The sequence below is a fragment of the Pontibacter sp. 13R65 genome, assembly GCF_047525655.1.
GTDB lineage: Bacteria > Bacteroidota > Bacteroidia > Cytophagales > Hymenobacteraceae > Pontibacter.
Window position 1 is genome coordinate 9,252 of the sequence record NZ_JBLIQL010000001.1, and the last position, 115,343, is coordinate 124,594.

Here is a 115,343-nt window from a genome sequence, read left to right on the forward strand (position 1 = left end):
CCCGGTTTCGGGGGAGGCGCTGCTGTTTTCGGGCCTGCTATTTATTTTTTAGCGAATTCTACAATTTTAAAAGTTTTAGACCGCCGGTCGTAGTAGCCATAGTGCAGCTTGTTGCCGTACCGGTATACGGTTCTTAGCTCAGGCTCCGGTTTTAGTTCCTGCTCATACTTCTCCAGCTTGTCCTCGAGCAGCACCATCTCTTCTTTTGATTCTACTTTGTTTAGCGTATTGCTATCAAGCACAGCCCTAAAATAGGTGCTGGTGCCGGGACCAGTTGGCATACTGGCGTTTCTGCCATAAGGGTCATAAAAGTAGTTGCTGTAAAACGGTGAGTTCAGGTAATAGCTTGGAATGCTGTAAGCCGGAGTCCAGCGCCCGGGCAGCATCATGAGCCCACGTGATGTCTGAATGTACCTATCTGGGGTTCGCACCATACGGTTGAGGTCTTGGTTACGGTTAGTGCCAGATGGCATTTGGTAAGAGCCAATAGTAAGTTGCAGCGTGCTATCGGCATCTGTTGCTACTGTTATGGCAGGCACACCATTAGCCAGGCTTTTCATCACCTTCGAGGTTTTTTCTATAACTGTATTATCTGGTGAGAAAAGTCCTTTTGCTCCTTTCTGGTACACCGGTGTGGCTTTTATGGCTATCTCCTCTTCTGAAGTATAGTTGTACTCCTTCAGCGGTGCCAGGGTGTTAAAGTCGAAAGCAGTCAGGTTGAGCCTGTCTTTATCCATAGTTACCCTGAATATTTTGCCCTGGTGGAGGAAAGAGTTAAATGCTACGCTTCCTTTCTGCTCAATCGCAGGCAGCGTACGGTAATTGGCCTTGCCCTCGTACCAGTTCAGCGTCAGGATCTCGGTAGTTGTTTTGGAGCCCTGGCCTTTCAGTAAATAGCCATCGAAGATCATGTAAATATGCTCATCGTCGGTATAGATCTTGCTTCGATGGTGCCCTGAGTAAACTGAATTGTCCATATCAGGGTGTACGAAGATCAGCTGTTTTTCCCTGTCCAGCCTGTCTCTCGACTTAGGCATTACATTCTCAAACGTCTTTTTTTCGAGTTTGCTGATGTAGTCGCTGCTGCGGTGCACGATCAGGTTGCTCTTATTGTCGGAGTACAACATATATAAGTGGTTGGGATCTGCAAAACCACCCAAAAACGTTTCGTTCCGGTCCTTTACAACTTCAAGGTCCTGAATGCTGCGGAAGGAGCCGTTCTCTCTGCTGATAGCAAAAGGACGCACATATTCTTTACGGCCATTCATGTAGCGGCTGTAGAAAATAAATTGATCCTCTGTTACCCGGGTGCCAAAAACATGCGGTTGCTGGCTGTAGCGGTATGGGATTTGGTGCGCGGCCAGTACTTCGCCGGTGGGGGAGAGTAAATTAAAATATAGGTTATTGCTCTGGTAAAAGTAAATGCAAACGTTTCCTCTGTCATCTGCCAGCGTTACAAGGTCTTCGGCGCGGCGCAGCGGCAAATCAAGGTTTGCAAACTCTTTCTGGGCACTCGCCAAGGTGGCAAAAGTGACCATCAGGAGCATGGTTAAAAGAAATTTGCGCATAGGATTTATCTAAAGTATATGTAGGAGTATAACGAGCAAAATTCCAGCCAAAGTGTGTGCTATTCTTAAGAAAATGAAGCGGTAAGGTGGTTTTTAACTCAAGCAGCTTTTAGGTTTTATATTAGATTATTTTAATTTTTATTCTGTGTGGTACGGAGGTAGCTGGTAGGCGTAAAATCAAATTCTGCTAATAAAAACACCCTTCTGGAGGCATTTTGAGCATAAGGGCACAAAGGGTTATGGGGTGGTTATCCACCTTAAGGCGATGGCTGGATCGGAGAAGTTTTTAACAACAAATTTAGTTACGCCCATTGCCTCGGCTCTTGTTACCACAGATTCAAGAGCGATCAGGTGAAAAACATTGTCGGGGAGTACGCGGGCCAGTTTCCTGAGCTTTGTCTGTGAGAGGAGTTCATAGAAAGTGCTCGACATCCAGGCTTTTGTTTCGGCAGATAAAGAGGTTAAGGTTTTAGCATTAGCTATAGCCAGTTCTACCTCTGTGTCTAGAAGCACTTCGTACAGCTTGGTTCCTCCTGTTTTCATTTCTGCATATGAAATCGGCCGAAGCCATATAGCCCGGAGTAAATTTTGAGCAGTGTCGACTTCTATCTTATAGAAATCTGATTCGTAGAAGGTAATAAAGGGCATAGGGCCAGCATTTGTAAATAATCAATACAAAAAAATTTGTTAAAAATTTTGGTGCTATTCCTCTGGAAGTTGCTGCACCAGCTCCTGTTATTAAACACAGCAAATTATACCCATTCTAGATTTAGGGCCTAAGTTTTCTATATGTAAGAAAGGTTTTGATGCTCCAATATATAAAAAAAGCCCGATATATAAATCGGGCTTTTTTTATGGTGCTAGAACTCTGCGTTCTTCGGTGTTCTTGGGAAAGGAATTACATCGCGGATGTTGCCCATACCCGTTACAAACTGCACCAGGCGCTCAAACCCGAGGCCAAAACCGGCATGCGGGCAGCCACCGTAGCGGCGGGTATCGAGGTACCACCACATTTCCTCTGTCGGAATGCCGATCTCGTCCATGCGCTGCGTCAGCAGTTCCAGGCGCTCCTCGCGTTGTGAGCCACCTACAATCTCGCCAATTCCTGGGGCCAGAATATCCATGGCCGCCACTGTTTTGCCATCGTCGTTCAGGCGCATGTAAAACGATTTAATGTCTTTGGGGTAATCGGTTACGATCACCGGCTTTTTAAAGTGTTTCTCTACCAGGTAGCGTTCGTGCTCGCTCTGCAGGTCTACACCCCAGGCCACCTCGTACTGGAATTTCTTCTTTTTGTAAGCCGGAGATGCCAGGAGTATATCAATGGCATCGGTGTAGGTAATGCGCTCAAACTGGTTGCTTACCACAAACTCCAGTTTTTCGAGCAGACTCATTTCATGGCGCTCTTGTTGCGGCTTGGCTTTGTCTTCTTCCTGCAGGCGCTGCGCCAGGAACTCCAGGTCCTCACGGTTTTGCTCCATGGCGTACCGGATCACGTAGCGAATGAACTCTTCGGCCAGGTCGGCGTTCATTTTAAGGTCATAGAAAGCCATTTCGGGCTCAATCATCCAGAACTCGGCCAGGTGGCGGGCGGTGTTGGAGTTTTCGGCCCGAAAGGTAGGGCCAAAGGTGTAGATATCGCTGAAAGCCATGGCCGCCAGCTCTCCTTCCAGCTGCCCCGATACTGTCAGGTTCGTGGCGCGCCCGAAGAAGTCCTCCTCAAAGTCGATTTTGCCTTCTTCGGTGCGGGGCAGGTTGTCGAGGTCCAGTGTGGTTACACGGAACATTTCGCCGGCTCCCTCTGCATCGGAAGCGGTTACGATCGGCGTGTGCATGTACACAAAGCCACGCTCGTTAAAGAACTTGTGCACTGCAAACGCCAGCGTGTTGCGCACCCGGAACACAGCGCCAAAGGTGTTGGTGCGGAAGCGCAGGTGTGCAATTTCGCGCAGGAACTCGAGCGAGTGCGCTTTTTTCTGCAGTGGGTAGGTTTCCGGGTCGGCTTTGCCAAGCACCTCAATGGTTTTGGCGATAACTTCGTAAGCCTGACCTTTGCCCTGCGAGGCTACCAGTTCGCCGGTTATGGCCACACTTGCGCCTGTAGTCACGTCTTTCAGCGTCTCCTCCGGAAACTTCTCGGCATCGGCCACTACCTGCAGATTCTGGATAGTGGAGCCATCGGTTACGGAAATAAAGTTTACATATTTGTTGCCGCGCTTGGTGCGCACCCAGCCTTTAAGCAGCACATCGTTGCCGACCTCGGCACCTGTTAGCAGTTCTTTTATTTTTATGCGTTGCATCTGTATGTGAATAGCGTATTGCGATTTTTAAACTAATTTATTCAGAATCTGCCTGCCAGAGGCATCAGGCCACTTGTTTTTCTGTGGCATTAAGCCAGCATAACCTCATTTGAGGTGCCGGTTTTACCTTATTGCCCTTTTCAGCAGCCTGGCAGATATCTATGAACCTTCAAAGTAACGATATTTTAACCTTTTTTGTAAATGAGAGTAAAATTATCCTAAATTTGAAGGAGTGTAACATACATCCCGATTAGTTTATACCCTATGCAGCGACTCGACTTAAGACAACTTTTATCTCAGAAGTTATCGCCGCAGCAGATACAATTTATCAAGCTGCTACAGATACCTACTGTTGAGTTGGAAGCGCGCATAAAAGAGGAAATGGAGATAAATCCTGCGCTGGAAGAAGGGCGTGAGGAGTCTGACACCGACACTTACGAGGACGCCTCAGGCGATGATTACGAAGGTGACGATGACTATGGCAACGACGACGTAGATATAAAAGATTATATTAACGAAGACGAAATAAGCGGCTACAAAATGCAGGGCGACCGTGGAGGCGACGACGACGATGACCGCGAAATGCCCATTGCCGTTACTACCAGCCTTACCGATAACCTGCTCGACCAACTGGGCTTCCTGAACCTCGACGACAAGCAATATGCCATTGGCATGCAACTTATTGGCAGCATAGATGGCGATGGCTACATACGCCGGGAGCTGAGTTCTATTGCCAACGACCTGGCATTTTCGCAGAACATAGAAACGAGCGAGGAAGAGATAGAGCTGGTGCTGCAGATGATCCAGACTTTCGACCCGGCCGGTATAGCTGCCCGCGACCTGCCGGAGTGTCTGCTGCTGCAACTGATGCGCCGCGAGCAAGACAGCACTACCAGGCTGGCAGAACGCATTATTTCCGATGCCTTCGATGAGTTTACCAAAAAGCACTACCATAAGATTCAGGCACGGTTTGGCGTGTCGGATGCGGCTCTAAAAGAGGCAGTAGACCTTATTATAAAGCTAAACCCGAAACCAGGTGGCGCGGGTGCGGGCATGACCCGGGTGCAGTACATTATCCCGGATTTTATACTGACCAACGAAAACGGGCAGTTGCAGCTCTCGCTCAACTCGCGCAATGCACCAGATCTGCGCATTAGCCGCTCCTACGCCGACATGTTCGATGCCTATGAGAAATCGGACAAAAAGGACAAGAAGCTGAAGGAGACGGTAACGTTTGTAAAGCAGAAGCTTGATGCCGCCAAGTGGTTTATAGATGCCATCCGACAGCGGCAAAACACGCTGCTCCGTACTATGGAGTCTATCATAAAATACCAGCACGACTTCTTTTTAGAGGGAGACGAAAGCCTGCTGCGCCCCATGATCCTGAAAGATATTGCCGAAGACATCGGCATGGACATCAGTACTGTGAGCCGCGTAGCTAATAGCAAGGCCGTGCAAACAGAGTTCGGTATTTATCCGCTAAAGTACTTTTTCTCGGAAGGCATTGCTACCGACTCTGGCGAGGATGCCAGCAGCCGCGAGGTAAAGCATATCCTGAAAGAGATCATCGACAAAGAAAGCAAGCGCAAGCCGCTCTCCGACGAGAAGATAGAGAAAATGCTTAACGACAAAGGCTACAATATTGCCCGGCGCACCGTGGCCAAATACCGCGAGCAGCTCAATATTCCGGTGGCTCGCCTGCGCAAAGAGCTGTAGGAGCCAAAGCAGCTTAAGCTTTTAAGAGTATACGCTAAGATGGCGAATAGTAAGGAGTAGTCAATTATTCTAATGAAAAAGACCTTCCGGAGGTCTGAAGCCCATTGTTATGCTAAGGGTGGTTGCTCTGGCACCAAGGCAGAAACTGAAAACAGGAGAAAGTGACAGAGAGACCCAATATACTGGTTGTTTGCGGGCGCAATATAAGAAGGAGCAGGACGGCAGAATATATATTTAAAAACGATATGCGGTTTGCCATCAGGTCGGTTGGTCTGAGCCCCAAAAGCGAAAGGCAGCTAAAAGACAAAGACCTGGTGTGGGCCAACCTGGTTTTGGTAATGGAGCGGGGGCAGGGAGCCAGAATAAAAGAGAGTTACTGGCACCTGGCAGTACCACCCATCGATGTGCTTCATATAGCGGATGAGTACGAATACCTAGAGTCGGAGCTGGTAGAGCTGTTAACAGAAAGAATAAATAAATCTTTAAACGTTGCCTTCCAAATCTAACAAGATCATTTCGCTAAACAGCTGCAGATTAAAATATACGCCGTGCTTATTATTTTCTGCTTGTAGCTACACGCTTTTTCACATTTCCTGCCTGTTCCATTTTTTTACCCAGACCAATACTTAATTGCCATAGATTTGTGAGCCATTCTCTTGCCAGGTTTTTATCAGTTATTTTTCACCCGCTGCTATTACCTACTTACCTGTTTGCTTTCCTGTTTTACTACCTGCCTGCACCGGTGCTGTCGCTGCCGGTAAAAGCGCGTTGGATTGTGCTGAGCCTGATCTTTTTCACCACATTTATTATTCCAGGGTTAGGAGCGTACACCATGGTGCGCACAGGCCATGTAGATACGCTGGAGATGAGCAGGCGCGAGCAACGGAGCTTGCCTTTGCTCTTTACAGGTGTATGCTACGCTGTTACAGCCTATCTGCTGCAGCGGGAAAATATTTTTGACCGGCTCTTTTTCGTGATCATGGTTATTCTGGCCACGTCTGTATTTCTTACTTTTTTAATATCGTTGTTCTGGAAAATAAGCGCGCACAGTGTGGGCATGGGAGGTGCGCTGGGGTTGCTGCTGGTGCTAAGCCGGCTCTCACCAGATACTTATATGGTGCCGCCACTGGCCATGTGTATTTTTGTGGCCGGAGCCGTTTTGTCGGCCAGGCTCTCGCTGCACGTGCACACGCCGGCACAGGTCTATGCCGGTTTTGGGAGTGGCCTTTTACTCGCATTGGCCGCTGCTGGTCTCGCTTTATAGGCAAACTCTACCATAAAATAAAAAAGCTCCTGCCAAACTATGTGGCAGGAGCTTTTTTGTGGAAGCTGCTTTCAGTTTATAGCAGATTCGGAACAAGCAACCGGAGGAAAGGCATGGCAATTCTTCTAATAAAAATACCCTTCCAGAGCCTTTTTTTACCTGTTAAGACCAAGGGTGGCACCACCTTGTTATTGTTTTATTATTTTTCTGGTTATACCAGCTTTGTTAGTATCCACAACCCTAACCATGTATATGCCGCTTGGCAGTTGGCTCATGTCCACAACGGCTTCGCCACGCACTTTATTAAGCTCATATACCTTTTGGCCGGTAAGGCTATGGATACTCAGGCTGGCATCTTGCACCTTGGTAGGGTCTAAAGCTATTTTCAGGTTACCTTGTGTTGGGTTCGGGTAGAGCTGCAGCGCAGATGCCAGTACCTCGTTTTCGGCAGAAGTGGTGTTGACATTTACGAAATCGCTGTACTCAAAACGGCTGAGGTTTACATACTCCTCAGTTTCTTCGTCGTAGCTTTTGGCAATGATCTGGGTTACCTGGCCATCGTTATCGCGGGTTATCTCTGTTGTAATGTGGGCTATAATTCCCCAGGTGGTACCTAAGTTAGCTTCTGTTTTTAATTCAGAAAGCGTCTGCGGGCCTAGGTACGTTTCGCCGGATGTAAGGCTTACAATGGTCATTCTGATTACCGGCATCCAGGTTTGGCCTGCCTGCATAGCCTGTTCAAGAACAATGGTGGCAGTTTGGTTTTGTGCGTCTGTGGTATAGGTGTAAGTTCCTTTTGTAGTTACCCATTCTTCCTCCTCCTCATCGTAGTATTCTTCTATCGCACTTTTCATCATGCCGTTTTCGTAGGTTATTTCAGTCATCCGCTCAACCTCCTGCCAGGCTCCGTTTACCCAGTCAGAGCTTGTGCTGGCAACAGGGTTTGTGCCTGAGCCGTTGTAGGTATATTCTGTTTTGCTGCTGTTGGTCCAGGTGCCATTTTCATACTCTTCTTCTAAGGTTTGCTCTATGCGGTTGCCGGTGCCGGTGGTGTAGGTGTATCTGGTGCCGGAGGCTAATTGCCAGGCGTTGTTTACCCATTCGTCTTCTGCCATCAGCTTAAGCTGCCCGGTTTGGGCATCGTACTCGTTCCTTTCTCTGGACTCGTTTACCCAGGCGCTGCCATTTCGGGTTTGGTTGGTGCGCTCAATCTCATTGCCTTGGGCATCATACGTAATGTTAATGCTTTGTTTGGTTACCTCGTTTTCAGGCAAAGATCGTTCGGTTATGCTCTCCCAGAGCCCTTGGTTGTTGTAGGCATAGGTGTAGTGTACCTCTGGCAGCCAATCGCCCTCTTCTGCGTCCCAGTAAGATTGGGTTTCCTGCTGGGCTACCCGTATGGTTGCGAGCCTGAGGTTAGCAAGCCGCTCGGCCTTATGGGCCATAGCAACCTTGGCTAGCTTACCCTGTACTCTCTCTACAGAGGGAGTTTTAGTAGACTGAGCGGCACAAACAGAGCCATACAGTGCCAATACAGCACTTGATAAAGTTATTAGAACTCTTTTCATAGTAATAAATGGGTTTGAATAAATAAAAAGGTTTGAAAATTAAGAGTAGGAAAATCCGGTACGGCATTATCCGCAACGTGCTGGAGAGACTTGTGGTATTATGAATTTATAAAAGGGAATTAGGACTCTTTTTCTTTTATGCCAATAGCTACCCACAGCAACAGCTTGGAGGAACTCCTGAAAATGGTTATTGGCAAAATTGAAATAGGCTTAGCGACAAATAGCAACAGAAATGCTATTACGAACAGAGGTCATCCTACAAAGCATACAACATATGCTGCTTTTCAGGATTAAAATATTTTATAAGGTATGAATAGTAATGGAAATCAGCAAGTTACTGTTTTACTATTTTTTTAGTTACACCTGCACTGTTAGTGCCTTTTACGTTTACCAAATAAATGCCGCCAGGTAAATGAGCTAGATTTATAGTCGCCTCGCCACGTAAGTCAGCCAATTCATATACTTTCTGGCCGGTTAGGTTATAGATGCTAACCATAGCCTCTTGTGTTGTGGTGGCAGCTAGGGCAATATGCAGCAAATCTTTGCTGGGGTTCGGGTAGAGCATTACAGCTGTTGCAGGTATTTCATCGGCAGCGCCTGTTACTGTTATGTTTATAAAGTCGCTATACATATGCTTTGCAAGGTTAACGTAAATAAGATTACCCTGGGGAGTGTAGCTGTAGGTCTGGTAAATAAACTCGGTAAAGCCTCCGCCTTGCGGTTCGTTAATGCCATATCCGAGCAGGCTATTCTCGGTGTCTACGAGCCATTGGCCATTTACAAGCACCTCCTCTTTGTGCTGCATAAAGTGGCCGTTAGACAAGTACTCTTCCATTATTTTTCTTTCCAGCACTGTACCGGTGCCATTGTACCTGTGCACTTCTTCTTCGGTGATATTGGCTAGCGTGGTGGAGTTGGTGGTGTAGGTAAAGGTATGGAAGCTTGTATTCTGCCACTCTGTAGAAGTCCGGGTTTGCTTTACATAGCTTTGTTCCCGCTGATCTGTTAGGTTGTAGGTAATGTTAGCAAAGCGTTGCGTTGGAGTCCAGCCAGTTTCTGTATGCGTGTAATTGGTTTTACTTTCCGGTAAGGTGCCATTGCCTGTGTAGCTAAATTCTTCTTTATCAGCATTGGTCCAGGTGGTTCCTCCGTATAGCTGCTTCACCACTTGTTCTACCCGGTCGCCAGGGCCATAGGTGTAGTTATAGCGGTGAGCATGCACCAGCTGCCAGGAAGCATTATGCCACCTGAAAGTAGCCATGTACGTTACATGACCCTGATCATTGTATTTTGTTCGGGCGCGAGTGGCGTTAACCCAAGCTCCGGCCTCGTTTTCCTGCATAATGAGCAGAGTGTCGCGGCCCTGGGCGTCGTACTGATGCGTGATTAAGCTCAATAGCTTATTTTCTGTTAAGTCTTTGGTAGTAAGTTGAGAACGCCAGCCGTGGTTGTCGTATTCAGAGTTATGCTCGTACAGAGGTGTCCAAGTGGCAGTAGCATCGGACCAGGAGTATTCAATTTCAGTTTGCGGAACCCGTATGGTTGTCTGGGTGGCATGGAGCTGCTTGTTTAACGTTTGTGGCAGGAGAGGTGTAATGGAGTTTTGTAGAGGAGGTTTTACCTGGTTGGTTGGCCGAGTCTGAGCCTTAGCACCGAAACCAGCGCACAGGAGTAGGCCTGCCACCAAAATGGCATTTAAATTTTTCATAGTTTTATAGATAAAAGTGGTATTGCGCGTATGTTCTTACTAGGCAGCTGCTACACAGTTACCTGGAACTGCTGCTTCGAAGCTTAAGCAATAATGATGCTAATAATAGAGAAACGGTATATTTGATGGTAAATTATTTTAATAAATATTGAAATAATGCCGGAAATGCAGCAAATTAAATTGAAATAATCAAAAATTTGTATTACCAGGAAGGAAAGAATAGCTGAAGGTGCAGTAAGGCATATGCAGGTGCAGACTAGTTAAAAATGCTGGCTTAAGCTGGCAGTTGTCCTTTTCCGGACACATAATTCAATCCTGTCCCTTTCCGGACAGCGTGATGTGCCAATGGGAGCTGCTTGCACTGCCTTAGCCAATCTATTGTAAACTAAAAGCAGAAATATATGACTTACGGATGCCTTCTTTATAATGTACAGGATGGGATCGCCACCATCACGCTAAACAGGCCGGAAGTTTTCAACGCCTTTAACGACGAGCAAAGCTATGAGCTACAGGATGCGCTAAAGCAGGTAACACGCGATGAGCAGGTGCGGGTGGTCATTTTAACAGGTGCTGGCAAGGCTTTCTGCTCAGGTCAGGATCTTAAAGCAGCTGCTTCAGCCGATCAACGAGACCTGTCGGAGTCGCTGGAGAAACGCTATAACCCTATTATAAAAGCAATGCGCCACCTGCCCAAGCCCATTCTCTGCAAGCTGAACGGAGTGGCAGCAGGGGCAGGCTGCTCGCTGGCGCTGGCCTGCGATCTGATTGTGGCATCTTCCGCTGCTACTTTAATTGAGGTATTTGTAAATATTGGTCTGGTTCTCGACTCCGGCTCTTCTTTCTTTCTGCCTCGCCTGGTTGGCTCTTTAAAGGCATTCGAGCTAAGTACTTTGGGCTCTAAAGTAACTGCTGCCGAGGCGCTGCAGCTCGGAATGGTAAACAAAGTAGTGGAGCCAGCAGAACTGGATACAGCAGTGGCTGAGCTGGCAGCACGCTATGCGGCAGCCCCGACCAAAGCCATCGGCCTGATGAAAAAGATGCTCAACAAGTCTTTCAACTCATCGCTGGAGCAGATGCTGGAGTATGAGGCATATTGCCAGCGCATTGCCGGTAACTCAGAAGATTACCAGGAAGGCGTGGCTGCCTTTAACGAAAAGCGCAAACCTGTTTTCAAAGGCAGGTAACAGTGCTGTCGGCCTGCTTGTCATGTACCCGTATTTTGGTTAACCTATAATTCTGAAATTATTCTAATGAAAAGGGCCTTCCGGAGGCATTTCAGAGATTTCAGATGCTAGGCTTTTGATTGCTTATTAATTTAGTCTCTCTGTTTCTTTCAGACACTTGCAGATGCTTTTCCACATCAGCACCTTGTCACTTTTAATGAATTATTCTAATAAAAACGTCCTTCCGGAGGTGTTTTGAAATTTATACGCGAAGGCTTGTTTATAGGCACCCGCTTAAAAGGAGTAGCCTACCGAGAGTTTGAGCTGTGGGAGTGGAGTTACCAGAATGGAGCCGTTGGTGTCGCTGATTATTTTCTTGCCAACAAAAAGGTCTTCCAACAGTTCATCTGCATCGCGGGAGAAGGCATACTTCAGGCGTGCTCCAATACCGCCGGCAATCTCCAGGGTCAGGTGTTGGGTTAGCCGGAACTGGCCACCTAGTTGGTAGGCAAGGTCAAAGGTATTGAGGTAAAGCCGGCCCACATACCGAACGTTAGGATCGGTTTGATTGGGCTCAGGTAACCCAAATAACTTGTAGCTGCTGTCCTGAAACAAAATAAACCGGTAGCCAAACGTAGGGCCATGGAAAAAGCCGAAAGGAGCACTTCCTTTCTTAGAAGTGTAATGCCGCTGACTCATTCTGATGCCAACACCATGTGTGTTTACTGGTTTATCGCGCGAAAAACGGGAGTCACCGTCTTTTAAATAAATGCGGTTAATATAACTTAGTCCAATTTCGTTGCTCACAAAACCAGTGCGCGACCTTTCGTAGCCTACATAAATTTCGCCCAGGCCTAGCTGCAAAGGGTGCAGCTTTATTAGTTTATCGTGTGCCGGGTTGGCTGGCGCCTCAAATTTAGAATCTATGGCCTGCTCGTCCTGCGCCTGCACCGAGAGGAGCGGGATCAGCAGCAGAAAACCAAGTATATAAATTGCCCGATTTTTGAATGATAATGCCATAAATAGTAAGATTTCGTTATAGATAAACTATTTACTAAGAAGCGCTAAAGTGCATCTGTGAATTAAATTTAGCGCAGGTTTACAAATTATTTGTAAAGTTACCGAAACCATCCGAACCTTACCTACTCTTCAGCTAATTTCGGAATTAGGTATTTATACGTTATTCTTAGCCTTTATTTATCTTGCCTGGTGATAAGTACCAGTGCTAAAGGCAAAATAGCACTGGTTCACCTTGTTCCGGAATGGCTGCAAATAAAACTACTTACCTGCAAGGGCGTATATTACTTTATTTACAGCAAAAATTTGTATTATTAAAAGTATATAAAACTATGAAAAAATTAGCACTAACCGCATGTATAGCTGGCTCATTTCTCTTTGGAGCCACTTCGTGCACATCAGACAACAACAAAGACAGTGTAGACCAGGCTCAAGAGACAAACGAGCAGACTTTTGAGGATACTTCTATGCAAGACCGTAAAGTAGACCAATCTGATTTTATGACCCGTGCAGCCAGCGATGGCAAGTTTGAGGTAGAAGCAGGTAAACTGGCGCAGCAAAAGGGCCAGAATGCGGAGGTGAAAAAACTTGGCGGCCAAATGGTAACCGACCATGAGAAAGCCAACACTGAACTGAAAGCCCTGGCTCAGAAGAAAAACATTACCTTGCCCGATAGCATGAGCCGCGAGCACATGGATAAGCTGCAAAGTCTGAGAGAGAAAAATGGCGCTGAATTCGACGAAGAATACGTGGGTGCTATGGTTGATGCGCACGACAAAGCAGTTACGCTTTTTGAAGATGCTGCCGAAGGCCTGGAAGATGCCGAGGTAAAAGCCTTTGCCTCCAAAACTCTGCCTGTTCTGCAACAGCACCACGAGCATGCTAAAAGACTGGACGAAACGATGAGCAACACAGCTGGAACCAACACTAACCGTGCTACCCCAAGCAGACAATAATCTTTAAATCATAACTAAAATAGAAGCATCTGTAGGAAACCTGCAGATGCTTCTGGTTTATGGAAAACACGATGAACAGAACATTTTCTACTTTCCTCGCATTGTCTTTTTTAATTTTCGCCTTTAGCAGCTGTACCTCCGATGACAGTATTCGGCAGGCAATGGAACAAAGTGTGCAGCAGTTTGAAGAGGCAGGCGTGCAGAATATGGACAACGATGCCCTTTTTGTGGCGGAAGCAGCCAGTGCTAACATATTGCAGGTACAACTGGCTGGCTTGGCAGAAGCACAGGCCGTGAGTCCGGAAGTGAAAAACCTTGCCCAACGCATGTCTGCAGATCATGGGCGTATGACCGATGAACTGCATAACATGGCTAACCAGAGTAATTTTGTGCTTCCAACAGAACTGGGTGCTGCGCATCAAAAGTCATATGATAATGTAGCAAATCGCTCTGGCCTTTCTTTTGATTTATCGTATATCAAAACCATTGTAGGAGAACACCAAAACCTGCTAGGGCGGTATGAAGATATGGCTGAAAATGGCGTTACCATGGAAGTAAAACAGTATGCTTCCAGGCAAGTGCCCCTGCTACGACAGCACCTGCAGATTGCCCAGAGCCTCGAAAGCAAAATCAATAGCATTTAGTAAAAAACACGTTGTGCCTCACCACAAAAAAGCCGCTCCTGTTACAGGAGCGGCTTTTTTGTGGTGAGGTATTAAAGAGGCTTTCTATTGCTAAGCCTGTTCTTCCTGTTCAAGGTAATGACTGGTTTTGAGTTCTTCGGCCAGGAAGCGTGATGTATAACCTTTGCCGGAGGCAGCTACCTCTTCTGGTGTACCCCAGGCTACAATGGTTCCTCCGGCTTCACCACCTTCAGGGCCAATATCAACAATGTAGTCGGCAATTTTTATAAGGTCGAGGTTGTGCTCTATTATAAGCACGGTGTTGCCTTTATTTGTGAGCTTGTGGAGTACATCGGCCAGGTGTTCAATGTCCTGGAAGTGCAGACCCGTGGTAGGCTCATCTAGGATATAAAACGTTTTGCCTGTGTCTTTCTTCGAGAGCTCTGTAGCCAGCTTTACGCGCTGCGCCTCTCCACCAGAAAGGGTGGTGGCCTGCTGGCCCAATGTAATGTAGCCGAGACCAACATCGTTTAGCGTAGCTATTTTACGCAGAATGCGGGGCTGGTTATCGAAAAACTCTACGGCCTTCTCTACTGTCATGTCCAGCACGTCGGTAATGCTCTTGCCTTTAAAACGTACTTCCAAGGTTTCACGGTTATACCGTTTGCCTTTGCACACTTCGCAGGGCACGTACACGTCCGGCAAAAAGTTCATTTCGATGGTGCGCATACCAGCTCCCTCGCAGGCTTCGCAACGCCCGCCCTTCACATTAAACGAGAAACGGCCAGGGGAGTAACCTCTGATTTTTGCTTCCGGCAAGGAGGCAAATAGTGAGCGTATTTCTCCAAACACACCGGTATAAGTGGCTGGATTAGAGCGTGGCGTACGGCCAATTGGTGATTGGTCTACCTCAATAACTTTGTCTATCAGGTCCAGGCCCTCCAGGCTCTTGTAAGGCAATGGCTCGCGCTTGGCCCTGAAAAAGTGCTGGTTCAGGATCGGGTACAGCGTGTCGTGGATGAGCGAAGACTTGCCACTGCCCGATACGCCCGTTACACAAATCATCTTGCCTAGTGGCAGCTCCAGTGTTACGTTCTTCAGGTTATTACCAGTGGCACCAATTAACTTCAGCGATTCTCCAGTGCCCGGACGTTTAACACGCGGTATTTTTATGCCGCGTCGGTTACTCAGAAAGTTGGCAGTAGTAGTACCGGCCTGTAGCATCTCAGCAGGTGTGCCAGCCGTTACAATCTGGCCACCGTGTATACCGGCGCCCGGACCAATATCTACCACATAGTCGGCCTGCAGAATCATGTCTTTGTCGTGTTCCACCACAATAATGGAGTTGCCAAGGTCGCGGAGGTCCTTCAGGGCGTTGATGAGGCGCTCGTTGTCGCGCTGGTGCAGGCCTATGCTTGGCTCATCCATTATATAAAGCACCCCTACCAGCTGCGTTCCGATTTGAGTGGCTAGTCGTATACGTTGGCTTTCGCCACCAGACAGCGTGCGCACAGGGCGGTGCAGGCTCAGGTAATCTAAACCGACATCCAGCAGAAAGCCTATACGTTTCCGTATCTCTTTCAGTAGCTCCCGGGCAATCGTGTTCTGGCGTTCACTCAGGCGTTCTTCGAGATTATGGAACCAAGCGGCCAGCTTGTTTATGTCCAGCACAGAAAGTTCGCCAATGTTTTTGCCATCTATCTTAAAGTGGAGCGACTCTTTTTTGAGGCGGTAACCGTTGCATTCAGGGCAGGTGGTAGTTTGGGTATAATCTTCTATCCAGGCGCGGATGTTATCGGAATCAGACTCCATCTGGCTTTTCAGAAAATGGATGATGCCTTCGAACTCAATAATGTAGTTGCCTTTTTTTGTGTTTACCTCCAGGTCTTCTTCCAGACCATAAAGCAGCACCTTTAGCACTTGCTCCGGCAGATCTTTGATAGGAGTGGCAACCGATACCTTGAAATACTTAAACAGTGCCTCCACCTGCTTAAAAATCCAGATGTCGCGGTACTCGCCGAGTGGTGCAATACCTCCGCGGCGTATGCTCAGGCTCTTGTCCGGAATTACGGTTTCTTCTGTAATCTCTTGTATCTCGCCCAGGCCATTGCACACAGGGCAGGTGCCGTAGGGGGAGTTAAAAGAGAAGGAGTTCGGAGCCGGATCGTCGTAAGCAATGCCAGTGGCCGGGTCCATGAGGTGGCGCGAGAAAAAGTGTGTCTGGTTCGTGTCGGCATCCATTACCAGCACCATGCCTTTACCATGCGTGAGCGCGTTCTGGATGGAGCTGGAGAGGCGGAAGCGGTCATCTTCCTTCACCGCAATTTTATCAATCACGATTTCGATGTCGTGAATCTTGTAGCGATCTACCTGCATTTTAGGCGTGATCTCTACCAACTCCCCATCTACACGGGCGCGTATAAAGCCCATTTTCCGGATCTGCTGGAACAGTTCGCGGTAATGCCCTTTTCGACCTTTTACCACCGGTGCCAGAATAACCAGGCGCTTGCCATCAAAATTTTCCATGATGTGGTGCACGATCTGGTCATCGCTCTGGCGCACCATTTTCTCGCCGGTCTCGTAGCTGTAGGCATCGGCGGTGCGTGCCCAGAGCAGGCGCATGAAATCATAAATTTCGGTAATGGTGCCTACGGTAGAGCGAGGGTTGCGGCTTGTCGTTTTCTGCTCAATAGAAATTACCGGCGACAGGCCTTCGATCTTGTCTACATCGGGGCGCTCCAGGCCACCCATAAAGCTGCGGGCATAGGCCGAGAAGGTCTCCATGTAGCGGCGTTGCCCTTCGGCATAAATAGTATCGAAAGCCAGCGACGATTTGCCAGAGCCACTTATACCTGTAAATACCACCAGCTTGTAGCGGGGCAGTTGCAGGGTTATGTTTTTGAGATTATGCTCACGGGCGCCGTAAACTTCTATCTGCTGTGCCTCTCCGTTAAATGAGGGGGCTGCAGTAGCGATGCCTGCGTTATCAGTTTGCTCTTGGTTAAAAGCCATTCAGAATATCTTGATTTTAAAAAGCAAAGGTACAAAATTACTAGTGTTCTGCTGCGCAAGTCACTAACCCTTCTTAACAGATTATTAAGTAAATAGGTTTAAGCAATGCAGGAGCATCTTTAGAAATTACTTTAAAGGTGCCTTATACCTAAAAGCTTATATGTTGAGATTGTATCTGCAAACCTTGCTGTGCAGCAAAGAAGAACCGTTATTTAGCATTAATCCGAGTTGTGCGGTAGTAGCTAATTGCTACATGGTCCTTTTTCATCCCCTCTTTTGTCATCCCCTTGGGATCTTGTGGGGGAGAGGCAATAGCAATGGCTACTTTTAGTCTAAGTTCGCTTAGTTTCGTCTCAGCTGTGGCATTGGAGTGAAGCTGTTTTATTGCCAATGTCTTTGTTCTTTTTGTCTTGATACAAAAAGAACAAAAAAAATCAAGACGATTTTGTCTAAAGGGGGCCCCTGCACCCCCACTCGCTGAACGCTCTTTAAAGAGGGCCCCCTTCCCCCAACAAAAAATCGTCATTATGTGCACCTGGCTCGGGTGTTCGCTTCGTTGCCTCCTGCCGCAATATGTACTAGGAACTGCGCACGCTGCGCTGTCTTACCCTTTATATTGCAAATCAACACTGTTTAGTAATTAGCAATCACCAACTAATAAGCAACAACTAATTCTTCTAATGATTTTTGCCTTCCAGAGGCGTTTTAGAGTTTTAAGCCATAAGGCCCTTAATGAGGCATGGTTTTACAAGAAGCCACTCATAATTTTGAATTTCTAATTTTGAATTTAGCGCTGCTGCGCTATCAATTCTTCTAATGAAAATGCCCTTCCGGAGGCTTTCTGAGTTTATATGACTCGGGGCCGGGTAGGGAGTGGTTAAGGTTTAGGTGCAGTGCTCTTTGATTTTTCTTGTTCTTCCTCCTCTTCCTGGGCATCTACTTCGGCCAAAACAGGGCTGGTTGGAGTATAGGCGCGGGTGTGGTGCAAAATTTCGCTTCGTTTTCTGCTGAAGCGCATGTAGCCAAACACACCCATGCCGATACCGGCCGGAATAGCAAGAATGCCCAGCCCAATGTAAACCAGATCATCGAAGAGTTTAATAAAGGTGAGTCCGCCCAGGACCATGGCCATGGCTGTTCGCTCATAAGACAGGAACGTGCGCTCGTTGGCAAGTTTGGTCCGCTCCATAGCTAGGCTATCGCGGATCTCCATGTTCTGCTGCTTTTTAAGCTTGATTGCTTTTCTTAAGTCTCGTCTGGCTTTTCTGGTCAGTATTTCCTTTATTCCCATAAAATGATATACGGTGGCTGCAGTAGTGTGGATTAATGCTTTTACACTACTTTAAAAGAGTAGATATTCTATTGGTAAAGTCGCCTTAGGTGCCGGAAGCACAATGTTCCTGAACCTGCCACTTTTACTGGCACTGCAGGATATAGGTCCAGTTGGCTGGCAGGTTTTCTAAAACAAGTTTCCTGTTCTGTACCTGGTATTGTTGCTGGTCGATTAAGTTGGTAAGCTTGCTGCCTTCGGGCAAATCTGTTTTAAGGATTAAAGTTGTCGGAGTATCTGCTGCGTTTACGGCTACTATTATATGGTCTTGGTCGGAGTGGCGGGCAAAGGCAAATTGCTCGTGCGCTACAAATAGCTGCTCGTAGGTGCCGTGGCGCAAGGCGTGGCTTTTTTTCCTAATCTCGGCAAATTGCCTGATGGCTGCCGGCAGCTCCGGATGTGGCACGTTGCCGATAGCTTCGGGAGTGGCAAATGCAGGTCGTAGCGGTGCATCGGTGTGGGGCAGCTTGGTTCCGGCTATGCCCCACTCGCTCCCGTAGTAAACAGATGGAATACCGGGCATTGTAAAGAGCAGTGCATGGAGAGGGTAAAGGTGTACCGGGTTCTTCAGCGTGCTGGCAATGCGGTTCACATCGTGGTTATCGGCGAAGTTGTACAGCGTGAGGTGCCGGTAAATACCCTGCTCCCCAAACAGGCGGTTAAGCGAAAAGGCCAGCTCAAAATAGTTGCGGTCGTTGTGGCTCGAGTACAAGCCTTTGTAGCATTCGTAATTGGTGGTGGAATCGAGCATTTGAGGGTTTGCCCACTGCCGGTAATCGCCATGAATAACCTCGCCCATTAGCCAGAAATCGGGGCGGAGATTTCGGCAAAAGTCTGCAAGTTCGCTTAAGAAATTATGGTCCATTACGTCGGCTGCATCCAGGCGCAGGCCATCTATGTCAAACTCCTCTACCCACATCCGAACTGCTGCAAACAAATGGGCGCGTACCTCTGGGTTGTGCAGGTTCAGTTTTACAAGGTTATAGTGGCCATTCCAGCCTTCGTAAGAAAAAGCGTCACCGTAGGGGCTTTGGCGGTTAAAGTCTATACTGGCAAACCACCCCCTGTAAGGAGAATTAGAGCCATTGGCTTGTAGGTCTTTAAAAGCCCAAAAATCCCGGCCGACATGATTAAACACGCCATCCAGAATAAGCTTTATACCCTGCGCATGCAGTTGCTTTACCAGTTCTGTTAGTGTACTGTTAGTACCCAGTCGCCGATCTACCGCAAAGTAATCAATGGTGTCGTAGCCGTGGGTACCCGCTTCGAACAGTGGCCCCAGGTACAGAGCATCACAGCCCAATTCCTTAATATGGCCAATCCAGTCTTGTATGGCAGCCAGTCTGGGTTCGGGTGGTGCCTGTAAGTCGTTTTGAAGCGGTGCTCCTGTTAATCCTAATGGATAAATATGATAAAAAGTGGCTTCAGTAGCCCAATGTGCCTGTAATCTGTTCATAACCTAAATTTAAAATTTGTATACCGATTGGTATAATACTCTGTACTGATTGGTACACAAATTTTGGCAGGAAAGTTCATTTTGCTGCCATCAGGAATAAATACCATAGGAGAACTGTTGCACTGCCTGGTGCACGGTGAATTCGCTGAGATCAGTTTTTTGGTGCAAAGCCTGAACAATATAAGAGTTAACCATACCCAGAAAAGTAGCGGCATACACTCTTTGCCTTCCGCGCATGTTGCCATGATGGTTGGCGGCTTGCTGAAACATACTCTCCAGTAACTGGTGCTGCTCTCGTATATAGGACGTTATAATCTGGGAGGCTTCGTTTTCAGGATTGGCAAACCAGGCGGCCAGGTGCATCTGGTACAGGGTAGGCTGCTCCAGGGCAAACTCAAAGTAGCAGGTTACTACCTGCCGCAGCGAAAGGGGCAGATCGGAGGTGTAGGCCGCTGCTTCGGCGAGCTGCGAGAGAAAAGGCGCGAACCGTTCCTGCATGAGTGCTTCCAGCACACCACGTTTGCTGCCAAAATAGTGGTAAAGCGTTGGCTTTTTTATGCCCGCTGCTTCAACCATTTGTTGCACACCCACCGCATCGTAGCCTTTTGCTGCAAATAGCTTTAAGGAGCAATCAAGAATAGTGGAGCGGTTGTCTGCCATACAAGTGTCGTTTAAGTGCCGGTTCAGCAGGTTCGTGATAGCTAAAACTGCACCTGTGCCAGCAACACAACCTGTTTCTGAACTGCTGCAGCCTTAGACAGACAACGGCAAATTATTGTTCGTGTTACAGTTGAGGAGTTTATTAGTGCCGGCGCTGACAAAGATCATTTTATGTGCTAAGGCAATTGCGTAATCTTGCTAAAGGTTCTTAATGGGGTAAAAGGCCTTCTTGTAAATACAGGTAAAATACCTCTGGAAGAGGGTTTTTATTAGAATAATTTAACTAAAGCGTATTTCTGAATAATTCTCCGGGCCGTGCGGGATATCCTGCTACGGCATTAGTCATGCAATAGGTTTAACAGCAAGTAAAGTGTATGAGAGATATTGAAAGTGAAGCGGATATAAAACTTCTGGTAGATAACTTTTATGAACAGGTGAATACCGATGAGTTGCTTTCGCCTGTTTTTAACGAGTTTGCCAAGATAAATTGGGATACACACCTACCTGTTATGTACAGTTTCTGGAGCACGGTGCTGTTTGGCTCTGTAGCTTACAAGGGCCAACCATTTCCGAAGCACCTGCGCCTGCCAATCGGTAAAGCGCATTTTGAGCGTTGGGTACTAATGTTTACCGCTACCGTAGACAAGCTCTTTGCAGGTGCCAGGGCAGAAGACATCAAGTTTAAAGCAAAAAGCATTGCCCCGTATTTCCCAGATGAAGATGGGGTTATTTTCTATGGCTTCGGCAAAGCTGGTGTAGAACGTAGCAAAATAAAAGGCCAGTGCTACATACAGACTGACCTTTAACTGAATGGGGTGATTTACTTTAGAATCTCAAGCCAAGGTTAAGTCCGGGCCAAAGTATAACCCTGGTATTGCGGTGCACCTTATTGTACAAGTTCCAGGGGGCTATGTCCATGCCTCTTCCGGTAGCCTCGGCGGTAGGAGGGTAGTTAGAGTGCATTACATTAAAAGTAGCTCCTAACAGCACAGCAGTTCTTCCTCCCAATTCTCTTGCGCCAACCAGGCGCACCTGGTGCATCTGGTTAGTGCTTCCGTCGGTCCAGATTTGATTTTTTGCGATGTTGTAGGTTAGCAGGTCCAGGTTTACATCGGCACCTGCTATGTTACCGAGTATGGTGCCGAGGCCAAGGCCGTATGCAAGGTAATAGTCATCTTCTTTCGGCCGCCAGCCCAGCGCCAGAATGGTATAGAGCTTTCTGGTACCCATTTTAAAGGCCGCATTTCCGTAGAGTGTTTCGCCAGCCCAGACCTCACCACGGTAGTAGCCATTTTTGCGCACAATGTTTATGAGCCCTAAGGTACCACCACCAACAGAATCGGCTATGTTTACTACTCCCACCTGTAGCCCCTGAATGTTTTTGGCTATGTTAACGGTGCCTAGCTGTAGTCCTTTCGATTTTCCGCCGGCCAGGTTTACTATACCACTAGTTTGCACACCATCTACACCATCGCGAGCCAAACTAGCTATGCCGGAAAGCTGTAAGCCACGTGCATTGCCTTTTGTTGCGCTTACAATACCAGCAATCTGAGCACCTGTTACACTCTCTCCTGCAGTATTAAGAATACCCCCAAGTTGTAGCCCTTTTACCGGCCCTCCCACCAGGTTTGTGATGCCTGCCACCTGCGCACCACACATAAAACTCTTGTCGATGTTAAAAAGGCTGCCCAGCTCAAAGCCACTCACACCGCCATTACGACCTCCGAGCAGGTTGAACGAGAAAGCACTGTAGTAGCGGTCGCCCATAGCGCCGTTGGTGCCAACACCAGGTACTACTGAAACCTGGCCTGGTCTGTATTCTAGTTCCGGCACAGATTGTTCCTGCGCAAAGGCAACTTGTAGGGCAGAAGCTGTTAACAGCATGCCCAAAATCAATTTTTTCATAGTGTGTGTAGTAGCTTATAAATTTCTGTGCAAATGTATACAACAACCAAAGTATTGTATATTTATCATTCCTAATATTTTAAGCACAAAGATTACGCCATAAACTACCATTTGCAGGCACAAAAAGAGCAGACCTCTCGGCCTGCTCCCATATATGTAAAAAACTGTAAGGAATTACTTTGTTTAACTAAAGTAGCAGCCAGGTAAAAGCGTCTGCCAACTCTGCGGCACCATGTAAAACGGAAGGAGCCAACCTGCTTAAGCATCTGACCTTTGAAGGTCATAAAGCTTCCGGAAGGCGGTTTTCATTAGCAAAATTTACGCTTTGGCAGGGTAGCTTGCAGCATAAAGTGCTAGAAGTTAGGTGACAACAGGTACTTGCTGTAGAAGTCGTCTATAATTTTAACTGCTTCAGTGGCATCGTCTACAATATGCACGAGCTCCAGGTCCTCAGGGCTGATGTTGCTCTCCATGTTCAGCATTACGTCGGCTACCCATTGCAGCAGCCCGTCCCAGAAGGAGCGGCCCACCAGAACAATCGGGAAAGCACCTATTTTCTTTGTCTGGATAAGCGTAATGGCCTCAAAAAGCTCGTCGAGTGTGCCAAAGCCGCCCGGCATTACAATAAAGCCCTGGGCATATTTTACAAACATCACCTTTCGTACAAAAAAGTAATCGAAGTTAATGAGCTTGTCTGAATCTATATAGATGTTGTTGAACTGCTCAAAAGGAAGCTGTATGTTCAGACCAACCGATTTGCCACCTTCGGAATGTGCGCCTTTGTTGCCGGCCTCCATTATGCCAGGGCCACCGCCTGTAATTACACCGTAACCGTGGCGTACCAGTTTGGCGGCAATTTCTTCGGCCATTTGGTAATATTTGTGTGTGGATTTGGTGCGCGCCGACCCAAAAATTGAAACGCACGGCCCGATTTTAGCCAATTTTTCAAACCCTTCTACAAACTCCGACATTACCTTAAATATTTGCCAGGAGTCGGCAATTTTTATTTCGTTCCAGTCTTTATCTACAAAAGCTCTGCGAATACGAATGTCTTCTTCGGAGGCAGGTGGCGCAGTGGTTTCGCCGCTCTCACGCAAGTCGGTAATAGTCTTTGCCTTGTTATCGTTGGCATCTGGTTGTAAAATGGTCTGGCCACTTCCGGTGTTCAGTGCTTCTTCGTTGAGTTTGGTTTCGCCTGTTTTTCTGAGTTTTGTCATAGTTGTTTCGTCTTCATCTGCAGGAAACCTGTTCCTGCGGCACTGCATATAACTGCAATTGCCTTCTTCTACATAAATTTGATCCGCTATACCTTGTTACGTAACTCAATGCTGAGCCCATGGGAGGTATAACGTTTAGTTTTGCCTTATTTCGAGCGGATCGCCATAACAGGATCCAGGTTAGCGGCCAGCACAGCCGGAATAATGCCAGAGAGCATGCCTATCACCGCCGATACGCTGAGCCCCAGCATGATGTTTCTTAGCGAGAGCATTATCTCCATCATGTCCTGTGGAATAAGCGTGAGCAGGAACACCAGCAAAATACCGAAGCCGCCCCCTAACAGGCTCAGAAACACGGACTCAAACAGGAACTGAAACAGAATAAAGAAATTTTTGGCACCCAGCGATTTTTGTATTCCGATGATGTTGGTACGTTCCTTAACGGACACAAACATAATGTTGGCAATGCCAAAGCCTCCTACTAAAATGGCAAAACCGCCAATTACCCAACCTGCTACGCCGATAACGCTGAAAAGGCTGGTAACTTGCTCGGCCACCATTTCAGAGCGGTTGAGGGCAAAGTTGTCTTCGTCGCGCGGCCTGAGTCCCCTTATATTGCGGAGCAGACCCTGGGTTTCGTACTCCAGTTCCTGCAGTCCTTTATCGTCTTCGCGCCCTTTTATGCCAATGGTGGTATACACACCCTTTGGGCCGGTGGTGTAAATTTTACTGAAGGCTCCAAACGGTATAATGCCCTGCTTATCTACGTTCGACATGCCGAACATGCTTTCGCCCTGCTTTTCCATTACGCCGATAACGGTAAATTGCTGGCCTTTTACTTTTAGCTGTTTGCCTAAAGGGTTTTGGTTCGGGAATAAGCCCTCGGCAATAGCATTGCCAATAATAATCACGTTCTGCGACGCGTCTACTTCCTGTTGAATAAAATAGCGACCTTCTTCTATAGGAATGTCCCGTATCTTGTTAAAATCGTAAGTGGCGCCAGACAAGATGGCGTTGGAGTAGCTGCTGTTGCGGTACTTAAAGGTGTTGCCGCCCCTTTCTGAGAAAATGGCAATGCCTTCGGCCATGGTTACGTTTCGCTCCAACTGCCGGAACTCACGGACAGTGGGCTGTGGGCGGCGTAGGTATTCCCACCAGGGCCTTCCGCCGGGTCCAAAGGTCCAGGGCTGCGTTTGCACATAAATTACCCGCTCTCCTACAAAGCTCATTGCCTCCCGCACATTACGCTCCAACGAATCGACTAATGTGAAAACAGAAATAATAGCGAAAATACCGATAGTTACTCCCAATAAAGAAAGTATGGTGCGGAGCAAATTCGATTTTAGCGCCTGCCAGGCAAATCGGAAACTCTCAGCTATCAGGCGCAGGTAAATCATAGTTCAGGGCAAAGGCTTGTAATTCTGTTAAAGTAACAATATTTATTTAAACATGCTCTTCCTGTAGGTTGAATTTTTGTTAAGAACAAATGCCGGAGTCGTTCCTATAGCTACCTAGGTCGTAAAGACTTGTGCAGCAACTGTATGGTGGCCCTAGGGCCTGTGGGCTGAGTAGTTTTACGAGCTGACGCAGCCGGTTAAGCTGTGTATGAGGTGCGTAAATTATGCGGGTCGGGGGCTCTGGTTTCTAGGGAGCAGCTGTAAAGTGGGGGAGAGCTCGCTGTAAACAGTACCAACCAGAGAGGCCCAACGAAAAGAACAGATTTTTACGACTGTGTCAGATAAAACTTGTATCTTTGCAACAATTTTTCAAAACGCAGGCCTAAATTTAATCTATTAAAACAGGGAATCTTCCCTAATATTGTTCTGCAAGTTAAAAAATGTTTCTATGCGTACAAGCATCGAAAATCGATCTATCTAAATGCCGTAATATTTATGAAGTTATCAGAGTTTAAATTTGAATTGCCGCAAGAGCTTCTGGCTAATCATCCTTCTCCGAACCGCGACGAGTCCCGTATGATGGTGCTGCACCGCGACTCGGGTAAGATCGAGCACAGAATCTTTAAAGACATCCTGGAGTATTTCGACGATGGCGATGTGATGGTGGTGAACGATACAAAAGTGTTCCCGGCGCGCATGTATGGCAACAAAGAAAAAACAGGTGCTAAGATCGAGGTGTTCCTGCTGCGTGAGCTCAACAAAGACATCCACCTGTGGGATGTGCTGGTAGACCCTGCCCGTAAGATTCGTGTTGGCAACAAACTTTACTTTGGCGAAAGCGACCTGGTAGCTGAGGTTATTGACAATACCACTTCGCGTGGCCGTACCATCAAGTTTCTGTTCGATGGCTCTGATGAGGAGTTTTACAAAACCATAAACGACCTGGGCGAAACCCCGCTTCCAAAATACATTAAACGGGAGGCCGAGCCAGAAGATAAAGAGCGTTACCAAACGGTGTACGCCAAAAACGTAGGGGCTGTAGCGGCTCCAACGGCTGGTCTGCACTTTACAAAAGAAGTGCTCAAGCGCCTCGAAATTAAAGGGGTAGATGTAGCGCCCATAACGCTGCACGTTGGCCTGGGTACTTTCCGCCCGGTAGATGTGGAAGACCTGACCAAGCACAAAATGGACTCTGAGAACTTTATGGTACCTGGCACTACTGCCGAAATGGTAAACAAAGCACTCGACAACAAAAAGCGAGTTTGCTCTATCGGTACCACTACCATGCGTGCGCTGGAGTCGTCTGTGTCGGCTAACAGCCGCCTGAAGCCGAACGATGGCTGGACAGATCGTTTTATTTTTCCGCCTTACGATTTTAAAATTGCCAACAGCCTGGTAACAAACTTCCACATGCCGGAGTCTACCTTGCTCATGATGACAGCTGCTTTTGGTGGTTACGACCTGGTAATGAAGGCCTACGAAACAGCTGTTAAAGAGAAATACCGCTTCTTTAGCTACGGCGACGTTATGCTGATTCTGTAATTGAGAAGTACTCCATAAAGCAAAAATGCCCTGACAACAACAGTCGGGGCATTTTTGCTTTAAATGCAGCAGTTGCCGTTTGAGAGGTGAGCCACACCCTTGGCCTTTCGCAACAAAATTAGCTCTGGAAGGTCAATTTCATTAGCAGAATTTAATTGTTAAATGGATGATTAAAATTCGTAGCTAAGCACTTGCAGCGTGCGCAGCTCCTGCAAGTGCCCGGGCTAAACAGAAAGAAATTTAACATCTAGCATCTAAATTCTCTAAAATACCTCTGGAAGGACTTTTTGATTAGAATAATTTAATTTTGATACTTAGGAAGGATATGATGCCTAATACCACCATGAACAAAAACTTACCGGAGTATGCCCTTGTAGTGGCTGGCGGCACAGGCAGCCGCATGCAGCGTGAGCTGCCGAAACAGTTTCTGGAGATAGGCGGCAAGCCCATTCTGATGCATACACTTAAGCAGTTCTATGCCTACAGTGCCGCTATCAGGTTAATTGTGGTGCTGCCCGAGAACCAGATAGAAGCCTGGCGGGCACTGTGCCAGAAGCATCAGTTTAGGCTATTTCATATGGTAGTGGCAGGTGGTGCTACGCGCTTTGGTTCAGTAAAGAACGGCCTGGGCATGGTGCTGGAGCAGGAGGCCCTGGTGGCAGTGCACGATGGGGTAAGGCCTTTCACGTCTACCTCCATTATTCAGGAGGCTTATGCTAAAGCGGCCAGTTATGGTAACGCTGTTGTAGCCGTATCGCCCAAAGACTCTATTCGGCAGTTGGTGACAGAGTCGAAGAGTAAAGCTGTGCCGCGCACCGATTACAAACTGGTGCAGACGCCACAGACCTTTAAAGCCAGTCTGCTTCGCAAAGCCTACGAGCAACCGGAACAAAGTGGCTTTACCGACGATGCCTCTGTGGTAGAACAACTGGGTGAGCAGATCGTGCTGGTAGAAGGCAGCTACCGCAACATTAAAATAACCACACCCGAAGACCTGGTGCTGGCAGAGGCATTTTTAAAAGAAGCAGGTTTATAGTTTGCGTGGATGCGTTTCCAGGTACTCCTGGTTTTGCTGAATAGCTTCGGGCGTAATAACTTCCAGCACTGGCGACGACTTAGATAGGTTGAGCAGGTAGCCTTGCAGTGGCATCAGGTTGTGCAGGTCGTGGGTAATGCAGAGCACCGTTTTCTGGTGTTGTAGCACCCAATCCTGCAGCAGGCTGTATACCTGCTTTTTAAAATACACATCAAGTTGCTGCGAGGGCTCATCCAGCAGGCAGATCTGGGCATCCTGCAGCATGAGCTGCGCCAGCCAGATAAGTTGTTGCTCTCCACCAGATAAGGTAGTGAAGTCGTGATCGAGTAGGTCGGCTAGCTGCAGCTGCGCCACCACATTTGCCGCCAGGTCATAATCGGTGGCATCGTAATTTTCCAGGAAGCGCTTTTTCCTGAACAGGCCCATTACCACCAACTCATGCACTTTTATGGGGAAGGAAACTACGTTTTTTTGAGGCAGGTAACCTAATATGCCTTTTGCTGTGGGTTTGGCAATGTGGCGCAGGTCCTGGTTTTGTATCAGAATATGGCCTTGGTAAGGTATTTTCTGCTGAAATGCTTTAAAGAGGGTGCTCTTGCCTACACCGTTGTGCCCAATAATAGCTACAAAGGCAGGTGCAGGTACAGAAAAAGAAAGGTTGCGGAGTAGAACACGTTGTTCGTAGCCCGCAACCAAATTTTTTACTTCAATAATCAAATTCTTTCAAATTAGAAATTCAAAATTAGAGCGTCTGAACCTAATAGTGTTTTCTGAATTTCTGGTTCCTAATTCGTGATTTCTAATTACAATTAGTACTCGTCTTCGTTAAACATGAAGTCTTCCTTGGTAGGGTAATCAGGCCAGATTTCTTCGATGTTTTCATAAGGCTGTCCGTCATCTTCAAGGGCCTGCAGGTTTTCTACAACTTCCATAGGCGCTCCGGAACGAATAGAATAATCAATTAATTCGTCTTTAGTAGCTGGCCAGGGTGCATCCTCCAGGTATGAAGCTAATTCTAATGTCCAATACATAGTATGTTCTCCTTACTTAACTTGTGGCTTTTAAAAAAAATAAGTTTGCAAAAGTATGAAAATATTCGTAAACAAAAATTTTTGCAGATTATTATTTGCTTTTTTGTTCCGTTTTTCAAACACAACGCAAACAGTTAAGATTTGTTTAATATAAATAGAAATATTTTGCTTAAAAAGAGTGGCCGGAGGCAGTGCTTTTTCTCTTCCTCCGGCCACTCTTTTTACCTTAATTTAAAGGCTGGTAAAATAGCTGATGCCAACCATCTGGCAGCGTGCATGTAAGCCTTAGCTTTCGCTGGGGCTAAGCTGCTTTTTGAACATCTCAATCAGCTCAGTCTTCGTATGTATTTTCCTGTTAAAATTCCGGATCTTGCCTTGTAACATACTCCTGAAAGACTCGTTGCCAGGCGTATCGCTCAGCTTGCCCAGGTTCGACTCCAGTAGTTCCAGCTCCTGCTTATCAGATTTAATAAAGTCTTTGAGGGCATTTATGCGGGCGTTAATGCCGTCTGCTCCGTTTAGCTTCTCGTTTGCAGCTTGCTGGCGCTTGCGGATGTAATGTTCCAAGCTGCTCATTTCAAACACCTTGTCGCATGCTTTTATAAAACGCTCCCAAATCTGATCCGATACCGATGGGTGCACCGGGCCAGCTTTCTTCCACTCTGCCTGCAGTTCCTTCGCGCGTTTTACGGCTTCGCCCAGGCTATGCGTGTGTATCAGTTCCTCTGCCTCACTTACAAGAGCCTGCTTTTTCTCGAGGTTTGCATCATAGAACTTGTCTTTCGATTGGTTCTTCTCGTTGTTGATCTTCACCTTCAGCCGTTCAAAGAAGTGGTTGTGTGCCTTTCGGAACTCCGTCCAGAGGTTGGTTACGGCTTTGCGCGACAGGCTGCCACTCACTACTTCTTTCCACTCGTTTTGCAGCTGCTTAAGCTTAATGGTAGTGGCCTCCCAATCTTCTGAGTTTTGCAGGGCCACCGAGCGGTTTATCAGGCTGCGATACTTTTCGTAGGCGCGGTTCTGCATCTGCTTTTTGTCCAGGAAGAAATTTTTCTTCCGCTCAAAAAAAGCCTCCAGCACCGTCCGGAACCGTTCTTCAATCTCGTCGGTTACTTCTTTATCTACTGGCCCTGTTTTTATCCAGGTAGCCCGTAGTTCTTTCATCTTTTCAGATGTTTCTTTCCACTCAATGCTCTCCTGCAGTGCTTCGGCCTCCTGGATCAAACCTACTTTTATGGCCAGGTTCTTTTCCCGGTTGAGTTTGATGGTTTTGTTGATTTCCTCTTCGGCCCTGCTCAGCTGCTGGTAAAGCGATTCAAAGTTGCCCAAGGCATCGTAATCGCCGATCTGCTCCTTCATATGTAGCACTTTCATCAGAAAAGAGCCTTTGTTCTCAGATGTCTCGATGCGGTGGAGCAGGCCGTTTACCTTTTCCTGAAACATTTCGAAACGCTTGGCAAAGTAAATAAGCGAGTCGTCTTCCGTCTCTTTTACATCGCCTACCTGACGGGCAGGGTAATTCATGAATGCTTTTAGCCAAACTTGTTGGTCCTGAATGAACCCGTAATTTCTGGCTGTTTCCAATAGCTCGTTGTTTTCCATTTAAGGATTAGGGTTTTGCCTCTCTTAGGGAGTAAGAGCAGGTTTGAGTTTCATTTTTGTCTTAAACCAGACAAAGTTTAAACATGCTCTTAGGTGTAAACATAAGTATAAATCACCATACGCAGCTAAAAACACTGCGTTTGATGTCTTGCCTGCAGGTAACGAGGCCAGCATAAGTTATGCAAAAAGCTACTTTATAACAACAACTGCCAGCACCACATACCCATAGGTATCACAAGTTTAGTCATTTCAAACCAAATTTGTGAAGGCAAAATGCATGAAATTTTCCGATATTTGTAATTCTAGTCATATTTTAATGTTACCAATGAGGTAAAAGGCTAATATGGCTGTATGCCAAGGGCAACGCTCTTAACAAGTCAAAGATTACGTGTATAACTGATAAATGCAATATGAGTAACGAAACTATCATTTTTTCTATGGCTGGGGTAAGCAAGATTTACCCGCCAAAGAAACAAGTACTTAAAAACATTTACCTGTCTTTTTTTTATGGCGCTAAAATCGGCGTGCTTGGTCTTAACGGATCGGGTAAGTCTAGCTTGCTTAAAATAATTGCTGGAGTCGACAAAGAGTTTCAGGGGGAGGTTGTGTGGTCGCCGGGCTATACAGTGGGCTACCTGGAGCAGGAGCCGAAACTGGACCCTACCAAAACAGTGCGCGAAGTGGTAGAAGAAGGCGTTAGCGAAATAGTAAACCTGCTGCGCGAGTTCGACGAAATAAATATGAAGTTTGCCGAGGAAATGACCGACGATGAGATGAACAAACTCATTGAACGGCAGGGCGAGGTGCAGGAACGCCTGGACCAGCTAAACGCCTGGGAACTCGATAACCGACTGGAGCGCGCTATGGATGCACTCCGCACGCCTCCCGAAGATGCCCTTATCGAAAACCTGTCGGGTGGTGAGAAACGCCGTGTAGCCCTGTGCCGCCTGCTCTTGCAGGAGCCGGACGTGCTGCTGCTCGACGAACCTACCAACCACCTCGATGCCGAATCAGTTGATTGGCTGGAGCAACACCTGCAGCATTACAAAGGCACTGTTATAGCTGTTACCCACGACCGCTACTTCTTGGATAACGTGGCTGGCTGGATTCTGGAGCTCGACCGTGGCGAAGGCATTCCGTGGAAAGGCAACTACAGCAGCTGGCTGGAGCAAAAGTCTAACCGCCTGTCGCAGGAAGAGAAGACGGAGAGCAAGCGCCAGAAAACCCTGCAGCGTGAGCTTGAGTGGGTTAAAATGGCTCCTAAAGCACGTCATGCTAAGTCAAAGGCCCGTTTGAGCCAATACGATAAGCTGGCCGGCGAGGAGTCTAAATCGAAAGAGGAGAAACTGGAGCTCTTTATTCCGGATGGTCCGCGCTTAGGAGCGCAGGTAATAGAGGTAAACAACGTAAGCAAAGCCTACGGCGATAAATTGCTGTTCGAGAACCTGAGTTTTGCCTTGCCGCAAGGTGGCATTGTGGGCATTATCGGGCCAAACGGTGCCGGTAAAACCACTTTATTTAAACTTATTACCGGCCAGGAAAAACCAGATGCCGGCGACTTTACTGTTGGCTCTACCGTGCAGATATCATACGTGGACCAGGAGCACGCGCAGCTGGATGGTAACAAGTCGGTGTTCGAGGTAATTTCCGGTGGTACAGAGCATATGATCATGGCCGGCCGCCAGATCGTGTCGCGGGCCTATGTGAGCAAGTTCAACTTTTCGGGTGGAGACCAGGAGAAGAAGGTAGAGAAGCTGTCTGGGGGCGAGCGTAATAGGGTACACCTGGCCATGACGCTGAAAGAAGGCGGTAACCTGCTGCTGCTCGATGAGCCGACCAACGACCTGGATGTGAACGCTATCAGAGCACTGGAAGACGCATTGGAGAACTTCGCCGGCTGTGCTGTTATTATCTCCCACGACCGTTGGTTCCTCGACAGAATTTGTACTCATATTCTAGCTTTTGAAGGAGACTCACAGGTTTACTGGTTCGAAGGTAACTATACGGAGTACGAAGAGAACAAGAAAAAGCGTTTAGGCGATACGGAGCCAAAACGAATCCGATACAAAAAGCTGGTATAGCCAGTAGATTAATTAAGTTCAAAAAGGGAAAGCCTGTTGCCGCAACGCAACAGGCTTCTTTCATTTTAGAAGCCTGTTAGTATTTGCTTGTGTCATAATAGGAAGATTTGAGACAGCCCTGCCTGCAAATTTGTGATTTTCCCATTTCGATACAAGCTAGAATTATGTGGTGATTCAGCTTCTTTGTATTGGAATATCTATATATTGTAATATACAAAAGAGTAGTATTAGAAATATGGAAATCGAAAATTGTAATAAAATAATTAAAATAGCTGTGTGTTATAAGAACAAATATTAGTTAGGCTCGTAAAAAAATATAATAATATCATTAAAGGCATATAATTCTATTGTTTTAACCTAAACGAGTGTCAATCATGAAAAAAACTCTACACAACAGCGACGATGCGATCGCATACTGGCTGATTGCCGGATATTTTGCTGTTATCAGCACTATTGCAGCAATTCTCACCTAGTTTCCACTTACTCATACATGTAAGCAGGCCGCACCTAAAGTACGGCCTGCTGCGTCTCTATACCTATCAAGCTAGCATTGCTTGCTAGATGAGCACAGCTACACCAGTCTGATCACGTTTGTCTTACTTCACTTTAGTAAACTTCAGCTCATCGAAATGGAAATCGGGGTTGTTAGCGTCTAAACGCATGCCTCCAATTTTGCCATCTTCGCCAATAAGGAACCTGACGCGGGTAGGAGTGAGCAGCGCATATTGGTTTACCCACTCTAGCTCAAAGATGTCGTGCTGCCAATGCTTTAATGTGCCGCCCAAAGTAGGAGCAGGCGCAAGCCGAACAGACAGCTTACCATTTTGCAGGCTTACAGCAGCATTGCCATACAAGGGACTGTTATAGGTGCCGGTGTAGGCTTGGAGCGACATAGTAGGCTTACCTTTCTGTTTTTTTGCCTTCTGAGCATTTGCCTCAGCTTCTTTCTCTGCCTGTTTGTTGCGCGCAATCAAATCGAGGTAGAACCTGCTCCAGTCGCGGCCTTCCTCTTTTCCAAAGAGTTTATCGATAGTATAGTTGGCAAGGGGTGTCATTATGCTGCTCATGCTGTTTGTCAGGACTACCACGCCCAGGTTTTCTTCTGGTACCAGTACCGTGCGGCTGTTCATCCCTTCGTGCCCGCCACCGTGGTTAATTACCTTGCGGCCTTCGTAGTCGCTCATCATCCAGCCAAGCCCTGCTGCCTGAAAATGAGTAGAGGGAAAAATGTGCTCCGACTGACTTGCAACCGGGAGTGGATTATGGGCAGTCCACATGGTGTGGCTGGCTTCTTCGCTAAAAATGCGGTTACCTTTGTAGGTGCCTCTGTTCAGTTGCAGGCGCATCCACTGGGCCTGCTGGTTTACGCTGGTAAAAATGCCGGCAGCCGGATTCCAGTTGTCCCAGGGGCGGATAGTGGTAGGTACAGGCTTGCCCTTGTCGTCGAAGGCATGTGGTGAGGCAACATTGCTTTTGCCGGTAAGCTGGTTAACAGAGGTGTAGCTGTTCTGCATGCCGAGTGGTGAGAAAAACCGTTCCTGTATAAAGGCCTCCCAGGTTTTGCCGGTTACTGCCTCTATTACTTCGCCTGCCGCAATAAACATGAGGTTGGAGTAGCCGTAACCATCGCGAAAACCATAAACCGGCTCCAGGTACTTTGCCCGCTCCAGTATCTCGCGGCGGCTGTAGGTGGTGTGGTACCAAAGTAAGTCACCGCTGAAGGTTTTAAAACCTGCTCGGTGGCTGAGCAGATCTTTTATGTTGAGGCTCTTGGTTACAAAAGGATCGTAGAGTTGCAGGTAGGGCAGGTATTTAGTTACCGGATCATCCCAGTTTAGCTTCCCTTCGTCTACTAAAATACCCAGAGCGGCCGCTGTGTAGGCTTTGGTGTTAGAGGCGATACCAAAAACCGTGTTGGCATCTACCTGACCGCTAGTTTTAGCATTGAGTACCCCATAGCCCTTGGCAAAAATAACGGAATCGTTCTTTACGATGGCAATAGCCATGCCCGGAACGTCCCAGTCTTTGAGTGCCTGTTGGTAATAAGTATCTAGCGCGGCCAGGTCGGAAGGTTTAACAGGTTGTTGTGCCTGGGCCTGCACAAAGGTGAAAACTACCAGTAAAAGCGTGTACCGAAGTTGTAGAAAGTAATGTAGAGGAGGAGTCATGTGGAAAATGTGTCAAATATCCAACAAGTTAAGCTTTTTTTCTAAGTCGGAAAACCTGGTCCGGCTTTGGTTAAGAGGAGATGTAAACTGCGATCTAGCTTACCCGAAATTGAAATGTCACTGTCATCTGTTACAGGATACAAGGTTTTTGCCTTTACCTAGATTAGCAGGTATAGAACTATTAGGACCTCATTCGATTAAACCTCTCATTCACTCAATTAAAACTTAACCACTCAACAACCAGCAATCAAATTCTGCTAATGAAAAGGCCCTTCCAGAGCTCTTTTTGCTGGAAGAGGCCTATGGGTTTTACGCTTATTTTTTCAGATTGATGTGGCTATTTACTAGCTTGCGTGCTTTCAACAGTTCACCATGATTCGGTACCTGCGCCACCACGAGTTAAATAAGAAAGCCTGGGATGCCTGTATCTCAGCCTCTCCGGAGCGTCAGGTGTACGCGCTGTCGTGGTACCTGGATGTGGTGTCGCCGGGGTGGTGGGCCGTGGTAGTGGAGCAGGAGGGGGCTTATGTTGCTGTGCTGCCGCTGCCGGTAACCCGAAAGATTGGTATGCTGTACCTGCGCCAGCCTTTGTTTTGTCAGCAGCTGGGTATTTTTGCAACAGCCAAATGTAATGCGCAGCAGGTAGGGGAGATGCTGCAGGTAGTCCGTAACCACTTTAGACTCAGCACCACCTATAGCTTTAATACTGCCAATACCGACCTGCTGAAGCAGGTGCCTGGCTGGGAGGCCGAATTCAGAACTTGCTACACCCATTACCTGCCGTTAAACCAGCCTTACGGGACCATCGTCAAAAACTATACGCGCGACCGCAAGTTAAACCTAAAGCGGGCGCAACAGGCGGGTTTGCACTTGGTGGAGCAGGCCGATCCTGAGCCGATGATAAAGTTTTTTAAGGAGAATGTGCAGCACAAGATCTACGGAGGCGTAGACGAGGCAGCCTATACGCTCTTGCGAACGCTGTATCAGGAGCTGCGGCAAAGGCAACTGGTAAAACTGTGGTACACTGCCACTGCCGACGGCGAACTGAATGCTGCTGCTATGTTTGTGTTCTACGAAGGCAGGATTATTTACCTGTTTAACGCCGCTAACGCTGCTGGCAGAGCCAAAAACGGCCGCACACTGCTGCTCGACGAAGTCATCAGGCAAAATGCTAATTCCCACTGGGTACTGGATTTTGAAAGTCCTTCTTTAGATAATATTGCTCATTTCTACGCTAGTTTTGGGTCCACTCCAGCTCCGTTTATCATGTGGCCGTACAACCGGCTGCCGCTCCCACTCAGATTGCTCCGGCAGTTGCGTATAGACCTTTACAAGAGGTTTGCAGGTGATGTGCAGCAGCCATAATTCCGCAGCTACTAGCTGGTAAGGCGCTTGAGGAGCTGAAAGTCACTGCTTTTTATTGTTCTTCTCTGGCGCAGCAAAGAGCCATGCTGTGTGACTGGTGGGGAAGGGGCAGTGAGGCGTCTCCCTCTTCGCGAGCTTTGTGCTGGCCTTTGTCATAATCTTTTTCTTCCATCTTGAGCAGTTGCTGCTCTTCTTCCGAAACATTGCCGGTTAAATGCGGCTGGCCGGCATCTACCCAAGCAGTGTACCAAAAGCTGGCCACAGTCTGTATGGCAAGCCGCATCTGCCGCTCTACCTGCCCATTTAGCCTGTCATGGTAGGCTTTGGAGAAAGCGCTGGAGTAAACACGTACCGTAACGTTGTTGCGCACTTCAAAGCTGTATTTTTTGTCTTCGTCGAACTGCTGGGTCAGTTCCCGCTCAAACCGCAGTACAGAGTCTAAAGCCAGGTGTGCAGAGGTTACCAGGTCCCAGGCCCGGAGCTGTGGCTGCTCAATATAGGTGGCAGGCCCCACAAAAAAGTCGTAGTTGTCAGATAGTAACTCTGGCAACCGCGATTCCCAGAAGCCGTGTATACCTCGCTGCCCCGTTAGCTGCCCGTTGTAGTTGTGAGTGGTGTGCAAGGGAACACAGGCATCGGCAATATAATGACCCAGGTCAGCGGAAAGGCGCAGAATTCGGTCGACGTTACGTTCTCTGAATGCTTCTGTGAGTTGGTACTTCATGCGGTTAATGTGCCAGGGCACAATGCCGTAAGCCATCAGGGTATCTTCGGAGTACTTCTCGACGGCCTGCTGCCAGTAACGCGGCATTTTGTAGATGGCGCTGTCGCCGTACACATCAATATCGATGTAATGCCGTGGGGCCTCACCTGCCACAGCATAGCGGCGGCGGTCGGGGTTAACGGCATTTTCGGTAATGTAGCGGATGTGCTTTTTGTAAAAGGTCACCATTTCGGGCGGCAGCGTGAAAACTGCCAGCCTGTTGATGCGCTGGTGGGCGAAGAAACCCCAGGTAAAGCCATTGAGAGGCAGCAGGAGCCAGCAGGCTAAAAAAAGTGCTATGATCCGAAACGCAGCTGTCATAAAACTGACGTACGAATTTGAAACGGCCAGGGGTGCAGTTGGGTTGAATTTTATGCTTGCGACAGTGCAAAAATTTATAAGGTTGTATTTCGTTATATCTCCTTTAAAAACAACCTTTCCTATTCTTCCAACTATCCATCCCCAATTATTCTAATAAAAACACTCTTCCAGATATAATTTGGTGCTAAACAAGCTCAGGTTAGATATAGAATTAGCTATAAAAATGATTTTGTATTAAGTTTTAAGCATATTTTGTTTTAACTTATCTTTCTGAAAGATTATATAGAATTTTATCCGACCATTATGCTTATGAAAACGAACGTTATTGTTGCTATAGTCGCTGCTCTTTTCGCCTCTGGCTGTCAGTCTAAAGCCCCTATGTACTCGGCATCCGGTGAGAAGCTCGTGATGGTGCAGAAAAATGTAGAATTGCACCGAAAGTCGCCAAACATATGGCCGGCGAAGGGATGGGTGGCTGCTACCGAAGAAGAATTGATATTTGTGCCACAGCCTCAGTACTGGCCTGTGCCAGTATACGTACATGGCCGCGACAGCACCTTTGTACGGTTAAATGAGATAGACCGGTTTGAAAAGAAGAACCGGCTGCTTATTCTTCCGATGGGGCTGGATGTTATTACCAAAGATGGCACTCGTTACCCCTTTGTTACAGCCAGGCGCGAAAAACTTATAAACGAACTAACACAGCTTACAAGCCAGTAGAAGATGCAACTTAATCAGACAAGGCATAAAAAAACCGCCTTTTGCAAAGCTGCAGCAGGCGGTTTTTTTTTAGTTAGTATGGTGCCTATCGCTTTTTAGACAGCGCCGGGAATTTCATTTTGTAATCGGCATCCACATCGCCTTTAGAAATCTTGGTGAGCTTTGTTTTGAGCAATCTCTTCTTCAGGCCCGAAAGATAATCGGTAAAAAGAATGCCCTCTATGTGATCGTACTCGTGCTGAATAACACGGGCCGTCATGCCATCGTAAGTGTCGGTGTGGTCGTTCCATTCTTCGTCGAAGTAGCGGATAACAATACGTTCCGGGCGGTACACCACTTCCCGCACACCCGGTATACTCAGGCAGCCTTCCTCAAAGCCCCATTCTTCGCCGTCTTCTTCTATAATCTCAGGGTTAATGAAGGCCTTCTTTACGCCCTTGCCTTCGTCCTCATCATCCATCATTGGCTCTGAGTCTATCACAAACAGACGGATGCTTTTGCTGATCTGTGGGGCGGCAAGTCCTACGCCATGGGCATGGTACATGGTAGCAAACATGTCGTCTACAAGTTCTTTCAGATCAGGGTAGTCCTTTGGAATCTCCTGTGCGTGCTCTTTCAGTACAGGGTCGCCATAGGCGGTAATCGGGTAAATCATATATTTCTGCTTTCTAAATACGATTGTAAAATAATAGCGGCACTTACACGGTCTACTGTACCTTTGTCCTGCCGGTCTTTCTTCTTAAGGCCACCTGCCCGCATAGCCTGCTGTGCCATGCGGGAAGTAAAACGCTCATCAACTGTGTGTACAGGCGTAGCCGGGAATTCTTTCTGTAGCTTCCTTACAAAGCCTACTACATGCTGGGTAGAGTCGGTGGGGTTGCCAGCCAAGTTGCGCGGCATGCCTACCACCAGGGCATCTACAGGCTCTCGCTGCAGGTAGCCTTTCAGAAAAGACAACACATCTTTGGCATGAACGGTTTCTAAGGGGTTCGCAATTATTTGCAGCGTGTCAGTCACGGCAATGCCCACTCGTTTGTTTCCGTAATCTATTGCCAGAATTCTTCCCATTGCTGTTGCGGTGTGTCTGCTACAAAGGCCCTCTCTTGGCAGTTATAAAATACGTAGCACACAATTTGTAGTACAAAGGTAATACATTTTTAAGGTTTTAGGGCTTGTTTAGGTTGGGTTTTTGCCAGCAACTGTTACCTGAAATGGTGTCGGCAAACGAATGCAACAGCTATAGCTGTCTATTACAGGGTACATTTTCAGCTATCGGCTGCAAAAGCAGTAATAACACTTCCGGATTCGTAAAAAGTAGAATAATCAGAACAAACTTTGTATCTTTTGATGTTAGACTATAACATAGCCTCCGCTACTAAAGTAAAAGTAGACGAACCGTTCCCGTTTTTTTCTTAGATTTAGCAGGCGAAAGTAAAGACAGATTCTACCCCATTAAATATAATTTGAAGAGATGAGTGAAGAGCCAAAAAATACCCAACAAGAGGAGCAGACACCACAGCCGGAGCGCAACTGGCAAGGCAATTCCTTGTTTCAGATCAGACTACCCTTATTTATAGCCTTAGCCTTGGCTGTTGGCGTACTGATAGGTGCCAATACCTTTTCTCCTTCTACCGGCAACCCACAAGACACTGCTAAAAGCTACCTGAAGTTTCGTGATATCTTGAGCTATATAGACCGCGATTATGTAGATACAGTTAATATTTCGGAACTGTCTGACTTTGCCATCACTAAGATGCTGGAAAAGCTGGACCCGCACACATCTTACATACCGTCTGCACAGCTGGCCATGGCACGTTCTTACCTCGAAGGCGATTTTGAAGGTATTGGTGTTGAATTCAATATTTTTAAAGACACCATTTATGTGGTTACGCCAATCAGTGGAGGGCCTTCAGAAGCAGCAGGCATACAGGCCGGCGACAAGATTATCAAGGTAGACAACGAAACGGTAGCCGGTATCGGTATTACCAACGAAGGTGTATTTAAGCGTTTGCGCGGCCCCAAAGGCAGCAAAGTATCTATGACCATCCAGCGTAAAGGCACTAACAAGCCACTAAACTTTACCATAAGCCGCAACAAAATCCCGACCAGATCGGTGGATGTGAGCTATATGGTAGACGACAACACCGGCTATATTAAGGTGAGTCGGTTCTCTGCCAATACTTACGAAGAATTTAAGCAGGCACTTACCGGCCTCAAGAAAAAGGGATTGCAGCAGCTCATCCTGGATCTGCGTGGCAACCCTGGCGGCTACATGGACCACGCCACCCGCATGGCCGATGAGTTCTTGTCAGGCAACAAGCTGATTGTGTATACCGATGGAAAAGGCACTAAATATGACTCTAAAACCTTTGCCAGAACCAAAGGTGAGTTCGAAAGTGGTGCTCTTATTGTACTCGTAGACGAAGGCAGCGCCTCTGCTTCTGAGATTGTGGCAGGAGCCTTGCAAGACAACGACCGGGCCCTGATTGTAGGTCGTCGCTCTTTTGGCAAGGGCCTGGTGCAGATGCCAATTCCGTTGAACGATGGCTCAGAGCTCCGCCTTACCATTTCGCGCTACTATACACCAAGTGGTCGCTCTATTCAGAAGCCGTATGTAGCCGGATCAGAAGAGTACCAGCTCGACATGCTGCACAGGTTTGAGCGTGGCGAGTACTTCCACCCGGATAGCAGCTTGTTTGTAGATTCCCTTAAGTATAAAACAACCCGTGGCCGCACCGTGTATGGTGGCGGTGGTATTATGCCCGATGTATTTGTAGCCCGCGATACAACGGAATTGTCGCACTACATGAGCGAGCTGTACAGTAAAAACGTGATAAGGGAATATACGCTGAGCTACTACCGCGACAACCGCAAAGACCTGGATAAAATGCCCTTTGATCGTTTTCAGAAAAACTTTGAGGTAACAGACAAAATGTTGCAGGACGTGGTAAGGCTGGCAAAAAGCGCTGATATAGAGTATGACGAAGAGCAGTTTAAGCGCTCCAAAAACCTTCTCCGTAATAACCTGAAGGCCTTTATTGGCCGCAGCGTGTACGGCAACGACGGCTTTTTCCCGGTACTGCACGAAACCGATGAAGAGTTTCAGGAGGCGCTCAAGCAATTCTCACGGGCCGGTAAGCTAGCCAAGGGAGGCGCTTAGAAAGAAGCTGTTAAATGATAGATTTTAGATGCTAGACACCAAAATTAGTTAATAATAAAGTTATTCAGCCTACCTTTAATATTCTACAAAAAAGCTATTTAAAACGCCGCAATTATTCTAATGAAAATGGCCTTCCGAAGGTTTTTTAGGGTGTAGAGACCAAAGGCTTAAAGAGGTAAGGCAGTTTAGTAAACAAGCAACTTTTGCATAAGCGTTTCATCGTTTTAATAAGATCTAAGATTGGAGGTGATCTCATGGCGTACTATCATAAGTTAGGTAACATTCCGCATAAGCGGCACACGCAGTTCCGGCAGCCGGATGGCAGTCTTTATGCAGAGCAGTTGGTTGGCACCCTTGGTTTTAGTGGAGTTGCCTCACTGCTATACCATGTTAATCCGCCTACCCGTATCAGCCGCATTGGAGAACCAGTGCCATTTGCTCCCAAAGTGGCCGATAATGTAAAACTTGCCCCGCACCACTTGCGCACCCTCCAACTAACCGAAACCGGGCCTGATTACCTGAGTGCCCGTAAAACCTTGCTCCTGAACAACGATGTAGCCATCAGCATCTGCAGCCCCTCTGAAAGAAAAATGAGCTACTCTTATAAAAATGCTCAGGCCGATGAAGTAGTGTTTGTGCACGAGGGTAGTGGCGTGCTTTATTCGCAAATGGGTAAGTTAGAGTTTAACGAAGGCGATTATCTGGTTATTCCACGTACTATCATTCACCATTTTCATTTTGCAGATGGCCCGGTTCGCTTGCTTATTATTGAGTCATTTAGTCCGGTGGAGACGGTGCGTCGTTACCGCAATCAGTTTGGGCAATTGCTGGAGCATTCTCCTTACAGCGAACGCGACCTGCGCCCGCCGCACGAGCTTATCGAGTATCAGCCAGGAGGGGAGCACCTGGTACAGATTAAGAAAGAAGGCTTTCTGCACCAGTACTACTACGACTTCAGCCCTTATGATGTAGTAGGCTGGGATGGCTACTTTTACCCCTATGCCTTCTCTATTTATGATTTTGAGCCTATTACAGGGCGCGTGCACCAGCCGCCTCCGGTGCACCAGACTTTCGAGGCCCACAACTTTGTGATCTGCTCTTTTGTGCCCCGCCTTTTCGATTACCACCCCTTAGCTATACCGGCGCCGTACAACCACTCCAACGTAGACTCCGATGAAGTGCTCTATTACGTAGATGGCGACTTTATGAGCCGCAAAGGCGTAGACAGAGCCTCCTTTACGGTTCATCCAGGAGGTATTCCGCATGGGCCGCACCCTGGTACTGTAGAGGCCAGCATTGGTAAAAAAGAAACGAAAGAGTATGCCGTTATGATCGATACCTTTAAGCCGCTGCATTTAACAGAAGATGCTCTCACTTTTATGGATGAGAAATACCCGATGAGCTGGAAAGAATAGCCGGTTTAACAGCTGGAAGGGCATCAGAAAGTACCGCTTCTTTTAAGAAAGCTTTTATATGTTAAATTTGATTAATTTTGCGGTTAAGCTTCTGATATAAAGGAGAGAGTAAAGCATACGATACAAAAAAACATGAGTACATTACCAATGAGGGTTTCTGAAAAGAATAAACTGGAGAAAATAATCATTGTAGGAGATAGGGTACTGATTAAGCCCAAATCTGCACGGGAGCAGACCAAAAGCGGTTTGTACCTGCCACCCGGCGTGCAGGAAAAAGAAAAAGTGCAGGAAGGCTATATAATGAAAGTAGGACCAGGTTACCCTATCCCGGCCGATTATGGTTTTGATGAGGAGGCTTGGGAGCGCGAAGACGAAGAGGAGATGGTGCGCTATATTCCGCTGCAGTCTAAAGAAGGAGACCTGGCTATTTACCTGCAACGCGATGCCATCGAGATCAACTACCTCAACGAAAAATACTACATCGTGCCGCAAAGTGCCGTGCTGATGCTGGTGCGGGAAGAGGACCTGTAATCTCCTGCAATTTTAAAGTAACCTAACAAGAGCGCCATATCCTGCAAAGGGTATGGCGCTCTCTTCTTTAGTACAATTAACTCAAGTTGTGCAGTAGTCGAGTATATTTTGCTCCTCCGCTGTCCCACTTTTGTCATCCAGAAGGGATCTTGTGAGCAAGAGCCTAAACCAGTAGCTACTGGTGGTGTACGTTTAAGTTCGCATAGCAATTTCTATTGCCGTGACAGCGGAGTGCAGCTGTTACATTGCTGGAGTCTTTGTTCTTTTTGTCTTGATACAAAGAGAACCAAAACAATCAAGACAATTTTGTCTAAAGAGAGCCCCTTCCCCCAACAGTGCCGGCTCGATCTGTGCACTTGGCAGATGTCTTCGCCCGTAGTTTCCTGCCGCAATACAGTAGAAAGTGCAATACTACACAACAGCCAATTATTCTAATGAAAACACCCTTCCAGAGGCAATTTTAAAGCCCTGATAAGCTTGGCTACAATGGTTTTGTAAGATCGAAGTCGGCTTGGAAGCGGAGTTGGTTATCGCGTTTGAGGATGTAGCTGAAGGTTTTGCCATCGGGGCTTAGGGCCAGCGTCCATTCGTTGGTAGAGGCAGCAGGCAGTAGTTGTGCAGTATGAGCATCTGCGGGAAAGGCGTGTGTAAGTGCCTCTGCCGGAGCCGCAGAGATGCCCCCGTACATGGTTATGTCGTCTGGGGTGCCATCTTCGTGGCGGTGATCATGTTTGAGTTTGAGTTGCAGTCCATCCGGCGTTTTCCGGATTAGCCAGGTACGCGATCTATCTTCTCCAACCAGAAACGGAATGCGTAAGGTGGTGTCGGAGCAGGTCTGGATATGCATGACCAAAGGTTTGCCAGCAAACGGATCGGTACCATCGGAGGGATGTACCACCGTGCCCTGAAACGAGTTGCCGCAAAAGCTGGCAAGGCTGCTATAAAAGGTCAACGGCTCCTGGCTTTGTGTAGCAGGTGCCGTTGTGCAGCCAGTCAGGACTAGTAGGAAAAGCGCCAGGAATTGGAGGGAGTTCTTTAAAAGAGTCGTCATGGCTTAAAGATAGAGAAAAATGAGCTGCAAAAATGCAGGAGCCTCCGCACATCGTCCGGAGGCTCCTGTACAGAAATAGCACATTGTACTACCGTTGCACCACGAGCTTTCTGGTATATTGCCTGCTGCCATGCTGCACCCGCAGCAGATACACGCCCGAGGCTCGCCCTGATAAATCTACAAAGCCTTCGAACTGCCCGTTGCGTTGCTCTACCTTGCCTGTGTACAGCAGGTGGCCCACCATGTCGGTTACTTCAAAGGTAATGTCTTCGGCCTGCTCTGTTTCCAGCTCCAGTCTGAAACGTCCCGAACTTGGGTTAGGAGATACCAGCAACTCCGGCCCTAGCTCCTGCACATCGGGCCTGTGAATATAGGAGTAGGGCACCGACATATCGGAGATACAACCCGCTGCAGAAGCCATTACACTGTAGCTGCCCGATTCTTCGGGGGTAAAAGTGTTGCCGGTGGCACCAACCAGCAGTCTGCCGTTCAGGTACCAGCGGTTGCCTGTTGCTGCTGATGAGAGGAGCGTTTTGCCATTGCGCGTTACGACAGGCTGCGGAATGGAGGCTCCTGTTGTAATTTCTGCGGGTGCTCGTTCGCTTGGGCAACCTAGCGCCTTTATTTTTAAGTCGTAGAGGTAATAGTAGTAGCTTAAGGGGCCGGGGTTGGCGCTGGAGCCGGTAATAGTAAACACATTGGGCAAACCAAACGGGTAACCTTCTACTCCTTCGTTGTTTCTGTAAATGGTGGCTCCACCTTCGTAGGCGATGCCAATGCGGTACTCTCCGGCTTCTGGTAAGGCCAGGCCCAGGTAGTAGACAGCTCCCGTATCGGCAGGATCATCGGGCTGCACACCTGTGCCAGGGGTAGTGCGGGTTGCGACTACATTCAGGGTGCGGCTCGATACAGGAGCACCATCTGCATTAAAAGCTGTAAAAGTGATGCGGCCGCTGTGGCCAATGTAGAGGCGGGCACTCTCGAGGAGCATGGGGGCATTGGTGGTAACCAGCACATCGGGTGTGAACTGGTTGTAACCTCCACCCGTTGCGAAACTTTTGGTGGCAGGGCCCACGGTGCCAGAAAAATCGTTGAGCGCTACAAACAGGCTGCTGCCTACCTGCCCCAGATCGGCCGATAGCTGGTGCCCGGCTGCCACGGGAGTGGTGGCATCTGCAGAAGTATACCAATAGGTGGAACTGCCGCCCGAGCTGTTGAGTGTGAACTGCGAGCTGGTGCCACAACGCACCGCCGATGCCTGAGGCGGTGCCGCTGCCGCACTAATAGCGATGGTGCGGGAGAGGCGGTTGTTGGCTGGCACTATATCGGACTCGAGGGCAGAGGTGGCTATGAGTTCATAAGAGGCCCCTGCCTCGGTTGGGAAGCTACCTTCCATCAAAAATTCTTCTTCTGAAAAAGGAGCCAGTGTGCGGTTGTAGATGCCAGTTAAGGTTGCTACCTGGTTACCGTTTTGCAGCACATTCACCGACACCAGAATATCTTTTTGTGCCGCTTCTCCAAAGTTTCTTACTCTCACTACCAAGGCCTGGTCTGGTGTGGCACACAGAGAGCCTCCAGGAATAGAAATGGCTGTAATGCCCACATCGTTCTGCTGCCTGATAAGCTGCACCACATATTCTTGCGTTTCGCCGCGGGGATATGAGCCGCAGGCGCTTATGCTGCTGATGTCTTCGGTTTCCTGCAGCACCAGGCGCATTCTTACTTTATTACCGGCAATTAGGTAGTTTGGTGCCGTTACGTTGCCTGTTAAAGTGCCTGTACCTGCCAGCACAACTTCCTCACCGGCATCGGTAAAGCTGCCATTGTTGTTCCAATCGAAAAAGGCTTTGGCTGCTGTAGCTGCCGCTGCACCGCAAGAGCCTGTTGTGATGGTAAGTTGTTGGGTTTGGCCTGGCTCAAAGAAAATAGGAGCTGCTGCGGTATAGTCGCGGAGGGTGGAGCAGCCAGTTCCCGGCATGGTGTGTGCGTAGGAGCCAAGGGCGAAACTGTTGATACGAGCTCCGGCATCAGAAGAGGGCGCGCTGGCGCAGTAGGCTTTACCTCCAACTCCGCTCACCAGCAGCGAGTAATCCTGTTTGCCGTTGCGGAGCGTGCCTTTGTGCGAAATTCGGATGGTATAGGTTTCGCCGGGTACGGCATTGGCAATGGTGATCTGCTCTACATTGTCCAGCGTATTATCGCCGGGGTGAGCTGCTTCTGCAGGGTTCAGCGGGTTGAGTGTCCAGGGCAGGTAGGTGGTGCCACGGCCGCTGATGCGCAGGTCCAGATCGTTGACCAGGCGAGGAGTACGGTTGTTCAGGGCATCTTTTCCTATTGGTGTGGCAGTTGCTTCCGGGTCGGCCCAGCAGATGGTTGCTACCAATGGCCCGTAGCCGGAAGCTACCACCTGCAGCGTGTACACCTGAGATTGGTTCAGGCTTCTTTCCTGTACTAGGTGAGACTGGTTGGTATTTGAGATGACAGTAGCAGCCTTGTCGGCATTGAGTAAGCCCCAGCCGTGGCTGTAATCTGGGCCTGGAGCAGGACCCGCCTCATCGGCAGTATGTATAGCCAGTCCTTTTAAAGTGGCAGCGCGCATAGCGGCTCCATTGTTGAGGTTGGCATAGTGCTCCTGCAGGAGCAGTAACGTGCCTGCTACGTTGGGTGAAGCCATGGAGGTGCCGTTAGAGGAGCGGTAAGCAAAATCGCCGGTGCTGCTGGTAGAAAGCACCGCCACACCATTGCCTACAATATCGGGCTTAATACGGCCATCGTCGGTGGGGCCAAAGCTGCTGAAAGCGGAAATGGCTACATCAGAAGGCCTGTTGTAGCCATTGGGAATGGCGGCAACGGCTCCTACCGTGAGTATGTTTTTGGCTGTGCCGTAGGTGGGTATGTTATCGTAGCCGTTGTTGTTGCTGATGTTGGCCGGGCGTGAGGCCACCAGTGTAAAATTGCCGTTGCGGCTCCGTTTGTAGTAAGGTTCGCCTACGACCGGACCGTTGTCGTTGCGGTTATTTCCTGCCGATTTTACAATCAGGTAATATGGTGCGTTAAAGGCAATGCGGTCCCAAGAGGTGGCAACATCGGAGTAGTAGCCGAATTTATAGTCTACGGTGTCGCTGATTTCTCCATCGCCCCACCACTCCCAGTAGGGATCTTCTTTAGTACCTTTGCGATCGGAGTTGTAGCGCCAGCCGGCAATAGAGCCATAGGAGTGGTTAGAAACCAACAGATTGTTGGCTGCGGCGGCCATTTCCGATACATCGTTGTTGTAGTCGTAAGCCTGCAGCTGCCTTACCCCAAAGGCCATGCCTTTGGCAAAGCCGTTTACGCCACTGGCCACCAAGGTGCCGGCAACGTGGGTGGCGTGGTCATCTGGGGTGGCGGAGGCATTGTCTTTCTGCACTACCCTTCCACGCAGCTCCTGGTGTGTTTCGAGTATGCGGCCTGCATCCCAAACTCCGAGCTTGTTGCTCACGCTGCTGTTGGCTCCGCTCAGGTTCAGGCCAAGTCCGCCGCCCGCCCAGAGCTGGTCGGTTTTGGTAGTGGCTGCTGCACGGGTGTTGTTGTAGGTAATGTAGTAAACGGGCAGGCCGTTGGCATCGAGGCCTTGCAGCGACATATGAGAACCGTCTTTGTAGGTTTTTTCTATGACCCAACCATTTTTGTTAGCAAGATTTATGGCTTTGGCGCGGTTAATTTTAAAGTCTTTATTGGCTGCCTCCGACAGGTTTTTCAGCACTTCTACATTTGCACGAATTGGAGTGATACCTTGCTGTGCTATAGCCGGGGAGGCTGTAACTAAGGCAACAAGTAATAGCCAAAGTCCTTTCATATAAGGTACCAGAGTAGCGAGTTAGTTCTTCAAGTTAAGATAACAGCAGCAGAAAGGCAAAAGTTATGAAGTTGCGTGCAGAGCTACTGCTTTTTATTCGTGGTTAATAGATGAACTAAGTACAGGAATCGAAGGTTCAAATGGCTGTTTTTAGGATTTACTGCAGGTTTAGCGTGATAAAGACGTATTATTCTGATGTGAGATAGTTACTCTGATCCAAGTAGTGCGATAGTCGAGCATGTTTTGTCGCTCATGTACTATCTCACTTTTGTCATCTTGAAAAGATCTTGTGGACGAGGTCCTTTAGCAAAGGCTACTGGCGGTTTAGTCTAAGTGCGTATAGTCACTTAATAACAGACTTTCAGAGGTAAGTTATTCCATTGCTTAAGTCTTTGGTTCTTTTTGTCTTGATACAAAAAGAACCAAAAAAATCAAGACTCGCCAAATCGAGGGCCCCTTCCCCCACTCGCTGAACGCTCAGACAGTGCCGGCTCAATAGGTGTACCTGGCAAAGGTGTTTTCTCTGTAGCTTGCTGCCGTAATAAAGTAGATTGATTAGCAATCGTACAATTATTACTTACTAACGACACTGGTAAAGTAATTAAAATGAAAGTGCTGTACTGTTGCTGGCCCTGTAGCTCTTGCTCAGAGCACATAAATCAGTTCTTGGGTTGAGCGCCTTTGCAGGTTTCTGGTGCCGCGGGAGCGGCAGCCCGCTTGCGGGCAGGAAAGATGCAGCAGCGCGATGCCCAAGAACGAGGCCCCGCGGCCGCGAGCGCTAAGACTTCTACAATGCAACAGTAAAGTCTTAGGGCACCGGATGAAACGGGTGCCAAAAGTATTGGAAACAACTTTAGGCACACACTCCTGAAATTAAAGTGCCTAACTTCGGCCAATTATTCTAATGAAAAAAGACTTCTAGAGGTGATTTTACCCATTTTGCTGCTAGGTGAGGATAGGGGAAAGCTGCTCGCAGGAGCCAGGCACACTGCGAGCAGCTTATATATGGTAGCTACTGTTTTTTCAGGTACTGCGCGTATTCTTTGGCGAAGTAAGTAAGAATCACATCGGCTCCGGCTCGTTTAATGCCTGTCAGGATTTCGGCCATGGCTTTGTCGTTGTCAAGCCAACCGTTTTGGGCGGCGGCTTTCACCATAGCGTACTCGCCGCTGATGTTGTAGGCGGCAATGGGCAGGTTAGAGTTGTCGCGGAGCAGCTTAATTACGTCGAGGTAAGCCAGGGCGGGTTTCACCATCAGGTAGTCGGCTCCTTCCAGCGTGTCGAGTTCGGCTTCTATCAGGGCTTCGCGGCTGTTGGCGTAGTTCATCTGATACGTTTTTTTGTCGCCAGATTTTGGCGCAGAACCCAGGGCATCGCGGAAGGGGCCGTAGAAAGCGCTGGCATATTTAGCTGTGTAGGCCATAATCGCCACTTTCTGAAAGCCGTTTTCGTCGAGCACCTTGCGGATATGCCCGATGCGACCGTCCATCATGTCGGATGGGGCCACAATGTCGGCTCCGGCCTGCGCCTGTGTGAGGGCCATTTTGCCCAGCACCTCCAGCGTTTCGTCGTTTATAATTTCACCGTTCTCCACAATGCCATCGTGGCCATCGGAGCTATAGGGGTCCATGGCTACGTCGGTTACCAAGGCTACCTCCGGAAAGTTCTGCTTAATGGCACGGATGGCGCTAGGAAAGAGACCTTCCGGGTTCTGGCTCTCGGTAGCGTATTTGTCTTTTATTTCTTCGGAGATGCTTGGGAAAGGAGCAAACACTTTAATGCCCAGGTCCACGCATGCCTGCACCTCTTCCAGCACCTGATCGATGGTGTAGCGGTAAATGCCGGGCATAGAACTGATCTCTACTTTCTTGTTCTCGCCTTCAATTAAAAATAAAGGGAATATAAAATCGTGCACCCCCACTGTGTTCTCCTGCACCATGTTGCGGATGGCCTCTGTCTGGCGGTTACGTCTTGGTCTTCGTATCATTGTATAAATGCTATGCTGAGAAAATCTGTTTTGCAGCTGCAAAGGTACGCAATTGTGTATTACAGCAGAACCGTTTGCTACTGATTTGCCCGTGCTTAAAAGTTCATGATCACGCCTTCTATTATATCGCAGCAGGCGTGTATTTGGTCTTCGGTAATAACCAGTGGAGGTGCAAACCTGATAATGTCGCCGTGGGTGGGTTTGGCCAGCAAGCCTTTGTCTTTCAGCGCCACGCACACATCCCAGGCGGTACGGCCATCGGCGGTAGGTTCTACAATAATAGCATTGAGCAGGCCCTTTCCGCGTACCAGAGTCACGAGTTCTGGCCGCTGCTGTTTCAGGCGCTCCATGCGCGCCCTGAAAACCTCGCCCATGGCCTTTGCATTCTCAGTTAGCTTTTCTTCTTTTACAACCTGCAGCGCTGCTATGGCTACCACTGCTGCCAGAGGGTTTCCGCCAAACGTGGAGCCATGTTCGCCAGGTTTAATGCACAGCATAATTTCATCGTTGGCCAGCACCGCCGATACCGGCAGCACGCCGCCCGACAGCGCTTTCCCCAATATCAGGATATCGGCTTTTACTCTGTCGTAATAACCAGCCAGCAGCTCGCCAGTGCGCCCAATGCCTGTCTGAATTTCGTCGGTAATAAACAGCACATTGTATTTGCGGCAGAGCGCGTGCGCATTTGCCAGGTAGCCTGCATCCGGAACAACCACACCGGCTTCGCCCTGAATGGGTTCTACCATAAAGGCGCATACATTTGGGTTTGCCTGCAGTGACTGCTCCAGTGCCTCCAGGTCGTTGTAGGGTATCACTTTGTAACCGGGCATGTAAGGGCCGAAGCCTTTGGTGGAGTCGGGGTCGGTAGAGAAGGAGATAATGCCGGTGGTGCGCCCATGGAAGTTGCTTTCTACCACTATGATCTCTGCTTTGTGCGGTGCAATGCCTTTTTTAAGGTAGCTCCACTTGCGGGCCAGCTTAATGGCGGTCTCTACGGCCTCTGCCCCTGAGTTCATGAGTAGCGACTTCTGGTAATCGAAATACTCACAGATATACTGCTCCGCCAGCCCCAGTTTATCGTTGTAAAAAGCGCGGGAAGTAAGGGTGAGCTGCTGGGCCTGCTCTATTAGTGCCCCTATGATCTTAGGGTGGCAATGGCCCTGGTTCACGGCGCTGTAGGCCGACAGAAAATCGTAATAGCGTTTGCCCTCCACATCCCAGAGGTACACGCCTTCGCCACGGTTCAGCACCACAGGCAGTGGGTGGTAATTATGCGCGCCGAATTGGTGCTCAGTGTCGATGGCTTGTTGGCTCGAAGTGATGGTTTGCATAGACATAGTTTTCAGGGTTTAAAGAGACACCTGCAGTTGCAGGCAGTGGTTATATTTTACCAAGATAATACATAATGGTTGTGAATGTAGCGAATTTGGGCTATTCAGCCATATCAGGAGTTAGATATTAGACTCTGAATACTGAATACAGATCTATTTCTAAATGGAAAGTTCAGAGTTACTCAGTTAATTTCTCTCTCAAAATTCAATATTTCCTTACATCATTCCCACAGCCACCATTCAGCCCTTAGACAATCAACAACCAAATTCTTCTAATGAGATTGCCCTTCCAGAGGCTTTGGCGCAAAATTAGGCTGAGGGTCTGCTATTTCTGATTTCTGCTTAACTTTGCACCTAAGTCAAATTAATTTAGCAAAAATTGGGCGGACAATTAAAAGAAGGCGAAGACTATTATCTGAACGAGCAGGGGCTAATGGTTTTTACAGCCAAGTACCACCTTAAACGCGGCTATTGCTGTCAGAACGGCTGTAAGCACTGCCCCTATGGCTTCCATAAAAAGCAGCAGCAGACCGGTCGGCAGGGGCGTTAGCAGGCCGGTTTGGTGCGGCAGGAGAGGTGTTTTAACAGCTTCGGTATAAAAATATTAGCTATGCTTTTGACTTTCTGTAACTTTTTTATGATCTTTGCACCCCTATTGAAATAATTTAGAAGAATATACAAGATGGCAAGAGTTTGCGACTTAACCGGAAAAAGAGTACAAGTTGGTAATAACGTATCACACGCTAACAACAAGACTAAGCGTAAGTTTTATCCAAACCTTCAGAAGAAGCGTTTCTACATCCCTGAAGAAGATGCATGGATAACCCTTAAAGTTTCAACTTCAGCTTTAAGAACCATTAACAAAAATGGTATTACAGCTGTTCTGAAAAAAGCTGTTGAGCAAGGATATATCCTTTACTAGTAACCATTAACCGGCAACGGGTGCTGCTGGTATAAGCAAGCTTTGTCAGTAAAGCACGCAACCCGGAAACGCCATCTGGTACTTGTAGATAAAGCATACCGGCAACGGAGAGAGCTACTGCCCATGCAGTCTTCGCCTCGCTCCGTTGCTGTTTTTTTGTATGAGGCCAAGCCAGTTTAATGTGTTAGTGGGCTGCTACGCTGATTAACGCAGTGTTGAAGGTGTGGAAATTTTGGTTGGGTGAGGGTATGAAGAGTTTTTAGCTCTCTTCTGATAGAAGATTTGTCACCTTATGCCCTAGCCTTTAAAAGCTCGCATAAGCTTCCGGAAGGTCATTTTTATTGCAATAATTTACTTGTTGTATTTAAAATGGAACCAAGCAGCGCGCGCAGCACCTTAAAAGGGAATGCCTAAAGGCACAAGAGGGTAGGCTAACACATTTGTAAAAAGTGGTTTTAGCATCGAAAACCCTGCTAAACAAATAAAGATAACAGAAAGAGCAAATATTGCTTCGAAGGTTTAAATAAAAAGATGCAGTTCGTTTGCAATGAATAATTTAAGCTCGTATATTTGCAGTCCTAAATAAAAAATTACTAGTTGAGATGGCTAAAAAAGCAAAAGGTAATAGAATCCAGGTAATCATGGAGTGTACAGAGCATAAAGCTACTGGCCTGCCTGGAACTTCAAGGTACATCACTACCAAAAACAGAAAGAACACTACTGGGCGCATGGAGCTTAAGAAGTATAATCCTGTATTAAGAAAAGTAACCTTACATAAAGAAATTAAATAGACCATGGCTAAGAAAGTTGTTGCGACCCTGAAGACCGCTACAGGCAAAGACTGGGCAAAGGTAATTAAAGCTGTAAAGTCTCCTAAAACAGGTGCTTACACTTTTAGAGAAGAAATGGTACCTGTTGACAAAGTACAGGAGTTCCTGGCTAAGTAATACAACCTACTACTACTCTACTTTACATAGATAGAATCACTAAGAAGTCCCTCGTTTGGGACTTTTTTGGTATATTACCGTGTCACTTGACACAACACAACACCCTACACTGAATTAAGATGGGAATTTTTGACTTTTTTGGTAAAGAAAAGAAAAAGGAGTCTCTGGATAAAGGTCTGGAGAAGTCCAAAACTAACTTTTTTGGACAATTAAGTAAGGCCGTTATGGGCAAATCCACAGTAGATGTGGGCGTGCTGGACGAGCTGGAGGAAATACTCGTTAATGCCGATGTAGGGGTAGACACCACCATCAAAATAATCGACCGCATCGAAAAGCGGGTAGCACGCGACAAGTACGTGAGCACAGATGAGCTGGACAGGATACTGCGTGAAGAGATCGCGGCTCTGCTTGGCGAGAACAAAGCCGGAGACGGCGCTAACTTCGATTTACCCGCTGGCATAAAGCCTTATGTGATTATGGTGGTAGGTGTAAACGGTGTAGGCAAAACAACCACCATTGGCAAGCTCGCCTCTCAATTCCATAAAGCGGGGAAGCAGGTAGTGCTGGGTGCCGCCGATACCTTTAGGGCTGCTGCCGTAGACCAGCTTATTATTTGGGGAGAGCGTGTAGGAGTATCCGTTATATCGCATGGTATGAACACCGACCCTGCCTCTGTTGCCTACGATGCCGTTAAAAAAGGTGTAGACATGGGAGCCGACGTCGTGATTATAGACACAGCAGGCCGTTTGCACAACAAAGTAGGCCTGATGAACGAGCTCGCCAAAATCAAGCGTGTAATGCAGAAAATAACCGCAGACACGCCGCACGAAGTGCTGTTGGTGCTGGACGGTAGTACCGGTCAGAATGCCATCCTGCAGGCCCGCGAATTTACCAAAGCCACCGACGTAACGGCTATGGCCATTACCAAGCTCGATGGTACGGCCAAAGGCGGTGTGGTAATAGGCATTTCCGATGAATTTAAGATTCCTGTAAAATACATAGGAGTTGGCGAGAAAATAGAAGATCTGCAACTGTTCGACAAACAGGAGTTTGTGGAGTCTTTCTTCTCACGCAAAAAATAATACCTGTATGACCAAACTTTTGCTGTTGCCGCTCGTGCTGCTGCTTATTAATTGTATTGGATCCAATAAGGCCAGCACAAGGAAGGCGCAGAACGGTAAAGAGGAGCAGTGGCCGTTTGTGGGGGGACAGGAAGGGGTGATTAAGGTGAGAACAGAATGCTACACTAACGGAACTCCATTGACTGCATCTTCCCAGGCAGCACAGGAACAACAGGCAACCATACAGCAAGGCATTGCCGGCCGCGTACTATGGGTGAGCGGCAACCAAATGCCCTCTCCGGATGTGCCGCGCAGCAGCGGCAAAAAAGGTATACAGCGGCAGGTTTTTATTTACCAACTCACCAAAGGAGCACAGGCCACTACCACAGATGGTGTTTTTCACACCAAGATTCAAACTAATTTGGTAACTCAGGTTGTTACAGATGCTAATGGCTACTTTGCCGTTAGCCTGGAGCCCGGCCGCTACTCCATTTTTACAAAGGAGGAGCAGGGGCTTTTCGCCAACCTCTTCGACGGAGAGAATAATATTTACCCGGTGGAGGTGAAGCAGGGCGAGGTAACGCAAGTGGAGTTTCTGATAAATTATAATGCTACCTATTAAATCGTGAAAGTAAGAACACTCAAAAAAGACAAGGTAAACGTAATCACATTGGGTTGTTCCAAGAACCTGGTAGATTCAGAAGTGCTGATGGGGCAGCTGCGCGCCAACGATATGGATGTGGCCCACGAGTCTGAAAAGGACGATTCCAACATTATCATCATCAATACCTGCGGCTTTATAGACAATGCCAAGCAGGAGTCGATAGATACCATTTTACGCTATGCTGAAGAGAAAGAGGCTGGGCAGATAGATAAGCTGTACGTAACTGGTTGCCTTTCGCAGCGCTACAAAGACTCTCTGGAGGTAGAGATACCACAGGTAGATGCCTACTTTGGTACCCTCGAGATGCCACAGCTCCTGAAGAAGCTCGAAGCCGACTACAAGCACGAACTTATTGGCGAACGCCTGATTACCACACCTTCGCACTTTGCTTACTTTAAAATAGCAGAAGGCTGTAACCGCCCCTGCTCTTTCTGTGCTATTCCGCTTATGCGCGGCAAGCACGTAGACCGCTCCATCGAAAGTTTAGTGGGCGAAGCAAAACGCCTTGCTAAAATGGGCACCAAAGAACTTATTTTGATTGCGCAGGACCTGACGTACTACGGGCTGCAGCACTACGGTGAGCGTAAGCTGGCCGACCTGCTCCGCAACCTATCAGATGTGGAAGGCATCGAGTGGATCAGGATGCAGTATGCTTACCCGTCGCAGTTCCCGATGGAGGTGTTTGATGTGATGAACGAGCGCGATAACATTTGCAAGTACCTCGACATGCCATTGCAGCACATCTCCGATAACATGCTCAAGACCATGCGCCGTGGCATCAGCAAGCGTCGCACCATAGAGTTAGTAGACTCTATTCGCCAACGTGTGCCAGACATCGCTTTGCGTACCACGCTTATTGCCGGCCATCCGGGCGAAACTGACAAAGATTTTCAGGAGCTGTACGATTGGGTAGAGGAGACGCAATTTGACCGTTTGGGCATTTTTACCTACTCGCACGAAGAAAACACCCACTCCCATACTTTGGAAGACAACGTGCCGGATGAGGTGAAGCAGGAACGAGCCGATGCCATTATGGAACTGCAGCAGGGCATCTCGGTGGAGCTGAACGAAGAAAAGGTAGGCAATACATATAAAGTGCTCTTCGACCGAAAAGAAAGTGGCTATTATGTAGGCCGCACCCAATTCGACTCCCCCGAAGTAGACAATGAAGTGCTCGTGCCTGCCGCCGATGCTTATATACGCATAGGAGATTTCGCCAACGTAAAAATCACCGACTCTTCAGATTTCGATTTGTATGGGGAAGTGGTGAAGTAGATGTTAAGCGCTAGATATTAGAATTCAGAAAAGCCCTGCAAGTGTAATAGCTTGTAGGGCTTTTTGTTTAGGTAACCAGTAAATAAGTGGTGAAAACTGAAGCCTTTATGAACTACTGGAGCTGAATCAAACAAAAAGTTTAATACCTAGCATCTAATATCTAGTTAAGAACATACCTGCTCAGTACTCTGTATGCTTCGTTTATATTATCGCCTTTCCGGAAGTCTTGTTTAATGGTGGGCTCCGACTCGCCAGTGAGCCAGATTTTTAGTTCTGCATCGAGGTCGGCAATGCCGGCGCTTTCTTTTGAAAACATTTTAATGCTGGAGTAGGGGATGCTCTGGTAGTCGACTTTAGAACCTGTAAGCCCTTGCTTGTTCACCAGAATCAGGCGCTTGTTCGTAAAAATGAGCATATCGCGGATTAAGCGGTATGCTTTTTCGATCTGCTCTGTCTCCAGCAGAATCGGTTGGAATTCTCTGGTTATCTTATCTATCGACACTTCCGAGGCGTGTCCCATCATGCCGCTTAATAGTCCCATGGCTTTTCTGTTTAGTACATAAACTTGTACGAACAGGCGCGAAAATGGTATGGCAGAAAAGGGGGAAGCAATTTTTGGGAGGAACAGCCTGGCCTGCAGTAGCGTTTGCTTTACTGCCAGGTACTTGTTTCTGACTTTCCGGCTTTTATCAAATTATAAAACCTGTACATTTGTAGCAACAAATTTGCAACCCATTTGGGCTGGTGCTGTAAAACCAGGCAACAGCCATAAGCAATGCAGACGGACCAACCGACATGAAGATAACCAAAATGGAGTACGCCGCCACCGGTGCCTTCTCCCAAACGATACTCGATTACTTACGTTGTAGCGAGCAGCTGCAACCATTCTACAACCATTTCCCGACGTTGGAAGCATTTGAGGCACAACTACAGGAAAAGAGCTTTGGCCAGGAGCAACGCCAGATATTGCACCAGGCCCTGCAGGAACAATATGCCTCTGTTGCAGCCGTTAACCCGCAAGTGCAGCAAAACATAGACCTACTGCTGGAGCCGAACACCTATACCATTACCACCGGCCACCAGCTCAACATCTTTACAGGTCCGCTGTACTTCATATATAAAATAGTTACGGCCATCAACACCTGTAAAACATTGCAGGAGAAATACCCCGGTTACAAGTTCGTGCCAGTTTACTGGATGGCTACCGAAGACCATGATTTTGCCGAGATTAACTATTTTAACCTGTTCGGGAAGAAATTCAGCTGGCAGACAGAGCAAGAAGGAGCTGTAGGCCGGTTTACCACCGAAGGACTAGAGCAGGTGCTGGAAGAAATGCCGGAAGCCTACCCTTTGTTTGAAGAAGCTTATCGCAACAGCAAAACCTTAGCAGATGCCACTCGTGCCATTACACATGCGCTGTTTGGAGCGTACGGCCTGGTGAGTATAGATGGTGACCATGCCAGCCTTAAAAAAGCCCTGACACCAGTAATAGAAAAGGAGTTAACAGAACAGCTATCGTATAAACTAGTAACTGAAACCAGCGCACAGCTGGAGCAGCTAGGATACAAGCCGCAAGTGTTTTCACGTGAGATAAACCTCTTTTACCTGGACAATGGCTTGCGTGAGCGTTTGGTGGAGGAGGAGGGGCACTATAAAGTGCTGAACTCAGAAATCAGCTTTAGCCGCGAAGAAGCCCTGCAACTGGCAACAGAGCACCCGGAGCAGTTTAGTCCCAACGTTATTCTGAGGCCGCTGTACGAGGAGCTTATTCTGCCGAACCTGGCCTACATTGGTGGAGGGGCAGAAGTGGTGTATTGGTTTCAACTTAAAAAGCTGTTCGAAGCTTATAAGGTAGCCTTCCCGGTGCTGATGCTGCGCAACTCAGCGCTCTACATCAACAAAGGCAACGCCAACCGGATGCAGAAGCTGGGACTGGCGCCTGAAGAACTATTCCAGGATTACCAGAGCCTGAAAAAGCACCTGTCGGCACAGCTGCACGAAGAAGAGATAAGCTTGGAAGCACAACGGCAGGCAGTAGCCGATGCCTTCGCGCAGGTAGAGCAACTGGCCCGGCAGGTAGACCCTACTTTGGTAAAATCGGTGGGGGCGGAGGCGCAGAAAGCCAATAATGCTTTACAGCTATTGGAGAAGAAGATTTCGAAAGCACGCGACAGCAAGCATGAGCAAATCTTTAAGCAACTGGAGAACCTGAAGGAAAAGCTGTTTCCGGGGGGCAGCTTGCAGGAGCGCCACGACAATCTGCTCAATTACAGCACCAACAACCCCGATTTTATTCAGGCGCTAGTCAATGCCTTTGATCCGTTTGATCTTTCCTTCACGATACTGGAAGAGGCCTGATGCTGAAAACTGTGCTTCGGAAACAGATGTTGCAACAGCGCCGCGCCTTATCGGCGGCGGAGGTGCAGCAGCGCAGCCAATGTATTGCCGATGTGTTTTTTGAGCAGTTCCCGCTACAGGCTGGGCAAACGGTGCATGTGTTTCTGCCTATCCTGAAGAATAATGAAGTAAATACCTGGCTTATTATTCAGCGCTTGCGACAGGAGTTTGCTGCGGTGCGGGTGGTGGTGCCGGTAACTGATGTGCTGCAGAATACGCTCACGCACCACCACCTGGCAGAGGAGGCGGTGCTGGTAGAAAATGCCTGGGGTATACCAGAACCTCAGCATGCGCAACATGTGCGGGCGCAGGAGGTAGACATAGTGTTGTTGCCGCTGCTGGCTTTTGATACGCATGGGCACCGGGTAGGCTATGGCAAAGGCTTCTACGATCGCTTTCTGGTAGAATGCCGCCCTGATGTGCTGAAGATTGGCTTATCGTTAGAGCCACCTGTGTCGCGCATTGCAGACCCTCATCCTTTCGATGTGACACTGGATGCAGTAGTAATGCCTGAAGGTGTCTGGAGAAGTTCTAAAGCCTAATCCTCCAAAAGCCTGGACCAGGAAATGACTATAAAGCCTCTGGAAGGGCATTTTCATTAGAATAATCAGATTGTTAGTTGATGGATATCAAATGGTTAAATTGTTGGGAATTACAGTGAGTGAATGGAATAAGTGAATAGAGCAACTTTTAACTAATCAGGTTTCTAAGAAATAAAAAGGCCTGCCGAATTATCGGCAGGCCTTTTTATTTCTTAGAAACCTGATTAGCCTTTGTACACGATATTGAATTTCTTTAGCTCGTTTACCGGGCCAAACTCAGATTTTTCAATAATGCGGCCTCTTTTTTTCAGGTGCACTTCCATAGGAGCCATCGTTTTTGTCAGGTCAGAATTAATCACCTTCACATAAAATTTGCGAGCATCTTCTGAAGCTCCTTTTTCAAATTTATGCTTCGACTGATTACCATTGATCGGGAGACCTGGAATAACATGGTAGTTCGTGCACACTACTTCGTAAGTAGGCAGAAAAGGCTTAATAACTTTCTTAAATAATTTTTTCATTTATGGTCGGGTTGTTTTCAAAGCATATGGTAATTCGAATATACTAACTTGATCTTAATTATAAGCAAATGTATATTCTTTTTTATCAGTTAAAAACGCAGCTTACTACTATTTATGCAGCCTGTGTTAATGCAATGCAGCATGGGCTTAAAAGCACAAAAGTAACAGGAAAGTTCATTTTTGCACATTAATAAACCTTAATATAGATATTGCATTTTTAAAAAGGAAATTACCTGAAAGTATAAAGCACAAAGATTATGTTTATGTAGGCTGATGCTGCTTTAAAAACTCATCGAGCATGGTTTTAAGTGCAAAGGCTTTATCTAAAGGGAAGGCTGCATGGGCGGCAAGCTGTTCAGGAACAGTGGCTGCTTTGGCTTTTAGGTTAGCGCCTTCAGGGGTAAGAAAGAGTTGCACCTGCCGCTCGTCGGTGGTGGAGCGGTGGCGTTGTAATAAGCCCTGTTGTTCCAGCCGCTTGAGCAAAGGAGTAAGCGTATTGCTATGGAGGTGCAGCCTTTCGCCCACCTGGTTTACGCTCAAGCCATTATGCTCCCACAATACCAGCAGCACGAGGTACTGCGGGTAAGTAAGCTGCAGTTCGTGCAGCAGCGGCTGGTAGAGCCGGGTAATCAGTCGTGAGGCAGCATATAGCGGAAAGCAAATCTGGTTTTCCAGTTTTAGCTGCTCATAGTTTTCTGCCGTATCCATTATTTGTTTTTCGCGAGCAATTGCTGCACGTAAGGTTCAATCTTTTCGGGCTTGGTAATAGGGGCGAAGCGTTTCACAGGTTTGCCATCGGCATCTATCAGAAATTTGGTGAAATTCCATTTGATACGGCTGCCGAACAGGCCGCCCAGGTTCGATTTGAGGTAGCTGAACACCGGGTGCGTGTTTTTACCATTCACTTCCACTTTGTCGAACATAGGGAAGCTCACGCCATAATTGATCAGACAGCCTTGCTCAATTTCTTCTTTACCACCAGGTTCCTGGTTACCAAACTGGTTACACGGGAAACCAAGAATTACCAGGCCATCGTCTTTGTATTTTTTATAGAGTGCTTCCAAGCCTTCGTACTGTGGCGTCAGGCCACATTGGCTGGCGGTGTTCACCACCATCACGACTTTGCCTTTAAACTGCTCCATCGCCACCTCTTTGCCTTGGAGCGTCTTCGCCTCCAACTGATAAAAATTGTCTTTCATAATAAATCGGTTAAGATTATATCGTGTACGATGTAAATTTGCGTAAAGTTTTTTGAGAAAACTAATTGAGCAGATGCAAGATGTTTTGTCTGAATCAGAAATTGCAGGATGGTTAGTGATTATTCTCCCATCCACTCCACCACTCACTCAAAATTTACAAAATCAACTTCTCCTAATGAAAATGGCCTTCCGGAGGTGAAAACCGAGCTTTGAGCCCAAGGGGTATTGGCTTATAGCAGGAGATAAAAACAGAAAGTGGGGGCTATAAAGCCGACCAGCTGTGGAGGCGGGTCGGCTTCTGACTTAATGAGTGCCCGCGTCTTCGCCGCGTTCCAACACAATAAAATTGGCAGAGGCGCGGTTTAGTGCAATTGGTATGTTGTTGAGTACTGCCGTACGAATAAGTGTTTGAATATCGTGCTCGTGGCCGTGTGGGGTTTCAGCATCAATAAAGAAAATAATCTTACTGATTTCGCCTTGCAGAATTTTGGCAGCCAGCAGAATATCGCCTCCACTTGGCCCGTGGCCAAACGGCTTGATGTTCATGTCGAGCAGGTCGTTTATAAGGGCAGACGTGTTGGTAGTACCAACCAGGTTGTAGTGTCGGAGCACTTCCTGGTTTTCTTTTACCCAGTTAAGCAGGTCCGTCTTTTTATTATTATGGGCAATCAGAGCAATTGTGTTCATAAGAAATGATGTCATTAAGCGTTGTTTGCCTGGGTAAGATAATAATTCCTGTCGGTTTTCTGACTGATAATGTCTTTAATAATTCGCTTTAAAACGTAAGAGGCAGGTTTTACTAAACAACAGCAGGTTTTAAGCCACGTGTCATTTCGCGTTTACCGGGAGGGCCAGGCAAGGCCTCTATGGTAAAGCCAGCCGCTTTTAGGGCACGCTTAAAAGAACCCTTGGCACAATAAGTAACCAACACGCCACCCGGACGAGTAGCCTCAAACAGCTTCCGGAACATCTCTTCTGTCCAGAGTTCAGGCTGCTTTTCGGGCGCAAAGGCATCGAAATACACAATGTCGTAATAAGCAGCGGGCGGACAAAACTCCTCCAGGGTTTCATGAATTTTCTGCAGCGTAAAGTACGGAATAAGTTCGAGGGGCTCATTCCAGTTGCCCAAGTGCATCTGCTGAAAGTATTCTAACAGTTCAGGGTTCAGAATAAAGTTTCTGAACTGAAGCTGCTCTACCACCTCCTGTGTGAGTGGGTATTTCTCAAGGGTATCGTACTGCACAAAGGCCTTTTGTGCCAATGCGTACGGAAAAGTGAGTATGGCGTTTAGGCCGGTGCCAAAACCAACCTCCAGTATTTTTAAGTCTTTTTTCTGATCAAGAATGTACTCTAGTCCATGCTTTATAAAAACATGTTGCGATTCCTGCAATGCCCCATGCACCGAATGGTAATGCTCATTTAGCGCTGGTACATATAAAGTATTTGATCCATCTTTCGTTTGCCTGATTTCGAGCTGCATCTTTTTTGTATTACTTTAGACCTTGGTCAGTATTTTATGCTTTACCTAGCTGAACCCGGCAAAGATGCCGGAAAAGAACCTTTTTTGTTCTACCTGCCAGAAAAGTGAAACCCGATCAAGCTCTTACAAATGTACGCAATATTGCCTGTAGGTACCTACTGTTCCTGTATGTAGTTTTTGCTATACTCCTTTAACCCAAGCCTTTTAACTTTAAATTTCTGTTTATGCCCCGAGTAAAAGTAGCCATACCCGCCCAGTCTGCATTTGAAGCGCAACTGCCCATACGTATTACAGACCTGAACTACGGCGGCCACCTGGGCAACGACAGGCTGCTGTCGGTGCTGCACGAGGCCCGTGTGCAATTGCTCGCCCATTTTGGTTACAGTGAGCTGGATATGGGCGGCACCAGTCTAATTATGGCAGATGTGGCCATCGAATACAAAGGCGAAAGCTTTTATGGCGATGTGCTCACCGTAAAAATGGCCATAGCCGATTTGCACAAATACGGTTTCGATATAACCTACCATGTGGTGAACCAGCAGGACAAAGAAATAGCAAGGGCTAAAACCGGTATGCTCTGCTTTAGCTACACCACCCGCAAGCTAGCCACAGTGCCAGAAGAAGTTAAAATTAAATTTGAAACTAATGCCTGAGTAATTTTGTAATTTTGTGGTATGAACTTGATCGCAGACATTCCAATACTCAATAAGAAAGATATCCGTAAACTTTCGCTCGACGACCTGAAGGCCTGGTTAGTGGAGCAGGGAGAGAAACCCTTCCGTGCCAAGCAGGTTTTTGAATGGATCTGGAAGCACTCGGCCCAGTCGTTTGCGGAGATGAACAATGTGAGCCTGGCCCTGCGCGAAAAACTGGAACAGCACTTTGCTATTAATGCCGTAGAGGTAGCTACGAAGCAGATCAGCAACGATGGCACTATTAAATCGGCATTTAAACTACACGATGGCAATATTGTAGAAGGCGTGCTTATTCCGCACGACGAGCGCAAAACAGCTTGTGTGAGTAGCCAAGTCGGTTGCTCGCTTACCTGTAAGTTCTGCGCCACCGGCTACATGGACCGCGTGCGCAATCTCGATGCGGCCGAAATCTACGACCAGGTGGTGCGCATAAACGAGCAAAGTATGCAACAGTACGGCGAACCGCTTAGCAATATTGTGTACATGGGTATGGGCGAACCCATGCTGAACTACGCCAACGTTATGAAAAGCATCGAGCGCATTACGGCACACGATGGCCTGGGCATGGCCGCACGCCGCATAACAGTGAGCACAGCCGGCATCGCCAAAATGATAAAGAAAATGGCCGACGATGGTGTAAAAGCTAACCTCGCTCTTTCATTGCACGCTGCAAACGACGAGAAGCGAAACCAGATTATGCCTATTAATGAAACCAACTCAATAGAGGCTTTATCAGATGCGCTCCGGTACTACCACCAGGTAACCGGCCGCAAGGTAACCTACGAGTACATTGTGTTCGAGAACTTTAACGACACGCTGCAGGATGCAGAGGAGCTGTTGCGCTTTTCTAAAATCATACCTTGCAAAATCAACCTGATCGAGTATAACCCGATTGCCAACGCCGACTTTGTAAACACCGACGAAGACAGGTGGCAGAAGTTTATCTACTACCTTGCCGATCGTGGGGTGCAGGTAAATGTGCGCCGCAGCCGGGGCAAAGATATAGACGCCGCCTGCGGGCAGCTAGCTGTTAAAGAAAAGGCCACTGTATAAAATAGCCTGAAATATCTCCGGAAGGCTATTTTCATTAGATTAATTAAGTTGACCGCGACTTCTTGAAGGTTTACTAGTTGGGCTACTAGATAGTTGATTTAGAGCATAAAGGGGAGCAGGTAACAGATACAGACTATAAGATGAATAGGCTTCCTGGCAACAAAAAGAGCCTCTGCTGAAATACCAGCAGAGGCTCTTTTTGTTTAAAAACAATGTTATCCCTCTTGTTTAAATCTTCCTTCGGCCCTGGGGCGCCCGGTGCCTTCTTTGTGTTTGGTGAATTTAGGGTGCTCCACTATTTCCTGTTCTTTGTAGAACACAGCATGTGCTTTAGGCACAATTTGCCTCCCAAAAACGGTGGCATACTGCTGCGTAATTTCTGCCCCAACAAGTACGATGGCAGAAGTGTAGTATATCCACATCAAGATAACAACTATAGAGCCTGCTGCCCCATATGCAGAACCCGGGTCGCTGGTACCGATAAACCAGCTTATTAAGTACTTGCCAATTACGAACAGCAAAGCTGTAATGAGCGCCCCCACCCACACATCGCGCCAGCGAATAATGGCATCAGGCAGGAACTTAAACATTAAGGCAAAAAGTATGGTGATGATCGAAATCGAGATAACAATATCTACCAGACTGATGAAGACAACGCTTATTTCAGGAAAAGCTCTGGTAATATACTCGCTCAGGAACGCAATAATGGTACTCACCAGCAGCGACAAGAGCATCAGAAAGGCAATACTGAGTACAATGCCAAAAGAGAACAAGCGCACCTGAAGCATTTTTATAATGCCATTGGTTGGTTTAGGTTTCAGGTTCCAAACGGTGTTGAGCGACTGTTGCAGGGTGGCAAAAAATGTGGTAGAGGCAAAAATCAAGGTGCCAATACCTATCCAGAAAGCTATTCCGCCAGCTTCGCTGATGGCCGCATTCTGAACAATTTCTTCAATTGATTGTGCAGCATTTGGGCCAATGGCACTCGATATTTGCTCCGACAACTCCCCTGATACAGCCTTTTCACCCAAAAAGAAGCCTGCTGCCTGTATAATAATCACTAACAGTGGAGGAATGGAGAAAATAGCATTAAATGCTAATGCAGCCGCCAGTAATAGAGAGTTATTATCGTTAAAGCCCTCAAAAGTAGCTTTAAGGAGTGGCCATATTTTGCTTATAGTAGAATTTGCCATAGGCTGTACACTTTCAATTAGATTACTAAATGTTGTCTGTTGATACGGCACCCGAACAGAATTAGTTAATCTTAAGCCTATGGCTTGGTGATGTACGAAAGGTTGGAGTTAAGAGCGGCGACATTGCCTGCTCCTATAAGCAAGGGTTATTTATTTGTTTTACAACCTGAGATACTGCCTAATTTGCTTTTGTATAGCCACTCTTAACTCCTGCTATAGAATGAACTCTTGCATTAAAGCTTGTCTATGGTGGCGGTAAGGCTACCTTTGGCATTTACCACTGCTTTTATGCCGGTTGGCGTCAGGTAGATGTTGTCGGGGGTTATCTCGCGTATGTTTCCGCGCAGCAGTACCGACTCGTGCACCCTACCCGATTGGTTGAGAGTAGTTTGCAGCATTTTCTGGGCCTCAGTTAGCTGGCTCTGCACCGGTATGTTTACCTGAGCTTGAATAATGTCTATAAATTTGTTTTTGGCAAACCAACTGGCCGTACTTAATAGTTTGTCTTTGGTGTCGAGGGTGTAATCTACATCGCGCACTTTTATAGAGGCAGTCTGGGCATCGTAGTAAGGCGTACCGCGCAAGTAAACTTTGCCAGCGATTTTCTTAGTGAACATACCCGCTTTTGTTTTGCCATTTACATCGAGCATCAGAATGAGCTGGTTACCGCCTGGCGTAATGGTAGCGTTGTTAACGGTTACCTGGTTTTTGTCGCCATCGAATTTGTAAGTTTGCCCTGCTACCTGTGCCTGCAGCAGCTTGCTGGCATGCTCATACGGTATGTTGGCCGTTAGCCCGATCTGGATCTCGTCAGACAGGCGATTGTCGATAATGAGTTTCGGCAGTTTTTTATTTACGGCTAGTTGTGGCTTGCCATCGGTGGTAACAGAAATAAAGGAAGTAATGCCAATGCGGGTGCTGAGTGTGCCGTTTTTCATGAGGAGGGGAGCAATACGCACATCCTGCGGCACAATGCTGAGCCAGGCATTCAGGTCGTTATCCAGCTTCACGGGCTCCTGCACTATTAGCCAGGCATCCGATACATATTTACGCATGTCTAGGTACTGCTGCAGCTCCTTGTCGAGTTGTTTCGATATGTTACTCATTTGAGTTCTGATGGCAGGCTCCACAAAACGAGCCAGGCCAATTTTCAGCGGTCCCAGTTGGATTGTTGGTTTCGTGTTGCCCCACTCAAAGTCGCCGCTCGTAATGGTGTTAATCTTGTAGTCTTCTGTCAGGCCAATGCGGCTTTCTGTTTTAATAACCATATCGAAGGCAGTGTCTTCGGTTTTATCTATGGCCGGGCACAGTTTGCAAGGGTCCCACTTCCAGCGGCCTTTGGCGTAGATATGCAGCGGAATACTGAAGTAGACTTTGTCTTTCTCGGCCCGGATGCTAAGCTTGCCGTTTTTGGACACGGTTACGGCTACATTGTCATCGTTGAGATTACTGTCTTTATACAAAACGCCGGCAATCTCTTTGTTTAATTTCTCTTCTATGGTGGCAATAGAAACCGACACCGGAATGGTGATAGACGATAAACTAGGCTGGTACACCGATACAGCCGATGCGCCGGTTTCAGGAGCTTCGATGTTAAGTTTAGAAGTACTGGAACAGCCAGGCAAAGCCATGCTGCTGGTAATCGCCAGAACAAGGAAGGCGATTAGCTGAAGGGTTAATTTTCTCACGTTTATGCTGATTTTAAAAAAGCGGTGCAAGTTATGCTTTTTTGCATCAGCTAGTACGTCATGGTCCTTCAGATATTTTTATTCTAAAGATTGTCCGTCAGGAGCTTAGCCAGCATTTCTCTTATACCGTCTTCGGTAGAAACAATGCCGCAGTCTAATAAGGTCCCTTTCCGGTAAGTTGCGAAAAAAGGAGTGCCTGTCATTTTTACTTCTTTGCTCGAAACCGGATTCTCACGGGCGCTCATCCGAACAAAATAAATGCTTTGATAAGCTGGCTCTGTGGCTATTTTTCTGAAGCAAGGCGATAATACTTTGCAAATCGGGCAGTCTTCGTCTGTGAATTTTACGATTACTTTGTCTTTTTCAAAAATCAGTTTTCTGAGTTGTTCGTCGTTGGATTCTGTTATGGGCATTGTAGGGGCGTAGTTGGTTTGTGCACCTATTAGACGCAGAAAAGCTAAGACAGGTTAACTGCTTGGTCTGCTAAATTAAACCTGCAGTAGGTAATGCTCACGAGGAGGCATAAAAAAAGAGTAGTGCTTTAGGAGCAACTACTCTTTTAAAAGCTGTTAAGCAAATAAAGTTTTAGAACGCGTACCCGATTCGGATACCACCAGTCGAGAAGATATTAAAGGAGGTATTGTGGTAGCCATCTATAGTTTCGTCTGATGGACCGCCTGATTTATATTCCACCTTAACGTCACGGTCTTTGCGGTAGCCAAAACCTGCACCAAACTCAAATCCGGTAAAAAAGTTTTGAGCGATATAAAAATCCATACCAGCTACTACATTTAAGCCTAGGCCAAAGGCGCCACGTTTGTCATTGCCCGATGATGAGTTAGCTCCACGCACTAGTATGTTATTGTCTTCGTAGCGGGCACCAGAGAAGCTAATTGGCAGTTCTGCACCCACGTAAGGAGATAATCTGTTCGTGCCTGCAAAGTGCTTTTCTACCCCAGGAGCAATGGTTACTGATGTGTTACTTGTTTTAGCATCATCGTTCAATTTGGTGGCATCATGTGATAAGCCTACGCCCAGACGATAGGCCATTTCATCTGTTGCAAAACTGCGGAGCCTGATCTGGCCTCTTTGCAAAAAGGTGCCGTTGTTTAAGTTAATGCCCACTTCGGCTGTGGTGCTACCTGCTGTTGCTTTCAGGTTGCTGCCACCGTCTTGTGCCTGAGCACCAAAGGTTATAGTAAGCAGAAGCGCGAAGAGGAATAGTTTAATTTTCATGAGTTTTTAAATAGAGTTATACAAATATTGATTTATGCAAATATAACGATAACTCTACCCTTCATATTATAAAAATTAAAATCTCTTTCTTTTGGTCATGGTTTGTGGCTTAAGGTAAAGGCCTTAAAAGCTGGTTCTGTATGGTGCAGTACCTCTGCCAGCTCCGCATCGTTACTAAACGTAAGTTGCTTCAGTAGTCGATACTCTACCTGCACCTCCAGCTCCTCTTGAGTAAAAGGCCAGGGTTGCACTTGCACCTTGCCGCTAGTGTGTTGCAGTGCAAAGTAGGTTTCTGGTCCAGGGCCTTTGGCTATTTCTACGGCCCGCGCACCTGCCGGAAGCTCATTTTTGCAGAGAAGCAGGGAAAGGCTGTCGCACCAGTTTAAAATAGTATAGGCTTTTTGTGCTTCCTTTTGGCTGATCTTCAGGCTCTGTTGACAGTTTTTCTGTAGCTCCAACTGCTCATCCAGAAAAGTATCGGTGCCTTTGGTGTGGCCCCGGCTTGGCTCGTATAAAAACGACAGGTGCATAGAAGTGAGCAGCGTAACCCAGCGGCTCTGGAATCTGACAGCGTGCGCCAGTTTACGGGCTTGCTCTAGCGTAACAGGTAGTTGCGTAAAATCAGCTGGGGCTCCTGCTTCTGTCAGGCCATCGTGACCGCGCCAGGTTTTTTGCCGGTTGTCGTGGTTACCGATAGCTAATAGCGTTTCTACCCAATGGGCACACTGCAGCTCCGGCTTTAAATGGTAAGCTAATTGCGCTGCCAGCAACCCGTGCGCTTGCTGATATATTACCTCCCAACCTTGTACTGCTGTGTTTACAATCATACAATTTTCGGTTACGTTTGCTGTAGCGTAAAAACGGAAAAAGAGCAGATTTAGATGCTTTCCGAAAGCTTAGTTAGAAGAACACAAAATGTAGTTTGTTATACCATCCTGTTAAAAAATAGCTACTACCTGCAAGATCGTGTGGCTGCAACTGAGCTACAATATCAGGCCTATGACTCGAAATCTGGAAATTAACTACCTAAAGCTCAGGTTGTAAAGTGCTCAATTTGCGCGCTTTACAACCTGAGTCTTGTGTGGGCAGGCCTGGGTCATACAAAGGGTAAAAAACCTCTTGAAGTCCGTTTTTATTAGAATAATTTAAGTGGCTTAACCGCTAAGCTTCAAATGACAACTGTGCTTTCAGGTTCTCCAGCATATCGGCCGTCATGGCGTCTAGGTTGAAGGTAGGTTGCCATCCCCAGTCCTGCCTGGCCACATGGTCGGAGATAGTTTGCGGCCACGAGTCTGCAATTTGCTGGCGGGAATCTGGTTTGTAAATGATCTTGAATGAAGGTACAAATTTCTGAATAGAGGTGGCTATTTCTTTCGGAGAAAAGCTCATGCCGCTTATATTATAGGATTCCCGCACAGATATGCTTTGTGCCGGAGCCTGCATAAGGTCTATGGTCGCCTTTATGGCATCGGGCATGTACATCATGGGCAGGTAAGTATCCTGGTGCAGGTAGCATTCGAACGGTTGACCTGCCACGGCCTTGCGGTAGATGTCTACTGCATAATCGGTAGTGCCGCCACCCGGTAACGTTTTGTACCCGATCAGCCCGGGGTAGCGGAGGCTGCGAATGTCGAGCCCGTACTTTTTGTAGTAGTAGGCACACCACATTTCGCCAGCCTGCTTGCTAATACCATACACGGTGCTTGGGTTCATGATGGTGTGCTGCGGCGTTTGCTGGCGAGGAGTATCCGGGCCGAACACTGCAATAGAGCTTGGCCAGAATACCCGTTGTATGCCTTGTGCCAGTGCCAAGTCGAGCACATGAAATAACCCTTCCATATTTAAACGCCAGGCAAATTTCGGATCCTTCTCGCCAGTGGCCGAAAGCACAGCAGCCAAATGGTAAACTTGTGTGAACTTATAGCGGGTAGCCATCAAGGCCATGCCTGCGGGATCAAGTACATCCAGTTTCTCGAAAGGGCCGGAGTTTAGCAGGTCAGCTTGCCTTGGTTCGTAAATGTCGGCGGCTACTACCTGGTTTCCGCCGTAAATAGCGCGCAGACTGAGCGTAAGTTCTGAGCCAAGCTGCCCGCAGGCTCCAATCACCAGTATCGTTTCTTGAGTGTTTGCCATCTTTTGAGTTGAGGTAGTAGCCTGTTGGTCACAATACTCAAAGTAGCACCTATAAGTTCTGATTATGAAGAAAACAGGGCTGGCTGTCTGCAGGTGGCATGGGAGAGGTAGAAAAAGAAAACGCCTGCCGAATGCAAGCGCTCTCATTCTAAACTAAACTTATCCTAACGCTTACGCATCTAACGGATCAAAGGTAGGAGAAGAAGTAAGCACTTGAAACTGCCGGTACCAGATTTAACGATTACTTAACTTTCTGCAAAATAGCCAGAAGCAATATCCCGCAGGGCAAATCCATTTTTAATATATTTGTAAAAATGAGCCGTATGCAAGCGTAACATAAGAGAACATCAATCTTTTACGAGCATCAAAGCCACTTGTAGCATGGTAAGCGTGCTGGAAACGACGTAGACTGTTTATATGACATTTGAAGAGTACCTGATTAAGAAGCGGATAAATAAAGCCGCCTTTGAGGCTGCGGAACCAGCACGTTACAATGCCTGGGAAGCCATGTATGCCCAAATGCATCCGAACAGCTTTTACATGGCGCAGAAAATGGTGCTGAACGATATCCGTATAAAATACCATCTCCGGGAAGAAGATATACCCAAACCAGAGTCGGCCACAGCGGCACCACGCCCAGCAGCCCGACGCGCCGCACCGGCACGCTCTGCCACCGAAACGCCTGCAGAGGTACCCGTTGCTGCACCTGAGCCAGCAGCCGAAGCGACAGCCAATGAGCAGCCAGCTACGCCACGTCCTAAACCGGTAGTGCGCCGACCAACTATACCTGCCCGGCCGGTAGCAGAAGGCGAGGAAACACCGCCTGCTGCGGCTAAACCAGACGAGGCAGCCAACACACCGGCCACACCACGGCCAAGGCCAGTTGTAAAACGACCTGTTATCCGGAAACCAGCTGAGCCAGCTGCAGAAGGCTCCTCACGGCCTGAAGGCGCTGCTCCAGCGGCACAAAGACCAGCTGTGGCCGCACCCGAAACTGAACAGCCAGCTGAACAAACCTCTGATGCAACACCTGAGGCAGCCAAGCCAGCCCGTCCTAGACCGATTATAAAGCGGCCTGCCGCGCTGCAGAAACCACAGGAACCGATTGCCCCAACAACTCCTGATGAAGCTGCCGATGCTGCTGCCACAGCTGCACAGGAGCCAGCAGCATCGGCTCCCAAGCCCCCACGCCCAAGACCTGTAATCAAACGCCCGACTGCGGCTACACCACCGGCAGAAGAGCCTGAAAAGAGCGAGCCGGCAAGCGAGGCAGCACCTGCTGCTAAACCACCGCGCCCTCGCCCGATCATGAAGAGACCTGCTACAGCCACTGCAGCTGAGGTGGAGCCCGCTGCCCAGGCAGCTGCTCCGGAGGCAGCCCCGGCAGAAGCACCAGTCCCGGCAGCCACTGCTCCGGAACCTGCCACTGCGCCCGAAGATAAACCAAAGCCACCACGCCCGCGCCCGGTTATCAAAAGGCCATCGGCTCTCGTAAAGCCAACAGAGCAGGAGGTAAAGCCAGTAGAGGAGCAGCCAGCAGCGGCACCTTCGCCAGCAGTTATGCCTGTACCAGAGGAGCCGACAACGTTAAGGCAGCCGGAGCCGGAAGAGGAGCAACCAAAAGCAGCGCCCGAGGAGCCGCAGCAGGACGAAAAGCCAAAACCTCCCCGGCCACGCCCGATCATGCGCCGCCCTCCGCCTAAAACAGAGGAGTAATGCTTTTAGCAGGACACAAGACGTGATAAATTCTAAATTGTCATGAAGCGAGCGTCTTCGCTCGTGACTATTATTTTTAAGCTTTGGCCGTTACAGAAGCTAAAGCAGAGAACATCTTTTCTTTGATTTTAAATTTTAGAGAAGCACTTGTGTCTAGCATCTATAATCTACCATCTAACATCTATGCAATATGTACGAAACCTTAAAACCTGACCTGGAAAAACAACTGGCCGAAATACAGGAAGCGGGCTTATATAAAAACGAGCGCGTTATTACCACACCGCAAGGTGCTTCCATAGATACCACGCAGCAAACCCATGTGCTGAACTTCTGTGCCAATAATTACCTGGGCCTCTCGGCGCACCCCAAAGTAATAGAGGCAGCCAAAGCCGCTATCGATACACACGGGTATGGCATGAGCTCAGTGCGTTTTATTTGCGGCACACAGGATATTCACAAAGAGCTGGAACGCAAGCTGGCCGATTTCCTGGGTACGGAAGACACGATTCTGTATGCAGCTGCTTTCGATGCCAACGGCGGGGTGTTTGAGCCGCTTTTTGGAGCTGATTCTGCTATTATTTCTGATGAGCTGAACCACGCGTCTATTATAGATGGGGTACGCCTGTGTAAAGCACAGCGCTTCCGCTACCTGCACAACGACATGGCCGATCTGGAGGCAAAGCTGCAGGAAGCCCAGAACGCCACGCACCGGGTTATTGTAACCGACGGAGCCTTCTCCATGGATGGTACCGTAGCGCAGCTCGATAAGATTGTGGCGCTGGCAGAGCAGTACAAAGCCGTGCTGATGGTAGACGACTCGCACTCCACTGGTTTTATGGGCAAGACCGGCAGAGGCACGCATGAGTACCACAATGTAATGGGCAAAGTAGATATTATAACCGGCACACTGGGCAAAGCATTAGGCGGTGCTATGGGTGGCTTCACCTCAGGCCGGAAAGAGATAATAGATATGCTGCGACAGCGCTCACGGCCTTACCTGTTCTCTAACTCGCTGGCTCCCTCTATTGTAGGGGCTTCTATTGCCGTGCTCGACACACTGAGCGCCACCACCGAGCTGCGCGATAAGCTGGAGTGGAACACTAAGTATTTCCGCGAAAAAATAACGGAGGCTGGTTTTGAGATCAGGCCCGGAGACCACCCTATTGTGCCGGTTATGCTCTATGAGGCGCCGCTGGCACAGGAGTTTGCCGCTCGCATGCTAGAAAAAGGCATTTATGTTATTGGCTTCTACTACCCGGTAGTACCTAAAGGCAAGGCCCGCATTCGGGTGCAGTTGTCGGCGGTGCACGACAAAGAGCACCTCGACAAAGCCATTGCAGCCTTTACAGAAGTAGGCAAAGAGCTGGGCGTGATAAAGTAATTTCAGGGAGAGATGGCGGAAACGCTGTCTCTCTTTTTTGAATTTTGCCCCTGATGCATTACTGAATATTTCATGTGCTGCCTTTTGCGCTTAATTTCCCTTTGGTAAAAAGTAGAACAGAAAAGCTGTAGCCGGTATGGGAGTGGCCTTATTTTTTTCTATCTTTAATAATAGGTTAAGCGAAATCAGGGATGAATAACATAAAAATAAGGCCAGGTCAGGTAATGCTAGGTACCGTGCTGACGTGGGTTGCCATTTCGTTTTTTGCGTATTCCACAGCCGGCATGCGTGGCGACGAAGCACATATAACCGGCACATTGCTGCAGATAACATTTTACTTTTCGCTGCTGTTGTCGGTAGAGGCCTACATAAACATGCTGCTGAACCCACAGTGGACACGTGTTAACCTGGGAATTATTCTGTTGCTGTGCGCACCGGCGCTCATGTACCTGGTGTGGTATTTAAGTGAAATGCTTTTTTAAAAGAAGAGATTTTAAATGGATTTCGGCTCGTTTAACCTGATCATACTTATTGTTGTTGTGCTTAATTACCTGTTGGTAGTTTACAGCCTGTTTCACCTCATCTTCAAAACCGACTATACCTTGTGGGACCGCCTGCTCTGGATGGTACTGCTCTGGGTGCTGCCAGTGCTGGGCCCTATCGGTTATTGGTTCTACTGGAAAAGAGGAACCTGATTTGCTGCACTTAAAAGATGAGCCGGAGCGTAATTCTTCTAATGAAATGGCCCTTCCGGAGGCCTTTTGAGCAACTCAAGTCACAGGACCTTAGATGGCATAAGGCCTTTTTAAGTCATAGCGGGTGCGGAAATTAGTCTCTTGCCTTTTCTTAAAATGAGGCTGTAACTCACGCAGCCTGCAATTATTCTAATCAAAACATCCTTCCAGAGCAATTTTCGTTGTTTTTGCTTCTAGGGTAAGGCCGGTTAATCGTGCAAGGATAATCCTGCTGCTCAGATTACGCTACATTTACAGGCTTTTCTGAGGAGGCAGGAGGGGCGGTTGGTTTCTGCTGATCGGTATCGAAGAGGAGTTGATTTAGTTTTACACGCAGGTCGGCAGAGGAGAGGTTACGAAACACCTCGCCGTTGCGCACCAAAGCAATCTGCCCTGTTTCTTCCGACACCACCAATACAATACTGTCGGTTACTTCTGTTAAGCCAATTGCAGCGCGGTGACGAAGGCCCATAGAAGCTGGTATGTCGTTGTTTTCGGTTACAGGTAAAATGCAGCGGGCGGCCTTAATGCGGTTGTTGGCAATAATCACGGCTCCGTCGTGCAAAGGGCTTGTCTTGTTGAAGATCGACATGAGCAGGCGCTTGGAGATAACGGCATCAATCAGGTCGCCAGACTCAGCGTAATATTTTAGCTCCGAACTTTTGGAGAACACGATCAGGGCACCGGTGTTTTTGCCGGCCAACGATTTGGCGGCTTCTATAAAAGGCGTGAGGCTCAGCTTTTCGGCCTGCTCGCGGCGCCAAGGGAAACTCTTAAAAAAACGGTCGTTGTTGAAGGCAGTAGTTTTGCCGATCAGAAGCAGGAAACGCCGGATCTCCGGCTGAAAAACAATGATGGCTGCCAGCACGCCCACTCCCATAAACTGCCCCAGGATAATGCTCAGGAGTTCCATGCCGGCCGCTCTTACCACCAGGTACAAGAGGTAGATAGAGAGTAGCCCCAGAAAAATTTTTAGCGCCACACTACCTGTCAGGAGCTTGTATAACTGGTACAGCAGTACTGTCACAAGCAGAATGTCGATAATCTCGAGCCATCCTATCTCCAGAAATCCTATGGCAAATAATGGAATCAAAACGTAGTTTTAGTGAATAAGTCTATTGTCTGTTTAGCTTCTTTTACGTCATGAACGCGTAAAATGTCGGTACCTTGCGTTAACGCTAAAGTATTTAAAACAATTGTGCCGGGCAAAGCCTCTGATTGATCAATTCCTAGAAACTTGTAGGTCATGGATTTTCGCGACAGCCCCACCAGTAAAGGCAGCTCCAGCATATTGAACTCCTGAAGCCGGTTAAGTAGTTCAAAATTTTGATCTACGGTTTTAGCAAACCCGAATCCGGGGTCCAAAATAATATCTTTTACACCTGCTGCTGTAAGTGTTGTTATTTTCTGTTGTAGCTCATCGAGCACATCCAGCACCAGGTCGTTGTAGGTGGTGAGGGAGCTCATGGTTTTAGGTGTGCCACGCATGTGCATGAGCACGTAGGGTACCTGCAGGCGGGCAACTGTATCAAACATAGCCTCATCCAGGTTTCCGCCAGAGATGTCGTTAACTATGGCAGCACCGCTTTCTACAGCAGCTTCGGCTACGGCTGCCCGAAACGTGTCTACAGAAATAATGGCTTCGGGAAACGCTTTGGTAATGGCTTTAACAGCCGGAACCACCCGCTCCAGTTCCTCCTGAACCGATATGTCGGCAGCGCCGGGTCGGGAGGAGTAGCCGCCCAGATCGAGTATGCCGGCACCATCGGAGAGCATTTTTTCTGCCTTTTTTATTACCTCATCTAAAGAACGCAGGCGGCTGCCGGCATAAAAGGAGTCGGGCGTTACGTTCAGAATACCCATTACCTGCGGCCTGTCCAGCGACAGGATTTTTCCGTTGCAGTTAAGTGTTCTTTTTTTATGAAAAAGCGTATCTTTCGCTCTTGATGTAGGCATCTGTGTCAATTGTTTTTAAAATTAAAATTAAAAAGTTGATTAGTCAAACCATTCAGGAATATAATCAGGTAGTAAATCGCTGCAAAGATACATTTGTTAAAAAGACGGCTGACTACGGCACCGCCTGGCGTGTATTGCGACTGCCTTCCATCACCGATCAGATTTTTATTAAAGCACAGCGCATTCGCTCCATCCAGGAGAAGGGGGTGCAACTGGTGCAGGACGATATCAGCTCTGAGTTTGTAGGTATTATCAACTACTGTGTTATTGCGCTGATGCAGGCTTCTTTGCCCGCCGATGCGCCTATGGCCTTGCAGGCCGAAGAGGTGGAGAAGCTGTACACAGAGCAGATACAGGAAAATATTCTGCTCCTGAACGCCAAAAACCACGACTATGGCGAGGCCTGGCGCGATATGCGGGTGAGCTCCATTACCGATATTATTCTGATGAAGCTTTACCGCACCAAGCAAATAGAAGACAACCAGGGGCAAACGCTGATCTCCGAAGGCGTGGAAGCCAATTACCGCGATATGATCAATTATGCCGTTTTTGCCCTTATTAAATTAAACTTTGCCTCTCCTCATGAAGCTACTAAGTAAGTTCTGTTGGCTCTTTGTGGGCGTGCTTTTCGTATTTTCCGGTCTGATCAAAATAAACGATCCGGTAGGCACCGCCATTAAGCTGGAAGAGTATTTTGAGGTATTTGCCGAAGACATCGCCTCTTTCTTTCATGTGTTTAAGCCCATGGCGCTGTTCCTGTCTATTTTCCTGAGTGCGCTGGAAATTGTGCTGGGTGTGGCGCTGCTGGTGCGCTGGAAACTGAAGCAGGTTCTGGTCGTGCTGCTGGCGCTGACGGTGTTCTTCTCTTTTCTTACCTTTTACTCAGCCTACTACAACAAAGTAACCGACTGTGGCTGCTTTGGCGATGCCATTGTGCTCACGCCCTGGCAATCGTTTACAAAAGATATTGTGCTGCTGGTAATGATTCTGGTACTGCTCTTTACGCAAAGGTACCTACGGCCGCTCACTAATTTTAGAACAGGTGCGGCTGTTGTAGGGCTCACTGCTCTGTTGTCGGTGGGCATAGGGTGGTATGCCTATGAGCACCTGCCTTTCATCGATTTCAGAGCTTACAAAGTTGGTAACCATATTCCGTCGCTTATGAAAGCCTCTGCGCCGCTTCGTTACAAATACGTGATGCTGAAGGATGGCAAAGAACTGGAGTTTGAGGAGTACCCAATGGATGAGCAGTATAAGTTTAAGGAGATGGTGGCTATAAATCCCGAAGATGGTCCTAAGATAACAGACTTTAACGTTTGGAACGATGAGGGCGATTTTACGCAGGAGGTGCTTAGTGGCAAAAAACTGCTGATAGTGGTGCAGAACGTGCCCAAAACCAACCGCGAAAGCTTTGCAGACATCAACGAACTGGTGGCCGCAGCGGAGCAGCAAGGCATTACTCCCTTGGTGCTGACCTCTGCCAGCCGCCAGGAGTTTGAGGAGTTCCGGCACGAAGTAAACCTGGCTGCCCCTTACTATTTCGGCGATGGCACCGTGCTTAAAACCATGATCCGCTCTAACCCCGGCATTATGCTGCTGCAGGACGGTACCGTTAAAGGCATGTGGCACTATAACGACACGCCGGAGATAGGGGAGGTGCAGGAGTTGTTGTAATTTCCTGACAATGAAATTTCGTAAGCTGCTCTTCCTGTTGTCTCTCATGTTTCTTTCCTGCAATAAGGAAGAACCGAAATATAAAGTGTGTGAGTATGCGACGGATGATCCTTTGCTGCAAGCATACAATGATCTGCTGATAGAATTAGTAGAGAACCATTTTTACAATCTATACCTCGGAGAGGAGCAGGAGGCTTTACTGCAGGATTGGTATAAGATTGAAAATCCGAACTCAGCTGATTTTGCTCCTTTTGAAGAAAGGCTAATTCAGTTGCAAAACAGCTTATTTGGTGACAGTGCCAGAATTAAAACTATTTATATAGCTAATCAAGCACGTTTTGCAGCTAGGTTTTCTGAACTTTTACCTGATAAACTGTCGGATCTGTCTGATGAATTTGGTAGCGTAAGTGGATTTCTTAGAAAGTATGGTGTTGATTTGGAAAATGCGCTTTTGCATTTGAGCAAAACGATAGAGAAGTACAGAGCGAATGATTATCAAGCTTGTACTTTCAAAGCAGATACTTTAGGAGAAGACAAATCCTGGTTTGATCTTAGTGCTATAAAAAAGCAAAAGGCGATAGGACAAGTTGCTTTCTCTGAAATATATTGGATTGATAAAGATACAGGCCTTTTATATTATGAATTTCAATGTGGTGGAAAGTGCGGGAAGGGTGAGTTGCTTTCTTTTGAAAAAGTGAATGGGAGGTGGAGAATTTTAGAAAAGTATCAGCTGTGGATCTCCTGATTTGCCCTGCTGGTGCGAGCTTGTAGCTCGTACCACTCTACATTCAACGAAAGAGGTTAGTTTAAAATTCAAGTAGCAAATAAAGTACGAGCTACAAGCTCGCACCAGCGTTACATCAGATAATTTACCTTGATAAAGGCATTCACTTATTCTCTCAATCACTCATTCAAAATTTAAAATTTGAAACTACTAGGATTTATACTGAGCCGCATGGGGCATGGCCTGCTGATTCTGTTGGGCGTGCTGGTGGCCGTGTTTTTCCTTTTTAACGTGCTGCCTGGCGACCCGGTGGCATTGCTGGCCGGCCAGCGGTCCGACCTTTCTACGCGCGAAGCTATTACCAAGGAACTGGGTCTGGATAAGCCGCTGCCTGCTCAATTGCTCTTCTACATAAACGATGTGTCGCCGCTGTCGGTGCACGAGGCTACGGAGGCGAACCAACAGAAATACGACTATACTACCCTGATTAGCCTTGGCGATGATGTGGTGGTTTGGAAGATGCCGTACCTGCGCCGCTCCTTCCAGAGCAACAAAAATGTAACCGATATCCTGCTCGACCATTTTCCTGGTACCCTTTGGCTTGCGGTGGCTGCTATGATTATTGCTTTGGTGCTGGGTATATTGTTCGGTGTACTGGCTTCGCTACGCCCTCACAGCACGCTGGATCATACACTGGTTACTACTTCGGTGCTGGGCATTTCGGTACCCTCATTTGTAGCGGCCATCCTTATTGCTATTACCTTCGGCTTTTACTGGAGCCACTGGACCGGCCTTAGCCTGACGGGGCAGCTCTACGAGATCGATCCTTTTGAAGGCCGGCAGCTTATGCTGCGCAACCTCCTGCTGCCAGCCGTGGCCTTGGGCATACGACCGTTGGCCGTTATTGTGCAGCTTACCCGAAGCTCTATGCTCGATGTTATGTCGCAGGACTACATCCGAACGGCCCGCGCCAAAGGTTTGAATCGGAGCCGGGTTATTATGGGACACGCGCTTAAGAATGCGCTGAACCCCGTCGTAACGGCCGCATCGGGCTGGATGGCCTCGCTCATGGCAGGTGCTTTCTTTATCGAGTACATCTTTAACTGGAAAGGCTTGGGGGCTGTTACCATCCAGGCGGTTCAAAATCTTGATTTTCCGCTGGTAATGGGCGCTACCTTGTTTGTGGCTTTCCTGTTCGTGCTCATCAATATTTTTGTAGACTTGCTCTACACCCTGCTCGACCCTCGCGTGAAATTAGATTAAGCTATTTTCTTCTTCAGGCATTGCATTACGTCAGGCCTGCCACTTTCCCTGGCCAGTTTTAGCTGAAAAACCCTCTGGAAGGCCATTTTTATTTAAATAATTTGCCAGAGCCTTTTCCCTGAATCTGAAATGCTTAGTCTGCTGCTGTTTATAAAATGCGACTTTTGGGGGGCTATTGCCAGCCTGTTATTAAGTCAGAGAGGTACTATTTGGTGCGTTTTTTGTAGAATATTCACTGTTCTAAATATTTTTACTTATAATTCTGTTAACCCTATAAGCATCTGTCATGTTGTTTTTTCTGATTGGAATGATGGGGTCTGGAAAATCTACCTTGGGGAAGCAACTGGCGGCGCACATGCAGGTGCCATTTGTAGACCTGGACGAGTACCTGGAGAAGCGACAAGGCCGTACCATAGCGCAGTTGTTTGAGCAAGGCGGGGCAGTTCGTTTCAGAGAACTGGAGCGAGAGGCGCTGGAGAATGTGGTGCAGGAGCACGGGCAGGCCATAGTAGCCACAGGCGGAGGTGCTCCCTGTTTTCACGACAATATGACATTTATTAACGGGCATGGCGAGAGTGTTTTTCTGGATGTGCCTGTAGAAGAAATTCTGCAGCGGCTTTTGGCTACAGATTTACGCACACGACCTTTGCTTGCAGATAAATCCGAAGAAGAACTCAAGGCCTTTCTGACCAGTACATTAGAAGAAAGGCGTCCGTTTTACGAGAGGGCAACCTACCGCCTAAGTGGAAAAGATTATAACATTGGGGCTCTGTTAGCGTTAATCAAGCGTAAATAGAGAACCGCATAAGAAGAACTGACCCGTTGATAAAGAGGGAGAATTCCTCTTTTAAGTTGCGGTAACTATCTATCAACTGCAGCTTTTTGATTCATTAACATTCAGTTTTACATCTGAACAAAAAAGTGTAAATAGTAATTTATTATGAAACCGAACCACAAAGGACGCGCTCAAATTTTCCAGAATCCTATCTTGGAAAGGCTTACGAGAACACATATCGCTCTTCCTATTATTATCTTTATAAGCATTGCCGGAGGACTTATTTATTACGGCATCACCTACAGTTTTATTAATGTAGCGGAGGCTTTGGCCTTGTTTTTAGGAGGCTGGCTTATTTTTACGTTGCTGGAGTATTTGGCTCACCGCTTTGTTTTCCATATGGACACTGATACACCCTTAAAAAAGAACATTCAGTACACGTTCCATGGCAACCACCACGATTACCCGAAAGACAAGGAGCGCCTGGCCATGCCGCCGATTGTGAGTGTGTTCATCGCCTCTTTACTGTTCTTTATGTTTAAGCTGGTGTTTGGCCCGTTGGTGTTTGGTATTGTGGCGGGGCTGCTGTTCGGTTATGCGCTGTACCTGTTTGTACACTATGCTGTGCATGCGTTTGCGCCGCCAAAAAACTTTCTGAAGGTGCTTTGGGTGCACCATAGCATCCACCACTACAAAGATCCTGAAGCTGCCTTTGGCGTGTCGTCGCCACTCTGGGACTGGGTACTGGGTACAATGCCAAAAAAGAGTAAATAAATTTTTTAAACTATCATAAACAAAAAAAGGGAGCCATTACAGCTCCCTTTTTTTGTTTATGATAGTTTATCTTCGCCCTCCCAGCTTTCTGAAGATCCAGATTACGATCAGGACTATAATAACGATTATGATAACTGCTGTCCACATACCGGCTTTAAAAATATCGCCAATTACCTGGCAACTGCTGAAGGTAATCATCAGCATAATCAGCAGAGAGAAAATGTAAGGTCTTATGTTTTTCATAGTTTTAGTTTTTGATGAGAAAGTGATCAAGGCATTGCCTGTTTTTCTGCTTCCTTAAATGTATGACAATATTACCATGTATATAATGAGAATACTGGTATTATGATTAAAAGGTTAGCAATAGCCAGTTTTCAGAGATATTTTGCTGCCGAAAGAACTTCCTATTAGGCAGCTTCTGTAACCTAGGCCTATGTGTATTTAGATATAAGAAGGCTCTGGAAGGGCAAACTCATTAGAATAATTTGAATAAATAAATTTTCTTTAGCAACTGTTTCATAACCAGACACATGTTCTTAGTTTGGTGCATCCTGGATTTTGACTAGAGCAACAATTTGCGACCCTGTTTTGTGGATAACTAATGTTATTAACATTCTTACTAACATTTTTAGTTGATAACTAAAGGCTTTAGCTGTTGCCATAGCTTTACACAAACAGAAAGAGTCTGGTAAACTTTAATAGTTTGTCGCAAACAGCCCCTTTTTTTGTCATTTTTGCACCTCATCTGCTAGAATCTGTTCCGTTAAATTTGTAATATCATGAAGACAATCAACACACTTTTAATAGTTTACAAATGGAGACAACAGCAAAAAGCACCAGCATTACAATAGGAGCAACCATTCAGGCTCCTGTAGAAAAAGTATGGCGGTTCTGGACATCGCCTGAGCATATTACGCAGTGGAATAACGCCTCTGATGAATGGCACACACCTTGGGCTGAAAACGATGTACAAGTTGGGGGGCGGTTCACTTCGCGCATGGAAGCTAAGGACGGGAGCATGGGGTTTGACTTTAAAGGCACCTATACGGCCGTAAAAGAGCACCAACTGCTAGAATATTCCCTGGAGGACGGCCGGAAAGTGCAGGTACAATTCTCTGCCAATGATCATGAAACCAGCATTACCGAAACATTTGATGCAGAGCAGACGCATCCGCTTGAGATGCAGCGTGCAGGCTGGCAGGCAATTCTGGATAACTTTAAAAACTATGTAGAGTCGTCGGGTAAACTAACAACTTTGCACTTCGAAATCAGCATACATGCCAGAGCTGAAAAGGTGTACCAGACCATGCTGGATAAAAAGCAATATTCCACCTGGACCGCTATATTCAGCCCCACTTCCCATTATAAAGGTTCCTGGGAAAAGGACGCTAAAATTATGTTTCTGGGAGAAGATAAAGAGGGCAATATAGAAGGCATGGTGAGCCGGATAAAAGAGAATATTCCGAATAAGTTTGTAAGCATAGAGCACTTGGGCATGGTTTGTAACGATGTTGAAATTACTAGTGGTGCCGAGGTGGCAGGTTGGGCAGGAGCCATGGAAAATTATACCTTTTCGGAAGAAAACGGATTAACATTGCTGTCGATTGACGTGGATACCAACCAGGAGCACAAAGCATACTTTTCGGAAGCCTGGCCAAAAGCTTTACAGGAGTTAAAGGCTATTTGTGAAGCATGAACTTATAAACTAATTTAAACCAACCTAAAACCTAGTAATATGGCAAAAGTAAGCACTTGCCTGAACTTCCTTAACCAGGCATAGGAAGCGTTTAACTTTTATAAGCCAGTTTTGGTACTGAATGCATCAGCGGGACTTTCCGCATGCAGACCAAGATTAAAAAAACAGGGCAGACAGCGAAATCGTGTTATCTGTGCCTTCCGCTGCCTTGGCATTAATTACTCTCTTCGGGATGCTTGCGACAAGCCTTTATGGCTTGTTTTCTGAAGCGGAAATAAGATATAAATAATGAATGTGCAAAAGAGCTTTCATCAATAGTGCTTGCTCAATTAATGGATTTCAGGACGAAGTCAGCAGTCTTTGCACTATATGATTTTTGTGTGAGGCCAGTAATTTTGATTGTGTGCCTCTCCGCTTGATCTATAACGGCACTTGCAGGTGGGACTTGGGGAAGAGTAGTACGGTAAGGCGGCGGCTCAACAAGCGGTAAAAAAGAAAAGGGCAGCCACTGACCACCCTCTCGCTCCATAAAACTAATCTTGATATTAAGAGGTTTCATCCTGGCTAAAAGTTGAAAACCATAGCAGCCATACACTCGCCGGGGAGGAATGATTCCACGTTTACAGGAATATTTATGCTATTTGCAAATAATCATATGCTTTTGTTTAAGGAGTGCAATTTTTGCCCCTTTGCCACGCTCGACAATGCCTTGAACAACCCTGTCGGTGCAAATAGCAAGAGTAGTTCCTGCTACAGACAAGTGAAAGTATATAATGAAAAAAAGGAATTAGTTTCCTTTAGATGAATCAAAAAGGTTTCTATTGCAGCATGATTGAAAATCACCTTATCTTGAAGATAGAGCCAATACCTCTATCTTCAAGATAAATTTATTGGGGACTCAACATGCAGAATATTAGATATAAATAGTAGATGGGCTGTCGTAACTGGTGGTGTGGAAGGACAGCAAAGTACAGACAGTAAAATGGGTTGAATGATGTTCACTCGATAAGGCAAATAAACGCACAAATAGGTGAAGATTTAATTGACCCATGAAGTGCTAGTTCCAGCAAGGGGGAAATGAAGATGCCTCTCTTCTCTGGCACATTAAAGGCCCTTAGCTGCCCGAAAGCAGGCTGCTTTGTGGCAAGCTCCACCACTGCCTGTTCAACGGCTTACTCTGCTCTGTTCTTGATGTTGGGCTTTGAGCGGCTGATCTCCTGCAGGGGCTGATGTGCCGCCCTACTTATAGAGCTTCTGGGAACGGTAGAGGGAGTCCCTGCTGTAGCCCATTACCTTGCAGGCTTGGGACACATTGCCGAGCATTTGGGCCAGGTTTAGCAAATCGAACTAGTCTTTGATGATTCTGTCTTAAGTAGTCTTGGTGTAATCGGGTTTAAATAATAAAATGCGTCACCTTCAATTTAATTAAACTGTCAAATTATATCTTGACCATTTCACATGATTATAGTACGTAGCTATCATCAAAGATTTAGCCTTTTGGGGAGCTAGTTACTGTTGATTGCCTGAAGATGTTCAGCCTACAACAATCGCTCTCCAGTTAACCCTTCTTCAGATAAATGGTGAAGCTGGTGCCGACGTTCTCCTCACTGCTTACCTCTATCCGTCCCCCCATGGCCTCTATGTGGGTTTTGATCAGGAACAGACCAATGCCCTTTCCCTCCGTGCCGCGATGGAACCGCTGGTAGAGCCCGAAGAGCTTGCCACGCACCTTCATCAGGTCAAGGCCGGAGCCGTTGTCGGAAAAGCGGAGGATGGCCTCCCCCTCCGCATAGCTTGCCCCCTCCACCTTGATCAGTAGGGGGCGCTCTGAGGAACGGTACTTAATGGCGTTCGACAGCAGGTTATGGAAAACACTGTGCAGGTAGGCCTGGTTTGCCTGCACCAGGAGCCCTTCCTCTATGTGGTCCTCTACTCTGGCCCCACACTGCCGCAGCGGCACTGACAGGTCGTCCTGGGCCTGCCCCCAAACTTCGGCCACAGTGGTAGGCTTCATCTCCAGCAGGTTGTCATTGCTCCGGATGGAGAGCACTTCGCTGACGTCTCTGAGTACTTGGTCCAGCCGTTGTATGGTGTGTCTCAGGTATCCCAGCGAAAGGCTGTACTGTTCCGAGTTTCTGTCCTGGTTCAGTAGGGCTTCTGAAAGCCCTAAGGCGTTGGCCACGGGCGCCCTCAGGTTGTGGGATACGATATAGGTGAACTGCTGCATATCCGTGTTCTGCCGGTAAAGCTCCCGCGCCATAGCCAGTCGCTGGGCCTCTTCCTCCTTCCGGGCAGTGATATCACTCAGGATGGCAATGAACCTGGTTAGCTCCCCCGATTCGCTGAAAATGGGTGTCACTTCCTTATAGAACCAGAACTTCTCGCCAGACTTACGGTAGTTGAGAATCTCATCGGAGAAGGGCTCCTGCGCTTTCAGGGCCCGGCTCACCCTCCGAACGGTGTCGGGATCTGTTTCAGGTCCTTGGAGAATCTCGCCCGGCTTCCTGCCCAGCATTTCGGGCAGGGTGTAGCCAGTGATCCGGGTGAACCCCTCGTTCACCCATTCCGTCAGCCCTTGGGCATCGGTGATGATTACACTGTTGGTTGTTCTTCTGGCGACCACCGAGAGCTTCTCCAGTTCCGAGATAGCCTTCACCCGCTCAGTAATATCGTCGAAGTACACCATGAGGCCCTCCTCCGAGGGGAAGACCTTCACCTGCAGCCACAAATCTAGGGGGGCAAAGTATGCCTCGAAATGCACCGCCTCCCCCGATTGAGCCGCATGGTAGTAATGCCGGTGGAAAAGACCGTCCACCTCCTCAGGGAATACTTCCCATATGCTTTTGCCCGTGATCTCGCCCCGGTTGGTGTGGAGCAACCTATCAAACTCACGGTTGATGTAGGTGAACTTCCAGTCCTTATCGAGCATGAAAAAGGCGTCGGTGATGCTCTCGAAGATAGTGTTGAGCTTTTCGGCCTGCTGCCTAACCGTTCTCTGCGCTTGCCTCTGAGCAGTGATGTCGCGAATGAGCGTATGAACGCCCAATACCTCTCCTCCCGCTCTCAGCGGCACCTTTACTACGCTGAGAACTCTGAGGCCTTGGTTGGAGAAATCCACCTCCGTCTCAAAGTCCACCTGCTGCCCGGAGAATGCCTTCGCCAGCTTTTCCGTGAAGAGGGCTGCTGCGGAGGCGGGAAGGAAGTCGGTTAAGGGCTTGTTTAATACCTGCTCGCGCTCTTTTCTGGTAAAGGAGAGAAAGGATCGGTTCGCGTCCAAGATGATGCCCGTCTCGTCCTGGAAGAGCGCCATGTCAGGATTGTTGTCGAAGAGACTTCTGAAACGCTGTTCCCGGGAGTCGGTGTGGCCGATGCAGAAAAAGAGGCCACCTTCCTCGTCCCGAATTGTCGACCAGGATACTTGGACCGCTTTTCCCCTCACCTGGACATGTCCCGGTACCGGGTGGGGGGCCTTTTCCCGGAGACTGCCGGGGAAGGAGGAGGGGGCGACGCCGTATACGTGCAGGATATCTGCCGCAGGCTTCCCCACCCATTCTTCGAAGGAATGGCCCAGGGTTAGCCGGACAGACTCATTCACCCGGACCAGGTTGCCCGCCTTGTCGACGGTGAAGACCATATCGAGTGAGCGAGCCATTACATATGCCAATCCGCTGCTGTTCCTGTTTTCCTCCATATCTGTTGTAATAACCGATAATTTATTATAAATAAAGTACAGATTATACTTAAAGTATTAATGATAGTTTTACTTTTCTTTAAGTGCTGCCTTTTCTTTTTTTCGAAAGTACAGGGAATTGAACAAGAATTTCCTCAAGTGCTGCCTTTTCTTTTTTTCGAAAGTACAGGGAATTGAACAAGGATTTCCTCAACTTAAGCAATAGGCTTATCCATATTTACACTTCGGGAGAGAAATGTTCCTTTAAGGGTTTGTGTTCAGCGGAACCGCGATGGAAAGTTCAGGTTTCGAGCTTCTGATCTGCTTTATCGACGACGGGAAAATCATCAGGGCCTTCACCTACGAGGGCAACTTTGAATAGACCCACACCATCTTCAGCAACGCCTCGCTCAAGGCTCCTTGTTTAACTAAACAAAGCTTAATGGCCAGGGGCATGGCGAGCAGCAGCTATTTTATTTTGTACTTTAGTGAGTAAAAGAAGGGGCTCCTAGAGCTCTTTATCTGGCATAGAACAGTTATGTATCACTGATGAGGATGGCGTGGTCCAAAACGATAATGTTGAGCAGCAGCATCTTGAACTAATCTACAAATTTTCATGCTCTTAGTCTAGGCGGCTGGCTAACTTTGCGCCGAAATGAATGACCCTGGACTTTTATATTGGCGTGTCCTTTATTTACAGTGCATCAATGGGATTATCCGACCTGGGCTCATTTTTCAACTAAAGTTTACACTCTTCGACCAAAAAGTAGAGTAGGGAAAGCGTCGGGTAGAGTTGTAACATATTACTTTGGCAGGAAATACAATGCTAAAGAATTTGGAAGAAAGATATTATTTTCGATTTGATTAAAAACATGAAAGAAGTTTACTGAAATAAACAGAATAGAAAAGTCTTAGCCTTGCGGAGGCTTGTGTGCAAATTGTGTGTACATAAAAAAAGCCACTTAGCAGTTTTACCTGTAAGTGGCTTTTGAAGCTCCCCCTCTTGGGCTCGAACCAAGGACCCCATGATTAACAGTCATGTGCTCTAACCAGCTGAGCTAAGGAGGAGTGTTTATTTCAGCAACTGTCTTGCTGTTTGATGCTGCAATATTACGGCGGTTTTTCTTTCTACGCAAGTACTGTGTAAAAAAAATCTTTAATCTTAACTTAATTTATTGGGAATCAACCCGAAAAATTAATTTGTAATATAAAGCGTAGAGCCGCTAAGGGAAGTTTTGTAAGGCTTTAGCCCCAGAATAGCCGGGCCAGCCATTACGTTGCCATACATGCTAAACTGCGAACCGCAGCACTTATCTACCAAGAACAGGTTTGATTGGTCTACTTCTACTTTGGCACAATCTGCGGTAGGGTCGTAGGTGCAGGCGCGCTCAAAGGCATGGTACATGGTAGAAGTCTGGCGCACCACTACAATGCCTTTGTAGCCGGCATTAATGTAGGCATGGCCACCGTCTTGCCGCAGTTGGGGGTAAAGGAGACTGTTAACATTAATTTGCTCACTCACCGGCACATTAGGTATATTGGGGTGGTTGTTTTCGTCGCGGCAGGAGAACAGCAGCAGCGTGAGCAGTAACAGGAGTTGCTTAATCTTTGTCATAAGTGTAAAATCCTTTGCCGGTTTTTCGACCCAGGTGCCCGGCGTCTACTTTTTGTTGCTGTATCCGGCTGGGCCTGAACTTTGGGTCATAATGAAATGCTTCAAACATGGAAGCAGTTACGGTGTAGTTCACATCAACACCTATCAGGTCCATAAGTTCAAAGGGGCCCATCTTAAAGCCGCTGGCGCGCATCAGCTGGTCAATAGACGCTACATCGGCCACACCTTCTTCAAGCAGCTTCAGGCTCTCTACATAGAACTGGCGCGCCACCCTATTAACGATAAACCCAGGAGAATCTTGTACCATGACGGGTGTCTTACCAAGTTTTTGGGCCAGTTGCGCTATGGTGTGTGCTGTGGCATGAGCCGTGGCTGCACCAGAAACGACTTCGACTAGCTTCATAATGTGTGCCGGGTTAAAAAAGTGCATGCCCACCACCCGTTCTGGATGCGGTACAGCCGCCGCCATGCGGGTAATAGAGATAGAGGAGGTGTTAGAGGCAAAAATAGTGCTGGTGCTGTTTATGCCAGCCAGTTCCTTAAAGATGCTCTGCTTTACCTCCAGGCGCTCTACCACAGCTTCTATAATCACATCTGCGTAGAGCTGTAGCGTTTCGCCGGTAAAAGTAATACGAGCCAGTGTAGCTTCTTTATCGGCGGGAGTGAGCTTGCCTCGTTGCACGCCCTGCTCCAGGTTTGCAGCTATGGCCGCTTCTGCCTTTTCTAGTATGCTGGCACTGATGTCGTACAAAATAGTTGTGTAACCTGCTCCCGCACATACTTGCGCAATGCCCAGCCCCATGGTGCCGGCACCTACTACTCCTATTTTCTTTATTTCCATCATTTATTACACACAGCACAAAAGATTGATGATTCTGACAAAGCAGCAGTAGCAGACTCTACGAAAGAGCTTTAGAAATTCTGAATCACGGATTTTTAGGATTCCTGGATCTTACTGAAAATGTTAATTTGATTTAACCTGTGTAATCTTTTCATCCGGGTAATCCGTGGTTCAGAACTTCAGTTTTATTTGAGTTATTCTTCTAGAAAATCTAAGAGGGAGAACTATTCAGCTCTGTAACAGTTCTGGGTTAAAGCACTCCCTCAAACTGCTTCAGGAAGCGTACGTCATTTTCGGTGAACAGGCGCAGGTCTTTAATCTGGTACTTGAGCATGGTAATGCGCTCGATGCCCATACCAAAGGCAAAGCCAGAGTAAACCTCTGGATCTATGCCGCAGTTCTGAAGCACGTTAGGGTCTACCATGCCGGAGCCGCCTATTTCTACCCAACCACTGCCTTTGCAGATGTTGCAGCCCTTGCCTTTGCAGATCAGGCACGAAATGTCTATTTCGGCGCTTGGCTCTGTAAACGGGAAGAACGACGGCCTGAAACGTACTTTAGTATCCTGGCCAAAGAGTTCTTTGGCAAAGTAATAGAGCGTCTGCTTCAGGTCGGCAAAGCTTACGTTTTTATCTACGTATAATCCTTCTACCTGGTGGAACACCATGTGCGCACGGGCCGAAATAGCTTCGTTGCGGTATACACGGCCAGGCATGATGCTGCGCAAAGGCGGTTTCTGTATCTCCATCAGGCGCACCTGCACGGTGGAGGTGTGGGTGCGGAGCAGCTTGTCGCGGTCCTGGCTCAGGAAAAAGGTGTCCTGCATCTCGCGGGCCGGGTGGTTCTCCGGGAAGTTCAGGGCCGAAAAGTTGTGCCAGTCATCTTCCATTTCAGGACCTTCGGACACGTTGAAGCCAATACGCTCAAAAATGCGCACAATCTCGCTTCGCACCAGCGACAGCGGATGGCGTGTGCCTAATGTGCCTGGTACCGGAGGCAGCGTAAAATCAAAGCTTGCCTCACCAGTATCGGTAGTGGCAGTTGCCAGTTGCTCCTGTGCCTGGTCAAATTTATCCTGAGCCAGGTTCTTGAGGCGGTTCAGGTCCTGGCCTACTTGCCTGCGCTGTTCCGGTGCCACCAGCTTCAGGTCGTCAAAAAGCGCAGCAATTTGCCCTTTCCGGCCAATATAAGTAATCCTGAATTGCTCCAGTTCGCCTGCATTGCCAATGTGTGCAGCCGCTATTTCTTGTTCTACTCGTTGTATCTTGTCAACCATAATACGCAAAGATAACAATTTGAAGATTGTTAGTTAATCAGAAACGATGAATTAAAAGCCTGAACTTGTGAAACAAACAAATAGCTGTTTGCTCTAGTAGTAGCGTCGAAACAAGCACTAGCTTCCGGCATCAGCTTGTGAAAGATAACCCTTATTGCCAATAAGCAGAAAACCCCTCCGGAAGGTCAAATTCATTAGAAGAATTCGACTACTGGTGACGAAATGGTTTCATAGTTAAATCGTTGATTCAAACAAGATCAGGAAGCCCTCTTAGTGTGCAGCTCCTGCGAGTGTCTGGGGAAACCAGAACTCAAGGATAGCAGCCTGAGAAAAATCTACCATCTAAAGCCTGGCATCTAGCATCTCAAAAATGCCTCCGGAAGGGCGAATTCATTAGGAGAATTTGGTTAGAAGCATCCATAAACAAATTAGTACTACAAGTAGCTACCGGGCAAGCACATTACCCGGTGCATGAAATGACGCTAAACTGTTGGAGGGAGGCCCCCCTTTTAAAGAGCGTTCAGCGAGTGGGGTAGAGCCTCTCTGCTGTCGAAGAAACTATCTAGTCGATGCTATGGCCTGGCGAGGAATGGCCTTATTTATAGATATTAGCCTAACGGCTATGGTTTCAATGCAATTAGGCAAAAGACTCCAACAATGAAATAACTCCACTCTGGTGTCACAGCAAGAACAGTTACTAAGCGAACTTAAACCTAAAGAGCCCATAGCCTTTGCTTTTGTCTCTTGCCCACAAGATTTTTCAAAATGAAAAAAGGGGGAGCTAAGCGAAAGATTGGTACAGAGTAAATACGAAAATTAGCAAGCATGCAACGGTAAAGCCGAAAACCGACTCCATACAGTTGAGGCGTAAAACATTCCTGTTCAGCCCATTGATTTGCCCGTTCGTCTATTTTCGCTTTTGGGTGAGGTCTTATTTCTGCAAATTGAGCCATGGTTACTAGAAACCCGGTATGGCAACTGGCTTGGCTTAGTAACCATAATAGAAATTAGATCTTTGGTCCAAATAAGAGCGGGCGTCGGTGAGAAACAAGTATAGTAGTTTTACTATGCTTTTACCGACCAAAACCCGGTGTTCACCGACTGCTTGTGGAGGTCAGCCTATTAGCTGTTGAGTAGTGTGCTCCTGCTCTGTAGCTTTGGTTAAAATTAAGATCATGGAACAGACTAAGTTTAAAACAACCGAAAACTATAGAGGCCTGGAGCACTCCGCAGGAGGGCGTTCAGGGAGAGTGTTGGGTGGCCTGGTGATAATTGGCATCGGCCTGGTGCTGCTGGCTTACCAGTTGGGAGAAATTACCCTGCCACGATGGGTGTTTTCCTGGAAAATGGCTCTTATTCTGCTGGGCCTGTTTATTGGTGCGCGCAGCTCGTTCAGGAGACCAGGCTGGCTGGTGCTGGTGCTGATAGGCTCCCTCTTTTTGCTGGAAGATTTATATCCGGCATTATCGCTGAGGGCGTACGTGTGGCCTATTGTGCTGATCTCGGTGGGGCTTTGGGTCATGCTGCGGCCGAATAAATTTGGAGGCAGGTGTGGCCCCGAAAGTAGAAGGCGGGATATCAGACCAGTGCCTTACACGGGAGGCACTACCGACTCCAACGCGCCAGATCAGCAAACCGCTACTGAGTTTGTCTCCGATGACTACCTAAGCGCTTTCACCCTGTTTGGTGGCACTAAAAAGAGTGTTTTCTCTAAACAGTTCAAAGGAGGCCATGTGGAGACTTTTTTTGGCGGATCAGAATTTAACCTGAGCCAGGCCGACTTACAAGGGCCAGCTACCATAGATATTTCGCAGGCATTTGGAGGCACTAAGCTTATTGTGCCGTCTCACTGGAAGGTGCAGTCTGATGTAATGGCCATACTAGGAGGAATAGATGACAAGCGGCACTTGGTCAACGATAACTACGAAACCGATAAAATTCTGTACCTGAAAGGCACCATCATATTCGGAGGCCTCGACATCAGGAGTTATTAGATAAATTTTGAATTTAAAATGAATGATTGAGTGAGTTTAAAAATTTTAAATGAGTGGATAAATAGCGGTAATAAATACTTCACTTTCATTCACAATTTGAGGCTTTACACGATCAAGCCAGTCAGCTAAAGGTTCACCTAATCATTCACTCGATCAAATTTCAACATTAATAATGTACTCACTTAAGCTAACGCTGCTATACCTCGGTTGGGCCCTGCTCTGGACATTGGTGCAAGTACTGGTGCTGCTGCAGACAGGCTATGAGCTGGGGCATACGGTAGTCGATGGGTTGGTTACAAACCTTGCTATTGTGTTGGGCGGCTATGTAATGGGCATGTGCATGCGGTTCTATCAGCCAGAGCTTAAAAACATTGTATACCTGCTGGGTAGCAGCCTGATGCTGGCAGGTTTAGGAGTGGCGGCAGGCAACTGGCTGCTGGAGCAGATCTTAAGCGATCAGGGGCCTTATCTGAATTTTGTGGAGGCGACTGTGCCGCTTCGTTTTGCCTTTGCCTGGCTCATGCTGCTGTTTATTACGTTGCTGCATTGGCTATGGGCCTATATGCAGGAGCAACAGCAGGCCGAAAAACGGAAACTAGCACTTGAGAAACTGGCACGGGAGGCAGAATTGCATACACTGCAGCAAAAACTGCAACCGCACTTCCTCTTCAACAGCCTCAACTCCATTAGTGCCCTTATTGGGGCACGGCCGGAGCAGGCCCGCTGCATGACGCAGCAGCTATCTGAGTTTTTGCGGGGCACCCTGCGCAAAGACGATCAGCAGCTAGTGCCGCTATCGGACGAATTGCAGCACCTGCAGCTCTACCTCGATATTGAGAAGGTGCGGTTTGGGCACCGGCTGCAAACTGTGCTGGAGCACCAGGAGGAGTGCCTGCCGCTGCGCCTGCCTGTGCTGCTGCTGCAGCCTGTGGTAGAGAATGCCATAAAGTTTGGCCTCTACGATACCATTGGTAACACCACCATAAACGTGACCGCCAAAACAGAAGCCGGACAACTGGTGTTGGTGGTGCAGAACCCCTTCGACCCGGCTACGGTGCAGCCACGTCGCGGCACCGGCTTTGGCCTTGACTCAGTAAAGCGCAGACTTTACTTGCTTTACGCCCGGCCCGACCTCCTGAGCATTGAGCAAACTGGCGCCCTGTTTACTACAACCATTAAAATTCCGCAAAGCCTATGATAAAATGTTTAGTTATAGATGATGAGCCTCTGGCCCGTAGTATTGTGCTGGAGTACCTTCAAAACTACCCCGATATACAGGTGATGCAGGAGTGCGGCGACGGTTTTGAAGGAGTAAAAGCCATTATGCAACATCAGCCAGACCTGGTGTTCCTGGATATACAGATGCCAAAGATTAGCGGCTTTGAAATGCTGGAACTCATTGATGCTGCTCCCGGCGTTATTTTTACCACGGCTTTCGATGAGTATGCTATCAAAGCTTTCGAAGCCAATGCTATAGATTATTTGCTGAAGCCCTTTAGTGCCGATCGTTTTGATGCCGCTATTAAGAAATGGCTGCAACAGCAGCAGTCAACCGGACAAGAGCCTTCAAAGGCGGCAGATCAAGCCATAGTGCGGCACCCTGAGGAGCAACATCGGATTGTGGTAAAAGTGGGGAGCAACATCCGCATTATTGCGGTGCAGGAAGTGCAGTATCTCGAAGCTTACGACGACTATGTGAAAATCTATACCAAAGAAGGCTGTTTCCTGAAAAAGAAGACTATGAGTTACTATGAAAAAACACTTAGTGCAGAGCAGTTTGTGCGGGTGCACCGGTCTTATATAATAGCGCTGCAGGAGCTAACCCGCATTGAGCCCTTTGAAAAAGACAGCCATATTGCCTTGCTTCGAACAGGTACTCGCATTCCGCTAAGCAAGAGCGGCTATGGCAAGCTAAAAACGGTTTTAGGCATATAGAACCGGCTGTTTGGAGGGAATGCTCCTCTGCGCCGTCTGAACAAGTTTAATGTCTTGATGCTAGGTTACTTGGGGTTGTTAGTGTATCGGAATTATGAGCTAGGAAACTTTGGAAACTAAAAATGTTTCCGTAGTTTTGATCTGTGGAACAGCATTCAGAGTCACTTCAACTGAAGTCAGAAATTCAGGAAAAAATAGCAAAGGCTGCGTTTGCGCTTTTTTGTGAAAACGGCATAAAAAGCGTGTCTATGGACGATATCGCGCAGCACCTGGCAATATCTAAAAAGACTATCTATAAATGGTATAGCAACAAAGATGAAGTGGTGTATGCCGCTGTAAAAGGCTTTTTAAATGAAATGGGGCAAAGTAGCCAGTGCTTTCTGGATAACTCTGAGAATGCAATTGCCCAGTTGTTTAACATTATGCAAACGGTAAGGCAGATTTTCTTAAGCATGCGACCTGCTGTTTTTCATGATTTACGGAAATACCACCCTAATGCCTGGAAGCTCTGGCAGGAACATAAATGCGGCTTTATGCTGGAGAAGATTAAAGAAAACCTGCGGCAGGGTATAGAAGAAGGCTTCTTCAGAAATGATTTAGATATAGAAGTGGTGGCTCGCCTCAGAATGGTAATGATAGAGCTGCCTTTTGATCCACATGTTTTCCCTCAGCACGAGTTTAACCTGCAGCAGGTGCAGCAGGCAAACCTGGAACTCTACATGCTTGGTATAGCCACGCTTAAAGGCCATAAACTTATCAACGAGTACAAGCAAATCAAAGAAGAAGAATAACCAGTCCTACTACCAAATAAATTATGAAAAAACTATTTAGCCTTGTATTGGCAATGGCTGCTGTTTTTGCTGCCCAGCCTATTAGCGCGCAGTCTTACTCTTTGCAGCAAAGCATAGCTTATGCGCTGCAAAACCGAATTAGCATTAAAATGGCCCGCAACCAGCAGCAGATAGATAAAGCGCAGGTTGGCGAAATAAGAGCTGCCGGTCTGCCACAGGTAAGTGCAGTGTTGGAGGCTGGAGATAACTTTATTCAGCAGCAGAGCTTTTTGCCGGCCGAGTTCTTCCAGGACCCCGATAACCCTAACGCGCCAGAGCCAGGTACCTTTGTGCCGGTAACTTTTACGCCGACCTACACAGGTAATTTGGTTGTAAGCGGAAGCCAGCTGCTCTTCGACGGGTCTTACCTGATCGGCTTAAAAGCTGCCAAGACCTATACCGAGTTGGCTCGCAAAGACTTGATTCAGAATGAAATTGAAGTTGCAGAACAGGTTTCTAAAGCTTATTACAGTGTGTTGGTAAACCGCGAGCGTATGGAGCTGCTCAACCAGAACTTGCTTCGGTTAGATACGCTGCTCTGGCAAACCGATGTGATGTTTAAAAATGGTGTAGCCGAAAAACTGGATGTAGACCGGCTGCGCGTTTCTCTGAACAACCTGAAGGTGGAGAAGCAGAAAACAGAGCGCCTGCTCCTGTTAAGCGAAGACCTGCTCAAGTTCCAGATGGGCCTGAACCAGAGAGAGCCGATTGTACTAACCGATAAGCTCTCTGAGGTAGAGGTAGATGTCGCCAAAACTTACACGGGCAACTTCGATTACGCTAATCGCATAGAGTACTCGGTGCTGGAAACGCAGCATACCCTGGCGGAACTTAACCTGCGCAACATTAACTCTGGTTACCTGCCCAAGCTGTACCTGAATGGCAGGTATGGTTACAATGCTGCCAGCAACGACTTTAATACCATGACCAGAACCCGAAACTGGCTGGAGTACGGTTATGTGGGGGCGCAACTGCAAGTGCCGATTTTTGATGGGTTACGCAAAAGCTACCAGGCCCAGCAGGCGAGGCTCACTTTAGATAATACTAAACTAGGTTTCGAGAACCTTAAACAAAGCATAGACCTGCAGCTTTCGCAAGCCTCGGCAGACCTTACCAGCTCCCTGGAGGTGCTGGCCTCGCAGCGCGAGAACCTGGAGCTGGCAGAAGAAATTGCGCGAGTAGCCAAAATTAAATTTCAGGAAGGTGTGGGCACCAATCTGGAAGTAGTAACTGCTGAAACAGATCTGCGTGGCGCTCAAACCAACTATTACGCTGCCATGTACGATGCCCTTATAGCTAAAGTAAACCTCGATAAAGCTACCGGCACTCTTTTAACAAAATAGAACTTACGAAAACCTCAACCAACCATGAAAAGAGTATTTGAAATAGTGGCAATAGCCGTTTTAATAAGTGTTACGGCATGCGGCTCCAAGGATAAAGAAACTCAGCTAACTGAGCTGAAAAAACAGCAAAACGAACTCCAGACAAAAATTGCAGCATTAGAAGCGGAGCTAAAGGCAAGTGGTAAAGGCGGTGAAGCAGAGAAAAAAACCATACCCGTAACAGTAGCGGCTATTCAGCAAGACACGTTTCGGCATTACCTGGAGGTGCAGGGTAGAGTAGATTTTACTCAAAACGTTATGGTTAGCCCCAAGGTAGGCGGTGTTTTAACCAGTGTGCGGGTAGTGCCTGGCGACCGTGTAGCAAAAGGGCAGACGCTGGCTACCATAGATGCCACTGTGCTGGACCAAAACCTGGCAGAAGTGCGCACACGTCTCGACCTGGCCCGCATTTCTTACGAAAAGCAGAAGAACCTGTGGGACCAGCAGATCGGTACCGAAATGCAGTACCTTACTGCCAAAAACAACTACGAGGCTTTGCAGCGCAATATCTCCAGCATGGAGCAGCAACGCGACCAGTTTAATGTAAAGGCTCCGATTGCAGGCGTGGTAGACGAAGTAATTCCGAACGCTGGCGAGTCTGTGGCTCCGGGTGTAGGCATTATGCGGGTTGTAAACACTGCTGGAGGCAAGGTGGTAGCCGATGTATCGGAGGCTTATTTATCTAAAATCAACAAAGGCGACGTGGCGGTGGTAAGCTTCCCTGACTTGCAGCAAGAAGTAAAAGCTACAGTTGATGTTGTGAGCCAGTTTATTAACCCCGCCAACCGCAGCTTTAGAATTGAACTGAGATTAAAGGATATGAAGGATGTAACCTTGCGTCCGAACCTGGTGTCTTTGGTGCGCATTCAGGATTATATAAAACAAGATGCTATTGTGGTGCCTGTTAATTTATTGCAGAAAGACGAGAAGGCACAGTATATCTATGTCGCTAAAAAAGAAGGTGGCCGCTATGTAGCTGCCCGAAAAGAAGTGACCACCGGTGTTACTTACAGCGGAAAAGTAGAGGTGCTGTCTGGATTAAGTGCCGCTGACCAGATTATTACGGCAGGTTACCAGAATCTGAACGAGGGGCAACCTGTGGTTTTCAGCCAAGTTAGCAGCGCTGCCCAATAACTATCAAGAAGCAGAAAACTATGAAACAGTTTAAGCCAACCAGTTGGTCCATAGATAACAGGACCAGTATTTATATCATTACGCTCATTATCTCTTTTGCAGGTATATTCTCTTATATAAACCTGCAGAAGGAGAACTTCCCTGATATTGTAATTCCTACTGTATTTGTGGGAACCATACACCCGGGCACTTCTCCTACCGATATGGAGAACCTGGTAACACGGCCTATCGAAAAGCAGATAAAGTCAATTTCAGGAGTAAAGAAGGTTACTTCTAACTCGCTGCAGGACTTCTCCATGATTACAGTGGAATTCAATACCGATGTAGAGGTAGTGGAGGCCAAGCAACTGGTGAAAGATGCTGTAGACAAAGCCCGTACCGACCTGCCAACTGACCTGGATCAGGACCCAACTGTGCAGGAGGTTAACTTCTCTGAATTTCCGATCATGTCGGTAAACGTATCAGGCAACTACAGCCTTGACAGGCTGAAAAAATATGCCGAAGATGTACAGGACCGAATAGAAGGGCTGCCGGAGATTACTCGTGTAGACATGGTAGGAGCACTTGAGAAAGAAGTGCAGGTAAACGTGGACATGTATAAAATGCAGGCGGCCCGGGTTACCTTTAACGACATTGCCAATGCCATTGCTTACGAAAACATGACCATATCGGGTGGTAACGTAGCTGTAGGCGAAATGAAGCGCTCGGTAAGGGTGGTAGGGCAGTATACAGACCCGAACAAAATAGGCGATATTGTTGTGAAGTCTGTAGCCGGTGCCAATATTCAGCTAAAAGAAATAGCCGAGGTAAAAGAAGGATTTGAGGAGCAGGAGAGTTATGCCCGCCTTGATAATTCTCCGGTTATTACCCTGAACGTAATTAAAAGAAGCGGAGAAAACCTGATTGAGGCTTCCGATAAAATATCGGAGCTGGTAGATCAGATGCAGGGCACGGTGCTACCGAATGATTTAAAAATAACAATCACTGGTGAGCAGGCTACCCAAACCCGCCACACGCTTAATGACCTGATCAACACCATTATTATCGGGTTTGTGCTGGTAACGCTCATTCTCATGTTCTTTATGGGTACCACCAATGCGATTTTCGTTGGTTTGTCGGTGCCGCTGTCTATGTTCCTGGCATTTATTATAATGCCAACTTTAGGTTTTTCGCTAAATATGATTGTGCTGTTCTCGTTCCTGCTGGCTTTGGGTATAGTAGTAGACGATGCCATTGTGGTAATTGAAAACACGCACCGTATTTTCCACCAGTCAAATATTAGCATCATGAAAGCTGCCAAAGAGGCAGCCGGAGAGGTGTTTGTGCCGGTGCTGGCAGGTACACTTACTACGGTAGCTCCTTTCCTGCCGCTGGCGTTCTGGCCGGGTGTGGTTGGTAAGTTCATGTTTTTCCTGCCCATCACGCTTATCATAACCTTGGTGTCGTCGTTGCTGGTGGCGTTTATCATCAATCCTGTGTTTGCGGTTACTTTCATGAAGAAAGACCATCATAAGGAAGTGTCTCCGAGGGCGCGCAAAAAGTTCCTGTTCATTACGGTGGCAGCCATGGTGGTAGCAGGCCTGTTGTATATAGTTGGCTGGTATGGTACGGCAAACCTTATTATGCTGGGTGTGGTGCTCGTGCTCCTGAACAAATATGTGTTTACTCGCATGATTGATGGCTTCCAGAACAAAGTGCTGCCTCGGTTTATGAATGGTTATGAGCGTATGCTGCGCTGGACCCTTGTAGGCATGCGGCCTTTGGCAGTATTTGGAGGTATAATCTTGTTGCTGATTTTATCTTTTGTTGCGATAGGTATTCGTTCTCCAAAGGTTGTTTTCTTCCCGGATAGCGACCCGAACTTTGTTTACACTTACATTCAGCTGCCTGTAGGTACCGATCAGGTGGTGACAGACTCTGTGACAAAGCTGGTGGAAAAACGCATCTATAAAGTTTTGGGCGAGAATAACCCGAACGTGGAGTCGGTTATATCTAACGTAGCCATTGGTGCCGGCGATCAGAACGACCGTAGTACCACTGCACAGTCGCACAAAGGCAAAGTAACAGTGGCTTTTGTGGAGTATCAGGACTGGACTGGCGACAAAACTTCTGGCGCTTACCTAAATGAAATACGGGAGGTAGTAAAAGGTATTCCGGGAGTAGACATCACCGTAGACAAAGAGCAGAACGGGCCGCCGGTGGGCAAACCCATCAGCATCGAGATTTCTGGTGAAGACTTTCAGGAGCTCATTGGATTATCTAAAAATGTAGAGGCCTATATTAACCAATTGCAGATACCTGGCATAGAAGGCTTGCAATCGGATTTAGAAGACAGCAAGCCTGAGATTGTGATCAACATAGACCGTGAGCGTGCCAACCGCGAAGGTATCAGCACCGGGCAAATTGGCTCAGAAGTACGTACCGCAATCTTCGGTAAAGAGGCATCTAAGTTCAAGCTCGACGAAGACGAATACCCGATTCAGGTGCGATATGCTGAGCCTTACCGCAAAAACATAGATGCGTTACTCGGTATGCTCATTACCTACCGCGACATGAACTCAGGCCTGGTGCGACAAATTCCTTTATCGTCTGTTGCTACTATAGAATACTCCAATACTTATGGCGGCATAAAGCGCAAAAACCTGAAGCGTATGGTTACGCTGGAGTCTAATGTGCTGAATGGTTACAATGCCAACGAAATAGTGCAGCAAATAGAGCAGTCGCTGGTTAACTTCCAGACACCCGAAGGCTACGAAGTGCGCATGGGAGGCCAGCAGGAAGAACAACAGGAGACTGGTCAGTTTCTGATGGTGGCGCTGGTAGCGGCATTCTGTATTATTTTCCTTATTCTTGTAACTCAGTTTAACTCCATTTCCAAGCCATTTATTATACTGTCTGAGGTTCTCTTTAGCATTATAGGTGTGTTGCTGGGCTTCTCCATTTTTGGCATGGATGCTTCTATTGTAATGACAGGAGTAGGAATTGTGGCCTTAGCCGGCATAGTTGTAAAAAATGGCATTTTAATTGTGGAGTTCACAGAAGTGCTGCTTGCAGAAGGTAAGGAGCTGAAGGAGGCGATAGTGGAGGCTGGCAAGACACGTCTGAACCCGGTACTGCTTACAGCCACTGCTACTATCTTAGGTCTGATACCGCTGGCATTAGGTATTAACTTAAACTTCTTCACCTTGTTTACAGCATTTGAGCCAAACTTCTTTATGGGAGGCAGCAGTGCTGCTTTCTGGGGGCCACTGGCTTGGACGATTATTTTCGGGTTAGGTTTTGCCACCATCGTGACGCTGGTAATTGTGCCGGTGATGTACCTGCTAAATGAGAAATTGAAAGACAGAGTAATAGGAAAAAAGAAAAGAGCAGCAGTAGCTCTTAAAGTAAGACAGGAGAATATGCCTGTTAATGGAAAAGTAAAGGACTATACGATTTAAATTTATGCTGACAACAGAGAAGACTATAGAGAAAGCGGTTGTTAAGATCATTAGCAAAACCAAGCATATTCGACCAGCCAGAGTGCGGGCCAAAGCAAACCTGTCGCAGGACTTTGGTTTCGATCCAATTGATGTGGTGGATATTATTCTGGAGTTGGAAAAAAACTTTCATGTCACCATTCCAGATGAAGTGCCAATAGATACAGTAGGCGATTTTATCAATTACTTAACTACGCAAACCATCCAGAAGGTGGATTAATAAAAAGAAGGTTTCACCCCTAAAAAAGAAGCAGCACGCGCATAAGCGCGTGCTGCTTCTTTTTTAGGGTCTTGTAGAGTTATTGTCTGAAACTCGCTAGAGCACAACTCTAATTATTCGAATGAAATCGGCCTTCCAGAGGCTTTTTTAGGATATAAAGCCTTTGGCCTTTTCTGCTACACTGCTGCCTTCAGAGCAGCCATATTTTAAATTAGGCACAGCCAGAAGATTATTCTAATGAATTTGCCCTTTCAGAGGCAATTTAGGTATGAACAAGCCTAAGGCACTGATTGGCAAAAGAGTTTGGTAGTAGTTATGTTATCGATAGCCGCTTGATTAGTAAATGGTAATGCGGTAGGCTTTTAGCTTTTTATCCAATGACCTGGCGTTTCCGCAAATGCTGTCGAGGAGCGACCAGAAGCCGGGGCCGTGGTTCTTTTCTACCGTGTGTGCCAGCTCGTGCAAAATAACATAATCGCAGAGGGCATCGGGCAGGCGCATGAGGTGTAGGTTCAGGTTAATGTTATTCGTGAAAGAGCAGCTGCCCCAACGCGATTTGGCATTCTTGATAAAGACGTTCTGGTACTCAAAACCAAACTTATCGGCAAAATAGGCCACACGCTCCGGCAAATATTGCTTGGCCTCTTTTCGGTAAGCTTCTTCTATACACTTCCGGATGAACTTCTGAACATCAGCGTCGCACACATCTTTGTGAGCCGGGTAAAATACGTTTATATATTCTTTATCGATAACGCAGCGCATCGTGTACTGTGCGTGGGTTAAGAGGCGCAGGGTATGAGAGCGGGTTTTAAATTCTGTGTTATGGTCATACACTGTTACTTTCGCCTCATGCTTTTGCATGAGCGCCTGGTGCTCCTTTATCCAGTCGGATTTGGTGTAGATTAATTGTTCAGCTTTTTCGAAGCTTACATGCGGAGGCACCGCTACCCGGATTCCTTTGAGCGGACGAACACTGATGGTAAGGCGTTTAGCCTTATCACTCCTTTCGATCAGCACTTTTCCAATGCCGTCAATGTGGAGATTAACGGAAGATAAACGTAAAAATGATGAGGACACAGTGGCTAATAAGTTAAAGTCCAAAACAGTAGGCCAAATATAAATAATTATTTTCTTAAAACGCTATCATTAAGAGCGGTTTTGTCTTAAAAAAAGTATTTATCTGTATTTGAATTGTACTATATTGTAGCCTAGCAATAATTCAATTTAACCCAAAATGGAGGTAGAAAGGCCTTTTTAGAGATAATATGTAAAAACAGGAAAGGCTGCCCGAGAGCAGCCTTTCCTGTAAATTTCTAAATTTATCTTATGTTGCCGCCAGTTGGCAGATCATCGTTTGCGTTCTTCGGTACACGCGAACTGTCGGTGGTGGCAGAACGCAAAGTGGGTTCTGCGCTGTTGGTAGCTGAGCCTGTTGCTCCTGTGGTGTGGCCCTGCGAAGTATGATGCGGCACTTTACCGCTGTTTTCCTGCTCCTCAGAGTTGTTTTTTGTCTTCATGGAGCCTTTTACATCTTCTGCTTTGTTCCGGCTGTCTTTCTTGTTTGCATCCATAAGCTTTTATTGTTTAATTAATTATTTGTTTTGTCGTTTACCTGCACCGTGCCAGCGGGCTGGTCGCTATACTTTGGTGTTCCAAATGAGCTGTCGGAGTTGTGTACGGGCTCAGTGGTGGCAACGGCCATTTGATCAGGTGCAGGAACAGGTTTGGAGCTTTCCCATTCGTTAAAGCGGTCCAACTCCGATTTTATGCTCGTCATGAACCAGGCTAACAGGGTGGCATCGTCTAAGAGGCCTATTACCGGAATCACATCAGGTATCAGGTCTATCGGCGTCAGGAAATAAATAAACACGGCTATACCACCAACCAGAGTAGAAGTCGGAATGCCTTTGTATTCTCCTGCCATGGCCGCTTTAATCATGCGGGAGAGCAGTTGCAGACTTTCCCAAGCCTCGGTAGCCAGCGTGCCGATGTTTTTCTTGGTGCTGGCTTTTTTTAAGCTATCGGCCAGCAGTTTGGTAACCTGCATGGGGTGCTGCAAAAAATGCTCAGCTTTTTTAAGTATATTTTTAAATATAGGGCTTTGCGCTACTTTTTTGCCCTCTTGTTCCTGGTTCTCCATTAGTACTGTGCTTGTTCTGTATAGTATAAAATATAACGTCAAAAGTATGGATATATGATGAACAAGAAAATAGTGTTTTCCCATATTGCCCTAACTATTTTCACCAGTTTCTCCAGGTGCTGTTTTTCCTGGTCTCTGTAAGTTTGGTTACCCTTAACCGCTGCCTTTTACTATACTGGCTCTTCTTTAAAATGTTATGCCTCTGCAAACTATAAAGCCCTGCCATAACAAATGTATAGCAGGGCTTTATAGTTTGCAGTTAAAACCTGGAGGATTAGTTTACGCGGCCTGCGGCAAAATAATGGCTGCGGTAATAGGGTTCTTTAAGAGAGCTGATCTTTACGCCTCCGTTGGTGGCAGAGTGAATGAATTTGTTTCCTTTCAGATAAATGCCTACATGGTAAATAGGCTGGTTAGGCCCTCTGCGGAAAAAGACAAGGTCACCTGTCTGGATGCTGTCTTTTCTGATCCGTTCCACATCACTAAACATGGAGTGGGAGTTCCGGCTGAGGTCTATGCCATATACATCGCGGTAAATGCTGGTTACAAAACCGGAGCAGTCGGTGCCTTTGCGTGTGTTGCTGCCATAGCGGTAGGGAGTGCCCAGCCATTTTGTTACAGTCTTCAGCAGTTCTTTATCTTCGCTGTAGTCGAGGCGGGTGCCGAGCTTTTTAGCGTATTGCTCGTAAAAAAGAGAGTCTTTTGGCGTAGGGAGTTCTGGTTCCGGGCTTTCGGACTCGTAGGGTGGAGGCAGCAGAAAAGCAGCGGCATCGCCTACAGGAAGTGGTGGCTCACTGTCTTCGGGAGCTATTTCGTATAAGAACGAAAGCGTAAGCGAAGCTAGTGCCAGTATGCTAAGAATAATACTTTTTACCATAGGGTTTGGCTTGTTTCAGACCTGTAGTACAGGCTAACAGTTTCACCTTTATCTTTTAAAAAGCTGGCTTAAAAAAGTACTGAAATTACACCAGCTTATAACGTTTTTGATGTTATGTCATCTTTAGAAGCTGTGAAAGTAGGCTTCATTTTTAAAAGTTCCAAATATAGAGGCATTTTTATGCAGTTAAAGGCTTTTTAGGGGGAAGCAAATTATTAATCTGTTAAAAACTGAAAAAGCCGGAAAAGCGATTGAGAAAAGCGTTTTATGACATTTTTTAGAAGATGTTTATGGATATAAAAATAGTGGAGAATTCTCCGTTTGCGCGTATAGCCCGCATGGTGCTCAAGAGTAGCAATGTAGCCATGGTACTGGGGAAAAAGGTGCACTTGAGCGGTGTAAGCAAAGAGGTTTTTCTGAAGAACCAGGGGTGGGTGGCACACGAGCTGTGCCATATAGAGCAGTTCCGGCAATATGGTTACCTGCGGTTTCTGTGGCTCTACCTTGTGGAGTCGATGCGGGTGGGATATTACAACAACAAGTTTGAAGTAGAAGCCCGAATAGCTGGCATGAAGCAGGAGCAGCACCTGGCGGCGGCCCAGAAGGCAGACAGCACGGTTAAGCCCATAGAGCTGCCCCTGCCTGCCGATAAGCGGGAGATTTAAAAGCACCGGGCTTTCAACTGTTAAGTTGAAAGCCCGGTGCTTTTATAATTTAAATCTGAAACTAAGCTTCGCGCCACTTAATGGTGCAGCCAATAGCTTTTGTAGTAGGCTGGCTAATGGTTTTGCCCGCCACTAACTCCTCTATAGCTTCTTCGGCGTATTTTTTCTGTACTTTGTCAGCCTCTCTCGAATTGTCGTCTACGGCTCCAATGTACGCTACTTTGTAGGTGCCATCCTGCTGTTTCTGTACCACATAAATATGGGGAGTGCGGCTGGCACCGTAGGCTCTGGTTATGTCCTGGCTTTCGTCCTGTAGGTAAGGGAAAGGGAATTTTTTTTCTTTGGCCCGTTTCTGCATATCACCGAAAGAGTCCTTTGGAGAGGCTTTGGTATCGTTGGGGTTGATGGCTATGAGCGGGTAACCTTTAGGAGCAAACTTGTTGTGGAGCTCAATCAGGCGGTCTTCGTAGGCTACGGAATAGGGGCAGGTGTTGCAGGTAAAGGTTACGATAAAGCCTTTGGCATCTTTGTAATCGGCCATAGAAACCATTTTGCCATCTACATTCTTAAGCTTAAAGTCGCGGGCAGTATCGCCTACCTGATAACCCGATTCGGCGGCAGGTATAGCAGCGAGGAGCAGGCCCACAAAAAGCAGGCACACGGCATAAACAATCGGTATTCTGACTCTTTTCATAGACTATGGATTAAGGTTTATATTGCTGTATGAGTTGTTCGAGCTGTTCCTGCTTCATTTCTCCCTCTAAGAAATAGTAGGTGTTGCGTTTGTTGTTGAACATGATGGTGGCCGGAATAGCACCGGTCCATTTCGGGTCTACCTTATCTATAAAGGTGTTACCATCCGGCTCGTCGAGCAGCAGAAGCTCCGACTGCAGGCCACGTTTTTTGGCAAAAGTTTTTACGCGCTTCTCCAAGTCCTGCACTGCATCCATGCTCACCAGCAGTACCTTTACCGGCTGATCTTTGTACTGCTTGTGGGCTGTTTCGAAATAAGGGAGTTCTTTTACGCAGGGGCCGCACCAGGTGGCCCAGAAATTAACGACATACAGGGTGTCGTGGGGGAGTTGGCGCAGCTTTTCGAAATCTTGGTATTTAATTACTTCCACCTCCTGAGACCAAGCCGGTTTAGTGGCCGCAAGGCTGAGCAGGAGTGCAAAGGCAAAGAGTTTTAGCTTCATCATAAGGTAGGAACGGTGCCGGAACTAAAAATGGTATGCATGCTACCTACTATACGTAAATTCCAGCAAAGGTATACCGGCTAACACAGGGCGGCGCGAGCTCTGCCTGCACCATAAAAAAGCCGGGGCTTACGAGCAAGTCGCAAGCCCCGGCTGTGCCAGTTGGCCTTATCCTGAATTATTCTAATGAAAAAGGCCTTCCGGAGGTATTTTTAGCTTCCGATGCTGGAGGCCATGGTTCTGGGCTTAAAGCTTCGTTGCTTGTTTTTTGGCTTTTTCTTAAGCTTGTTAATCCAGATAATAACCCCGGTCACGGGTAGAGAGGTGGCTACAAGGCAAGCAATAAAGTAAAGTATTTTAGAGAAGGTGCCGTAAATATCGCCCAGGTGCAGTGGCTTTATAGAGCCTGCTATCTGCGCATTCAGTGGCTTGTCTGAAAACTTATCTACCTGGAGTACCGCTGCGGTATATTGGTTTAGTTGCACCTTGTCAGAAGCGGCGAGGGCAAAGAAGCCAGCTTTGCTTTTATTTATAACTACAGAGCCGGTGGAGTCGGCCGGTAATGAGATTCTGGTGTTGCCTTCGTATGGAAGAAGCGCATCGGCTTTCTGCAGAAAGGCAACAATAGTTGGTTGAGCGCCAGTAGCGGTGGCAGGGTCGGAGGGTAAAGGTTTTTCCCGGCGGCCTTTAAATATTTCTTCTCCCAGCACCACACTTGCGCCGTCTTTGTACCACTCAAAAGACCAGCAAAGGCCCGTGAGCGACATAACCAGGAGCAGCGGCAAGCTATAAAAGCCCAGTGTGTTGTGCAGGTCGTGGTTAGTGCGTTTCCAGTTGCCGCTCATTTTTACTTTAAAGCCTTGCTTCCAGTTTTTGATTTTAAGCGGGAACCACATAACCAGCCCCGAAAGCAGCAGGAAAACAAAGATAATGGTAGCCGAGCCTACAATGACTCTGCCTGGGTTAATGGCCCCTGGTTCTGCCTCTATTAGCAGCCAGCGGTGAAGCTTCATGGTGCCTAAGAAGAAGGCCGAAGCAGCGGTTTCTGTTGTACCTTTTACAGTACCAGTGTATTGGTCTACAAGGTAAGTGGTTGGTCTGCCGCCACGTCCGCGGCCGCCTGCTGCGCCTTGGGCTTTTGCTTCTGCATCTTTGCCTTTGGCTGCTACGGCTCCGCCCTCAGTGCCTGCTTCGCGGCCACTCCGGGCTTCTACGTTGCCTTTTCCCTGTCCTTCTCTGCCTCCCTCGCGGCTCCTGCCTGCTCCTTTTTCCTCGCCTGCGTTAGCCTGTGCTACTCCTAAACGGTAAGGCTTGGCAGGGTCCTGCGGAATTTCTAGCGATACTACTTTTCCTTTCAGCTCCTTCTCCAGAGTTGCAACAAGCACATCAGGCGATATAGCTACCGCATTGGCAGGCACGTTCACGTTGAACTTGTCAGATTCTATAAACTCTTCGATCTCAGTATGAAAAGTGTAGATGGTGCCGCTCAGGCATACTACAAAAAGCACCAGGCCACTGCCTATGCCTAACCAAAGATGTAGATCATTAATGAGCTTTCGCCAAACAGGTTTCTTTTTCATACACTGAGGAGATAGATTACTATGATTTTGGGTTATTACCTGGCTGCTAAAGGAACCACCAGACCAGGATATTGCTATCCTGCGGCAGTAAGGCGTAAGGCAATAAATTACGAATACCACCAGCGGCTAAAAGCTGCCATAGCCGTAGCCTCTGGATGCATCTTCAAAATTATAGTTATTTAGACTAATTCCAAACAGAGGTCGAAAAATATAATGCTGTTTTGCTCTGGCTGAACGTACCATCAACTGGTTACTATCTATCAAGAAGGTCAATTTTGTAGTCCAAAAATAAACTTTTTACTCTCTTGCCGCTTAGCTAAAACCAGAGCGCTGCTAGCTAATACCTGGGTGCCTAATGATCGAAAAAGACTCCGGGAGACCAATTTTATTTGAATAATTTGCTGCTACGCACTTCAGAAAGCTTGTTTTAAAAGGCAACGCAGCGGCAGGGTTTAACAAATAAGAGCGCTATGCGTTTATAGATAGAACGATGTTAAAACAATGTTAACCTAAAAAAGAATATAAAAATGGCTACACAACTGGCTGGAAAAAAGATAGCGATATTAGTAGATAATGGATTTGAGCAGGTAGAACTAACAGAGCCTAAGAAAGCGTTGGAAGATGCCGGTGCCGAAACACATATTATTTCACCGCAGGATGCCGAGGTGAAAGGCTGGGAGCATACTGACTGGGGCGATACTTTTAAAGTCGATAAGAAGCTCTCGGAAGCGAAGGCTGCAGATTACCAGGGCCTGCTGCTGCCAGGTGGCGTTATGAACCCAGACCACCTGCGAGGCAACGAGCAAGCGGTTGCTTTTGTAAATGACTTTATAGAAAGCGGAAAACCGGTAGCAGCAATCTGCCATGGCCCCTGGACTCTGATTGAAACCGGAAAAGTAAAAGGCCTGAAAATGACAAGCTACCCAACCCTTAAAACTGACCTTATAAACGCCGGGGCAGAATGGGTAGACGAGGAAGTGGTGGTGGACAAAGGTATTGTGACCAGCCGTAACCCAGACGATATTCCGGCTTTCAACAAAAAGATAATAGAAGAATTTGCCGAAGGGAAGCATGAGCGGTAAGCTGCTCATGCAGATTTGTGATGAAGCGAAACGGCTGCCTTAAAAAGCAGCCGTTTCATTTTTATACTTCTCGGAAGTGAGGTAAGCTATAGCCTCTAGAGCCGCTACCTTTACTGTTCTGCCACGGTTACACCTGTAGCTGGTTTAGCAATAATGTTAAAGCCAATATTCACGCTGGAGTATATTGTTTTGTCGCCCAAAGATTCGTCGGAGCGGTACACCAGCCCCCACTTGGTTCGGTCTATGTTAAAGTTAGCTTTTGCCTTAAGCTGATTGTCTTCTACTGTCACTCTTGCCGGAAACGTAACGCTTTTGGTGTTGCCTTTGATGGTCAGGTTACCGGTAATGGAGTGGGTAGGGCTGTTTATTTTAAGTTCGCTGAAGGCTCTGCCTGGTGGTATTTCTTCTTTTTTGTTCAGGCTGTCGAAGGGTGCAACAGACACAATCTCGAAGGTGGAGGTGGGATGCTTTTCTACATCAAAGAAATCGCCAGATTTAAGGTGGGTCGCTAATTTCTTGTTGCTTTCCGCGTTAATCGATTTGTCGGTGCATTCCAGCGAGGCGAGGTCGATAATAATTTTGCCGCCGCTTATTTCTCCTTTCTGTAGCTGTATTTCTCCGCTTTGTATGTGGAACCTGCCGTTGTGCCTTCCGGTCATTTTAGCGCCTATCCAGTGCACTTCGCTTTTGGCAGTGTCTATGATCAAGGCTTCAGATGGAGCAGTCGACTTGTTTGTCGCCAATGCCTCACCCACCATTGCGTCGTCTGTTTTAATAGTTGTGTCGCAAGCCCCTGCCAAAAAAACGAGGAGCAGGCAGACCATTACCTCAGAAACTTTTCGCCATCTGTTGTTGCCCTTCATGATCTGCTAGCTGGTATGTTTTGTTAGATGCCAATGCCCAGGTACACCTGGAACACCCCATTTTTTATGTCTTCATTTATATTCTGGCCCTGGGCGTTTTCTTTGCGCAGATCTGTTAGCGCCAGCGAATAGCGTGCTCCTAGCCTGAACCGGTTCACCCTTGCCTCGGCTCCTGCAGCTACGCCGTAGTCGAACGTGTTATAGGGGCCCAGATCTATTTCGCGGCCGGTTTGTTTCCCAGACATCATAATACCGATTTGCGGCCCTGCATGAAAGCTAATACGATCTGTTACGTTCACGACGGCAAGAATCGGTAAATCCAGGTAGTCGAATCGGAAGGTAGAGTCATTGCGCTCATAACCCCTTCGTGAATATAAAACTTCGGGCTGAATTGAGAAAGTCTCTGACAAAGAAAATTGTGCAAACAGGCCTGCATGAAAGCTAGTTAGGTTGCTGACCGTACCAAGCAAGTCTTTATCGTTGCCTCTGACCTGCGAAAAGTTGACACCGCCTTTTATGCCCAAGCCAGAGTTAGGTGCACCGGCACTAATCAGTAGGTTGTGATTCTGCTGCATACTGCTTGGCCCGCTATAGTCTTCCTGTTGGGCATGTGCCGTAAAAATAAGGGTAAATAGTATAGCAAATGTGGTGAATGTCTTCTTCATAGTTTAGTAGGTTTGGTTAGAAGGTGAGAAGCTTTTTTTAGTTTATACTCCTTAAAGAACTCCATAGGTTACAAACTCCCTATTCAAGCTCTAACAAAACGACAAGCTTTGAGAGCAAAGTTGTCCAACTTCTGCACAAGGATGTAAAGCATTGGTAATTACTATAGATATGAAAAATTTGTTAAGAAAACGTGAGATTGTTAACAGACTTTTAACAGTTGGTGGTGGATAAACATGCGATGTCAACAAAGTTATCCACATTTTGTGTGTTTATTAACGTGCATATCTTTTTGTGTCTATAGCTGTTCCGGTACTAACTTAGGTAAAGTAGTGATATTCTGGAGGATAAGACGCCAGTTCGCCGCGAGATTTATGTTTATAAAGTAAGCATGCAGGCTGCATTTGCCTCTGAAAGAGTTCTGGAGACCTGCTTGAACTTATGCGGTAGGGGGGCGGCCATAGTTCGAAATAAGTTTTTGTGAGATGCTGGTAAAACTTCTGTGGGTGCTTTGTTGTTACTTTGTGATATGCTTAAAATTGCCTGGTCCGAAATTTTTGCTCACTCCCTGCCCGAAGGTCACCGTTTCCCGATGGCCAAGTATGATCTGCTGCCGGAGCAGTTGCTCTATGAGGGTACTATTTCTTCTCAAAACCTTTTTGCACCTGCGCCTGCTCCCGACTCCCTTATAACCGCCACACACAATGCCACCTATTGGCACCGCCTGCGTCACTTGCAACTCACGCCATCTGAAATCAGGAAGACAGGGTTCCCCCACTCCGAAGAACTCATTAACCGGGAGATCGTGATTATGAACGGCACCGTACAAGCGGCTTTGTTTGCCTTGGAGTTCGGTATCGGGATGAACATTGCCGGTGGCACGCACCACGCTTTTACAGATAGGGGCGAAGGCTTCTGCCTGCTCAACGACATTGGCATTGCAGCTACTTACCTGCTCCAGCACAAGGGCATCCGCAAAATATTGGTAGTAGACCTGGATGTGCACCAGGGCAATGGTACTGCAGAGATTTTTAGAGAGGAACCTCGGGTGTTTACCTTTAGTATGCATGGCGGCAACAATTACCCTCACCGCAAAGAGCAGTCAGACCTGGATATTCCGCTGCCCGATGGCACCGATGACAAAGCGTATCTACATCTGCTCCACAACACGCTGCCCCGCCTTTTGCAGGAGCAGGAGCCGGAGTTTGTGTTTTTCCAGTCGGGGGTAGATGTGCTGGCGACCGACAAACTAGGCAAGCTCGGCATGAGCATTGCCGGCTGTAAGGAGCGTGACCGGGTAGTGCTGGAACTATGTGCTACGCATAAATTACCTGTAGCTGTGAGCATGGGAGGTGGCTACTCTAAGCAGATTGCCCATATTATAGAAGCGCATGCCAACACCTTTCGGTTGGCGCAGCACATATTCTTTTAAACCAAAGAGGCAAGGTGTGGAGGCTTTCAAGAAGCGGCCAAGGTCAATTATTATAACCCAAATTGTGCGGTAGTAGCGAATTAGTCGGTAGTCCTCCGTCATTCCTCATTTTGTCATCCCTATGGGATCTTGTGGGCAAGAGCCTTGCAATGGCTACTGGTTTGGGAGTCTAAGTTAGCATAGTTGCTGTTCTTTCTTTGACTGCAGCAGGTTATTGTTACATTGCCTGCTTCCTTGTTCTTTTTGTCTTAATACAAAAAGAACCAAAAAAATCAAGAGCCGCCAAACTCGCTGAACGCTCGAACAGTGGCGTCTCAATTTGTGCACCTGGAAAGGTTTTCTCTTCGCAGCATGCTGCCGCAATACATTGCTGAGTGGTCTAGGAGAGAATTCTTCTAATAAAAACGGCCTTCCGGAGGTTTTCAGGCTTAAAGTGGGGAAGGGCCTTTAGAGAAGTCGATTGTTTGCACCTATGCTATAAACCTTACTTTTCCAGGAGAAAGTATAAATAGAAATCGGAGCTTGGGCCTGTGCCGGCGGAGTAATTGCTGCTATTTAAGTGCCAGCCATTGTTTTGCTGTGCTTTTACCAGATTAAGCACGGCAGCATAGTCTGCATCATGCTCTGTTTTTAGTTTTTTCTGCACAAAGCTGGTTTTAGTACCGGTGCTCGAGATGTTAATGGTAATATTCCGGCCGCTGCCAGTGGCAATAACTGTCATGAGCTCTTTAGAGGCTGTTTGCTCATATTGTTTAAACCCAAAGAGGGCACTCATGGTAAGCATAACCAGTAATAGAATTAGGGCGTTTTTGTTCATAAACTTACTGTTCAGTTTGAAATTGGGTAGGCCAAAAACTAGAGTCTGGCGCGTGCAACTACTCTCTTTGCTTTAGCTTGTCTTCCGGTTTTTTTCTCTTTACCAAAAACATACGCAGTACAATGTAAATAACAGGAGCCAGGGCTGCTACCAGTATGACATACAGTATGAGCTTAAGTGCTTTAAAAAAAAGCGAAATGGCAATAACCGAGAGTATGATTGATACGATAAAGAGAAGCCAGAATTGTAAAGTGCCTTTGCGCATAGATATCCTTTTTAATAGTATGGAAACAAAAAGACAGCACTTGTATGCTGCTGCTCCAGAAAGTAAGATTTAAGACACATGTACGCAAACAGGTGTGCTTAGATAGCGTCTTTTCTTAAAATCAGTTGCCACCTGAACGCCCACATCCAGCTAAGCTTGTAGTTAGACGCACCAGCTTGCTGAAGGAGCTGGTGCAGTTCTTCTCCTTTAAATGCCCGCCACACAGATAGGGGCGCATCGTTCTTCACTAAATATGACTTGGAGAAAAGTGCCGTGAGCCATTTAATAGAATAGTAAGCCAGCCAGTGCCGGTGCAGGTCGTTTACAATAACAGCCACCTGTGCCTGGGCATGTAAGCGGCTAAAAAGCTCTACTAGTTGCGCATCGGTAAAATGGTGGCAGAAGAGGCTGCACACGATAATATCGTAAGGTTGTTGGCTAAAGCTGCCGGAGAATACATCGTGCTGCTCTACTTTTATTTCGGGATAGGCGGCGCTGTGCTGCCGCGCGTACTGCACCATAAAGTCGTTAGCGTCTATACCTGTAAATACGGCTGCTACTCCTTTGCGCCTGGCCCACTTTGCCATAGCCCGCAACATGTCGCCACCGCCACAGCCTATATCTGCAATGCGCAACGGGCGGGAAGTATAATCTTTGCGTGCTATCAGCTGATCTAGCGCATGCAGCACCACTTTATGGCCCCCAAGCCAATGGTTTATTAACTCCAGCTCTTTCAGGTTCTGACACAGATCCTCCCCCGAGAGGTTCAGGTCGTCCATCAGTTCCGCCTTGTTGGTTCTTTCTTTAAGAAGCATAATGTACTTTCAGTAACATCGATTCCAGTGTAAGGCCAGGGCCAAAGGCAAAACTCAATACAGGCTCATTGCGGTTCTCCTGTGTAAGTGACTGCATCAGCGACTTGAGCACAAACAGCACCGTGGCCGACGACATGTTGCCAAACTCCTGCAGCACCTGGTAGGCAAAGCGGTTGTGGTGGCGTGGCATGCCCAGCTCCTGCTCTATCACTTCCAGAATACGCCGTCCGCCGGGGTGTATCGCAAACAGCCTTATTTCCGATATGGTTGTTTTAAGCCCCAGCAGTAGCCGCTCCGTTAGTTGCCTTATTCCATTTTTTATAAGGTCAGGCACGTACGAAGACAAAGTCATTTCGAAGCCGGTGTCTCCTATGTGCCAGGCCATATCGCGCTTGCCTGCCGGGGCCAGGTCGCAATGAAAAGACTGCAGCTCCAGGCTCAGATCGGTGCAGGGGCGGCCTTGCAGTAGCACGGCAGCCGCTCCATCACCAAACAGCGCATTAGACACCAACTGGTCGTGCGCAGCGTTTTTCTGAAAGTGTATGGTGCAGAGTTCGGTGCAAACCATCATAACACTAGCGCTTGCATCGGCCTTGCAAATGGCATCAGCCAACTTCAGGGCATTAAAAGCTGCGTAACAACCCATAAAGTTCACGGCTGTGCGCTGCACGTTGGGCGAAAGAGAAAGTCGTTCTACCAGTTCAATATCGAGGCCGGGAGCGTACATGCCCGTGCAGCTAACTGTAATCAGGTGCGTAATGTCTGCCAGCTGGAAGGCCGGTACATCGGCCACGCAATTTCTGACAGCCGCCTCAGAAAGGGTAACAGCATGTTGCCGGTACACATCCATCCGTTGCTGCACCGTTGGGAAAGGCTCCAGATCGGGCGTATTGGGGTAAAAAGTAAATTCACCGTTTGCGCGCGTGTAATCCTCTAGTACGCTGTAGCGTTGCCCGATCCCAGAAACCCGATACAGTGCCTTCAGCTTGCGGGCCTGCGCCTCGTCGAATTGAAGCGCTGCGGCCATAAAATCGGCTACCTGCATTTGTGGGATTACATTTGGCGGGTTAGCCGTGCCAATAGCACATATATAGCTTTTCATGCAGTAGTTGTTTCTGGTTAGTTGCCTCCTTCTTGCACCATAGATCCGGCGAGAGTAGTAAAAGGCAGGAAACACGCTAATAAAGGATGAACATTACCTACGGATTCAGTCCTGTATTAGATGTATTCTATACAAACAATCTATATTCAAAAAGGTTGGCCGTGAGTTTGGCGCATGAGCAACTGAACTGCAAAGGGAAGGTGCTTCAGAGTGGCAATGGTCAGTTCTGTTAGCACCGGGTGGCCAAAGAGCTGTTGTACGGCTCGCCCAAGGTGTAGCCTGGTGGCGAACTGGTTTTTCCAGGCGCGGGTATAGCCCTGCTCCAGCTGCGCCCGGTTGCGCCCGTTGCTGAAATAAGCCTGCACCTGCTCTGTAGCCAGCTTTCCTGAGTGTATGGCCATCGCCATGCCATTGCCGCAGAGAGGAGCTATCATGCCGGCCGCATCGCCGCACATAAGCATGTGGTTTTCTACACAGCTTTTAGTGGCAAATGATATTTCGTTTATCACTTCTGGCTGCTCATATAGAAACTCGGCTTCCTGAAATATGCGCCGCAGGTGCGGGTTCTGGTGCAATATGGCTTTCTCCATGGCCGGAATAGTACCGTGGGTGCGTAGGTTCTGGCGAGTGGTTAAATAACAGAGGCAGTAGCGGTCGTCTTCTACGGCAGAGATGCCGGCATAACCATCCTTAAAATTGTGTAAGGCAATCTGGTCTTTGGGCAGGGGCAGTCGCACGTGGTACTTTACGCCAATATAGGGGGAGCGCTTATGAAAAAAAGTTCTGTTCAGGCTGCGGTCGAGGGTAGTGCGTTTGCCATAGGAGCCCAGCACTACCGGTGCCTGCAACGTGCGGTGGTCTGCTAATTGCAACGTAAATACATCGTTTAGGAAAATCACCTTTTCTACCTGCTGGCGCGTGTATATCTGCACTCCCTGCTGTAGGGCTACCTGGTACAGAAAATGGTCC

Annotated in this window: 106 protein-coding genes and 1 tRNA gene (1 of these 107 only partly in view); 48 read left to right on the forward strand and 59 right to left on the reverse strand. The window is 47.5% G+C overall.

From position 1 onward, the window contains the following. Window positions 1-41 precede the first annotated feature (41 nt). The 3 genes from ACMA1I_RS00040 to asnS form a co-directional block, all read right to left on the reverse strand. Entirely contained in the window at window positions 42-1,568 is a 1,527-nt protein-coding gene (locus ACMA1I_RS00040) for a hypothetical protein (RefSeq protein WP_337066183.1), read from the reverse strand. 237 nt (window positions 1,569-1,805) lie between these two features. Beyond that, window positions 1,806-2,216, reverse strand: a complete 411-nt coding sequence (locus ACMA1I_RS00045) for a hypothetical protein (protein WP_337066184.1) — start codon at window positions 2,214-2,216, stop codon at window positions 1,806-1,808. Window positions 2,217-2,428: 212 nt separating this feature from the next. After that, window positions 2,429-3,868, reverse strand: coding sequence for an asparagine--tRNA ligase (gene asnS / locus ACMA1I_RS00050; RefSeq protein WP_337066185.1), 1,440 nt, complete (start codon window positions 3,866-3,868; stop codon window positions 2,429-2,431). 264 nt (window positions 3,869-4,132) lie between these two features. On the opposite strand from asnS, the gene rpoN reads away from it, so the two are divergent. From rpoN to ACMA1I_RS00065, 3 genes are all read left to right on the forward strand, one after another. Beyond that, the gene (gene rpoN, locus ACMA1I_RS00055; RefSeq protein ID WP_337066186.1) at window positions 4,133-5,584 is read left to right on the forward strand and encodes an RNA polymerase factor sigma-54; all 1,452 of its coding nucleotides are present in this window, start codon (window positions 4,133-4,135) and stop codon (window positions 5,582-5,584) included. 161 nt (window positions 5,585-5,745) lie between these two features. Then, on the forward strand, window positions 5,746-6,090 hold the full coding sequence (locus ACMA1I_RS00060) for a protein-tyrosine-phosphatase (RefSeq protein WP_337066187.1): 345 nt from the start codon (window positions 5,746-5,748) through the stop codon (window positions 6,088-6,090). A 137-nt stretch (window positions 6,091-6,227) separates the two neighbouring features. Further along, a complete protein-coding gene (locus ACMA1I_RS00065) occupies window positions 6,228-6,848 on the forward strand; it encodes a hypothetical protein (RefSeq protein WP_337066188.1) in 621 nt (206 codons plus the stop codon). A 188-nt stretch (window positions 6,849-7,036) separates the two neighbouring features. Here ACMA1I_RS00065 and ACMA1I_RS00070 read toward each other — a convergent pair whose 3' ends face one another. Beyond that, window positions 7,037-8,416 (reverse strand): T9SS type A sorting domain-containing protein, encoded by a 1,380-nt coding sequence (locus ACMA1I_RS00070; protein WP_337066189.1) that lies wholly within the window; start codon window positions 8,414-8,416, stop codon window positions 7,037-7,039. Between the two features lie 334 nt (window positions 8,417-8,750). After that, the gene (locus ACMA1I_RS00075; RefSeq protein ID WP_337066190.1) at window positions 8,751-10,124 is read right to left on the reverse strand and encodes a T9SS type A sorting domain-containing protein; all 1,374 of its coding nucleotides are present in this window, start codon (window positions 10,122-10,124) and stop codon (window positions 8,751-8,753) included. A 401-nt stretch (window positions 10,125-10,525) separates the two neighbouring features. On the opposite strand from ACMA1I_RS00075, the gene ACMA1I_RS00080 reads away from it, so the two are divergent. Then, a complete protein-coding gene (locus ACMA1I_RS00080) occupies window positions 10,526-11,308 on the forward strand; it encodes an enoyl-CoA hydratase-related protein (protein ID WP_337066191.1) in 783 nt (260 codons plus the stop codon). A gap of 273 nt (window positions 11,309-11,581) precedes the next feature. On the opposite strand, the gene ACMA1I_RS00085 is transcribed toward ACMA1I_RS00080, so the two are convergent. Continuing rightward, window positions 11,582-12,307 (reverse strand): ABC transporter ATP-binding protein, encoded by a 726-nt coding sequence (locus ACMA1I_RS00085; protein WP_337066192.1) that lies wholly within the window; start codon window positions 12,305-12,307, stop codon window positions 11,582-11,584. A gap of 329 nt (window positions 12,308-12,636) precedes the next feature. Here ACMA1I_RS00085 and ACMA1I_RS00090 point away from each other — a divergent pair, with 329 nt between their 5' ends. Then, window positions 12,637-13,260, forward strand: coding sequence for a DUF4142 domain-containing protein (locus ACMA1I_RS00090; protein WP_337066193.1), 624 nt, complete (start codon window positions 12,637-12,639; stop codon window positions 13,258-13,260). Between the two features lie 71 nt (window positions 13,261-13,331). Next, window positions 13,332-13,904: a DUF4142 domain-containing protein gene (locus tag ACMA1I_RS00095; RefSeq protein ID WP_337066194.1), complete on the forward strand. Its 573-nt coding sequence runs from the start codon at window positions 13,332-13,334 to the stop codon at window positions 13,902-13,904. A gap of 90 nt (window positions 13,905-13,994) precedes the next feature. Here ACMA1I_RS00095 and uvrA read toward each other — a convergent pair whose 3' ends face one another. The 4 genes from uvrA to ACMA1I_RS00115 form a co-directional block, all read right to left on the reverse strand. Next, window positions 13,995-16,895 carry an excinuclease ABC subunit UvrA gene (gene uvrA / locus ACMA1I_RS00100; protein ID WP_337066195.1) on the reverse strand — a complete coding sequence of 967 codons (2,901 nt, stop codon included), beginning with the start codon at window positions 16,893-16,895 and terminating at the stop codon, window positions 13,995-13,997. 877 nt (window positions 16,896-17,772) lie between these two features. Next, window positions 17,773-18,186 (reverse strand): DUF202 domain-containing protein, encoded by a 414-nt coding sequence (locus ACMA1I_RS00105; RefSeq protein WP_337066196.1) that lies wholly within the window; start codon window positions 18,184-18,186, stop codon window positions 17,773-17,775. A gap of 124 nt (window positions 18,187-18,310) precedes the next feature. Next, window positions 18,311-19,681, reverse strand: a complete 1,371-nt coding sequence (locus tag ACMA1I_RS00110; RefSeq protein ID WP_337066197.1) for an alpha-amylase family glycosyl hydrolase — start codon at window positions 19,679-19,681, stop codon at window positions 18,311-18,313. Between the two features lie 90 nt (window positions 19,682-19,771). After that, a complete protein-coding gene (locus tag ACMA1I_RS00115) occupies window positions 19,772-20,341 on the reverse strand; it encodes a TetR/AcrR family transcriptional regulator (protein WP_337066198.1) in 570 nt (189 codons plus the stop codon). A 374-nt stretch (window positions 20,342-20,715) separates the two neighbouring features. Here ACMA1I_RS00115 and ACMA1I_RS00120 point away from each other — a divergent pair, with 374 nt between their 5' ends. Further along, a complete protein-coding gene (locus ACMA1I_RS00120; protein ID WP_337066199.1) occupies window positions 20,716-21,147 on the forward strand; it encodes a group III truncated hemoglobin in 432 nt (143 codons plus the stop codon). Window positions 21,148-21,166: 19 nt separating this feature from the next. Here ACMA1I_RS00120 and ACMA1I_RS00125 read toward each other — a convergent pair whose 3' ends face one another. The 3 genes from ACMA1I_RS00125 to ACMA1I_RS00135 form a co-directional block, all read right to left on the reverse strand. Next, a complete protein-coding gene (locus tag ACMA1I_RS00125) occupies window positions 21,167-22,246 on the reverse strand; it encodes an LA_2272 family surface repeat-containing protein (protein ID WP_337066200.1) in 1,080 nt (359 codons plus the stop codon). Between the two features lie 353 nt (window positions 22,247-22,599). Continuing rightward, a complete protein-coding gene (locus ACMA1I_RS00130) occupies window positions 22,600-23,463 on the reverse strand; it encodes a TIGR00730 family Rossman fold protein (protein WP_337066201.1) in 864 nt (287 codons plus the stop codon). Between the two features lie 146 nt (window positions 23,464-23,609). After that, window positions 23,610-24,860, reverse strand: coding sequence for an ABC transporter permease (locus tag ACMA1I_RS00135; RefSeq protein ID WP_337066202.1), 1,251 nt, complete (start codon window positions 24,858-24,860; stop codon window positions 23,610-23,612). Between the two features lie 495 nt (window positions 24,861-25,355). Here ACMA1I_RS00135 and queA point away from each other — a divergent pair, with 495 nt between their 5' ends. Both queA and ACMA1I_RS00145 read left to right on the forward strand, forming a co-directional pair. Next, window positions 25,356-26,402, forward strand: a complete 1,047-nt coding sequence (queA, locus tag ACMA1I_RS00140) for a tRNA preQ1(34) S-adenosylmethionine ribosyltransferase-isomerase QueA (protein WP_337066203.1) — start codon at window positions 25,356-25,358, stop codon at window positions 26,400-26,402. A gap of 343 nt (window positions 26,403-26,745) precedes the next feature. Continuing rightward, complete coding sequence (locus tag ACMA1I_RS00145) at window positions 26,746-27,438, forward strand: 2-C-methyl-D-erythritol 4-phosphate cytidylyltransferase (RefSeq protein WP_337066204.1); 693 nt, start codon at window positions 26,746-26,748, stop codon at window positions 27,436-27,438. On the opposite strand, the gene ACMA1I_RS00150 is transcribed toward ACMA1I_RS00145, so the two are convergent. The 3 genes from ACMA1I_RS00150 to ACMA1I_RS00160 all read right to left on the reverse strand — a co-directional run bounded on the left by ACMA1I_RS00150 (window position 27,433) and on the right by ACMA1I_RS00160 (window position 30,071). Further along, complete coding sequence (locus ACMA1I_RS00150) at window positions 27,433-28,155, reverse strand: ABC transporter ATP-binding protein (protein WP_337066205.1); 723 nt, start codon at window positions 28,153-28,155, stop codon at window positions 27,433-27,435. The genes ACMA1I_RS00145 and ACMA1I_RS00150 overlap by 6 nt on opposite strands. A gap of 92 nt (window positions 28,156-28,247) precedes the next feature. Then, a complete protein-coding gene (locus tag ACMA1I_RS00155; protein ID WP_007652164.1) occupies window positions 28,248-28,469 on the reverse strand; it encodes a DUF2795 domain-containing protein in 222 nt (73 codons plus the stop codon). A gap of 285 nt (window positions 28,470-28,754) precedes the next feature. Continuing rightward, window positions 28,755-30,071, reverse strand: coding sequence for a DUF349 domain-containing protein (locus ACMA1I_RS00160; protein WP_337066206.1), 1,317 nt, complete (start codon window positions 30,069-30,071; stop codon window positions 28,755-28,757). A gap of 410 nt (window positions 30,072-30,481) precedes the next feature. On the opposite strand from ACMA1I_RS00160, the gene ettA reads away from it, so the two are divergent. Further along, window positions 30,482-32,152, forward strand: a complete 1,671-nt coding sequence (gene ettA / locus ACMA1I_RS00165) for an energy-dependent translational throttle protein EttA (RefSeq protein ID WP_337066207.1) — start codon at window positions 30,482-30,484, stop codon at window positions 32,150-32,152. 596 nt (window positions 32,153-32,748) lie between these two features. Here ettA and ACMA1I_RS00170 read toward each other — a convergent pair. Continuing rightward, a complete protein-coding gene (locus ACMA1I_RS00170; protein WP_337066208.1) occupies window positions 32,749-34,320 on the reverse strand; it encodes a serine hydrolase in 1,572 nt (523 codons plus the stop codon). 372 nt (window positions 34,321-34,692) lie between these two features. Between ACMA1I_RS00170 and ACMA1I_RS00175 the strand changes: the two genes are divergently transcribed. After that, window positions 34,693-35,685, forward strand: coding sequence for a GNAT family N-acetyltransferase (locus ACMA1I_RS00175; RefSeq protein ID WP_337066209.1), 993 nt, complete (start codon window positions 34,693-34,695; stop codon window positions 35,683-35,685). A 52-nt stretch (window positions 35,686-35,737) separates the two neighbouring features. Here the strand turns inward: ACMA1I_RS00175 and ACMA1I_RS00180 are convergent, their stop codons facing one another. After that, window positions 35,738-36,769, reverse strand: a complete 1,032-nt coding sequence (locus tag ACMA1I_RS00180) for a zinc dependent phospholipase C family protein (RefSeq protein ID WP_337066210.1) — start codon at window positions 36,767-36,769, stop codon at window positions 35,738-35,740. Window positions 36,770-37,078: 309 nt separating this feature from the next. On the opposite strand from ACMA1I_RS00180, the gene ACMA1I_RS00185 reads away from it, so the two are divergent. Then, window positions 37,079-37,489, forward strand: a complete 411-nt coding sequence (locus tag ACMA1I_RS00185; protein ID WP_337066211.1) for a hypothetical protein — start codon at window positions 37,079-37,081, stop codon at window positions 37,487-37,489. A gap of 85 nt (window positions 37,490-37,574) precedes the next feature. On the opposite strand, the gene def is transcribed toward ACMA1I_RS00185, so the two are convergent. Next, window positions 37,575-38,144, reverse strand: a complete 570-nt coding sequence (gene def / locus ACMA1I_RS00190) for a peptide deformylase (RefSeq protein ID WP_337066212.1) — start codon at window positions 38,142-38,144, stop codon at window positions 37,575-37,577. Beyond that, a complete protein-coding gene (ruvX, locus tag ACMA1I_RS00195) occupies window positions 38,141-38,557 on the reverse strand; it encodes a Holliday junction resolvase RuvX (RefSeq protein WP_337066213.1) in 417 nt (138 codons plus the stop codon). The genes def and ruvX overlap by 4 nt, the downstream gene beginning before the upstream one ends. Window positions 38,558-38,960: 403 nt before the next feature. Here ruvX and ACMA1I_RS00200 point away from each other — a divergent pair, with 403 nt between their 5' ends. From ACMA1I_RS00200 to ACMA1I_RS00210, 3 genes are all read left to right on the forward strand, one after another. Beyond that, entirely contained in the window at window positions 38,961-40,649 is a 1,689-nt protein-coding gene (locus tag ACMA1I_RS00200; protein ID WP_337066214.1) for a S41 family peptidase, read from the forward strand. A gap of 254 nt (window positions 40,650-40,903) precedes the next feature. Further along, window positions 40,904-42,064, forward strand: a complete 1,161-nt coding sequence (locus ACMA1I_RS00205) for a homogentisate 1,2-dioxygenase (RefSeq protein WP_337066215.1) — start codon at window positions 40,904-40,906, stop codon at window positions 42,062-42,064. 147 nt (window positions 42,065-42,211) lie between these two features. Further along, window positions 42,212-42,595: a co-chaperone GroES family protein gene (locus tag ACMA1I_RS00210; RefSeq protein WP_337066675.1), complete on the forward strand. Its 384-nt coding sequence runs from the start codon at window positions 42,212-42,214 to the stop codon at window positions 42,593-42,595. Between the two features lie 481 nt (window positions 42,596-43,076). Here the strand turns inward: ACMA1I_RS00210 and ACMA1I_RS00215 are convergent, their stop codons facing one another. The 4 genes from ACMA1I_RS00215 to rocD form a co-directional block, all read right to left on the reverse strand. Beyond that, window positions 43,077-43,646 (reverse strand): hypothetical protein, encoded by a 570-nt coding sequence (locus ACMA1I_RS00215; protein WP_337066216.1) that lies wholly within the window; start codon window positions 43,644-43,646, stop codon window positions 43,077-43,079. An 88-nt stretch (window positions 43,647-43,734) separates the two neighbouring features. Further along, window positions 43,735-47,484, reverse strand: coding sequence for a S8 family serine peptidase (locus ACMA1I_RS00220; RefSeq protein WP_337066217.1), 3,750 nt, complete (start codon window positions 47,482-47,484; stop codon window positions 43,735-43,737). Window positions 47,485-48,496: 1,012 nt separating this feature from the next. Beyond that, window positions 48,497-49,471, reverse strand: coding sequence for a porphobilinogen synthase (hemB, locus tag ACMA1I_RS00225; protein WP_337066218.1), 975 nt, complete (start codon window positions 49,469-49,471; stop codon window positions 48,497-48,499). Window positions 49,472-49,566: 95 nt separating this feature from the next. Then, entirely contained in the window at window positions 49,567-50,808 is a 1,242-nt protein-coding gene (rocD, locus tag ACMA1I_RS00230; RefSeq protein WP_414703848.1) for an ornithine--oxo-acid transaminase, read from the reverse strand. A gap of 373 nt (window positions 50,809-51,181) precedes the next feature. Here rocD and ACMA1I_RS00235 point away from each other — a divergent pair, with 373 nt between their 5' ends. The 7 genes from ACMA1I_RS00235 to rimO all read left to right on the forward strand — a co-directional run bounded on the left by ACMA1I_RS00235 (window position 51,182) and on the right by rimO (window position 55,671). Further along, window positions 51,182-51,352: a DUF5522 domain-containing protein gene (locus ACMA1I_RS00235; protein WP_337066219.1), complete on the forward strand. Its 171-nt coding sequence runs from the start codon at window positions 51,182-51,184 to the stop codon at window positions 51,350-51,352. A 132-nt stretch (window positions 51,353-51,484) separates the two neighbouring features. Beyond that, window positions 51,485-51,724, forward strand: a complete 240-nt coding sequence (rpmB, locus tag ACMA1I_RS00240; RefSeq protein ID WP_147922067.1) for a 50S ribosomal protein L28 — start codon at window positions 51,485-51,487, stop codon at window positions 51,722-51,724. Window positions 51,725-52,326: 602 nt separating this feature from the next. Further along, window positions 52,327-52,515, forward strand: a complete 189-nt coding sequence (gene rpmG / locus ACMA1I_RS00245; protein ID WP_337066220.1) for a 50S ribosomal protein L33 — start codon at window positions 52,327-52,329, stop codon at window positions 52,513-52,515. A gap of 3 nt (window positions 52,516-52,518) precedes the next feature. Beyond that, a complete protein-coding gene (locus tag ACMA1I_RS00250; protein ID WP_229960470.1) occupies window positions 52,519-52,671 on the forward strand; it encodes a DUF4295 domain-containing protein in 153 nt (50 codons plus the stop codon). Window positions 52,672-52,790: 119 nt separating this feature from the next. Next, entirely contained in the window at window positions 52,791-53,753 is a 963-nt protein-coding gene (gene ftsY, locus ACMA1I_RS00255) for a signal recognition particle-docking protein FtsY (RefSeq protein WP_337066221.1), read from the forward strand. A 7-nt stretch (window positions 53,754-53,760) separates the two neighbouring features. Next, window positions 53,761-54,354 carry a carboxypeptidase regulatory-like domain-containing protein gene (locus ACMA1I_RS00260; protein WP_337066222.1) on the forward strand — a complete coding sequence of 198 codons (594 nt, stop codon included), beginning with the start codon at window positions 53,761-53,763 and terminating at the stop codon, window positions 54,352-54,354. 3 nt (window positions 54,355-54,357) lie between these two features. Next, entirely contained in the window at window positions 54,358-55,671 is a 1,314-nt protein-coding gene (rimO, locus tag ACMA1I_RS00265; RefSeq protein ID WP_337066223.1) for a 30S ribosomal protein S12 methylthiotransferase RimO, read from the forward strand. A gap of 160 nt (window positions 55,672-55,831) precedes the next feature. Here rimO and ACMA1I_RS00270 read toward each other — a convergent pair whose 3' ends face one another. After that, window positions 55,832-56,212 (reverse strand): PH domain-containing protein, encoded by a 381-nt coding sequence (locus tag ACMA1I_RS00270; protein WP_337066224.1) that lies wholly within the window; start codon window positions 56,210-56,212, stop codon window positions 55,832-55,834. Window positions 56,213-56,466: 254 nt separating this feature from the next. On the opposite strand from ACMA1I_RS00270, the gene bshC reads away from it, so the two are divergent. Then, window positions 56,467-58,029: a bacillithiol biosynthesis cysteine-adding enzyme BshC gene (bshC, locus tag ACMA1I_RS00275; RefSeq protein ID WP_337066225.1), complete on the forward strand. Its 1,563-nt coding sequence runs from the start codon at window positions 56,467-56,469 to the stop codon at window positions 58,027-58,029. Next, window positions 58,029-58,610, forward strand: coding sequence for a 5-formyltetrahydrofolate cyclo-ligase (locus ACMA1I_RS00280; RefSeq protein WP_414703849.1), 582 nt, complete (start codon window positions 58,029-58,031; stop codon window positions 58,608-58,610). The genes bshC and ACMA1I_RS00280 overlap by 1 nt, the downstream gene beginning before the upstream one ends. 224 nt (window positions 58,611-58,834) lie before the next feature. Here the strand turns inward: ACMA1I_RS00280 and ACMA1I_RS00285 are convergent, their stop codons facing one another. The 5 genes from ACMA1I_RS00285 to mnmD all read right to left on the reverse strand — a co-directional run bounded on the left by ACMA1I_RS00285 (window position 58,835) and on the right by mnmD (window position 61,810). Next, the gene (locus ACMA1I_RS00285; RefSeq protein WP_337066227.1) at window positions 58,835-59,131 is read right to left on the reverse strand and encodes a hypothetical protein; all 297 of its coding nucleotides are present in this window, start codon (window positions 59,129-59,131) and stop codon (window positions 58,835-58,837) included. Between the two features lie 261 nt (window positions 59,132-59,392). Beyond that, a complete protein-coding gene (locus ACMA1I_RS00290; protein WP_337066228.1) occupies window positions 59,393-59,839 on the reverse strand; it encodes a MarR family transcriptional regulator in 447 nt (148 codons plus the stop codon). Continuing rightward, window positions 59,839-60,330: a glutathione peroxidase gene (locus tag ACMA1I_RS00295; protein ID WP_337066229.1), complete on the reverse strand. Its 492-nt coding sequence runs from the start codon at window positions 60,328-60,330 to the stop codon at window positions 59,839-59,841. Before ACMA1I_RS00295 ends, ACMA1I_RS00290 begins: the two co-directional genes overlap by 1 nt. Window positions 60,331-60,633: 303 nt before the next feature. Further along, window positions 60,634-61,017 carry a methylglyoxal synthase gene (locus ACMA1I_RS00300; RefSeq protein WP_337066230.1) on the reverse strand — a complete coding sequence of 128 codons (384 nt, stop codon included), beginning with the start codon at window positions 61,015-61,017 and terminating at the stop codon, window positions 60,634-60,636. Between the two features lie 112 nt (window positions 61,018-61,129). Further along, complete coding sequence (gene mnmD, locus ACMA1I_RS00305; protein ID WP_337066231.1) at window positions 61,130-61,810, reverse strand: tRNA (5-methylaminomethyl-2-thiouridine)(34)-methyltransferase MnmD; 681 nt, start codon at window positions 61,808-61,810, stop codon at window positions 61,130-61,132. 224 nt (window positions 61,811-62,034) lie between these two features. Between mnmD and ACMA1I_RS00310 the strand changes: the two genes are divergently transcribed. Further along, window positions 62,035-62,463 (forward strand): thioesterase family protein, encoded by a 429-nt coding sequence (locus ACMA1I_RS00310; protein WP_337066232.1) that lies wholly within the window; start codon window positions 62,035-62,037, stop codon window positions 62,461-62,463. 21 nt (window positions 62,464-62,484) lie between these two features. Next, window positions 62,485-63,558: a 23S rRNA (adenine(2503)-C(2))-methyltransferase RlmN gene (rlmN, locus tag ACMA1I_RS00315; RefSeq protein ID WP_337066233.1), complete on the forward strand. Its 1,074-nt coding sequence runs from the start codon at window positions 62,485-62,487 to the stop codon at window positions 63,556-63,558. A gap of 215 nt (window positions 63,559-63,773) precedes the next feature. Here rlmN and ACMA1I_RS00320 read toward each other — a convergent pair whose 3' ends face one another. The 6 genes from ACMA1I_RS00320 to ACMA1I_RS00345 form a co-directional block, all read right to left on the reverse strand. Further along, a complete protein-coding gene (locus ACMA1I_RS00320) occupies window positions 63,774-64,751 on the reverse strand; it encodes a YihY/virulence factor BrkB family protein (protein ID WP_337066234.1) in 978 nt (325 codons plus the stop codon). Window positions 64,752-64,984: 233 nt separating this feature from the next. Beyond that, window positions 64,985-66,439, reverse strand: coding sequence for a DUF4403 family protein (locus ACMA1I_RS00325; RefSeq protein ID WP_337066235.1), 1,455 nt, complete (start codon window positions 66,437-66,439; stop codon window positions 64,985-64,987). An 83-nt stretch (window positions 66,440-66,522) separates the two neighbouring features. After that, a complete protein-coding gene (locus tag ACMA1I_RS00330; protein ID WP_337066236.1) occupies window positions 66,523-66,852 on the reverse strand; it encodes a thioredoxin family protein in 330 nt (109 codons plus the stop codon). A 172-nt stretch (window positions 66,853-67,024) separates the two neighbouring features. Then, window positions 67,025-67,675 carry a hypothetical protein gene (locus ACMA1I_RS00335; protein ID WP_337066237.1) on the reverse strand — a complete coding sequence of 217 codons (651 nt, stop codon included), beginning with the start codon at window positions 67,673-67,675 and terminating at the stop codon, window positions 67,025-67,027. A 95-nt stretch (window positions 67,676-67,770) separates the two neighbouring features. Then, window positions 67,771-68,502, reverse strand: a complete 732-nt coding sequence (locus ACMA1I_RS00340) for a DUF3891 family protein (protein ID WP_337066238.1) — start codon at window positions 68,500-68,502, stop codon at window positions 67,771-67,773. A 334-nt stretch (window positions 68,503-68,836) separates the two neighbouring features. Then, window positions 68,837-69,808: an NAD-dependent epimerase/dehydratase family protein gene (locus ACMA1I_RS00345; RefSeq protein ID WP_337066239.1), complete on the reverse strand. Its 972-nt coding sequence runs from the start codon at window positions 69,806-69,808 to the stop codon at window positions 68,837-68,839. A 417-nt stretch (window positions 69,809-70,225) separates the two neighbouring features. Between ACMA1I_RS00345 and ACMA1I_RS00350 the strand changes: the two genes are divergently transcribed. From ACMA1I_RS00350 to ACMA1I_RS00365, 4 genes are all read left to right on the forward strand, one after another. Continuing rightward, window positions 70,226-71,524, forward strand: a complete 1,299-nt coding sequence (locus tag ACMA1I_RS00350; RefSeq protein ID WP_337066240.1) for a hypothetical protein — start codon at window positions 70,226-70,228, stop codon at window positions 71,522-71,524. A gap of 190 nt (window positions 71,525-71,714) precedes the next feature. After that, window positions 71,715-72,905: a glycine C-acetyltransferase gene (gene kbl, locus ACMA1I_RS00355; protein ID WP_337066241.1), complete on the forward strand. Its 1,191-nt coding sequence runs from the start codon at window positions 71,715-71,717 to the stop codon at window positions 72,903-72,905. Between the two features lie 191 nt (window positions 72,906-73,096). After that, the gene (locus ACMA1I_RS00360) at window positions 73,097-73,387 is read left to right on the forward strand and encodes a hypothetical protein (RefSeq protein WP_337066242.1); all 291 of its coding nucleotides are present in this window, start codon (window positions 73,097-73,099) and stop codon (window positions 73,385-73,387) included. 15 nt (window positions 73,388-73,402) lie between these two features. After that, window positions 73,403-73,600, forward strand: a complete 198-nt coding sequence (locus tag ACMA1I_RS00365; RefSeq protein ID WP_337066243.1) for a PLDc N-terminal domain-containing protein — start codon at window positions 73,403-73,405, stop codon at window positions 73,598-73,600. A gap of 280 nt (window positions 73,601-73,880) precedes the next feature. Here ACMA1I_RS00365 and cdaA read toward each other — a convergent pair whose 3' ends face one another. Further along, window positions 73,881-74,732 (reverse strand): diadenylate cyclase CdaA, encoded by an 852-nt coding sequence (cdaA, locus tag ACMA1I_RS00370; RefSeq protein WP_337066244.1) that lies wholly within the window; start codon window positions 74,730-74,732, stop codon window positions 73,881-73,883. Next, a complete protein-coding gene (gene folP / locus ACMA1I_RS00375) occupies window positions 74,729-75,595 on the reverse strand; it encodes a dihydropteroate synthase (RefSeq protein WP_337066245.1) in 867 nt (288 codons plus the stop codon). The genes cdaA and folP overlap by 4 nt, the downstream gene beginning before the upstream one ends. Window positions 75,596-75,630: 35 nt before the next feature. Between folP and ACMA1I_RS00380 the strand changes: the two genes are divergently transcribed. From ACMA1I_RS00380 to ACMA1I_RS00405, 6 genes are all read left to right on the forward strand, one after another. Continuing rightward, window positions 75,631-76,194, forward strand: a complete 564-nt coding sequence (locus tag ACMA1I_RS00380) for a DUF1599 domain-containing protein (RefSeq protein ID WP_337066246.1) — start codon at window positions 75,631-75,633, stop codon at window positions 76,192-76,194. Next, on the forward strand, window positions 76,178-77,269 hold the full coding sequence (locus ACMA1I_RS00385) for a BT_3928 family protein (RefSeq protein ID WP_337066247.1): 1,092 nt from the start codon (window positions 76,178-76,180) through the stop codon (window positions 77,267-77,269). Before ACMA1I_RS00380 ends, ACMA1I_RS00385 begins: the two co-directional genes overlap by 17 nt. Before the next feature lie 10 nt (window positions 77,270-77,279). Then, window positions 77,280-78,014, forward strand: a complete 735-nt coding sequence (locus tag ACMA1I_RS00390; protein WP_337066248.1) for a hypothetical protein — start codon at window positions 77,280-77,282, stop codon at window positions 78,012-78,014. A gap of 210 nt (window positions 78,015-78,224) precedes the next feature. Then, window positions 78,225-79,256 carry an ABC transporter permease gene (locus tag ACMA1I_RS00395; RefSeq protein WP_414703856.1) on the forward strand — a complete coding sequence of 344 codons (1,032 nt, stop codon included), beginning with the start codon at window positions 78,225-78,227 and terminating at the stop codon, window positions 79,254-79,256. A 286-nt stretch (window positions 79,257-79,542) separates the two neighbouring features. Then, a complete protein-coding gene (locus ACMA1I_RS00400) occupies window positions 79,543-80,052 on the forward strand; it encodes a shikimate kinase (protein WP_337066250.1) in 510 nt (169 codons plus the stop codon). A 144-nt stretch (window positions 80,053-80,196) separates the two neighbouring features. Continuing rightward, window positions 80,197-80,805: a sterol desaturase family protein gene (locus ACMA1I_RS00405; RefSeq protein ID WP_337066251.1), complete on the forward strand. Its 609-nt coding sequence runs from the start codon at window positions 80,197-80,199 to the stop codon at window positions 80,803-80,805. A gap of 66 nt (window positions 80,806-80,871) precedes the next feature. Here the strand turns inward: ACMA1I_RS00405 and ACMA1I_RS00410 are convergent, their stop codons facing one another. Continuing rightward, window positions 80,872-81,048, reverse strand: a complete 177-nt coding sequence (locus ACMA1I_RS00410) for a hypothetical protein (RefSeq protein ID WP_337066252.1) — start codon at window positions 81,046-81,048, stop codon at window positions 80,872-80,874. A gap of 571 nt (window positions 81,049-81,619) precedes the next feature. On the opposite strand from ACMA1I_RS00410, the gene ACMA1I_RS00415 reads away from it, so the two are divergent. Further along, entirely contained in the window at window positions 81,620-82,501 is an 882-nt protein-coding gene (locus tag ACMA1I_RS00415) for an SRPBCC domain-containing protein (protein WP_337066253.1), read from the forward strand. A gap of 1,239 nt (window positions 82,502-83,740) precedes the next feature. Here the strand turns inward: ACMA1I_RS00415 and ACMA1I_RS00420 are convergent. The 6 genes from ACMA1I_RS00420 to pheS form a co-directional block, all read right to left on the reverse strand. Then, a complete protein-coding gene (locus ACMA1I_RS00420) occupies window positions 83,741-83,842 on the reverse strand; it encodes a helix-turn-helix domain-containing protein (protein WP_414703850.1) in 102 nt (33 codons plus the stop codon). Window positions 83,843-84,059: 217 nt separating this feature from the next. Beyond that, window positions 84,060-86,192 carry a PAS domain S-box protein gene (locus ACMA1I_RS00425; protein WP_337066254.1) on the reverse strand — a complete coding sequence of 711 codons (2,133 nt, stop codon included), beginning with the start codon at window positions 86,190-86,192 and terminating at the stop codon, window positions 84,060-84,062. Window positions 86,193-87,165: 973 nt separating this feature from the next. Further along, window positions 87,166-87,239 (reverse strand) — tRNA-Asn (locus ACMA1I_RS00430). Window positions 87,240-87,366: 127 nt separating this feature from the next. Next, window positions 87,367-87,786, reverse strand: coding sequence for a hypothetical protein (locus ACMA1I_RS00435; RefSeq protein WP_337066255.1), 420 nt, complete (start codon window positions 87,784-87,786; stop codon window positions 87,367-87,369). Further along, entirely contained in the window at window positions 87,773-88,630 is an 858-nt protein-coding gene (locus ACMA1I_RS00440) for a 3-hydroxyacyl-CoA dehydrogenase NAD-binding domain-containing protein (protein ID WP_337066256.1), read from the reverse strand. The genes ACMA1I_RS00435 and ACMA1I_RS00440 overlap by 14 nt, the downstream gene beginning before the upstream one ends. Before the next feature lie 247 nt (window positions 88,631-88,877). Then, on the reverse strand, window positions 88,878-89,903 hold the full coding sequence (pheS, locus tag ACMA1I_RS00445; protein WP_337066257.1) for a phenylalanine--tRNA ligase subunit alpha: 1,026 nt from the start codon (window positions 89,901-89,903) through the stop codon (window positions 88,878-88,880). Between the two features lie 1,175 nt (window positions 89,904-91,078). Here pheS and ACMA1I_RS00450 point away from each other — a divergent pair. The 8 genes from ACMA1I_RS00450 to ACMA1I_RS00485 all read left to right on the forward strand — a co-directional run bounded on the left by ACMA1I_RS00450 (window position 91,079) and on the right by ACMA1I_RS00485 (window position 100,877). After that, the gene (locus ACMA1I_RS00450; RefSeq protein WP_337066258.1) at window positions 91,079-91,897 is read left to right on the forward strand and encodes a LiaF transmembrane domain-containing protein; all 819 of its coding nucleotides are present in this window, start codon (window positions 91,079-91,081) and stop codon (window positions 91,895-91,897) included. Between the two features lie 172 nt (window positions 91,898-92,069). Beyond that, on the forward strand, window positions 92,070-93,095 hold the full coding sequence (locus ACMA1I_RS00455) for a sensor histidine kinase (protein ID WP_337066259.1): 1,026 nt from the start codon (window positions 92,070-92,072) through the stop codon (window positions 93,093-93,095). Then, window positions 93,092-93,832, forward strand: a complete 741-nt coding sequence (locus ACMA1I_RS00460) for a LytR/AlgR family response regulator transcription factor (RefSeq protein WP_337066260.1) — start codon at window positions 93,092-93,094, stop codon at window positions 93,830-93,832. The genes ACMA1I_RS00455 and ACMA1I_RS00460 overlap by 4 nt, the downstream gene beginning before the upstream one ends. A 143-nt stretch (window positions 93,833-93,975) precedes the next feature. Further along, window positions 93,976-94,623, forward strand: coding sequence for a TetR/AcrR family transcriptional regulator (locus ACMA1I_RS00465; RefSeq protein WP_337066261.1), 648 nt, complete (start codon window positions 93,976-93,978; stop codon window positions 94,621-94,623). Window positions 94,624-94,646: 23 nt separating this feature from the next. Next, window positions 94,647-96,005 carry a TolC family protein gene (locus ACMA1I_RS00470; RefSeq protein ID WP_337066262.1) on the forward strand — a complete coding sequence of 453 codons (1,359 nt, stop codon included), beginning with the start codon at window positions 94,647-94,649 and terminating at the stop codon, window positions 96,003-96,005. A gap of 24 nt (window positions 96,006-96,029) precedes the next feature. After that, window positions 96,030-97,178 (forward strand): efflux RND transporter periplasmic adaptor subunit, encoded by a 1,149-nt coding sequence (locus ACMA1I_RS00475; protein WP_337066263.1) that lies wholly within the window; start codon window positions 96,030-96,032, stop codon window positions 97,176-97,178. Between the two features lie 20 nt (window positions 97,179-97,198). After that, window positions 97,199-100,618, forward strand: coding sequence for an efflux RND transporter permease subunit (locus ACMA1I_RS00480; protein WP_337066264.1), 3,420 nt, complete (start codon window positions 97,199-97,201; stop codon window positions 100,616-100,618). A 4-nt stretch (window positions 100,619-100,622) separates the two neighbouring features. Continuing rightward, window positions 100,623-100,877 carry an acyl carrier protein gene (locus tag ACMA1I_RS00485; RefSeq protein WP_337066265.1) on the forward strand — a complete coding sequence of 85 codons (255 nt, stop codon included), beginning with the start codon at window positions 100,623-100,625 and terminating at the stop codon, window positions 100,875-100,877. Between the two features lie 336 nt (window positions 100,878-101,213). Here ACMA1I_RS00485 and ACMA1I_RS00490 read toward each other — a convergent pair whose 3' ends face one another. The 4 genes from ACMA1I_RS00490 to ACMA1I_RS00505 all read right to left on the reverse strand — a co-directional run bounded on the left by ACMA1I_RS00490 (window position 101,214) and on the right by ACMA1I_RS00505 (window position 103,894). Continuing rightward, on the reverse strand, window positions 101,214-101,954 hold the full coding sequence (locus ACMA1I_RS00490) for a SprT family zinc-dependent metalloprotease (RefSeq protein WP_337066266.1): 741 nt from the start codon (window positions 101,952-101,954) through the stop codon (window positions 101,214-101,216). 242 nt (window positions 101,955-102,196) lie between these two features. Beyond that, entirely contained in the window at window positions 102,197-102,448 is a 252-nt protein-coding gene (locus tag ACMA1I_RS00495; protein ID WP_337066267.1) for a hypothetical protein, read from the reverse strand. 17 nt (window positions 102,449-102,465) lie between these two features. Then, window positions 102,466-103,017 (reverse strand): YkvA family protein, encoded by a 552-nt coding sequence (locus ACMA1I_RS00500; RefSeq protein WP_337066268.1) that lies wholly within the window; start codon window positions 103,015-103,017, stop codon window positions 102,466-102,468. A 274-nt stretch (window positions 103,018-103,291) separates the two neighbouring features. Next, on the reverse strand, window positions 103,292-103,894 hold the full coding sequence (locus ACMA1I_RS00505) for a C40 family peptidase (protein WP_337066269.1): 603 nt from the start codon (window positions 103,892-103,894) through the stop codon (window positions 103,292-103,294). Window positions 103,895-104,184: 290 nt separating this feature from the next. Between ACMA1I_RS00505 and ACMA1I_RS00510 the strand changes: the two genes are divergently transcribed. Further along, complete coding sequence (locus ACMA1I_RS00510) at window positions 104,185-104,559, forward strand: hypothetical protein (protein ID WP_337066270.1); 375 nt, start codon at window positions 104,185-104,187, stop codon at window positions 104,557-104,559. A gap of 61 nt (window positions 104,560-104,620) precedes the next feature. Here ACMA1I_RS00510 and ACMA1I_RS00515 read toward each other — a convergent pair whose 3' ends face one another. From ACMA1I_RS00515 to ACMA1I_RS00525, 3 genes are all read right to left on the reverse strand, one after another. After that, window positions 104,621-105,253: a thioredoxin family protein gene (locus ACMA1I_RS00515; protein WP_337066271.1), complete on the reverse strand. Its 633-nt coding sequence runs from the start codon at window positions 105,251-105,253 to the stop codon at window positions 104,621-104,623. Window positions 105,254-105,263: 10 nt separating this feature from the next. Further along, window positions 105,264-105,758 (reverse strand): TlpA disulfide reductase family protein, encoded by a 495-nt coding sequence (locus ACMA1I_RS00520; RefSeq protein WP_337066272.1) that lies wholly within the window; start codon window positions 105,756-105,758, stop codon window positions 105,264-105,266. 209 nt (window positions 105,759-105,967) lie between these two features. Beyond that, on the reverse strand, window positions 105,968-107,335 hold the full coding sequence (locus ACMA1I_RS00525) for a PepSY-associated TM helix domain-containing protein (protein WP_337066273.1): 1,368 nt from the start codon (window positions 107,333-107,335) through the stop codon (window positions 105,968-105,970). A 527-nt stretch (window positions 107,336-107,862) separates the two neighbouring features. Between ACMA1I_RS00525 and ACMA1I_RS00530 the strand changes: the two genes are divergently transcribed. Further along, on the forward strand, window positions 107,863-108,417 hold the full coding sequence (locus ACMA1I_RS00530) for a type 1 glutamine amidotransferase domain-containing protein (protein ID WP_337066274.1): 555 nt from the start codon (window positions 107,863-107,865) through the stop codon (window positions 108,415-108,417). A 110-nt stretch (window positions 108,418-108,527) separates the two neighbouring features. Here ACMA1I_RS00530 and ACMA1I_RS00535 read toward each other — a convergent pair whose 3' ends face one another. Next, window positions 108,528-109,280, reverse strand: a complete 753-nt coding sequence (locus ACMA1I_RS00535; RefSeq protein WP_337066275.1) for a YceI family protein — start codon at window positions 109,278-109,280, stop codon at window positions 108,528-108,530. Between the two features lie 23 nt (window positions 109,281-109,303). Continuing rightward, window positions 109,304-109,945 (reverse strand): porin family protein, encoded by a 642-nt coding sequence (locus ACMA1I_RS00540; protein WP_337066276.1) that lies wholly within the window; start codon window positions 109,943-109,945, stop codon window positions 109,304-109,306. Between the two features lie 527 nt (window positions 109,946-110,472). Between ACMA1I_RS00540 and ACMA1I_RS00545 the strand changes: the two genes are divergently transcribed. Beyond that, window positions 110,473-111,375, forward strand: coding sequence for a histone deacetylase (locus tag ACMA1I_RS00545; protein ID WP_337066277.1), 903 nt, complete (start codon window positions 110,473-110,475; stop codon window positions 111,373-111,375). A 484-nt stretch (window positions 111,376-111,859) separates the two neighbouring features. On the opposite strand, the gene ACMA1I_RS00550 is transcribed toward ACMA1I_RS00545, so the two are convergent. The 5 genes from ACMA1I_RS00550 to ACMA1I_RS00570 all read right to left on the reverse strand — a co-directional run. Continuing rightward, complete coding sequence (locus tag ACMA1I_RS00550; RefSeq protein WP_337066278.1) at window positions 111,860-112,192, reverse strand: hypothetical protein; 333 nt, start codon at window positions 112,190-112,192, stop codon at window positions 111,860-111,862. Between the two features lie 58 nt (window positions 112,193-112,250). After that, window positions 112,251-112,457, reverse strand: a complete 207-nt coding sequence (locus ACMA1I_RS00555) for a hypothetical protein (protein WP_337066279.1) — start codon at window positions 112,455-112,457, stop codon at window positions 112,251-112,253. 98 nt (window positions 112,458-112,555) lie between these two features. Beyond that, window positions 112,556-113,272, reverse strand: a complete 717-nt coding sequence (locus ACMA1I_RS00560; protein WP_337066280.1) for a methyltransferase domain-containing protein — start codon at window positions 113,270-113,272, stop codon at window positions 112,556-112,558. Further along, entirely contained in the window at window positions 113,262-114,374 is a 1,113-nt protein-coding gene (locus ACMA1I_RS00565; RefSeq protein WP_337066281.1) for a type III polyketide synthase, read from the reverse strand. Before ACMA1I_RS00565 ends, ACMA1I_RS00560 begins: the two co-directional genes overlap by 11 nt. Before the next feature lie 146 nt (window positions 114,375-114,520). Next, window positions 114,521-115,343: the 3' portion of an NAD(P)/FAD-dependent oxidoreductase gene (locus ACMA1I_RS00570; protein WP_337066282.1), read on the reverse strand. Its footprint extends 290 nt past the window's final position; 823 of the gene's 1,113 nt are visible here — the last part of the coding sequence; the start codon falls outside the window, past its right edge; its stop codon occupies window positions 114,521-114,523.

Coding starts and splice junctions, on each gene's coding strand:
- ACMA1I_RS00545 (WP_337066277.1), top strand. CDS start 110,473: ATGCTTAAAATTGCCTGGTCCGAAATTTTTGCTCACTCCCTGCCCGAA.
- ACMA1I_RS00550 (WP_337066278.1), bottom strand. CDS start 112,192: ATGAACAAAAACGCCCTAATTCTATTACTGGTTATGCTTACCATGAGT.
- ACMA1I_RS00135 (WP_337066202.1), bottom strand. CDS start 24,860: ATGATTTACCTGCGCCTGATAGCTGAGAGTTTCCGATTTGCCTGGCAG.
- ACMA1I_RS00080 (WP_337066191.1), top strand. CDS start 10,526: ATGACTTACGGATGCCTTCTTTATAATGTACAGGATGGGATCGCCACC.
- ACMA1I_RS00555 (WP_337066279.1), bottom strand. CDS start 112,457: ATGCGCAAAGGCACTTTACAATTCTGGCTTCTCTTTATCGTATCAATC.
- ACMA1I_RS00090 (WP_337066193.1), top strand. CDS start 12,637: ATGAAAAAATTAGCACTAACCGCATGTATAGCTGGCTCATTTCTCTTT.
- ACMA1I_RS00180 (WP_337066210.1), bottom strand. CDS start 36,769: ATGACAGCTGCGTTTCGGATCATAGCACTTTTTTTAGCCTGCTGGCTC.
- ACMA1I_RS00130 (WP_337066201.1), bottom strand. CDS start 23,463: ATGACAAAACTCAGAAAAACAGGCGAAACCAAACTCAACGAAGAAGCA.
- ACMA1I_RS00205 (WP_337066215.1), top strand. CDS start 40,904: ATGGCGTACTATCATAAGTTAGGTAACATTCCGCATAAGCGGCACACG.
- ACMA1I_RS00330 (WP_337066236.1), bottom strand. CDS start 66,852: ATGCCCATAACAGAATCCAACGACGAACAACTCAGAAAACTGATTTTT.
- ACMA1I_RS00400 (WP_337066250.1), top strand. CDS start 79,543: ATGTTGTTTTTTCTGATTGGAATGATGGGGTCTGGAAAATCTACCTTG.
- ACMA1I_RS00530 (WP_337066274.1), top strand. CDS start 107,863: ATGGCTACACAACTGGCTGGAAAAAAGATAGCGATATTAGTAGATAAT.
- ACMA1I_RS00095 (WP_337066194.1), top strand. CDS start 13,332: ATGAACAGAACATTTTCTACTTTCCTCGCATTGTCTTTTTTAATTTTC.
- ACMA1I_RS00525 (WP_337066273.1), bottom strand. CDS start 107,335: ATGAAAAAGAAACCTGTTTGGCGAAAGCTCATTAATGATCTACATCTT.
- ACMA1I_RS00340 (WP_337066238.1), bottom strand. CDS start 68,502: ATGATTGTAAACACAGCAGTACAAGGTTGGGAGGTAATATATCAGCAA.
- ACMA1I_RS00450 (WP_337066258.1), top strand. CDS start 91,079: ATGGAACAGACTAAGTTTAAAACAACCGAAAACTATAGAGGCCTGGAG.
- hemB (WP_337066218.1), bottom strand. CDS start 49,471: ATGATACGAAGACCAAGACGTAACCGCCAGACAGAGGCCATCCGCAAC.
- ACMA1I_RS00290 (WP_337066228.1), bottom strand. CDS start 59,839: ATGGATACGGCAGAAAACTATGAGCAGCTAAAACTGGAAAACCAGATT.
- ftsY (WP_337066221.1), top strand. CDS start 52,791: ATGGGAATTTTTGACTTTTTTGGTAAAGAAAAGAAAAAGGAGTCTCTG.
- ACMA1I_RS00070 (WP_337066189.1), bottom strand. CDS start 8,416: ATGAAAAGAGTTCTAATAACTTTATCAAGTGCTGTATTGGCACTGTAT.
- ACMA1I_RS00515 (WP_337066271.1), bottom strand. CDS start 105,253: ATGAAAAGAGTCAGAATACCGATTGTTTATGCCGTGTGCCTGCTTTTT.
- ACMA1I_RS00540 (WP_337066276.1), bottom strand. CDS start 109,945: ATGAAGAAGACATTCACCACATTTGCTATACTATTTACCCTTATTTTT.
- ACMA1I_RS00510 (WP_337066270.1), top strand. CDS start 104,185: ATGGATATAAAAATAGTGGAGAATTCTCCGTTTGCGCGTATAGCCCGC.
- ACMA1I_RS00220 (WP_337066217.1), bottom strand. CDS start 47,484: ATGAAAGGACTTTGGCTATTACTTGTTGCCTTAGTTACAGCCTCCCCG.
- rpoN (WP_337066186.1), top strand. CDS start 4,133: ATGCAGCGACTCGACTTAAGACAACTTTTATCTCAGAAGTTATCGCCG.
- ACMA1I_RS00390 (WP_337066248.1), top strand. CDS start 77,280: ATGAAATTTCGTAAGCTGCTCTTCCTGTTGTCTCTCATGTTTCTTTCC.
- ACMA1I_RS00300 (WP_337066230.1), bottom strand. CDS start 61,017: ATGAACACAATTGCTCTGATTGCCCATAATAATAAAAAGACGGACCTG.
- ACMA1I_RS00215 (WP_337066216.1), bottom strand. CDS start 43,646: ATGACGACTCTTTTAAAGAACTCCCTCCAATTCCTGGCGCTTTTCCTA.
- ACMA1I_RS00505 (WP_337066269.1), bottom strand. CDS start 103,894: ATGGTAAAAAGTATTATTCTTAGCATACTGGCACTAGCTTCGCTTACG.
- def (WP_337066212.1), bottom strand. CDS start 38,144: ATGATTTACCCGATTACCGCCTATGGCGACCCTGTACTGAAAGAGCAC.
- ACMA1I_RS00335 (WP_337066237.1), bottom strand. CDS start 67,675: ATGAAAATTAAACTATTCCTCTTCGCGCTTCTGCTTACTATAACCTTT.
- ACMA1I_RS00410 (WP_337066252.1), bottom strand. CDS start 81,048: ATGAAAAACATAAGACCTTACATTTTCTCTCTGCTGATTATGCTGATG.
- asnS (WP_337066185.1), bottom strand. CDS start 3,868: ATGCAACGCATAAAAATAAAAGAACTGCTAACAGGTGCCGAGGTCGGC.
- ACMA1I_RS00560 (WP_337066280.1), bottom strand. CDS start 113,272: ATGCTTCTTAAAGAAAGAACCAACAAGGCGGAACTGATGGACGACCTG.
- ettA (WP_337066207.1), top strand. CDS start 30,482: ATGAGTAACGAAACTATCATTTTTTCTATGGCTGGGGTAAGCAAGATT.
- ACMA1I_RS00105 (WP_337066196.1), bottom strand. CDS start 18,186: ATGGGAATAAAGGAAATACTGACCAGAAAAGCCAGACGAGACTTAAGA.
- ACMA1I_RS00345 (WP_337066239.1), bottom strand. CDS start 69,808: ATGGCAAACACTCAAGAAACGATACTGGTGATTGGAGCCTGCGGGCAG.
- ACMA1I_RS00475 (WP_337066263.1), top strand. CDS start 96,030: ATGAAAAGAGTATTTGAAATAGTGGCAATAGCCGTTTTAATAAGTGTT.
- queA (WP_337066203.1), top strand. CDS start 25,356: ATGAAGTTATCAGAGTTTAAATTTGAATTGCCGCAAGAGCTTCTGGCT.
- ACMA1I_RS00175 (WP_337066209.1), top strand. CDS start 34,693: ATGATTCGGTACCTGCGCCACCACGAGTTAAATAAGAAAGCCTGGGAT.
- ACMA1I_RS00120 (WP_337066199.1), top strand. CDS start 20,716: ATGAGAGATATTGAAAGTGAAGCGGATATAAAACTTCTGGTAGATAAC.
- ACMA1I_RS00415 (WP_337066253.1), top strand. CDS start 81,620: ATGGAGACAACAGCAAAAAGCACCAGCATTACAATAGGAGCAACCATT.
- ACMA1I_RS00395 (WP_414703856.1), top strand. CDS start 78,225: ATGGGGCATGGCCTGCTGATTCTGTTGGGCGTGCTGGTGGCCGTGTTT.
- ACMA1I_RS00565 (WP_337066281.1), bottom strand. CDS start 114,374: ATGAAAAGCTATATATGTGCTATTGGCACGGCTAACCCGCCAAATGTA.
- ACMA1I_RS00360 (WP_337066242.1), top strand. CDS start 73,097: ATGAATAACATAAAAATAAGGCCAGGTCAGGTAATGCTAGGTACCGTG.
- ACMA1I_RS00145 (WP_337066204.1), top strand. CDS start 26,746: ATGAACAAAAACTTACCGGAGTATGCCCTTGTAGTGGCTGGCGGCACA.
- pheS (WP_337066257.1), bottom strand. CDS start 89,903: ATGGTTGACAAGATACAACGAGTAGAACAAGAAATAGCGGCTGCACAC.
- ACMA1I_RS00460 (WP_337066260.1), top strand. CDS start 93,092: ATGATAAAATGTTTAGTTATAGATGATGAGCCTCTGGCCCGTAGTATT.
- rpmB (WP_147922067.1), top strand. CDS start 51,485: ATGGCAAGAGTTTGCGACTTAACCGGAAAAAGAGTACAAGTTGGTAAT.
- ACMA1I_RS00085 (WP_337066192.1), bottom strand. CDS start 12,307: ATGGCATTATCATTCAAAAATCGGGCAATTTATATACTTGGTTTTCTG.
- ACMA1I_RS00115 (WP_337066198.1), bottom strand. CDS start 20,341: ATGGCAGACAACCGCTCCACTATTCTTGATTGCTCCTTAAAGCTATTT.
- bshC (WP_337066225.1), top strand. CDS start 56,467: ATGAAGATAACCAAAATGGAGTACGCCGCCACCGGTGCCTTCTCCCAA.
- ACMA1I_RS00495 (WP_337066267.1), bottom strand. CDS start 102,448: ATGGATGCAAACAAGAAAGACAGCCGGAACAAAGCAGAAGATGTAAAA.
- ACMA1I_RS00160 (WP_337066206.1), bottom strand. CDS start 30,071: ATGGAAAACAACGAGCTATTGGAAACAGCCAGAAATTACGGGTTCATT.
- kbl (WP_337066241.1), top strand. CDS start 71,715: ATGTACGAAACCTTAAAACCTGACCTGGAAAAACAACTGGCCGAAATA.
- folP (WP_337066245.1), bottom strand. CDS start 75,595: ATGCCTACATCAAGAGCGAAAGATACGCTTTTTCATAAAAAAAGAACA.
- ACMA1I_RS00155 (WP_007652164.1), bottom strand. CDS start 28,469: ATGTATTGGACATTAGAATTAGCTTCATACCTGGAGGATGCACCCTGG.
- ACMA1I_RS00260 (WP_337066222.1), top strand. CDS start 53,761: ATGACCAAACTTTTGCTGTTGCCGCTCGTGCTGCTGCTTATTAATTGT.
- ACMA1I_RS00270 (WP_337066224.1), bottom strand. CDS start 56,212: ATGGGACTATTAAGCGGCATGATGGGACACGCCTCGGAAGTGTCGATA.
- ACMA1I_RS00405 (WP_337066251.1), top strand. CDS start 80,197: ATGAAACCGAACCACAAAGGACGCGCTCAAATTTTCCAGAATCCTATC.
- ACMA1I_RS00455 (WP_337066259.1), top strand. CDS start 92,070: ATGTACTCACTTAAGCTAACGCTGCTATACCTCGGTTGGGCCCTGCTC.
- ACMA1I_RS00535 (WP_337066275.1), bottom strand. CDS start 109,280: ATGAAGGGCAACAACAGATGGCGAAAAGTTTCTGAGGTAATGGTCTGC.
- ACMA1I_RS00200 (WP_337066214.1), top strand. CDS start 38,961: ATGAGTGAAGAGCCAAAAAATACCCAACAAGAGGAGCAGACACCACAG.
- ACMA1I_RS00470 (WP_337066262.1), top strand. CDS start 94,647: ATGAAAAAACTATTTAGCCTTGTATTGGCAATGGCTGCTGTTTTTGCT.
- mnmD (WP_337066231.1), bottom strand. CDS start 61,810: ATGCAGCTCGAAATCAGGCAAACGAAAGATGGATCAAATACTTTATAT.
- ACMA1I_RS00350 (WP_337066240.1), top strand. CDS start 70,226: ATGACATTTGAAGAGTACCTGATTAAGAAGCGGATAAATAAAGCCGCC.
- ACMA1I_RS00425 (WP_337066254.1), bottom strand. CDS start 86,192: ATGGAGGAAAACAGGAACAGCAGCGGATTGGCATATGTAATGGCTCGC.
- ACMA1I_RS00435 (WP_337066255.1), bottom strand. CDS start 87,786: ATGACAAAGATTAAGCAACTCCTGTTACTGCTCACGCTGCTGCTGTTC.
- rpmG (WP_337066220.1), top strand. CDS start 52,327: ATGGCTAAAAAAGCAAAAGGTAATAGAATCCAGGTAATCATGGAGTGT.
- ACMA1I_RS00520 (WP_337066272.1), bottom strand. CDS start 105,758: ATGATGAAGCTAAAACTCTTTGCCTTTGCACTCCTGCTCAGCCTTGCG.
- ACMA1I_RS00045 (WP_337066184.1), bottom strand. CDS start 2,216: ATGCCCTTTATTACCTTCTACGAATCAGATTTCTATAAGATAGAAGTC.
- ACMA1I_RS00075 (WP_337066190.1), bottom strand. CDS start 10,124: ATGAAAAATTTAAATGCCATTTTGGTGGCAGGCCTACTCCTGTGCGCT.
- ACMA1I_RS00485 (WP_337066265.1), top strand. CDS start 100,623: ATGCTGACAACAGAGAAGACTATAGAGAAAGCGGTTGTTAAGATCATT.
- ACMA1I_RS00040 (WP_337066183.1), bottom strand. CDS start 1,568: ATGCGCAAATTTCTTTTAACCATGCTCCTGATGGTCACTTTTGCCACC.
- ACMA1I_RS00385 (WP_337066247.1), top strand. CDS start 76,178: ATGAAGCTACTAAGTAAGTTCTGTTGGCTCTTTGTGGGCGTGCTTTTC.
- ACMA1I_RS00365 (WP_337066243.1), top strand. CDS start 73,403: ATGGATTTCGGCTCGTTTAACCTGATCATACTTATTGTTGTTGTGCTT.
- ACMA1I_RS00170 (WP_337066208.1), bottom strand. CDS start 34,320: ATGACTCCTCCTCTACATTACTTTCTACAACTTCGGTACACGCTTTTA.
- ACMA1I_RS00310 (WP_337066232.1), top strand. CDS start 62,035: ATGCCCCGAGTAAAAGTAGCCATACCCGCCCAGTCTGCATTTGAAGCG.
- ACMA1I_RS00440 (WP_337066256.1), bottom strand. CDS start 88,630: ATGATGGAAATAAAGAAAATAGGAGTAGTAGGTGCCGGCACCATGGGG.
- ACMA1I_RS00320 (WP_337066234.1), bottom strand. CDS start 64,751: ATGGCAAATTCTACTATAAGCAAAATATGGCCACTCCTTAAAGCTACT.
- ACMA1I_RS00285 (WP_337066227.1), bottom strand. CDS start 59,131: ATGAAAAAATTATTTAAGAAAGTTATTAAGCCTTTTCTGCCTACTTAC.
- rlmN (WP_337066233.1), top strand. CDS start 62,485: ATGAACTTGATCGCAGACATTCCAATACTCAATAAGAAAGATATCCGT.
- ACMA1I_RS00185 (WP_337066211.1), top strand. CDS start 37,079: ATGAAAACGAACGTTATTGTTGCTATAGTCGCTGCTCTTTTCGCCTCT.
- ACMA1I_RS00480 (WP_337066264.1), top strand. CDS start 97,199: ATGAAACAGTTTAAGCCAACCAGTTGGTCCATAGATAACAGGACCAGT.
- ACMA1I_RS00500 (WP_337066268.1), bottom strand. CDS start 103,017: ATGGAGAACCAGGAACAAGAGGGCAAAAAAGTAGCGCAAAGCCCTATA.
- ACMA1I_RS00210 (WP_337066675.1), top strand. CDS start 42,212: ATGAGGGTTTCTGAAAAGAATAAACTGGAGAAAATAATCATTGTAGGA.
- ACMA1I_RS00250 (WP_229960470.1), top strand. CDS start 52,519: ATGGCTAAGAAAGTTGTTGCGACCCTGAAGACCGCTACAGGCAAAGAC.
- ACMA1I_RS00280 (WP_414703849.1), top strand. CDS start 58,029: ATGCTGAAAACTGTGCTTCGGAAACAGATGTTGCAACAGCGCCGCGCC.
- ruvX (WP_337066213.1), bottom strand. CDS start 38,557: ATGGGAAGAATTCTGGCAATAGATTACGGAAACAAACGAGTGGGCATT.
- ACMA1I_RS00125 (WP_337066200.1), bottom strand. CDS start 22,246: ATGAAAAAATTGATTTTGGGCATGCTGTTAACAGCTTCTGCCCTACAA.
- ACMA1I_RS00295 (WP_337066229.1), bottom strand. CDS start 60,330: ATGAAAGACAATTTTTATCAGTTGGAGGCGAAGACGCTCCAAGGCAAA.
- ACMA1I_RS00110 (WP_337066197.1), bottom strand. CDS start 19,681: ATGAACAGATTACAGGCACATTGGGCTACTGAAGCCACTTTTTATCAT.
- rocD (WP_414703848.1), bottom strand. CDS start 50,808: ATGTCTATGCAAACCATCACTTCGAGCCAACAAGCCATCGACACTGAG.
- uvrA (WP_337066195.1), bottom strand. CDS start 16,895: ATGGCTTTTAACCAAGAGCAAACTGATAACGCAGGCATCGCTACTGCA.